The organism is Microcoleus sp. K4-B3 (genome assembly GCF_036704615.1).
Classification (GTDB): Bacteria; Cyanobacteriota; Cyanobacteriia; order Cyanobacteriales; family Microcoleaceae; genus Microcoleus.
Map to the genome: position 1 here is coordinate 84,414 of NZ_JAUBSF010000002.1, position 115,343 is coordinate 199,756.

General features: G+C 46.5%; 98 protein-coding genes, 2 tRNA genes, 2 pseudogenes and 1 other annotated feature (1 of these 103 only partly in view). Of the genes and pseudogenes, 71 read left to right on the forward strand and 31 right to left on the reverse strand.

The annotated features are described in order from the left end of the window. The 8 genes from QUA78_RS01840 to QUA78_RS01875 form a co-directional block, all read left to right on the forward strand. The coding region (locus tag QUA78_RS01840) for a CVNH domain-containing protein (RefSeq protein WP_333398525.1) at positions 1-242 on the forward strand (242 nt) is incomplete at its 5' end. 49 nt (positions 243-291) lie between these two features. After that, positions 292-1,845, forward strand: a complete 1,554-nt coding sequence (locus QUA78_RS01845; protein ID WP_333305963.1) for a GMC family oxidoreductase N-terminal domain-containing protein — start codon at positions 292-294, stop codon at positions 1,843-1,845. An 83-nt stretch (positions 1,846-1,928) separates the two neighbouring features. Further along, the gene (locus QUA78_RS01850) at positions 1,929-2,342 is read left to right on the forward strand and encodes a nuclear transport factor 2 family protein (protein ID WP_333305961.1); all 414 of its coding nucleotides are present in this window, start codon (positions 1,929-1,931) and stop codon (positions 2,340-2,342) included. Between the two features lie 51 nt (positions 2,343-2,393). Continuing rightward, the gene (locus QUA78_RS01855) at positions 2,394-2,774 is read left to right on the forward strand and encodes a hypothetical protein (protein WP_333305959.1); all 381 of its coding nucleotides are present in this window, start codon (positions 2,394-2,396) and stop codon (positions 2,772-2,774) included. A 348-nt stretch (positions 2,775-3,122) separates the two neighbouring features. Continuing rightward, positions 3,123-3,599 (forward strand): cupin domain-containing protein, encoded by a 477-nt coding sequence (locus QUA78_RS01860; protein WP_333305957.1) that lies wholly within the window; start codon positions 3,123-3,125, stop codon positions 3,597-3,599. A 46-nt stretch (positions 3,600-3,645) separates the two neighbouring features. After that, entirely contained in the window at positions 3,646-4,116 is a 471-nt protein-coding gene (locus tag QUA78_RS01865) for a cupin domain-containing protein (RefSeq protein ID WP_333305955.1), read from the forward strand. Positions 4,117-4,379: 263 nt separating this feature from the next. Further along, positions 4,380-4,862: a GMC oxidoreductase gene (locus QUA78_RS01870; RefSeq protein ID WP_333398526.1), complete on the forward strand. Its 483-nt coding sequence runs from the start codon at positions 4,380-4,382 to the stop codon at positions 4,860-4,862. A gap of 34 nt (positions 4,863-4,896) precedes the next feature. Further along, positions 4,897-5,061 carry a hypothetical protein gene (locus tag QUA78_RS01875; RefSeq protein ID WP_333305951.1) on the forward strand — a complete coding sequence of 55 codons (165 nt, stop codon included), beginning with the start codon at positions 4,897-4,899 and terminating at the stop codon, positions 5,059-5,061. A gap of 232 nt (positions 5,062-5,293) precedes the next feature. Here the strand turns inward: QUA78_RS01875 and QUA78_RS01880 are convergent, their stop codons facing one another. Further along, positions 5,294-6,394, reverse strand: a complete 1,101-nt coding sequence (locus QUA78_RS01880; RefSeq protein WP_333398527.1) for an alpha/beta hydrolase — start codon at positions 6,392-6,394, stop codon at positions 5,294-5,296. 163 nt (positions 6,395-6,557) lie between these two features. Here QUA78_RS01880 and QUA78_RS01885 point away from each other — a divergent pair, with 163 nt between their 5' ends. The 10 genes from QUA78_RS01885 (at position 6,558) to QUA78_RS01930 (ending at position 24,326) form a co-directional block, all read left to right on the forward strand. After that, entirely contained in the window at positions 6,558-11,501 is a 4,944-nt protein-coding gene (locus QUA78_RS01885; RefSeq protein WP_333398529.1) for an amino acid adenylation domain-containing protein, read from the forward strand. Continuing rightward, positions 11,501-12,331, forward strand: coding sequence for a HEAT repeat domain-containing protein (locus QUA78_RS01890; RefSeq protein ID WP_333304112.1), 831 nt, complete (start codon positions 11,501-11,503; stop codon positions 12,329-12,331). The genes QUA78_RS01885 and QUA78_RS01890 overlap by 1 nt, the downstream gene beginning before the upstream one ends. A gap of 18 nt (positions 12,332-12,349) precedes the next feature. Beyond that, positions 12,350-16,522: an amino acid adenylation domain-containing protein gene (locus QUA78_RS01895; protein ID WP_333398530.1), complete on the forward strand. Its 4,173-nt coding sequence runs from the start codon at positions 12,350-12,352 to the stop codon at positions 16,520-16,522. A gap of 160 nt (positions 16,523-16,682) precedes the next feature. Beyond that, positions 16,683-16,841: a hypothetical protein gene (locus QUA78_RS01900; RefSeq protein WP_333304110.1), complete on the forward strand. Its 159-nt coding sequence runs from the start codon at positions 16,683-16,685 to the stop codon at positions 16,839-16,841. 542 nt (positions 16,842-17,383) lie between these two features. After that, entirely contained in the window at positions 17,384-17,932 is a 549-nt protein-coding gene (locus tag QUA78_RS01905; RefSeq protein ID WP_333304109.1) for an EF-hand domain-containing protein, read from the forward strand. Positions 17,933-18,317: 385 nt separating this feature from the next. After that, positions 18,318-19,517, forward strand: coding sequence for a 3-oxoacyl-[acyl-carrier-protein] synthase III C-terminal domain-containing protein (locus tag QUA78_RS01910; RefSeq protein ID WP_333304108.1), 1,200 nt, complete (start codon positions 18,318-18,320; stop codon positions 19,515-19,517). Between the two features lie 135 nt (positions 19,518-19,652). Beyond that, positions 19,653-21,032, forward strand: coding sequence for an NAD(P)/FAD-dependent oxidoreductase (locus tag QUA78_RS01915; protein WP_333304107.1), 1,380 nt, complete (start codon positions 19,653-19,655; stop codon positions 21,030-21,032). A 278-nt stretch (positions 21,033-21,310) separates the two neighbouring features. After that, complete coding sequence (locus tag QUA78_RS01920; protein ID WP_333398532.1) at positions 21,311-21,583, forward strand: acyl carrier protein; 273 nt, start codon at positions 21,311-21,313, stop codon at positions 21,581-21,583. A gap of 7 nt (positions 21,584-21,590) precedes the next feature. Then, positions 21,591-23,180 (forward strand): amino acid adenylation domain-containing protein, encoded by a 1,590-nt coding sequence (locus QUA78_RS01925; protein ID WP_333304105.1) that lies wholly within the window; start codon positions 21,591-21,593, stop codon positions 23,178-23,180. After that, the gene (locus tag QUA78_RS01930) at positions 23,181-24,326 is read left to right on the forward strand and encodes an acyl-CoA dehydrogenase family protein (RefSeq protein ID WP_333304104.1); all 1,146 of its coding nucleotides are present in this window, start codon (positions 23,181-23,183) and stop codon (positions 24,324-24,326) included. A 59-nt stretch (positions 24,327-24,385) separates the two neighbouring features. Here the strand turns inward: QUA78_RS01930 and QUA78_RS01935 are convergent. Then, positions 24,386-25,137: pseudogene (locus QUA78_RS01935) on the reverse strand (IS1 family transposase). Between the two features lie 531 nt (positions 25,138-25,668). Then, a complete protein-coding gene (locus tag QUA78_RS01940) occupies positions 25,669-27,141 on the reverse strand; it encodes an inorganic phosphate transporter (protein ID WP_333304103.1) in 1,473 nt (490 codons plus the stop codon). A gap of 67 nt (positions 27,142-27,208) precedes the next feature. Between QUA78_RS01940 and rplS the strand changes: the two genes are divergently transcribed. From rplS to rplL, 9 genes are all read left to right on the forward strand, one after another. Next, a complete protein-coding gene (rplS, locus tag QUA78_RS01945; protein WP_172186532.1) occupies positions 27,209-27,592 on the forward strand; it encodes a 50S ribosomal protein L19 in 384 nt (127 codons plus the stop codon). A 134-nt stretch (positions 27,593-27,726) separates the two neighbouring features. Then, positions 27,727-27,799 (forward strand) — tRNA-Trp (locus QUA78_RS01950). Further along, positions 27,770-27,979 carry a hypothetical protein gene (locus QUA78_RS01955; RefSeq protein WP_333398535.1) on the forward strand — a complete coding sequence of 70 codons (210 nt, stop codon included), beginning with the start codon at positions 27,770-27,772 and terminating at the stop codon, positions 27,977-27,979. The genes QUA78_RS01950 and QUA78_RS01955 overlap by 30 nt, the downstream gene beginning before the upstream one ends. A gap of 151 nt (positions 27,980-28,130) precedes the next feature. Further along, positions 28,131-28,364, forward strand: coding sequence for a preprotein translocase subunit SecE (gene secE / locus QUA78_RS01960; RefSeq protein ID WP_172186534.1), 234 nt, complete (start codon positions 28,131-28,133; stop codon positions 28,362-28,364). Beyond that, a complete protein-coding gene (gene nusG / locus QUA78_RS01965) occupies positions 28,361-28,999 on the forward strand; it encodes a transcription termination/antitermination protein NusG (protein ID WP_172186535.1) in 639 nt (212 codons plus the stop codon). The genes secE and nusG overlap by 4 nt, the downstream gene beginning before the upstream one ends. 3 nt (positions 29,000-29,002) lie before the next feature. After that, a complete protein-coding gene (gene rplK, locus QUA78_RS01970) occupies positions 29,003-29,428 on the forward strand; it encodes a 50S ribosomal protein L11 (protein ID WP_006635588.1) in 426 nt (141 codons plus the stop codon). A 227-nt stretch (positions 29,429-29,655) separates the two neighbouring features. After that, entirely contained in the window at positions 29,656-30,369 is a 714-nt protein-coding gene (gene rplA, locus QUA78_RS01975) for a 50S ribosomal protein L1 (protein ID WP_333185418.1), read from the forward strand. 109 nt (positions 30,370-30,478) lie between these two features. Beyond that, positions 30,479-30,651 (forward strand) — a sequence feature (ribosomal protein L10 leader region). Positions 30,652-30,680: 29 nt separating this feature from the next. Beyond that, entirely contained in the window at positions 30,681-31,307 is a 627-nt protein-coding gene (gene rplJ, locus QUA78_RS01980; RefSeq protein WP_333398537.1) for a 50S ribosomal protein L10, read from the forward strand. Positions 31,308-31,444: 137 nt separating this feature from the next. After that, positions 31,445-31,834: a 50S ribosomal protein L7/L12 gene (gene rplL / locus QUA78_RS01985; RefSeq protein WP_333305922.1), complete on the forward strand. Its 390-nt coding sequence runs from the start codon at positions 31,445-31,447 to the stop codon at positions 31,832-31,834. A gap of 243 nt (positions 31,835-32,077) precedes the next feature. On the opposite strand, the gene crtD is transcribed toward rplL, so the two are convergent. Further along, positions 32,078-33,694, reverse strand: a complete 1,617-nt coding sequence (gene crtD / locus QUA78_RS01990) for a C-3',4' desaturase CrtD (protein ID WP_333305920.1) — start codon at positions 33,692-33,694, stop codon at positions 32,078-32,080. 82 nt (positions 33,695-33,776) lie between these two features. Between crtD and QUA78_RS01995 the strand changes: the two genes are divergently transcribed. The 3 genes from QUA78_RS01995 to QUA78_RS02005 all read left to right on the forward strand — a co-directional run bounded on the left by QUA78_RS01995 (position 33,777) and on the right by QUA78_RS02005 (position 34,965). Continuing rightward, positions 33,777-33,980 (forward strand): hypothetical protein, encoded by a 204-nt coding sequence (locus QUA78_RS01995; RefSeq protein ID WP_333305918.1) that lies wholly within the window; start codon positions 33,777-33,779, stop codon positions 33,978-33,980. 206 nt (positions 33,981-34,186) lie between these two features. Beyond that, positions 34,187-34,774, forward strand: coding sequence for a methyltransferase domain-containing protein (locus QUA78_RS02000; RefSeq protein WP_333305916.1), 588 nt, complete (start codon positions 34,187-34,189; stop codon positions 34,772-34,774). Beyond that, positions 34,771-34,965, forward strand: coding sequence for a hypothetical protein (locus QUA78_RS02005; protein WP_333305914.1), 195 nt, complete (start codon positions 34,771-34,773; stop codon positions 34,963-34,965). Before QUA78_RS02000 ends, QUA78_RS02005 begins: the two co-directional genes overlap by 4 nt. Positions 34,966-35,013: 48 nt before the next feature. Here the strand turns inward: QUA78_RS02005 and QUA78_RS02010 are convergent, their stop codons facing one another. The 5 genes and pseudogenes from QUA78_RS02010 to QUA78_RS02030 all read right to left on the reverse strand — a co-directional run bounded on the left by QUA78_RS02010 (position 35,014) and on the right by QUA78_RS02030 (position 40,211). Continuing rightward, positions 35,014-36,180 (reverse strand): ribbon-helix-helix protein, CopG family, encoded by a 1,167-nt coding sequence (locus QUA78_RS02010; protein ID WP_333398539.1) that lies wholly within the window; start codon positions 36,178-36,180, stop codon positions 35,014-35,016. A gap of 60 nt (positions 36,181-36,240) precedes the next feature. Then, positions 36,241-37,035, reverse strand: a pseudogene (locus QUA78_RS02015) (phycoerythrobilin:ferredoxin oxidoreductase). Between the two features lie 476 nt (positions 37,036-37,511). After that, positions 37,512-37,700: a hypothetical protein gene (locus QUA78_RS02020; RefSeq protein WP_333305910.1), complete on the reverse strand. Its 189-nt coding sequence runs from the start codon at positions 37,698-37,700 to the stop codon at positions 37,512-37,514. A 392-nt stretch (positions 37,701-38,092) separates the two neighbouring features. Continuing rightward, positions 38,093-38,749 carry a HEAT repeat domain-containing protein gene (locus QUA78_RS02025; protein ID WP_333305909.1) on the reverse strand — a complete coding sequence of 219 codons (657 nt, stop codon included), beginning with the start codon at positions 38,747-38,749 and terminating at the stop codon, positions 38,093-38,095. 559 nt (positions 38,750-39,308) lie between these two features. Further along, the gene (locus tag QUA78_RS02030; RefSeq protein ID WP_333305908.1) at positions 39,309-40,211 is read right to left on the reverse strand and encodes a phosphodiester glycosidase family protein; all 903 of its coding nucleotides are present in this window, start codon (positions 40,209-40,211) and stop codon (positions 39,309-39,311) included. Positions 40,212-40,282: 71 nt separating this feature from the next. On the opposite strand from QUA78_RS02030, the gene QUA78_RS02035 reads away from it, so the two are divergent. From QUA78_RS02035 to QUA78_RS02055, 5 genes are all read left to right on the forward strand, one after another. Beyond that, positions 40,283-41,092, forward strand: a complete 810-nt coding sequence (locus QUA78_RS02035; RefSeq protein WP_333398541.1) for a pentapeptide repeat-containing protein — start codon at positions 40,283-40,285, stop codon at positions 41,090-41,092. 58 nt (positions 41,093-41,150) lie between these two features. Then, positions 41,151-41,327 (forward strand): hypothetical protein, encoded by a 177-nt coding sequence (locus tag QUA78_RS02040; protein WP_333305658.1) that lies wholly within the window; start codon positions 41,151-41,153, stop codon positions 41,325-41,327. After that, positions 41,312-41,527: a HEAT repeat domain-containing protein gene (locus tag QUA78_RS02045; protein ID WP_333398543.1), complete on the forward strand. Its 216-nt coding sequence runs from the start codon at positions 41,312-41,314 to the stop codon at positions 41,525-41,527. Before QUA78_RS02040 ends, QUA78_RS02045 begins: the two co-directional genes overlap by 16 nt. Before the next feature lie 124 nt (positions 41,528-41,651). Beyond that, the gene (locus QUA78_RS02050) at positions 41,652-41,951 is read left to right on the forward strand and encodes a type II toxin-antitoxin system HigB family toxin (protein ID WP_333305654.1); all 300 of its coding nucleotides are present in this window, start codon (positions 41,652-41,654) and stop codon (positions 41,949-41,951) included. Next, positions 41,935-42,333 (forward strand): transcriptional regulator, encoded by a 399-nt coding sequence (locus tag QUA78_RS02055; protein WP_333305652.1) that lies wholly within the window; start codon positions 41,935-41,937, stop codon positions 42,331-42,333. The genes QUA78_RS02050 and QUA78_RS02055 overlap by 17 nt, the downstream gene beginning before the upstream one ends. A gap of 449 nt (positions 42,334-42,782) precedes the next feature. Here QUA78_RS02055 and QUA78_RS02060 read toward each other — a convergent pair. Next, positions 42,783-42,867, reverse strand: a tRNA-Ser gene (locus tag QUA78_RS02060). 213 nt (positions 42,868-43,080) lie between these two features. Here QUA78_RS02060 and QUA78_RS02065 point away from each other — a divergent pair. From QUA78_RS02065 to moeB, 9 genes are all read left to right on the forward strand, one after another. Next, positions 43,081-43,449, forward strand: coding sequence for a 2Fe-2S iron-sulfur cluster-binding protein (locus QUA78_RS02065; RefSeq protein ID WP_333185390.1), 369 nt, complete (start codon positions 43,081-43,083; stop codon positions 43,447-43,449). 34 nt (positions 43,450-43,483) lie between these two features. After that, positions 43,484-43,999: a thermonuclease family protein gene (locus QUA78_RS02070; RefSeq protein WP_333305650.1), complete on the forward strand. Its 516-nt coding sequence runs from the start codon at positions 43,484-43,486 to the stop codon at positions 43,997-43,999. Between the two features lie 167 nt (positions 44,000-44,166). Beyond that, positions 44,167-44,982 carry an inositol monophosphatase family protein gene (locus QUA78_RS02075; RefSeq protein WP_333305649.1) on the forward strand — a complete coding sequence of 272 codons (816 nt, stop codon included), beginning with the start codon at positions 44,167-44,169 and terminating at the stop codon, positions 44,980-44,982. A gap of 102 nt (positions 44,983-45,084) precedes the next feature. After that, entirely contained in the window at positions 45,085-46,017 is a 933-nt protein-coding gene (locus QUA78_RS02080) for a tetratricopeptide repeat protein (RefSeq protein ID WP_333305648.1), read from the forward strand. 457 nt (positions 46,018-46,474) lie between these two features. Continuing rightward, on the forward strand, positions 46,475-47,710 hold the full coding sequence (locus tag QUA78_RS02085) for an ATP phosphoribosyltransferase regulatory subunit (protein WP_333305644.1): 1,236 nt from the start codon (positions 46,475-46,477) through the stop codon (positions 47,708-47,710). 144 nt (positions 47,711-47,854) lie between these two features. Further along, positions 47,855-48,082 carry an indolepyruvate ferredoxin oxidoreductase subunit alpha gene (locus QUA78_RS02090; RefSeq protein ID WP_015174956.1) on the forward strand — a complete coding sequence of 76 codons (228 nt, stop codon included), beginning with the start codon at positions 47,855-47,857 and terminating at the stop codon, positions 48,080-48,082. A 171-nt stretch (positions 48,083-48,253) separates the two neighbouring features. Continuing rightward, the gene (locus QUA78_RS02095) at positions 48,254-48,868 is read left to right on the forward strand and encodes a Uma2 family endonuclease (RefSeq protein ID WP_333305641.1); all 615 of its coding nucleotides are present in this window, start codon (positions 48,254-48,256) and stop codon (positions 48,866-48,868) included. A 229-nt stretch (positions 48,869-49,097) separates the two neighbouring features. Continuing rightward, positions 49,098-49,577, forward strand: a complete 480-nt coding sequence (locus tag QUA78_RS02100) for a M67 family metallopeptidase (protein ID WP_333305639.1) — start codon at positions 49,098-49,100, stop codon at positions 49,575-49,577. Between the two features lie 79 nt (positions 49,578-49,656). Next, positions 49,657-50,829, forward strand: a complete 1,173-nt coding sequence (moeB, locus tag QUA78_RS02105) for a molybdopterin-synthase adenylyltransferase MoeB (protein ID WP_333305638.1) — start codon at positions 49,657-49,659, stop codon at positions 50,827-50,829. Positions 50,830-50,879: 50 nt separating this feature from the next. On the opposite strand, the gene QUA78_RS02110 is transcribed toward moeB, so the two are convergent. Next, positions 50,880-51,011 carry a hypothetical protein gene (locus tag QUA78_RS02110; RefSeq protein ID WP_333305636.1) on the reverse strand — a complete coding sequence of 44 codons (132 nt, stop codon included), beginning with the start codon at positions 51,009-51,011 and terminating at the stop codon, positions 50,880-50,882. Positions 51,012-51,418: 407 nt separating this feature from the next. Then, positions 51,419-54,079 (reverse strand): alanine--tRNA ligase, encoded by a 2,661-nt coding sequence (gene alaS / locus QUA78_RS02115; protein WP_333398545.1) that lies wholly within the window; start codon positions 54,077-54,079, stop codon positions 51,419-51,421. A 539-nt stretch (positions 54,080-54,618) separates the two neighbouring features. Between alaS and QUA78_RS02120 the strand changes: the two genes are divergently transcribed. The 8 genes from QUA78_RS02120 (at position 54,619) to QUA78_RS02155 (ending at position 68,240) form a co-directional block, all read left to right on the forward strand. Beyond that, positions 54,619-54,891 (forward strand): hypothetical protein, encoded by a 273-nt coding sequence (locus tag QUA78_RS02120; protein WP_333304905.1) that lies wholly within the window; start codon positions 54,619-54,621, stop codon positions 54,889-54,891. Positions 54,892-55,061: 170 nt separating this feature from the next. Beyond that, positions 55,062-55,670 (forward strand): hypothetical protein, encoded by a 609-nt coding sequence (locus QUA78_RS02125; protein WP_333304907.1) that lies wholly within the window; start codon positions 55,062-55,064, stop codon positions 55,668-55,670. A gap of 6 nt (positions 55,671-55,676) precedes the next feature. Then, positions 55,677-58,376, forward strand: coding sequence for an OmpA family protein (locus tag QUA78_RS02130; protein ID WP_333304909.1), 2,700 nt, complete (start codon positions 55,677-55,679; stop codon positions 58,374-58,376). A 2-nt stretch (positions 58,377-58,378) separates the two neighbouring features. Then, positions 58,379-58,915 (forward strand): Rab family GTPase, encoded by a 537-nt coding sequence (locus tag QUA78_RS02135; RefSeq protein ID WP_333304912.1) that lies wholly within the window; start codon positions 58,379-58,381, stop codon positions 58,913-58,915. After that, positions 58,912-60,465 carry a PAS domain-containing sensor histidine kinase gene (locus QUA78_RS02140; protein ID WP_333304914.1) on the forward strand — a complete coding sequence of 518 codons (1,554 nt, stop codon included), beginning with the start codon at positions 58,912-58,914 and terminating at the stop codon, positions 60,463-60,465. Before QUA78_RS02135 ends, QUA78_RS02140 begins: the two co-directional genes overlap by 4 nt. A 57-nt stretch (positions 60,466-60,522) precedes the next feature. Further along, positions 60,523-63,309 (forward strand): adenylate/guanylate cyclase domain-containing protein, encoded by a 2,787-nt coding sequence (locus QUA78_RS02145; RefSeq protein WP_333304916.1) that lies wholly within the window; start codon positions 60,523-60,525, stop codon positions 63,307-63,309. Positions 63,310-63,406: 97 nt separating this feature from the next. Further along, complete coding sequence (locus QUA78_RS02150) at positions 63,407-67,114, forward strand: PAS domain S-box protein (protein ID WP_333304918.1); 3,708 nt, start codon at positions 63,407-63,409, stop codon at positions 67,112-67,114. Between the two features lie 4 nt (positions 67,115-67,118). Continuing rightward, complete coding sequence (locus QUA78_RS02155; RefSeq protein WP_333304921.1) at positions 67,119-68,240, forward strand: ATP-binding protein; 1,122 nt, start codon at positions 67,119-67,121, stop codon at positions 68,238-68,240. Positions 68,241-68,273: 33 nt separating this feature from the next. Here QUA78_RS02155 and QUA78_RS02160 read toward each other — a convergent pair whose 3' ends face one another. Then, positions 68,274-69,446: an FAD-binding oxidoreductase gene (locus QUA78_RS02160; RefSeq protein WP_333398547.1), complete on the reverse strand. Its 1,173-nt coding sequence runs from the start codon at positions 69,444-69,446 to the stop codon at positions 68,274-68,276. A gap of 211 nt (positions 69,447-69,657) precedes the next feature. On the opposite strand from QUA78_RS02160, the gene QUA78_RS02165 reads away from it, so the two are divergent. Both QUA78_RS02165 and QUA78_RS02170 read left to right on the forward strand, forming a co-directional pair. Further along, complete coding sequence (locus tag QUA78_RS02165; RefSeq protein WP_333305167.1) at positions 69,658-69,936, forward strand: hypothetical protein; 279 nt, start codon at positions 69,658-69,660, stop codon at positions 69,934-69,936. A gap of 51 nt (positions 69,937-69,987) precedes the next feature. Continuing rightward, positions 69,988-70,527, forward strand: coding sequence for a DUF2231 domain-containing protein (locus tag QUA78_RS02170; protein ID WP_333305169.1), 540 nt, complete (start codon positions 69,988-69,990; stop codon positions 70,525-70,527). A 67-nt stretch (positions 70,528-70,594) separates the two neighbouring features. Here the strand turns inward: QUA78_RS02170 and cutA are convergent, their stop codons facing one another. The 3 genes from cutA to QUA78_RS02185 all read right to left on the reverse strand — a co-directional run bounded on the left by cutA (position 70,595) and on the right by QUA78_RS02185 (position 75,042). Next, positions 70,595-70,915, reverse strand: a complete 321-nt coding sequence (gene cutA / locus QUA78_RS02175) for a divalent-cation tolerance protein CutA (RefSeq protein WP_333305170.1) — start codon at positions 70,913-70,915, stop codon at positions 70,595-70,597. Positions 70,916-71,255: 340 nt separating this feature from the next. After that, the gene (locus QUA78_RS02180) at positions 71,256-72,155 is read right to left on the reverse strand and encodes a pentapeptide repeat-containing protein (protein WP_333305172.1); all 900 of its coding nucleotides are present in this window, start codon (positions 72,153-72,155) and stop codon (positions 71,256-71,258) included. A 253-nt stretch (positions 72,156-72,408) separates the two neighbouring features. Continuing rightward, positions 72,409-75,042 carry a VIT domain-containing protein gene (locus QUA78_RS02185; protein ID WP_333305175.1) on the reverse strand — a complete coding sequence of 878 codons (2,634 nt, stop codon included), beginning with the start codon at positions 75,040-75,042 and terminating at the stop codon, positions 72,409-72,411. A 348-nt stretch (positions 75,043-75,390) separates the two neighbouring features. Here QUA78_RS02185 and QUA78_RS02190 point away from each other — a divergent pair, with 348 nt between their 5' ends. The 3 genes from QUA78_RS02190 to QUA78_RS02200 all read left to right on the forward strand — a co-directional run bounded on the left by QUA78_RS02190 (position 75,391) and on the right by QUA78_RS02200 (position 79,042). Beyond that, on the forward strand, positions 75,391-76,383 hold the full coding sequence (locus QUA78_RS02190) for an Rpn family recombination-promoting nuclease/putative transposase (protein ID WP_333305177.1): 993 nt from the start codon (positions 75,391-75,393) through the stop codon (positions 76,381-76,383). Between the two features lie 105 nt (positions 76,384-76,488). Beyond that, entirely contained in the window at positions 76,489-78,150 is a 1,662-nt protein-coding gene (locus QUA78_RS02195; protein WP_333305179.1) for a CTP synthase, read from the forward strand. A gap of 469 nt (positions 78,151-78,619) precedes the next feature. Next, positions 78,620-79,042 carry a hypothetical protein gene (locus tag QUA78_RS02200; protein WP_333305181.1) on the forward strand — a complete coding sequence of 141 codons (423 nt, stop codon included), beginning with the start codon at positions 78,620-78,622 and terminating at the stop codon, positions 79,040-79,042. 184 nt (positions 79,043-79,226) lie between these two features. On the opposite strand, the gene QUA78_RS02205 is transcribed toward QUA78_RS02200, so the two are convergent. The 4 genes from QUA78_RS02205 to QUA78_RS02220 all read right to left on the reverse strand — a co-directional run bounded on the left by QUA78_RS02205 (position 79,227) and on the right by QUA78_RS02220 (position 82,669). Then, the gene (locus QUA78_RS02205; RefSeq protein WP_333305183.1) at positions 79,227-80,114 is read right to left on the reverse strand and encodes an ROK family protein; all 888 of its coding nucleotides are present in this window, start codon (positions 80,112-80,114) and stop codon (positions 79,227-79,229) included. Between the two features lie 224 nt (positions 80,115-80,338). After that, complete coding sequence (locus tag QUA78_RS02210) at positions 80,339-81,043, reverse strand: tetratricopeptide repeat protein (RefSeq protein WP_333305185.1); 705 nt, start codon at positions 81,041-81,043, stop codon at positions 80,339-80,341. 152 nt (positions 81,044-81,195) lie between these two features. Continuing rightward, positions 81,196-82,419, reverse strand: coding sequence for a murein transglycosylase A (locus QUA78_RS02215; protein ID WP_333305186.1), 1,224 nt, complete (start codon positions 82,417-82,419; stop codon positions 81,196-81,198). After that, complete coding sequence (locus QUA78_RS02220; protein WP_333305188.1) at positions 82,412-82,669, reverse strand: hypothetical protein; 258 nt, start codon at positions 82,667-82,669, stop codon at positions 82,412-82,414. Before QUA78_RS02220 ends, QUA78_RS02215 begins: the two co-directional genes overlap by 8 nt. Before the next feature lie 550 nt (positions 82,670-83,219). On the opposite strand from QUA78_RS02220, the gene QUA78_RS02225 reads away from it, so the two are divergent. Then, positions 83,220-83,564, forward strand: a complete 345-nt coding sequence (locus QUA78_RS02225; protein ID WP_333398549.1) for a hypothetical protein — start codon at positions 83,220-83,222, stop codon at positions 83,562-83,564. 577 nt (positions 83,565-84,141) lie between these two features. Continuing rightward, a complete protein-coding gene (gene carB / locus QUA78_RS02230; protein ID WP_333300107.1) occupies positions 84,142-87,453 on the forward strand; it encodes a carbamoyl-phosphate synthase large subunit in 3,312 nt (1,103 codons plus the stop codon). Positions 87,454-87,553: 100 nt separating this feature from the next. On the opposite strand, the gene QUA78_RS02235 is transcribed toward carB, so the two are convergent. Together QUA78_RS02235 and QUA78_RS02240 are read right to left on the reverse strand one after the other, a co-directional pair. After that, positions 87,554-87,808, reverse strand: coding sequence for a DUF6737 family protein (locus tag QUA78_RS02235; protein ID WP_333300068.1), 255 nt, complete (start codon positions 87,806-87,808; stop codon positions 87,554-87,556). A 52-nt stretch (positions 87,809-87,860) separates the two neighbouring features. Beyond that, positions 87,861-88,463: a Uma2 family endonuclease gene (locus QUA78_RS02240; protein ID WP_333300069.1), complete on the reverse strand. Its 603-nt coding sequence runs from the start codon at positions 88,461-88,463 to the stop codon at positions 87,861-87,863. 244 nt (positions 88,464-88,707) lie between these two features. Between QUA78_RS02240 and QUA78_RS02245 the strand changes: the two genes are divergently transcribed. The 7 genes from QUA78_RS02245 (at position 88,708) to QUA78_RS02275 (ending at position 97,462) form a co-directional block, all read left to right on the forward strand. Then, positions 88,708-89,370: a vWA domain-containing protein gene (locus QUA78_RS02245; RefSeq protein ID WP_172192353.1), complete on the forward strand. Its 663-nt coding sequence runs from the start codon at positions 88,708-88,710 to the stop codon at positions 89,368-89,370. A 218-nt stretch (positions 89,371-89,588) separates the two neighbouring features. Beyond that, a complete protein-coding gene (locus QUA78_RS02250; protein ID WP_333300070.1) occupies positions 89,589-90,356 on the forward strand; it encodes a PP2C family serine/threonine-protein phosphatase in 768 nt (255 codons plus the stop codon). A gap of 176 nt (positions 90,357-90,532) precedes the next feature. Further along, positions 90,533-91,204, forward strand: a complete 672-nt coding sequence (locus QUA78_RS02255) for a hypothetical protein (protein WP_333300071.1) — start codon at positions 90,533-90,535, stop codon at positions 91,202-91,204. Between the two features lie 149 nt (positions 91,205-91,353). Beyond that, positions 91,354-92,046 carry a hypothetical protein gene (locus QUA78_RS02260; RefSeq protein ID WP_333200611.1) on the forward strand — a complete coding sequence of 231 codons (693 nt, stop codon included), beginning with the start codon at positions 91,354-91,356 and terminating at the stop codon, positions 92,044-92,046. A 354-nt stretch (positions 92,047-92,400) separates the two neighbouring features. Beyond that, the gene (locus QUA78_RS02265) at positions 92,401-94,167 is read left to right on the forward strand and encodes an NACHT C-terminal helical domain 2-containing protein (RefSeq protein WP_333300072.1); all 1,767 of its coding nucleotides are present in this window, start codon (positions 92,401-92,403) and stop codon (positions 94,165-94,167) included. 372 nt (positions 94,168-94,539) lie between these two features. After that, positions 94,540-96,657: a DNA-binding protein gene (locus QUA78_RS02270; protein WP_333300073.1), complete on the forward strand. Its 2,118-nt coding sequence runs from the start codon at positions 94,540-94,542 to the stop codon at positions 96,655-96,657. 268 nt (positions 96,658-96,925) lie between these two features. After that, complete coding sequence (locus QUA78_RS02275; protein WP_333300074.1) at positions 96,926-97,462, forward strand: MgtC/SapB family protein; 537 nt, start codon at positions 96,926-96,928, stop codon at positions 97,460-97,462. A 473-nt stretch (positions 97,463-97,935) separates the two neighbouring features. Here the strand turns inward: QUA78_RS02275 and QUA78_RS02280 are convergent, their stop codons facing one another. Then, positions 97,936-99,039, reverse strand: a complete 1,104-nt coding sequence (locus tag QUA78_RS02280; RefSeq protein ID WP_333300075.1) for a precorrin-8X methylmutase — start codon at positions 99,037-99,039, stop codon at positions 97,936-97,938. 305 nt (positions 99,040-99,344) lie between these two features. Between QUA78_RS02280 and QUA78_RS02285 the strand changes: the two genes are divergently transcribed. The 3 genes from QUA78_RS02285 (at position 99,345) to QUA78_RS02295 (ending at position 104,883) form a co-directional block, all read left to right on the forward strand. Beyond that, positions 99,345-100,433: a flagellar assembly protein H gene (locus QUA78_RS02285; protein WP_333300076.1), complete on the forward strand. Its 1,089-nt coding sequence runs from the start codon at positions 99,345-99,347 to the stop codon at positions 100,431-100,433. 177 nt (positions 100,434-100,610) lie between these two features. Further along, positions 100,611-102,524, forward strand: coding sequence for a heavy metal translocating P-type ATPase (locus QUA78_RS02290; RefSeq protein ID WP_333300077.1), 1,914 nt, complete (start codon positions 100,611-100,613; stop codon positions 102,522-102,524). Between the two features lie 298 nt (positions 102,525-102,822). Further along, complete coding sequence (locus QUA78_RS02295; RefSeq protein ID WP_333300078.1) at positions 102,823-104,883, forward strand: elongation factor G; 2,061 nt, start codon at positions 102,823-102,825, stop codon at positions 104,881-104,883. Positions 104,884-104,980: 97 nt separating this feature from the next. On the opposite strand, the gene QUA78_RS02300 is transcribed toward QUA78_RS02295, so the two are convergent. The 8 genes from QUA78_RS02300 to petP form a co-directional block, all read right to left on the reverse strand. Beyond that, positions 104,981-105,385: a HEPN domain-containing protein gene (locus tag QUA78_RS02300; protein WP_333300079.1), complete on the reverse strand. Its 405-nt coding sequence runs from the start codon at positions 105,383-105,385 to the stop codon at positions 104,981-104,983. A gap of 1 nt (position 105,386) precedes the next feature. Next, positions 105,387-105,767, reverse strand: coding sequence for a peptidase (locus tag QUA78_RS02305; protein WP_333300080.1), 381 nt, complete (start codon positions 105,765-105,767; stop codon positions 105,387-105,389). Positions 105,768-105,867: 100 nt separating this feature from the next. After that, positions 105,868-107,196, reverse strand: a complete 1,329-nt coding sequence (locus QUA78_RS02310) for a hypothetical protein (RefSeq protein WP_333300081.1) — start codon at positions 107,194-107,196, stop codon at positions 105,868-105,870. Between the two features lie 170 nt (positions 107,197-107,366). Continuing rightward, positions 107,367-107,792, reverse strand: a complete 426-nt coding sequence (locus QUA78_RS02315; RefSeq protein WP_333300082.1) for a hypothetical protein — start codon at positions 107,790-107,792, stop codon at positions 107,367-107,369. A gap of 6 nt (positions 107,793-107,798) precedes the next feature. After that, entirely contained in the window at positions 107,799-110,429 is a 2,631-nt protein-coding gene (locus QUA78_RS02320) for a tetratricopeptide repeat protein (RefSeq protein ID WP_333300083.1), read from the reverse strand. Beyond that, positions 110,426-110,887: a hypothetical protein gene (locus QUA78_RS02325; RefSeq protein WP_333300084.1), complete on the reverse strand. Its 462-nt coding sequence runs from the start codon at positions 110,885-110,887 to the stop codon at positions 110,426-110,428. Before QUA78_RS02325 ends, QUA78_RS02320 begins: the two co-directional genes overlap by 4 nt. Positions 110,888-111,100: 213 nt before the next feature. Beyond that, positions 111,101-112,195: a Get3/ArsA fold putative tail anchor-mediating ATPase NosAFP gene (locus QUA78_RS02330; RefSeq protein WP_333300085.1), complete on the reverse strand. Its 1,095-nt coding sequence runs from the start codon at positions 112,193-112,195 to the stop codon at positions 111,101-111,103. Positions 112,196-112,394: 199 nt separating this feature from the next. After that, complete coding sequence (petP, locus tag QUA78_RS02335) at positions 112,395-112,595, reverse strand: cytochrome b6f subunit PetP (RefSeq protein ID WP_333054278.1); 201 nt, start codon at positions 112,593-112,595, stop codon at positions 112,395-112,397. A 671-nt stretch (positions 112,596-113,266) separates the two neighbouring features. Here petP and QUA78_RS02340 point away from each other — a divergent pair. Both QUA78_RS02340 and QUA78_RS02345 read left to right on the forward strand, forming a co-directional pair. Continuing rightward, complete coding sequence (locus QUA78_RS02340) at positions 113,267-114,373, forward strand: FecR family protein (protein WP_333300086.1); 1,107 nt, start codon at positions 113,267-113,269, stop codon at positions 114,371-114,373. Positions 114,374-114,608: 235 nt separating this feature from the next. Further along, positions 114,609-115,343: the beginning of an adenylate/guanylate cyclase domain-containing protein gene (locus QUA78_RS02345; protein WP_333300087.1), read on the forward strand. Its footprint extends 1,083 nt past the window's final position; the window shows 735 of its 1,818 coding nt (coding positions 1-735); its start codon is at positions 114,609-114,611; its stop codon lies off the right edge, out of view.

Sequence of the window (115,343 nt, forward strand, 5' to 3'; positions counted from 1 at the left end):
TTAATGGCTCAACCAAGTCAACATCAATTTTGATTCGGGGAATAGAGAATCAAAATGGAAACTTGACGTATTCTCGCAATCCAAGAGCCGCTAGCAGTTATCAAGTTTCTTGTAAGAATATTGATAATACCGGAGCGACTTTATTAGCAAGATGTCGTTTAGTTAATGGCTCAACCAAGTCAACATCAATTTTGATTCGGGGAATAGAGAATCAAAATGGAAACTTGACGTATTCTCGCTAGCCATTAAGGTCTGATTAATCCACGACAGACAGCAGAGAAGGAGAATTCCATGATGAACTATGACTACATTATTATCGGTGCTGGTTCGGCAGGCTGCGTAGTTGCCAACCGTTTGACAGAAGACAGTAAAACAACAGTGTTATTACTCGAAGCGGGCAACCCGGATACGAAACCAGAGATCCAAAGCCCGTCAGCAGCCTTGAGCTTACTAGGTTCCGAGGTGGATTGGGGCTACTTTTCCGAACCAGAACCGTACTTAAATAATCGCAAAATCTATTGTCCCCGCGGCAAAGTTTTGGGTGGCAGCAGTGCGATTAATCTGATGATTTATATTCGAGGCAATCATCGGGATTACGATCGCTGGCAAGAATTAGGTAATCCCGGTTGGAGTTACCAGGATGTTTTGCCCTATTTCAAGAAATCTGAGCACTCCTCACGAGGCGCATCCGAGTTTCACGGGACTGATGGAGAATTAAGCGTAACCGACTCGATCGCGCCTACTGCCATTTCTCAACGATATATAGATGCAGCAATGGCATTGGGCTACAACTACAACCCTGATTTCAACGGGGTGCAGCAGGCAGGAGTAGGACGCTATCAATGCACCATTAAAGATGGCAAACGCCACAGTACAGCGGCTGCCTTCCTGGTGCCCATTCTCCAGCGTCCCAATTTGACAGTAACAACTGGGGCGTTGGTCACTCGATTGTTATTTGAGGGCACTCGCACCGTTGGAGTGGAATATCTGCACGAGGGTACGCTGCACCAGATCGGGGTCGATCGGGAAGCGATCTTAAGTGCGGGTGCGTTCGATTCGCCCAAGCTGCTGATGCTGTCTGGCATTGGGGATGCAAAACATTTGCAAGCAATGGGGATTTCGGTCGTGGTCGATCTGCCGGGTGTCGGTCAAAACCTGCAAGACCACCTTTCTCTTTCTGTGGTGCATCAGGCAACCCAGGATCTACACTTTGCTGGCACGAGTAGCATCGGAGAAGCTGGATTATTCTTGCATAGCGAGAGCGATTCGGAGGTTGTACCGGATTTACAGTTTTTTTTCGCTCCCATCCAGTTGTTATCACCGGGCTATACTCCCGCTGATTTTGGGTTCTCAGGGGTCATCTCTGTGACGGATCTGCAAAGCGTCGGCAGTGTTAGTTTGCGATCGTCCGATCCCAAAGATGCACCAATAATTCGGATGAACTTTCTGCAATGTGAAGCCGATGTGCAAAAGTCAGTGGCTGCGATTAAATTAACGCGCCAATTGTTCCACAACAGTGCCTTTGATGAGTTTCGCGGTGCAGAAATTGCTCCAGGTGCCGACGTGACTACTGATGAAGCACTCGTTGCTTACATCCGAAACACTGCCAGCACGGTGTACCATCCGGTGGGAACTTGTAAAATGGGCACTGACCCAATGGCAGTAGTAGACCCTGAATTACGGGTACATGGAATCAAGGGGTTGCGTGTTGTCGATGCTTCGATCATGCCAACCATCACTACGGGGAATACGAATGGGCCGACGATCGCGATCGGCGAAAAAGCAGCCGATTTGATTAAAGTCGCAGGTGGCGTTTTACAGCAAAGATATTTAGTGTTGGCGTAGCCTAAGAATCAGAGGAGAATCGCACACTGAAAAAAGCGATCTCGCTCAGTTTAGAGAACGCTTCTACAATCCTTGATTGAAATATGCCTAACACAACAGGAAACATGAGCGCGGAAGCCCAACATGAGATGCCAACAGTGCTTCAACGAATGTCTGATGCCATCAACGCACACGACGTTGACGCGTTCGTGAGCTGCTTCGCTAACGATTTCAAAGGCGAACAACCGCTGCATCCTGAGAGTGCCTTCACCGGACTAGCCCAAGTCCGGGAGAACTGGACTGCCCTCTTTGCCCAAGTTCCAGATTTACGTGCAACTTTGGTCGCTTCGACGATCCACTGTGAACTCGCCTGGGCTGAATGGCACTGGCAAGGTACGCGCACGTCCGGATCGGCACTGAATATTCGTGGTGTAGTCGTTGCTGGCCTACGCAACGGAATCATCGCGTGGGCAAGGCTATACATGGAGCCGGTTCACGACCAGTCGTCAACTGGCTAGGTAGAAGTAGATAAGAAGAAAACGGAACGCTCAAAACTGCAAGAGGAAACTATGAAAACACTACTGAAGCGATTTGCATTACTGCTTGGTTTGATGACTGGTGTTTCAACTTATCTGGTCTTACCAGCCTCGGCTGACTCTACTGCTGACTTGGTACTCAGTTTGAAGTGCCAAGGTGGATACAATGTTAATGTTTGGAAAAGGCATAATTCGGGCGAACTTCTCTACCGTTCTACAAGTCCTCAAGGTAATTTGAGTTTGGGCAAGGGAACTAGAGAGGATACAGGATCGGCTCAAGTTTATAAGTTTAAGAATAGCAACTATAAATATCAAGTGCTTAGTGGTAAGGGAGATCATCAAGGGAAGGGGACTTTAGAGGTGTTCAAGAACGATCGCTCCATTATGAGTAAAACTTGTACACCAAATGGATGAATTGATATGCTTGTGAACAACGCGCAGCCGGCGCCGAGCCAAAAACTTTCCTCGGATATCGAAGAATATAAGCGCTTTGAAGATATCTGGCAATACTCTACCGCCAAGGCACAGCCGTGAAGGGGCTTTCCTGACCTCACCGCAACTCCATTCAAAAACCCGTCTTTAGAAATAGAAAGATTAACTTGCTGCTTAACTCAGGGAATTTGAGTGGTCTGAAATGAATGAACGTTGAAGAATGAAAGCAGTAAACAAATTTTTGTTGCTGCGAGCAAGGCTGAACAGATTTAGATAGAACTACTTAAAAAGTTTTTGCAACACAACTAATACATCCAAGGAGGATGATTCATGGAAACTATTTTGAAGAACATCGCCGTTCCAGCAGGCGTTGGTAGATCGATCGAGGTACTGCCAGGGGAAACGGTAACTTTCAAAGCGGTCAGCACGGATACAGACGGTGCCTACACCTTAATTGAAGTGATCGACGAGCCACAATCGGGACCGCCACTACATCTACATCGGCGCGAAGATGAGTCGTTTTATATTCTGGAGGGAACCTTTGCCTTTCAGATTGGCGATCACGCTATGACGGCAACCGCAGGCTGGTTTATGACTGCGCCCAAAGGCACGCCGCATTCCTACAAGAATATTGGCACCACACCTGCCAGGATGCTTACCCTCTTCGTCCCGGCAGGCATCGAAAACTTCTTCGAGGATCTGTCGAAGCTCACTGCTGCAGGCACCTTAGACATCGATAGCATTATCGCCGTCTCAGCGAAGCAGGGAATTGAGGTGGTATCTCCACCGCCCGAACATGGATGCTGATTTAGCAACCGTAATCAACCACTCATTCACCAATAGGAGCAATCTCATGACACAATCTCTCTGGTTTTTAGGTGCTCGCTTCAACATCATTGCCGATGCCACCACAACTGGAGGTCAGTACGATCTGATCGAATGCTACTTCCCATCTGGCATACAGACTCCTCCGCACCGACACACGCGCTATTCCGAACAGGTGTATGTGTTAGAAGGGGAGGTCACAGTCTGGGCAGGTGAAAACAAGGTTGTGCTAAATGCAGGCGAAAGCTTCCTGATTACTCTAGGCACGCCCCACGTAGTCGGCTCGCTCAGCGATCGGCCCGCTCGATTGTTAGTCGTTGCTGCGCCCAGCGGCTTTGCTCGGTTGATCGCCACAACGGGGACGCTAGATGAGGCAGAAACACCGGACATGGCGCTGATTGAGCGCATTGCTGCTGAAATTGGCGACGAACTTCTTGGTCCGCCCGGAACTTTACCCTCCGCAGGATGCTACGAGAACATAGCAATCCTCTCAGTCTAGAACAAAATTAAACCCCTGATTTTGTCCTGGGCTGGGGTGCCATCTGATTTTTTGTATCCTATGTGCCGCACTTCCAACTGGTTTCAGCGAGCACTGTTTAAACCAATCAATTCTCGTTCATTCATGACGAAATTAATCCACTACAGATAGTAGAGAAAGAGAATGGCATAACTCAATATGACTACATCGTGATTGGTGCAGGTTAGGCAGGCTGCGTGGTCGCCAACCGTTTGTCTGGTCCGGGATTCTTTGGTGTAGCGTCTTTGACTCATCCTCAAAACATTGGAAGTGTCAGTTTACGATCGCGCCAGCCCAAAGACACAGCGCTGATTCGACTGAACTATCTTCAAAGTGAAGTCGATATGCAAAAGCTAGTTACAGGGATTAAATTACTCCGCAAATTGTTTGAGACAAGTGGCTTCGATGAGTTTCGAGGGGAGGAACTTGCTCCCGGTATCGACGTGACTAGCGATGAAGCACTCGTTGCTTACGTCCGGGACGCTTGTGATAGCGTTTACCATCCGGTCGGCACCTGCAAAATGGGAACTGATCCAATGGCGGTTGTAGACCCCGAATTACGGGTACATGGGGTTGAGGGGTTGCGGGTCGTCGATGCCTCAATCATGCTAACTCTGACCACAGGAAATACTAACGCGCTGACAATTGCGATCGGTGAAAAAGCAGCCGATTTAATTAAAGTCGCAGGTTACTCACAGCAAAGACCTTTAGCGATCGCAAAGCACTAAACGGGGATGAAATGCTGGAAGCGAAGACCGAGTAATGAAACGGAAAAATAAGGAAAATGATGACACAAGTTCAATTAGCATCGCCAGCGACATACAAGCGCGCATCTACGCTCGACTCGACCTCTACGTTCAGAGCGCTACGCACACGCTACGTTATGAACTATCTGAATCAGCCAGAAAAGCTGGCGTTAGACGGTGAGACTTTTCAGAAGTGCCGAGATTACTATTAGGAGGCAGAGCAAAATGACCTTCATACGAGCTTGGCGATTTATAACACTGATGCTGGCTTCGTTTAGTCTCAGTTTGTCGCCCGAAGGCGTGTATTTTCACAGCAGGCGGGACACCCCACAATAATCATCATCAAATTGTACAACGCCGAATTTTAAGGTATCCCCAGCCAGAACCTACAAGATTTTAACTCACATTTTTAGTCACAAAATTTCAGTGCAGAATGCCCTGACAGCTTCGGCAAACTCTTGGTTATGCTCGATTAATGCCATGTGTCCTCCTCGCTTTATAGTAACTAGCTCTGCTTGAGGTAATTCTGCTTTCATCCGCAGGCTAGCTGGGGGGGTAGTGGCGATATCTGAATCACCGCAGATCACCAACACTGGAATGTCAATCGATCGCAAAGTTTTTGTTTCGTCAAATTTGAGCATTCCCAGCGTGCCGCGAGCGAGAACGCCGGGAGAACCCAAGGCTGATAATAAAGCTGAAAACTCTAATTGACCGCGCGTTTCAGTGCCTTTAAATCCCGATAATTCTACACTGATGTGCAGTGAACCATTGAGATAGCTCAGCCAAGTCATTCCCCACATAATCGGTTCAAGAGCTATGGTGAGATAGAGGATAGGTTGGAGCAGCGGCTTCTGCAAAGCGCGTAATAAACCGCTAAAAATAGCCGTTTTGACGGGATTAGTATAAGTGGTATCTACCAGAATTAAACCAGCTACTCGACTACCGAGAAGTTCTGGGAAAAGCCGACTGAATGTTAGAGAAATCATGCCACCCATGCTGTGTCCGAGTAGGATAACAGGTTTATTTCCTGCTAGGGCAATGACGGCTTCGAGATCGCGGGCAAATTTTTCTAGGGAATAGTCGCTGTTTTTTGGTCGAGTGGATTTTCCCAAACCTGGAAGATCCCAAACAATCACTCGGAAGCGATCGCTTAGTTGCCGTTTCGCGTAATACCAAACCATACTGTTGGGCCCCCAACCATGGGAGAGGATAATCGGCTGTCCGTCCTCTGGGCCGTAGAATTCTACTTGTAAAATAGTGCCATCAGGCCTCTCTACCCGCTGCACCGTACCCGTTCGGGTCGGCTTGGGTTCGTCAGCACCGGGGCGGCGGAACAGTGGCAAACTGATAAAGCGCCCGCCAACAGACCAAAGAAGCATCAACACTCCGCTGACTAAGTAGGAAATCCCTACAAGTTCGCCGATGTACCATTCGTAAATAATGTATATACCTCCGCCAAGTACCCCGATCGACAGCAATCCTACCAGCCATAGGAACAGGAAATTGAAGGGCATGAACGGCATAAGCTGAAACCTTGGGTAGAATTTGGGTTGCGAAATCAAACAGGATCATACTCAGGTTAGGCCACAGTAAGCAAGGGGTAAGTTAAGCTCTTAAATTGTGCGCTGGTGGAATTTAATTTATTGATTTGCCCAAGTAATGACAGGATGACTCAAAATGCCCGAGCCAAAAATATCGAGCTCATCGCCAAATGCCAGAGATTCTGTCACAGTGGAGTTAGTTGAGTTTTTATCTTACCTTCGCAGTCTAGATATTAATGTTTTTGTTGAGGGCGATCGCCTGCGCTGCAACGCTCCCGAAGGAATTCTTACACCCGAACTGCGCGCCGAAATTTCTCATAAAAAAGCCGAAATTATTTCATTTTTAAAAGCAGCTAATCGTACTTCTAGTTTCACTCCTGCACCGATTGTTCCTATGGGACGGGACGGAAATCTATCGCTTTCCTTTGCACAGCAGCGCTTGTGGTTTCTCGACCAATTAGTCCCGAACAATCCCTTCTATAATGTTCCCGCAGCATTGCGTTTGACAGGTTCGCTCAATTTGAGGGCGCTGCAACAAACCTTCAATGAAATTGTGCGCCGCCACGAAGCTTTACGCACGACTCTAGCAGTAGTTTCGGGGCAACCAGTTCAGAGAATAGCTGCTGCTTTCCACCTCCCGATTAATGTAGTGGACTTGCGAAATTTGCCACAGGAATCTCGACAAACTGAAGCAAACAGGCTCACGGCTGAGGAAGCTCAACGGTCTTTCAATTTGTCCAATGACTTGTTGCTGCGAGTCACATTATTGCAGTTAGATGATGCCGAATATTTACTAATGCTGAATATGCACCACATTGTCTCCGATGGTTGGTCTATCGGAGTGCTTATTCAGGAATTAGGCGCACTTTACACGGCATTTGCTAGCGAAAAATCTTCGCCTTTACCGGCTTTGTCGATCCAGTATGCTGATTTTGCAAAATGGCAGCGCGAATGGCTGCAAGGGGAAGTTTTAGAAAGGCAGCTTGCTTACTGGAGACAGCAGTTAAAGGGCATTTCTATGCTAAATTTGCCTGCGGATCGCCCCAGGCCACCAATTCAAAGTTACCGAGGCAAAAGGCAATTTTTGCAACTGCCAAAACAACTGAGCGAGGCTTTAGAAACGTTGAGCCAGCGCGAAGGAGTGACGCTGTTTATGACTATGCTGGCTGCTTTTAAAACGTTGCTTTACCATTACGCGCAGCAAGAAGATATTGTTGTAGGTTCGCCGATCGCCAATCGCAACCGCAGTGAAATTGAAGCATTAATCGGGTTTTTTGTCAACAGTTTGGTGTTGCGTACAGATTTGTCGGGAAATCCAACTTTTCGGGAACTTTTAAACCGAGTCAAAGAGGTAGCATTAGGAGCTTACGCTCACCAAGATTTGCCGTTTGAGAAGTTAGTAGAAGAACTGCACCCCGATCGCGCGTTGAACCAAAATCCCTTATTTCAGGTGGCGTTTGCGCTGCAAAACGCGCCGGGGAATCAGTTAGAATTGCCAGAATTAACACTCAGCCCGCAGCAGTTAGATGTGGGTACAGCGCGGTTTGATTTGGAGTTTCATTTGTGGGAGCGATCGCCCAACAGCTCGGGAAGCAACCAATCGCCCAGCAATAAGCTGTGGGTTGATAGCTCGGAGGGTATCAGCGGCATGGTTATTTACAGCGCCGATTTATTTGATGAAGCTACGATTGCGCGCCTGATCGGGCATTTTCAAACTCTGTTAGAAAGCATTGTGGCGAATCCCGAACAGCGCATAGCAAACTTGCAATATTTGAGCGCCCAAGAGCGCTATCATTTGTTAGTTGAATGCAACAATACTCAGGCGGATAATCCGCAAGATTTGTGCATCCATCAGCTATTTGAAATGCAAGCCGATCGGACACCGGATGCGGTGGCGCTGGTATTTGGAGATGAGCGAGTCACCTATCGAGAGCTAAATCTCCGCAGCAACCAACTAGCACGTTATCTGCAAAAAAGGGGGGTTGGGGCGGAAGTTTTAGTCGGGCTTTGCTGCGGGCGATCGCTCGATCTGATCGTGGGGATGTTAGGTATCCTGAAAGCGGGAGGAGCTTACTTAATTTTAGATCCGAGCTATCCTGCTGAGCGATCGAGCTTTATGCTAAAAGATGCTCAATTATCTGTTGTGTTAACTCAGCAGCAATGGGTAGAGAATTTGCGCTCGCCCAATTTACAGATAGTTTGTTTAGACACAGACTGGGAGATGATTTCCCAAGAAATTGCCGACAATCCCACCAGCGCAGCCACAGCCGAAAATCTGGTTTACGCGATTTACACCTCCGGATCCACGGGAAAGCCGAAAGGAGTTGAAATTGAGCACGGGAGCTTGTTAAATCTCGTTTTTTGGCATCAAAGAGAGTTTGAGGTGTCAGCGGGCGATCGAGCAACGCAAATTGCTGCGATCGGCTTTGATGCTTGCGGGTGGGAAATTTGGCCTTATCTCGCCGCGGGAGCTAGCATCTACTTTCCAGAAGATGACATGAGGCGAGATCCTGAAAAACTGCAAAACTGGTTAGTATCAAAAGCAATTACAATTAGCTTTTTGCCAACACCTTTAGCCGAGAAAGTTTTGCTATTAGATTGGCCTCAAATAACAGCGTTGCGAATCTTGCTCGCAGGCGGCGAAAAACTGCAACAACATCCTTTAAAATCCCATCCATTTAAGCTAGTAAATAATTACGGCCCAACCGAGAACACCGTCGTCACAACTTCCGGTTATATTCCTGTAACAGAGCAAACAGACATCGCCCCGACAATTGGCCGCCCCATTGCTAACACTCAAATCTACATATTAGACAAATATTTGCAGCCCGTACCAATGGGGGTTGTTGGCGAATTGTACATCGGCGGAAACGGACTCGCTCGCGGCTACCTCAACCGCCCAGATTTAACAGCAGAACGATTTATTTCCAATCCTTTTAAACCAAATTCAGGCACCATTTTCAATGACTTGTTTAGGAACAGGCAAGATGCCTGTTCCACAAGAGATAAATTTTATTGTGGAACAGGCATCTTGCCTGTTCTAGATAATGGTGCAACATCTGAGTTTAAACAAAATTCAGGAGAGCGAATTTACAAAACCGGCGACTTAGTACGCTACAGAGCCGATCGCAACCTGGAATTTTTGGGACGCATTGACGAACAAGTAAAAATTCGCGGTTTCCGCATCGAATTAGGAGAAATTGAGACAGTATTAACTCAACATCCGGCGGTGCACCAAACTGTAGCAATAGCTTCCGAAGATGGACAGGGAGATAAACGTTTAGTCGCTTATATTGCCCTGAATCCTGAATATAGCGTTGCCAGCGAAAAAAACCAAATAATGCAATTGCAAAATGAACAGGTTTTGCAGTGGCAAATGCTCTACAATGAAACTTACAATCAACCTGCTGTTGAGTCAGATCCAACCTTTAATATTGTCGGCTGGAATAGCAGTTATACCAATCAGCCAATCCCAGCAGAACAGGTGCGCGACTGGGCGAACAATCAAGCCGCCCAAATTTTAGCTTTGCAGCCCAGCCGAGTGTTAGAAATTGGCTGCGGCACAGGTTTGTTGCTGTTCCAAATTGCGCCTCGCTGCACTCAATATTGCGGCACCGACTTTTCACCTATTTCGCTCAACTATATTCAGCAGCACTTGGCAAATCAACAGTTAGCTAATGTAACGCTGCTTCAGAAAATGGCGACAGACTTTGAAGGAGTAGAGACAGCAGCTTTTGACGCAGTAATTATCAACTCTGTCGTGCAATATTTCCCGACTATCGACTATCTCGTGCAGGTGCTAGAAGGTGCGGTGAAAGCAACTGCTCCCGGCGGCTTTATATTCATCGGAGATGTCCGCAGCTTGCCGCTGCTGGCAGCTTTCCACACTTCGGTACAACTGTATCAAGCCGAACCTTCTCTCGCGGGCGAACAGTTGCAGCAGCGAGTACAAATGCAAATTTTTCAAGAAACAGAGTTAGTTATTGAACCAGATTTTTTTAGCGCATTAAAGCACCGCTTTCCGCAGATTGACGGCGTAGAGATTCAATTAATTCGCGGTAGTGCTCGCAATGAGTTAACTGATTTTCGGTACAATGCTATTTTGCATATTGCGTCTGAAACAGCACGCCCAAAATTATCGCCAAAAGAGGAGTGGGGCGCAGAAAAACGGCTGGATTGGTTGGATGAAAATCAGAATCTGACTGTTAGCAAGGTGCAACAAATATTATTGGAAAATCAACTCGATGTTTTAAGAATTGCTAATGTGCCTAATGCGCGGGTAACGGCAGCAGTTAAGGCAGCAGAGTTGCTGTCTGTTGTCGATAAATTTGCAACAGCAGGTCAGTTGCAAAAAGCTGTGGAAAAAGTCGATAATTTAGGAGTCGATCCCGAAGCTTGGTATGCTTTGGAAGTTCCGTATAATGTTAATATTAGTTGGTCTAATTCCGACAGTCAAGGGCGCTACGATGTAGTGTTTGTACGGGGCGAAACTAGAGATTTTGTGCGAGAAACCAGAAGCGCTCGCTTGCGTCCTTGGCGCTCTTATGCTAACAATCCCTTACAAGCTAAAGCAGCGCGTAAATTAGTGCCACAGTTGCAGGCTTATCTAGCAGAAAAACTGCCGGAATATATGATTCCGTCGGCTTTTGTGGTGCTGGAGTCGCTACCTGTGACGGCTAACGGAAAGGTCGATCGCCTCGCTTTGCCTGCACCGGAGCCGATTAAGTTAGAATGGGCTGGCGGTTATGTTGCGCCTCATACTTCTATTGAGGAAGTTTTAGTGAAAATTTGGGCTGAGGTTTTGGGGATAAAGCGAGTGGGTATCCGGGACAATTTCTTTGAATTGGGAGGCCATTCGCTGCTGGCGACTCAGCTTGTTTCGAGAGTGCGAGATGCTTTCGCAGTAGAGTTGCCTTTGCGCCGGGTTTTTGAAGCACCGACAATTGCAGAATTATCTAAGATTGTTGAGAGTTTGAAAGAGAGCGATGCTAATATTAAAGCTCCTGCTTTAGTGCCTCTTTCTCGCGAAAAACGTCGCGTGAAGCTGTCATCGCTGAACAGAGAAAATAAAGACAGATAATGTTTGAGACTAAAATCCGCAAATATATTAACTACTTGGGAGATACAGAATACATGGCTGAGGTTGTTGCATCGCCTGGGGCGGTTGATTCTATGATTAAGTTCCTCCAAAGTAACGATCGCGAAATTATTAACGATACTTGTTTTTTTATTAGAGATTTTGTCCTGAGTTGTTCTCAAAATCATACGTGCCGACAATCTTGGGAAAGCCAGCTAAAGTCAGCTATTATCCCAGAAATTGAAAATTTGCTTTTTGCGGATAACCATTTCATCCGCAAAGACGCAGTTTATACACTAGGAAAAATATGCAGCTACGACAGCATACCAGTAATGCTTAATGCCTTTTATCAACTCCGCGATCGAGACCCCATTTTACTGCCGAGACTTATAGGAGAGTTATTTTGGCTGGGCATCAATAATCCCTGGGATATAATTGACAGTATGGCAGTCAGCGATCGGTACACAACTCGGTGGGCTGTCGTGGATGTGTTGGGGAAATTTGGTTGCAACTCGCCAAATGATGAAGACTTTTTGAGGGCACACAAATTATGCGATCGACTTCGACGCGATGCACATCGTCTCGTCAGAGAAGAAGCAGAATATAATTATCAATATTTAGAATTGCAGCGTCGAAAGCATCAAGAAAATATGTCTAAGGCTGAGTACAGACAACAGAGGAAGGAATTAAAAAAAATTAGCACATTTTTGCCTTTTGGTAACATTATCAGTCAGTTGGGTCATTATATGTACGAGCACAATTTACATACATATACCATTGAAGAGTTAGAAACATTTATAAAAAAAATTAAAAATAGTTTGGAGATTATCTGAATTTGGGCAAAATTAATTATGAGTGAGTTTAGATCGCTAATGAGCCACAACATCGAAAACAACTGCCCCAAAACTGATGAGAACAAACTAAATTTCGAGCAAGAAACAGAAGTTTTCGTCTTCCCGGCATCCTTTGCCCAGCAGCGGCTTTGGTTCCTCAATCAATTAGCACCGGGCAATCCTTTCTATAATGTCTCAACAGCGCTCCGCTTAACAGGTTCCCTCAACTTAAGATCCTTAGAGCAAACCTTCAACGAAATTGTGCAGCGGCACGAAACTTTACGCACCACTTTTACGTTTTTGGAAGGGGAACTCGTACAAATTATTGCTCCGATTTTAACAGTACCCCTCCCTACAATCGACTTACAAAATCTCTCGCCAAATCAGCAGGAAACCGCAGCGCTGCAACTCGCAACCGATGCAGCGCAATGCCCTTTCGATTTAGCCGTCGGGCCGTTATTCAAAGTAACGCTGCTACAACTCAGTGAAACAGAACATATATTGTTGCTGAATTTACATCATATTGTGGCTGATGGTTGGTCGATTGGAGTGCTAATTCGAGAGCTGGGAACGCTCTACACAGCATTTGTAAAAAATGAGCGTGAAGCGAAGCTATCCCGAAGGGAATCGCACTTACCAGCACTGCCCGTGCAGTACGCCGACTTTGCAGAGTGGCAGCACCAATGGTTGCAGGGGGAAGTATTAGAAACCCAGTTAGCTTATTGGCGGCAGCAGTTAAACGGAATTACCACACTCAATCTACCAACAGACAGGCAAAGACCAGCCGTTCCATCCTACCGCGGCGCCAAACAATTTATAACACTATCACCTGCTTTGAGCGAGGCGCTAAAGTCATTGAGCCAGCAAGAAAGCGCGACTTTATTTATCACTCTACTAGCCGCTTTTCAAACTTTGCTGTACCGCTATACAGGACAAGTAGATATTGCAGTAGGAACGCCGATCGCCAATCGTAACCTGAGCGAAATAGAAGCATTAATCGGTTTTTTTGTCAACAGTTTAGTGCTGCGTGCAGATTTGTCTGGAAATCCAACTTTTCGGGAACTATTGCATCGCGTAAAAAACGTGGCAATGGTAGCCTACGCCCACCAAGATTTGCCCTTCGAGAAGTTGGTTGAGGAATTGCACCCCGATCGCGAGTTGAGCCGCAACCCCCTATTTCAAATTAGTTTCAGCCTGCAAAACACTCCTGTAGCAGCGCTAGAATTGCCGGGAATCGCTGGAGAGGCGATCGACTTTGACGCAGGAACCGCCAAGCTCGATTTAGAGTGCCACTTGTGGGAAAATGCAGGAAGTATTCAAGGGCAATTTGTTTACAGCACAGATTTATTTGATAGCGGCACAATTGCGCGCATGGCGGGACATTTCCAAACGCTGCTCGAAGCCATTGTTGCCAATCCCAAACAGCACCTCAGCGACTTGGCTTTGCTGACAGCGCCAGAATACCAGCAATTATTAATCGATTGGAATGACACTCAGAGAGATTATCCGAAAAACCAGTGTTTCCATCAGCTATTTGAAGAGCGAGTCGAGCGATCGCCCGATGCTGTAGCCGCCGTCTTTGAAAACCAGCAGTTAACCTACCGCCAACTCAACAGCCGAGCCAACCAACTTGCACGTTACTTGCAGCAATTGGGAGCAGCACCAGAAGTTTTAGTGGGCCTTTGTGTAGAACGTTCCTTAGATGCGATCGTCGGATTGCTAGGCATTATCAAAGCAGGCGCAGCCTACCTTCCTTTAGATCCAACTTATCCTCAAGAGCGCCTTAACTTCATGTTAGAAGATGCTCAGGTGTCGATTTTGGTAACTCAGCAGCACTTAGCAAAAAACTTGACGCAGCCGGAAAATTTCGGACTTTTTTCAGTAGTGTGTTTGGACTCCGACAGAGAAATTATCGCCCAACAAAGCTCTAAAAATCCAACTACAAATATCCTACCAGAAAACCTAGCCTACGTCATTTACACATCTGGTTCAACCGGAAAACCCAAAGGCGTTTTAATCGAACATCGGGGACTCTACAACTTAGCCATAGCTCAAATAGAAGCTTTTAACTTAAACTCAAATCACCGCATTTTGCAATTCGCATCCCTGAGTTTTGATGCCTCAATCTTTGAGATTGTCATGGCCTTGGGAACCGGAGCAACACTTTACTGTGCCAAGAAAGAATCTTTGTTGCCAGGACAAACATTAATCCAATTTTTGCAGGACAATGCTATTACCCACGCTACCCTCCCGCCCTCGCTGCTAGCTGTCCTTCCAAACACCGAACTTCCCGCACTGCAAACAATCATCTGTGCTGGCGAATCTTGTTCTCCGGATATTGTTAAACGCTGGGCTTCCAGGCGCAGATTTTTTAACGCTTACGGCCCTACAGAAGCGACAGTATGGTCAAGTTTGGCCGAAATTGGCGATTCCCTGCGGGATAGCTTCGCTTCACGCAAAAAACCGCCAATCGGCCGCCCAATAGCTAACACTCAACTCTATATTTTAGATAAAAATTTACAGCCTGTACCCGTTGGAATTCCGGGTGAATTGTACATCGGCGGCAGCGGATTGGCGCGAGGCTACCTGAACCGCCCCGAATTAACCGCCCAGCGATTTATTGCTAATCCGTTTAGCCAGAAAGCAGGAGAACGAATTTATAAAACTGGTGACTTAGCGCGCTATTTTCCCGACGGCAATATTGAGTTTTTAGGCCGCACAGACGAACAGGTAAAAATTCGCGGTTATCGAATAGAATTGGGAGAAATTGAAGCGCTGCTGGTTCAGCATCCAGCAGTCAAAGAAACAGCGGCGGTTGCTGTGGATGATTTGTCTGGTAACAAACGCCTAGTTGCTTATGTCGTCCCCAATCACAATCAGACGCTTAATCCCGGGGAAATACGCAATTTCCTCAAACAACAACTGCCCAATTACATGATTCCCAGTGCTTTTGTGGCGATGGATTTTCTGCCCCTAACTCCGAATGGCAAAATCGACCGCCTGCGCCTACCTGTACCCGGAACTCTAACTAGCAATTCAATAGATAAAAGCTGCATTGCACCTCGCACGCCAACCGAGTCAACCCTCGCGCAAATTTGGGCCACAATCCTCAACGCAGAGTGCGTTGGCATTCGCGATAACTTCTTCGATTTGGGTGGAGATTCCCTGCTGGCAATCCGCCTCATCAATGAGATTAACCAGCAATTTCAGCGCGAATTGCCGCTGTCTGCTCTTTTTTTAAATCCGACAATTGAAGGTTTAGCCGATTCGCTGTATTCAGGAACAAATACTCTGGAATGGTCGCCTTTAGTTGCAATTAAGCCTCGCGGTAAAAATCCCCCGTTCTTCTGCGTCCATCCCATCTTTGGCGTGGTATTTCCTTATTGCGAGTTAGCGTTTCAGCTAGGAGAAAATCAACCGTTTTACGGGCTGCAACCAAAGGGTATTGACGGCGAAAGTTCTCCGTTAACTAGCATTGAAGACATGGCGGCTGACTACATCGCAGCCTTGCGTACCGTTCAACCAAAAGGGCCTTATTTTTTAGGAGGCTGGTCTTTTGGAGGTTTGGTTGCTTTTGAGATGGCTCAACAGTTGCTCGCAGCGGGGGATGAAGTGGCTTTACTTGCTGTGCTGGATACTTTAGCGCCGGTTTCTGCTAACAAACCTTCTTTTTGGGACGGTTGCAAGTTTATTCTGACTACTGTTTCGCGCTCTATCTGGCCTTTTGTAGTAGATTATTTTCGCTTGGTGGCTGCTGCGGAAAATGTTCAAAGTGGCGGTATTGTGGCCAAATTTCCGAAATTAAATAAGATGCTTAATTTGGCAGCTAATTTTTTGCATCGCTGGAACTGGAAACAGGCTGTTATGGTTAGTATCCTATCTCAGGAGTCAAAAAAACACAACTGGCGCGAGCTGGCAATTCCCTCGATGTTTACTGTATTTCAGGCTAACAGTCAAGCAACTCTCAGCTATGTACCGAAAATTTATCCGCAGCGAATTACTCTGTTTAGATCGAGGGAACAGCTAAGCATGAGTCATCAAGATCCGACTCTTGGCTGGAGCGAATTAACGACCCAAAAAGTAGAGGTGATTAGGGTTCCTGGGAATCATCTTACTATGTTGAGAAAGCCAGGGGTCGAGGTGCTGGCTCAACAGCTAAAGCATTGCTTGGAGCGGGAATTAAGTGATTGATTTACCCGGGTTATTGTGCGTGGAATAAAATAATCTTTATCACGTTTGTAGTGAGGACTAAAGTCCTCAGAGTTTTATGAGACTAAAGGGACACGGCAATGCCGTGTCCCTACGGTACAGGAATACGCTTTATCACGTTTGTAGTTAGGATGTAAAAAAATTGCGATCGCCCGAAGAACACTTTTTGCAACTAGAAATTATCATGCAGCGCCACGCCGCAGCACTCGAAGGTGAAGTCAGAGCTTTGCAAGCTGCTAACGAAACCGCCCAGTGGCCCGCTGACTGGAAGCGTGGCTATAATTCAATACGGTTCAGTTAAGGCTATGCACTGCTTAAAATAATAAATACAGAAGGATTCATTATTATTCCAGTACCTCTGTGTTTAACTTGTTCCCTTGCGAAATTTTGAGACAGGCTTTTTCACAACTCTTGGGTTATTTCTCTGAACCCTTTCAGGTAGAACTTGGTCAATAATTTCCCAAGTCAACTAACTCAAAAAAAGAGAAGTTCTTGTGATTGTAACCGCTGAAATTTTGGGAGATCGCGACTGACGATCGGCAATAACCCAATTTATTGTCGATCGCGGTTGAAAAAAAAGCTGATCGAGCGAGCGAGCGCCCGCCATGAATGAAATTTCAGGTGTTTGAGAGCTTTCTTTACCACCAGCCACGCGGACTGAGGCACAATACTTAATTTACCACTACTATTTGAGCCTTAACTGAACCGTATTGGTTTAAAACTCCGTCCTTCTAGGACGGCTTTTTCCACATCTGCTATTAAGATATGTAACAGGTGATTGACTTGGCAGTCAATTGATTTTAAGCTCAATTCTTATTTACTCAAAAACTCAGGACTATAGCTATGGCACTGTCCGAATTTCAAACAAAAAAGATTTCCTTGGCGTTCAAGAAATACGACTCATCTAATGATGGAGTTGTAGAAGCATCCGACTTTGACAAAATAGCTCAAAAGGTCGCTCAAAACCTGGGTGTTAATTCAGGTTCTCCAGAGCATGACAAACTCACGTCTGCTTATCGTGCCATATGGGATGGTTATTTCAAACCCGCTGATGGGGATGGTGACAATAAAGTAGTTCTGGAGGAATACCTTGAGGCAACCGAACGTTTTTTCGGGTCGCCTAACGCAGCCAACATGGGTACGGACTTAAATAAGGTGCTTTATGATGCCATTGATTTTGATGGCGGCGGAAGCATTGATGAAAAAGAGTTTTCTGCTTTCTTGACAGCAGTAGGGATTTCCGAAGCAGACGCTAAGACAGCTTTTTCCCATCTTGATACGGACAAGAATGGTTCCATCTCCCGAGATGAATTTGCCAAAAACTTGTATGACTATTACGCAAGTGACGATACAGAAGCACCCGCCAATTGGTTTTACGGTCCTGTTAGTTAACAAAAGTCCCAAAAATTGCTTGGGTGAATTGCTCTGATTTCCGGCTGGAGCCGTATCACTGGAGAGAAGCTCCACGCTAATAGGCAGCTTCGGCAGTCCAAACCTAGTCCCAACGCTTAGGGAACCCTGTAATTAGGCTAAGGATTTCCACAAGCTTGAGAACTGTCAGGCTGTTAGTAAACCTATGCAACGCACTACTGGACAGAGCAATTCCCTTGCCGGGGATACTTGTTAGTCATCAAGTGAAAACATCTCCAATCGGGGATGTTTTCATCAGTTATTTGAATTTAGCAATGTTGCAGGACAAAAACCACATCTGGCACAAACTTCTAGGCTATCTTACAGGCAAGGAACTCCAACCCGTTTTTTTACTTCTTAAGTATTTATGATAGCAGCAGGTATTCGCGCTCTCGCTGTAGTATTGCCGGACGAAGTACGCACCAACGACTATTGGTGTCAGAAATATCCCGATATTGCACAAGCACAGCAGAGATGGTTGAACAAGAAAGCAAATGCTAACGGGCATAAAGCCCAAGAGGTTAAACTATCCAGGAAAACCGACAAACTGCTTTTTGATGCTACGATGGCTCCCTACCTTGACGATCCCTTTCATGGAGCTATAGAGCGAAGGGTACTCAAAGCGGGTGAGACGACAACGAGCCTTGCGGTGAGAGCAGCTCGACAGGCAATTGAGGTAGCCAATATCCCTCCTACAGAAATCGACCTTCTGCTCTCCACTTCTATGTTCCCCGATCGCATCGGTGGAGGAGACGCAGGCTTCATCGCCAAAGAAATCACCAAAGAACTGGACTACCAGGGGGGTGCATTTACTATTGACGCATATTGTGGCGGAAGCGTAGCTGCACTCCTGAGTGCCTGTGCTTTCGTGCAATCGGGTCAGGCACGTAACGTGTTGGTCGTAGCCGCCTGCAACTTCTCGCGAGGGATAGAGGAGCTAGATGCTTCTTCTCGGATAACTGGTGATGGTGCGAGTGCGTTTATTGTTGGCCAGGAAAAAGCGGGCTACGGTCTCTTGGGCTGTAAAACCATCCATACTGGCGAGACATGCGGGGCATGGGCAATAACAACTCTCCCCGATCCCACGGGCAGCACCGTGGGGGGCAGCAAGATCAGCTTGCTGACAACAAACAACACACTGCAAGCCATCCGCGCAACGCATGGTTCGTACCTGCGCCGATGCACACAGGGAGCCCTGGAGGCTGCTAAAGTGAACATGGAGGACATCAAGTTCTTCGCCTTTCACACTGCCACCGCTTGGATCGCCGACTTCTCAGCCAAAGTCCTTGGCATCTCTCCCGAACGTACCATCGATATCTATCCCTGGTACGGAAACATTAGTTCTGCCATTACGCCAATAACCCTGCATCATGCAGCACGTCTCGGTAAGCTTCACCCAGGCGACCTCGTTCTCATCTATATGTTTGCTGGTCAATCACAAGCAGCCGCAGCAGTGATGCGCTGGGGAGATGTCAAACTCGGTTCTATGCCGCAAGGGGTACCGAACAATATAGCGGAGTTTGAGAGTCGGAGAATGAAGTCCGAACTGATCGAGAGCTTAATCTAAGGATTAGAAAGCTGACGGTACCAAATTGGTGTCACTCAACCCTGGCTTTCATTCAAAATAAGCTGCGAATGAAATTTTAAATGTTCCTCGATTCATCGTTTCGCAAAAAACAAAGAAGTAGAATTTGTGCCGATTATGAAAGATATACAAGATGTAGTGGTCATTGGTGGCGGTCCTGCCGGTTCGACAGTAGCTTCTTATTTAGCCAAGAAGGGGCATAGTGTAACCGTATTGGAAAAAGAAAAGTTTCCGCGTATTCATGTAGGCGAGTCCCTACTTCCCTTTTGCTACTCTCTTTTTCAAGAGCTTGGCGTTCTCGATCAAATGAAGAAGCGGTTCGTGCGTAAACCCACCGTTCGCTTTATCAGTAGTGACGGCAAGACCTCTACCAACTGGTGCTTTAATCACGTCATCAAAGATGAGAGCTACCTTTCATTTCAAGTGGAGCGGAGCGAATTTGATACCATTTTATTAGAAAATTCTCGCAAGTGTGGGGTAACAGTCAAGGAACAAACTAGGGTTCGCAAGGTCGATTTCGATAGCGATGGTGACACGTTTCAGGTGTATGCCAGCGGGGCGAATGGTGAAGAGGAAATGTACCGTGCCCGTTTTTTGATTGATGCCAGTGGGCGGTCTAGTTTTCTGGCAACCAAAAACGGGTGGCGAAAACCGCACAAAGAGTTTGAAAGAACCGCTTTGTGGACTCATTGGAAAAACGTTAAAAGCCTCAAAGGCGGACTAGAAGAAGGAGCCTCGCTGATTATGTATCTGGGCGGTGAAAAGCGGGGATGGAGTTGGATATTCCCCCTCGGTCTGAATCAAGTTACTACCGGGGTGGTGATGGACACCTCTTACCTGCGCCACCAGAAACAGGAAGTATTCGGCAACAGTCAAGACTGGGCAACAGCACTTTACTTACAAGAGTTGATGTCTTCGGAGTTTGCCAGGAATTTGCTTGATGATGCCAAGATTGCAATGCCTATACAAGTTGAGGGAGATTATTCCTACTATAGTGAAAAGAAATTTGGTGCAAGGTACGCTCTGGTGGGAGATGCTGGTCGCTTTATAGACCCTATCTTCTCTAGTGGGGTTTACCTTTCAATGAAGAGCGGGAGTCTGGTAGCTAATGCCCTTGATGAAATGCTGGCTTCAAATAATTTGGATGATAACGCACCTCTCGAACAGGTCTACAAAACAATTAATGGTGCTTACGATTTGGTCTACCGACTTATAAACCTCTTTTACAATCCTCATGCAATTTCCTTTGCTGAGGCTGGCTCATTGTTTCAGAGCAAACAGAAAGAACATGAAGATGGAATGGCGGCGGGGCACTACATGCTGGCAGGGGATTTCTTCGAGAACAATGAGAAATATCATAAATATCTAAACCTCTTGGCCGAGCCCCGTCAATTTGACTTTTACAGAGACTACGTCATCAACCGCGAAGAATTCCACAACCCGTGTAACACAGATGTATCTATGATTTTTCCGGCTGTGAGTTCAGGAGTTAATTGATAATGCGATTGCCTAATTAGTCTTCAGAGGATCGCAAGGGTGCATCCCAAATTTGCAAGTACATAGTTTAAGCAAGGTTATAAACCTCGTTCCACTATTACTTCAGGGAATACATTTGCAAAAGCGGGATGCACCCCATCGAGTTGGGATATTTTGCAGCTGATGAAATCAATTTCAGGACGATAAATAGTATAGTCGCTTCGATTCAGAAGCTGCTTGAAACGAAAATTTGAACGTCGCTCAACTCACAGATTCACTAAAAACTAATCGGGATGATTATGGAAACAGTAGGGACAGATATCAAAACAAAGATAAGGCAGTTCATCCTGAGCGAAATGCTGGTGGATGAGTCGGAAGAAAATTTGAAAGATGACACTCCGCTGCGTAAGGGAATACTAGACTCCCTAGGAACAGTCCAAATGGTCAACTTCATTGAGTCCGAGTGGGACATTGAGGTGGGAGCTATGGAGGCTGATGACAGCAACTTCGGTACGCTTAATGGGTTGGTTGCTTTCATTGAGAGAAAGCTCCAGAAGCAGCAAAAGCAGTGAGGGTTTTATGCCAGGCTCAAAACAAGGTGTTCACCTAGCTGATTACATCGAAGCTAGCGTTGATAGGTTTCCCAACCGGACTGCGATTGTTGGACCAGACGGACGGTGTCTAACTTATCTAGAATTGAACTCCCTAGCCGCAGTGGTCGCGAGTTTCTTATCCAGCAGAGGGATTGGGGCGGGCGATCGCGTCGGGATAATCCTGCCCAAGAGTATCGAGGCAGTAGCAATTATGTTCGGCATCTTCAAATGCCGAGCTGCCTATGTCCCCGCCGACTGGACATCTCCCGTGGAACGCAACTACACGATACTCGCTGACTGCAACGTTAAAGCCCTCTTCCTCGACGGTCGGCTAGTCAAGCCACTAAAAGCCGCAGCGGGTGGCAACTTATTACCTGACACGGTGGTTTCTGTTCCTTATAGCGGTGACGAGGCAAATAGGGAGGAGGAATGCACGAGATGGAAGGAAGTGCTGTTGCAAGACCCCTTGCCTAGCAAGGCAACAGAACGCACCAAGGATGACCTGGCTTACATCTTATACACCTCCGGCTCTACAGGAAAGCCCAAAGGCGTGATGCTCACCCACTCCAACGCCTGCGCCTTTGTAGATTGGTGTTCCGAAACATTCCAACCCGTGCCGGAGGATCGATTTTCCAGTCACGCACCCTTTCACTTTGACTTATCGGTCCTCGACTTGTACGTCTCGCTTAAGCATGGATCTTCATTGCACCTGATCGCTGAAGACGTAGGTCAAAATCCTAGACAGCTTGCACAGTTCATAGCCGAGAGAAGAATTACTGTATGGTATTCGGCTCCGTCAATATTGGCGATGATGGTTCAATTTGGCAAGCTGGAAAGCGTCGATGCTAGGTCTGTGCGTCTTGTCCTATTTGCAGGCGAAGTCTTTCCAGTCAAGCACCTGCGAGGCCTGACGAACTTGTGGACCGATCCAACCTACTACAACCTCTACGGACCGACTGAAACCAACGTCTGTACGGCAGCCAAAATTGAGACCCCAATCCCCCAAGAGCGGAGCAAACCCTACCCCATTGGACATCCCTGTTCCCACTGCGAGGCAATGGTACTCGACGAAAGTGGCAAGTTAGTCAATGATGGGGGTGAAGGTCTTCTGTATATTGCAGGGCCTTCTGTCTGTGCTGGCTATTGGAATCGTCCGGAAGAGGATGCAACTCGGTTCATCGAGAGATCTGAACGGCGTTGGTACAACACAGGTGATGTGGTACGTTTTGAGCCAGAGGCTGGCTATATTTACATCGGTCGGCGCGATCGGATGGTTAAGCGTCGGGGTTATCGTATCGAGCTAGGAGAGATTGAGAAGGCGCTGTATTGCCACGAGCAGTTGACAGAGGTAGCGGCGATCGCTCGTTCCGAACCAGACGGTGTGAAGATTCTAACCTATGTTGCCTCGGCAACTCAAGAGCGTCCTTCCGTAATCCAAATGAAATCATTTTGTGCCGACTTGTTGCCGTCCTACATGATTCCAGACAGGTTCATTTTCTGCGATCGCCTTCCCAGGACATCAACGGACAAGATCGATTATCAGGCTCTCGCTCAGTCATCGCAGGAAGGAAATTAAATGGACTTAGAGTTATCCCAACAGCAGCAGAAGCTGCAAGACGATGCCATCCGATTCGCCCACTCAGAACTCGATAGCGATTTGATTGTGCGTGACGCTGAAGGACATTTCAGCCGCGAAGCATGGCAGCGCTGTGCTGATTTTGGATTACTAAGAATGCCCATTCCCGAAGAGTACGGCGGCATGGGATTTCCTATAACCGATGTAATCGCTGTGATGGAGGCACTCGGTTACGGTTGTCGTGACCAAGGTTTACTTTTCTCATTAAATGCTCACCTGTGGACGACCTCAATACCAATTCTGCTCTACGGGACCGATTTGCAGAAGCAGAAGTATCTCAAATCTTTGTCTGATGGCACGCTGATTGGAGCAAATGCTGCGTCGGAACCTGATGCTGGTTCTGATATCTTTGCGATGAAAACTCGTGCGGAGCTCAATGGAGACCATTACGTGCTCAACGGCACGAAGATGTTCGTTACCAACGCTCCTGTAGCAGATATGTTTGTAGCTTATGCGACCCTCAAGCCGGAACTCGGTCTGATGGGAATTACGGCTTTCATTATCGATCGCAATACCCCAGGATTAAGCGTTAGCTCTAGTATCGAAAAGATGGGACTGCGAACGGCACTGATGGGAAAAGTGACGTTTAACGACTGTAAAATCCCATGCACAAATCGGGTCGGACGCGAAGGTCGAGGAGTGGAACTCTTTGAATGTTCTATGGAGTGGGAGCGTGGTTGCATCCTCGCCACCTGCCTGGGTCACATGAAGTGGCAGTTGGAAAGATGTATTGACCATGCCCGCAAGCGCAAGCAGTTTGGTCAATCGATTGGCAAGTTTCAGTCGGTAGCCAATCTGATTGTAGAAATGAAGATTCGCTTGGAGACCTGTCGTCCGCTGGTTTACCGGATCGGATACTTGAAGGAAAAAAACCTGCCCTCGCTAATGGAATCAGCTATAGCCAAGGTTCATGTTTCTGAGAGTTACGTGCAGTCATCTCTAGACGCAATCCGTGTGTTCGGGGGCTATGGTTACCTGACCGAACACGAGATTGAGCGCGATCTGCGCGATTCAGTTGGGAGCATCCTGTACTCCGGCACATCTGAAATACAACGAAATATTATTGCGAGATGTTTAAAGCTGTGAAGCGGTACAGCTCACGCCCGTCGATCGGATAGCTTGTAATGCTTTTCGGCGTTGCTGAATTAAGGTATGACTAAGCAACGCCGGCGATCGCACACGACCAAATAATTTCTTTGATTTTGATATGGAATTGGAACACCTCCAAATTTTAGGTAGTGAATTAATAATTGAATGGAATGTCTAAGCAACTTGTTGCCTGATTTAGAATAACAAAGAGTTTTTCGTTTTAAACGACGTAAATAATGTCTTAATCTTGTATTTTAGCCTTCAACTGCAAGTCATATAGGTTTTGCGGTGGGATTTGATCTTCATCGGCAATAAAGTTAGGGTAAACTTTCCAGCCATCTGTCACATAAAAATAGCATTTCCATTTATTAACAAGATTCCAAAGTGGTTCAAAGCTTTTACCACGCACGATCGCCTAATACCCATCCTAAAATACCTGGTTTAAAGTGGTCTACCGCCGTCGCTCGCCAAATTTTGTTTTTTTTGAGCCGACAAATGTTTCTAATTCATCTAATTCTCCCACTTCGGGAATTGTCTCGGGGTCATAAAAATATGGCAGGAGTTTTCCTACTTGTTTTACCAATTAATTATTGTTGTATGATGCACATTTTTGACTCTCTCAATTGCTCCAAAACCCATACCATTGACATACATTTTCAGACATTCACGTTTCACATCTGAGCGAGTAACCTTTATGAGGTTGATAGCAATCTATAAATAGTCTACCGCCGACACAAATATAATTTTGTTTACCTTTTTTATGACAATTTTTATTAACATGAGTTGACTGACATTCAGGACATTGCATAAGCTATTCGTTTTGTGAAGTGTTATTTTTGGGCGATCGCACTCTCAATTGATCGTACCCTAATTCAGCAACGCCGCGTCTTTCTTTTACTCTTTACATTACGAGTTGTTCGTCATGCGCTCCCCAAATTTCAGCGGTTACAACCACAAGAACTTCCCTTTTTTTGAGTGGGTTAACTGGGGAAGTTATCGATAAAATTATACCGGAAAGAGTGAGCGAGAAACAACCCAAGAGTTGTGAAAAAGCCTGTTTCACAATTTCGGTCTAAACAAGTTAAACACAGAGGTACTGGAATCATAATGAATGCTGCTGTATTTATTATTTTAAGCACTGCATAGCGTTAACTGAACCGTATTGGGCTATAATTGGCGTTTCGCTAAAATTTTCGCTTCAGTGAAGATTTTTCGCAACTGGGGTGCAGATGCTGCGGGTTGGCAGCTTTTGCCTTCGAGAGTTTATCCCAACGGAGGCAATCAGAAAGATTAGTTAACAGTTGACTGTTGACTGTTCTGAAATGCCTCAATCTAAAATCTAAAATTGCCCAATGGATTGCGCGATGCTGAAGATGATAGCAGCCAAACCTGCTGCGATCGGAATTGTCACCAGCCAAGCCGAACCAATTGACAGCAAAGTTTGCAAGCGTACTGTTTTCCAAGCTTTGATCAGCCCGACTCCGACGACTGCACCCACTAAAGCGTGGGATGTGGAAACTGGCAAACCGAAGCGGGATGCTAGCAAGACTGTGGTGGCTGTGGCTAATTCCGCGCAAAATCCGCCACTGGGTTGGAGCTCGATGATCTTTTCGCCGACTGTGGCAATTACATTTTTGCCCCAGATGGCTAAACCGATGACTATTCCTGTGCCTCCGACGACTAAAATCCACAGGGGCACGCTGAAATCCTCTGAGGGAAAGGAACCTGTGCGCCGGATGTAGGCGATCGCAGCTAGGGGAGCAACTGCATTTCCTACGTCGTTGGAACCGTGGGAAAATGCTACAAAACAGGCGCTCAAGACTTGAAATCTCGCCATTTGTTGCTCGACGAGAGAGTGGCCCAGTTTCGGAGTTTCGGAGGGGGGGAGAGTGGGAGGGGGGGAGAGTGGGAGAGTGGGAGAGTTTGTGTTTGTACTTCTTCCTTCTTCCTTCTTCCTGACATCCGTTACATCCGTTACATCCGTTACATCCGTTACAGAATCCGTTGCCGAACTTCCTTCTTCCTTCTTCCTTCTTCCTTCTTCCTTCTCAACTGATTCTAATTTTTTCCAGCTATTGAGTGTCAGGCCGATCGCCCCAATACTCCCGATGCCAATGACAATATCGTGAATGGGAAGATTCCAGCCAAATCGATCGTGCGCGGCGGCGATCGCCCCTGTCTGCACCAAAGCGACATTCACAACAGACGGCAGTACAATTATCCCAAATACGCTCAGCATTGCTGCACTCAGCCAAGGTATCCACTCGCGCAGTTGAAATAGAGGATCTGGCCGATCGAGAATCCAATATTTCACCCCACTGTAAAATAGCGCTGCTAAAGCACCGCTGGCGATCGGTGTCGCCACCCAAGTTAGGGAGATCGTGCCGATGGTTCGCCAATCAACTGCATTAATTCCGGCTGCAACACAGCTAAAACCCGCGATCGCGCCCACCACTGCATGGGATGAAGAAACCGGCAAACCTCGACTGGTAGCGATTTGCAGCCAGATCCCGCAAGCTATCAGCACTGACACCATCCCGATTAAAAATACTTGCGGTTTGGCCGCGAACACTTGTGCATTCACAACTCCTGTTGCCAGAGTTTCGGAAACTCCTTGGCCGAACAGCACTGCGCCGGAAAATTCCAGTATGCCTGCAACAATTATTGCCTGCCGCAGCGTTAGCGCCTTCGAGCCTACGGATGTCCCCATCGAGTTAGCGACATCGTTTGCCCCCAAGTTGGCGGCGACGTACAAGGCCAGTGCAGCCATTGCCCCCAGTTGCAGAAATACGACCCCAGAGCTATCTAACATAGAATTTTTTTGACATAAAAGGGGCATTTCGATATATGATAAGGGATTGTGAGTTTTGGTAAATCCCATGAAAGGCGCAGAAATAATCCGTTCTATCGAAACGGAAGAAATAAATAGAGTCAAGCAAGAACTTAATAAACAACTCCCCGAAATTTACGTGGGCGACACAGTGCGAGTCGGCGTGAAAATTAAAGAGGGTAACAAAGAACGGGTTCAGCCCTACGAAGGGACTGTGATTGCCATGCGCAACGGCGGGATTAATGAAACAATCACCGTCCGCCGCGTGTTTCAGGGCGTCGGAGTGGAACGGGTGTTTTTGATTCACTCGCCCCGCATCGCCACGATCCAAGTGATGCGCCGCGGGAAAGTCCGCAGAGCAAAACTTTACTACCTGCGCGATCGGGTGGGCAAAGCTACTCGCGTCAAACAGCGGTTCGATCGCTCCCTGTAGGAATGCACCCAGCTTTCCCTTGGTTCATGGTTCATGGGAAATTGAAAAAAATCAAAAAAAAGTTTTCCATTTACGAGCGCACTGTGTTAAAATAGAAATCTAGAGGTTAAGCGAATTTCAGCAACCTCACCTGTGCGCTCTTAGTTCAGTTGGTAGAACGCAGGTCTCCAAAACCTGATGTCGGGGGTTCAAGTCCTCCAGGGCGCGCTGAATCACCAAACTTTAAATTCTGCCCGAAAGCGCCCGGATTATTGGCTGGCAACAGTCAAAACCGCAAACTTTCGGGTAGAATTAATTTTTGTGGGCGGTTCGCAAAAAATGCCATCAACAAATGCTCGGTGTGGCTTCTCGATCGTCGGTTGCGGCGATCGGGATTTACGCCGTTGATTGGTTGGGCTTGTAAAAAAGTCGTGGCTTTAGATTAGAGATTTGGGACTTGGGCGTAAGTGGTTAGTGTCACAAAATCTGAGAGCCGCGGGCCACTCACACCATCTAAAATCTAAAACCTAAAATCTAAAATCGCAAGGGGGATTGAATCGTGGCGAAAAAAGACGAAGCTCAAGAAACTCAAGAAATAACGGCGCCTGGGTTTAACCCTGCGGGTTTTTTTAAGGAAACTAGAGAAGAACTCGACAAAGTGGTTTGGCCCAGCAGGCAGCAGCTAATCAGCGAGTCTTTGGCCGTGCTTTTGATGGTAATCCTCTCAGCAAGCCTGATCTATTTGGTGGACAATTTCTTTAACTGGGGCGCGGGAAAGGTGTTTGGGCCATGACTTTTGCATCAGAAGAATCTGAGTATTCCACAGAAGCGACGGGACAGGCAGCATCGCCAGAGGTGCCGGAGATTGATGCTCGCTGGTATGCTGTTCAAGTTGCCTCTGGCTGCGAAAAGCGCGTGAAGGCAAACTTGCAGCAGCGGATTCAAACTTTGGATGTTGCCGATCGCATCGTTCAAGTCGAAATTCCGCAAACTCCGGCGATCAAAGTCGGCAAAGACGGTTCCAGGCGGCAGTCAGATGAAAAAATCTTTCCCGGCTACGTACTCATCCGTATGTTTATGGACGAGGATACGTGGCAGGTGATCAAGAATACCCCGAATGTAATTAATTTTGTCGGGGCAGAGCAGAAACGCCGCTACGGGCGCGGCAGGGGTCACGTCAAACCGCTACCTCTGAGTCATTCGGAAGTAGAACGGATCTTCAGAAACGCTCAGGAATCAGAACCAGTTGTCAAAGTATCGATGTCTGCTGGAGACCACGTTGTGGTACTTTCCGGGCCGTTTAAGGATTTTGAAGGTGATGTGATTGAAGTTAGCCCGGAACGAAACAAGCTCAAAGTTTTACTCTCGATTTTTGGGCGCGATACGCCTGTAGAATTGGAGTTCAATCAGGTTCAGAAACAGAACTAACTAATGGCAAAGAAAGTTGTTGCAGTAATTAAGTTGGCGATTACGGCGGGAAAAGCCAACCCAGCTCCTCCGATCGGCCCAGCTTTGGGTCAGCACGGCGTCAATATTATGATGTTTTGCAAGGAGTACAATGCTAGAACCGCAGACCAAGCGGGTCTGGTGGTTCCGGTAGAAATTTCGGTTTTTGAAGACCGCAGTTTTACGTTTATTCTCAAAACTCCGCCGGCGTCGGTTTTGATTCAAAAAGCGGCTGGCATTGCTAAAGGTTCGGGAGAACCTAATCGCAAGCAAGTAGGGACGATTACACAGGCTCAGTTACGAGAAATCGCTGAAACCAAAATGCCTGACCTCAATGCTAATGATGTTGAGGCTGCTATGAAAATTGTGGCAGGAACGGCTAAAAATATGGGCGTGGCGATCGCGGATTAAAGTCAGTTGTCAGTTGTCAGTTGACAGTTGGCAATCGGTAATTCCCAGTGTTGAAGCTCAAATCTTCAATCTAAAATCCAAAATCCAAAATCCAAAATCGATCGGTTCAGGGGGAGAAGCAAAGCTTCGCTAGTAACCGAAAACTGATAGATTTTAAGATTGGCTGATAAGTTCAATCTAAAATCTAAAATCTAAAATCTAAAATCGACTGACCCCAGGAGATAACAATGGCAAAGAAAGTATCGCGAAGACTGCAAGAACTTCAAAAGAAAGTTGAAGAGAGACCTTATCTACCGCTGGAAGCTCTGCAACTTTTGAAAGAAACAGCAACCGCTAAGTTTGGCGAATCTGCTGAAGCTCACATCCGTTTGGGAATTGACCCGAAATATACTGACCAACAGTTGCGGACAACTGTATCGCTACCAAAAGGAACTGGTCAAGTAGTCAGAATTGCGGTGATTGCTAAGGGCGAAAAAGTTAAAGAAGCTCTGAATGCCGGCGCGGATATTGCTGGTTCTGAAGAGTTGATCGATGAAATTCAGAAGGGCATGATGGACTTCGATTGCCTGATTGCTACCCCAGACGTGATGCCGTTGGTGGCAAAATTGGGTCGGTTGTTGGGCCCGCGCGGTTTGATGCCTTCTCCGAAAGGTGGCACGGTGACGACTGACATTGCTCAGGCGATCAACGAGTTTAAAGGTGGTAAACTAGAATTCCGTGCCGATCGAACTGGCATCGTTCATGTTATGTTTGGCAAGGCAGCTTTCTCAGCGGAAGATTTGCTGGTCAACCTTCATGCTTTGCAAGAAACTGTTGATCGCAACCGTCCTTCTGGTGCTAAAGGTCGCTACTGGCGCAGTTTGTACGTATCCGCAACAATGGGCCCGTCGATCGAAGTCGATATCAGTGCCCTGCGCGATACCAAACTTGATGCTGCGTAGAAAGAATTAAGCAGAAGGCAGTAGGTAAAAGACAGCTTCGGCTGTCTGTGTAAATCTCTCACAAGACTTACGCCAGACCCCTGCTAATGTCTGCCTTCTGGTGATAGCCTAATCAAAAATCAATAAGCTGAAGACCGCAGGTGCCGACCGCTTAATTTCCTGCCGAGGCTGAAGAAATAAAAACTCAAGACTCAAAGATTAGAAATTTTCTATTTTTAATTCTGACTTGTTAATTTTTAATTCTCTGCCCCGGCTCTAAGGTCGGGGTTTTTGGTGGGCAGTTTTCGATCCTAAAAGGAGGTGAAATAAGTATGGGCAAAAGTTTAGCAGTAAAAAATGAGATTATTGCAGACCTCAAGCAAACCTTGAGCGAATCTCAACTGGCGATCGTGATTGACTACACGGGCTTAACTGTTGCTGAAATCACAGATTTGCGTCGGCGTTTGCGTCCGAAAGGCAGCAGTTGCCAAGTGGCAAAAAACACGCTGATGCGAATTGCTGTTGAAGGCAACGAAACCTGGCAGCCGATACAGGAATTGCTGACTGGTACGTCCGCGTTTCTGTTTGTGCAAGAAGATATTGGCGGCGCGATTAAAGCTTACCAAGAATTCCAAAAAGCTTCTAAGAAGAGTGAACTTCGCGGCGGCGTGATGGAAGGACGGGTGCTGAGAGAAGCTGATGTTAAAGCATTAGCCGATCTGCCGTCGAAAGAACAACTCATGGCTCAAATTGCTGGCGCTATCAACGGTGTCGCAACCAAGTTGGCTGTGGGTATCAATCAAGTTCCTACTTCGATCGCTCGCGGTCTTAAAGCTTATGCTGAAAAAGACGGCGACTCCGCAGAAGTAGAAGCACAACCTGAAGCAGAACCTCAAGCAGAAGCAGAAGTAGAAGCACAAGCACAACCTGAAGCAGAAGCAGAAAGCGCATCTGCGTAAGTCATTAGTAATTAGTCGTGAGTTATGAGTCGTTAGTTTTGAGAAACAAACTGATGATTGGAGACGAGAGACTAATAATTAATGAGCAATCGAAAATCTCAAATTCCAAATCTACAATCGAACTAGGAGTTCAAAAAATGTCTACAGCAACTGATGAAATCTTGGATAAACTTAAGTCTCTGACTTTGCTCGAAGCTTCAGAATTGGTCAAGCAAATTGAAGAAGCTTTCGGCGTCAGCGCTGCTGCTCCTGTAGGCGGCATGATGATGATGGGGGGCGGCGCTGCGGCCCCTGCTGAAGAAGTAGAAGTACAAACTGAGTTCAGCGTGATTCTTGAAGAAGTTCCTGCTGACAAGAAAATCGCAATTCTGAAAGAAGTCCGGGCTATTACCGGTCTGGGTCTGAAGGAAGCGAAAGACTTGGTAGAAGCTGCACCGAAGGCAGTTAAGGAAGCTATTGCTAAGGAAGCTGCTGAAGACATGAAGAAACAGCTTGAAGCTGTGGGCGCAAAGATTTCTATCAAGTAGTTAGAGAATGTAGTTGATATCAATTCCAGTGAAACCGGAATGATGGTTGACTGTTGACTGTTGACTGTTGACTGTTGACTGTTAACTGTTGACTGTTGACTGTTCCCTAAATTTAATCGCGCGATAGTTACATCTCTCGCGCGATTAATTATTTTTTGCGTAGGGAAACGGCATTGCCGTGTCCTCTTTCACCAGGGCGATTAATTATTTTTTGCGCTAGGGAAACTGCATTTCCGTGTCCTCTTAGATTTTAGAGGCGGCTTCCATTTGCCGCACTACTGTTAAAGCAGAATAGGAAACGCCGGCAGTTCCTTCTCCGGGATGGGTGGAGTCGCCCACTAACCACAAGTTTTTAATTGGTGTGCGGTTGGCAAATCCGAAGGGCCCGAAGGTTGGTATTCGTTGACCGATGCCGCCGACAACTCCTCTATCTCTCGCCGTGTAGCGGGCAAAGGTGCGGGGTGTGGCGGCTTCTTGATGTACGATCGACTCTGGCGTCAAATTGAAATATTCGCTCAAACGGGCGATCGCCCCTGCGGTATATTTTTGCTTTAATCCTTCATAATCAACGGAATTCCACCACATTCGAGTATCAGTAAATGACGAAGCGATAATTGTCGCCATTCCCTGCGGTGCTCGGCCATCACCCGGATGGCTGACAGAAACAAATAATGAATTATTCTCCCCAATCTCGCCGTCGTAATCGTATAGAAACTGAAGGTGCGGCGGACAATTTGCGGGAATTGCGCTTTCATGCACTCCTAAATATATCACGAAAGCACCGGATGCGGGCGGCAATTTATCTACTCGATATTTGTAGCCTGCCATTTGATTTGGGAGTTGGTTTGTTGTCTCTGAAGTATCTGATTTAACGGATAAATTATCTGTTAAATTGCCGACGATCGGCTCGCTTGACATCAATTTAACTAGATTTTGCGCGGTCACGTTGGCAACAATGCGATCGGCTGTTTCTGTCCAAACTTCGCCGCTTTTTTGATTGCGAATCACTGTACCGGTGGCTTTGCCATTTGCTATGACAATACTTTCAACTGTGTGCCGCAACAGGACTTTGCCGCCGTCTCGTTCGATCGCCTCTACCAGTCGATCGCTCAATACCTGCATACTTCCTTCTAGATGATACAATCCCTGCGGCTCTTGCGAAACTCCTAAAGCCGTCGCCGCGTAAAGTAGCGCCGTTTCTTCGGTATCAACTTGAGAATACAATTTTAACTGCAAATCCAGAAAAGTTTTCAAGCGCAAATTGTCGCCCAATCCACAAAGCTGCAAAGCATCTCCCACTGTCATAAAAGTGAAAGGCAAAGTAATTAGAGTATCGGGGCGAACTGCTTGAATTAATTGCCAGAAATCCCATAAGTTTCTGGGCGGTAAAACTGGATCGCGCCCTTGAAATTTCCAGCTAGCATTGAACAATGCAGACAATAATTGCCAAAAAGGTTCGCTTCCAGGAAACTGTCGCTGTCTTTCTTCCTGCCACTTTTGCGGATCTCGCCACACGCTAATCGGGGCGGTTTCTCCCGGCAAAAACACCGCACAAGCCGGGTCGCAGGGTGTCGCGGCGGGGAGTTCTATGTCTAATTCTGAAAAAATTCGGTGATGAATGCCTCCGGGTTCCAATCCTGCAACCTGCGTGGCGCCGACATCGAAGGTAAAGCCTTTGCGTTTGAAGGTGGAAGCGCATCCTCCGGGGACGATCGCCTGGTCTAAGACTAGCACTTTGTATCCTCTGCGGGCTAGCAGGGCGGCTGCTGTCAGCCCGCCGATGCCGGCTCCAATTACCGTGACGCGGCTCTTAGTGTCTGCTGGATTGGATTTGCTAAAAAGGGTAGGAGCGATCGTCATAATTTATTTATTGTAATATTTCTTAATATTATTATCATATATTACAAAAAAAAGCTTCGACAGGTTTCAATCTGTCTATGGAGTGCGAGCTCGGACTGGGGAGGGGGAAGCATTGGGGCATAAAATCAAAGGTTGGAAACATGAATTGTCGCTCCTCGGCATCAACCCTACATCTGGCGACATAGTAGGAGATGATTTGTTGGAGATGTATCTTGTAATTTTCACCTGCTATACTGAGCCGATCGCACATCACTTGCATGGCTTTTCAGAGCAAGCCCTTCCTTAGAATAGATACTTTTGCAAAATCAGGTGTAGTTTAGCTTAATTATTTTTTAAATAAGGTTGAATCTAATGAGTTTGAATACTTGTGAAATTTGCGGCAATTCGCAAGATAACACCATTTATAAAATCGAACTCATTCAATAATTTCCGGGTTTATATAACAACCCATTTGAGTATATTGAATGCAGTGAATGCGCTTGCTTGCAAATAGTGAAGGTTCCCCAAGATTTGTCACAATATTATTCATTTAACTATTACTCTTTACAAATCCCTAACGTTAAAGAAACCAAGGGCTTATTTAGATTTATGAAGAGTAAAAGAGCAGAAAATTACCTTGGTAACAAAAACTTCTTGGTAGAAACTTTATCAAAGATATACGGACTTCCTTATTATTTTGACTGGCAGATCGAGGTCAATGTGACATTGGAATCGAAAATATTAGATGTTGGTTGCGGTACGGGGGATCTTTTGCTGCGTCTAGTCCAAGAAGGTTTTTTGAACCTTACAGGACTCGATCCTTTGATTGAAGTTGATATTTTCTATAAAAATGGTGTCAAGATTCTTAAAAAAGAAATAGCGGAACTAGAAGATCGGTTTGATTTGATTATGCTGCATCATTCTTTTGAGCATATACCCCAACCGAAGGAGGTTCTAAAAAATATATGGCGACTGCTAAAACACGATCGGTATGCTTTGATTAGAATTCTTGTTACCTCAACGCGTGGCGAGAATATGGTGTCAAATAAGGTCAAATTGACCCTCCGATTCACTTGTTTTTACACACTCAGAAAAGTATGAAATTACTAGCAAATGAGGTGGGATTTTCAATAAAAGATATTGTGTTTGACTCGTGGGAGTTACAATTTCTCTGCGGTAGAGAGTTTTCTGATTTTTCCGATCTTGAGCTTAAAGAATTTAAACTAAAAGCTGAGGAATTAAATAAAAATAATGACGGCGATCGGGCTGCTTTTTATTTGTACAAACCGTGAAAAAATCGATCGCGATCGCGCGCGATCGATTTCTCTGCTGATTTAGAATCAGGGACGCCGCCACTTGTTGAGATAAGCTTCGCCAATCCCAGCCACAGCCTGCATTTGACCTAGCTGTTCCCGTAAAGCTTTGATGGTTCTTAGCTGTTCTTGAGACTGTTGCTGCAAAGCTTCGTAATTTCGCTGTTTCGCCGCACTCTGGCTCAATTGATTTTCTAGAGATTGCAACTTGCTTAGTTGAACTTGGAATTCTCCGATCGCACTTGACTTTTCGGCTAACTGGTGCTGCAAAGATTCGTAACTCGACGGCGACACGGTTTGCTGCAATTGCTGTGCCAAAGTTTGCTTTTCGGTAGCTAATTGCTGCTGCAACGATTCCAGAGAACTTTCTCTTTCGGCGACTTGCTGCTGCAAAGATTCCAGAGCACTGGATTTTTCTGCTAGCTGCTGCTCAAACTCGTGTTCCCGGTGTTCTCTTTCGGCGACTTGCTGCTGCAAAGATTCCAAAGCACTGGATTTTTCTGCTAGCTGTTGCTGAAACTCGTGTTCCCGGTGTTCTTTTTCGGCGACTTGCTGCTGCAAAGAAGCGATCGAACTTTCGCGTTCAGTCAACTGTTGCTGTAAACTTTCGTAACTTGAATTCGGTACAGTTTCCTGCAATTGGCTTTCGAGATTTTGCTTTTCGGCGACTTGCTGCTGCAAAGAAGCGATCGAACTTTCGCGTTCAGTCAACTGCTGCTGTAAACTTTCGTAACTTGACTTCGGTACAGTTTCCTGCAATTGGCTTTCGAGATTTTGCTTTTCGGTGGCCAATTGCTGCTGCAAAGAAGCGATCGAATTTTCGCGTTCAGTCAACTGCTGCTGTAAACTTTCGTAACTTTCTTGCAGCGGATTTGGCTTTACACTCACCGAGTCCGATAGAGTTTCTGCCGTTACAGCGTCATTAAATTCGCTTTCTTCGGCTGTTTCCCCTTGCAAGTGGGCGGCCTCTACCTCCGTTTCTTCACCTTTTTTCCAAGTGACAGTAACTTCCGTCTTGTCCTTAGAAATATCCAGAGCGCCTTGTGCCAAGCGTTCTAGGAGTTCCGACCTTGATATTCCGAGCTTTCGAGCGATCGTGTTTAATCGATCGGCACTAGAAGAAGTCAGCGAAAGTCCGACTTTGACTTTACTTTCTGAATTGGAACTAACTACATTGCGATTTTTTTTGACCATTGGCATTTTCCTCATGCCAACCTACACTTATTAGTGTAGTGGCTGAAGCTTCTATTAAAATTAATTCTTGTTACTTACCAATTGTGCCAGCTTCTGTTCCCAATTGAACAAAAATCCGTGAATATACTCTTCAGTCCATTCCTCGCCGTAGAACCGCTTAAACATTCCCTGGCCCGGGTTTTTTTCGGAACGATACCGCAGATTCCACTGTTGAGCTTGTTAGATATTATCTAACTTTGTGCGCGATGTCACCGGTTCGGGGCGATCGACCAAATCGAAATCAGCGGCTAGATAGTCTTTGAACGCTGCAAAAACGCGAGTTTCCACAACTTCCGTTTCCTTCGGGCGATCCCACAGAAACGCCGACGAGAAAAACTGCTTAGCTTCCTCTGGAAAGTCGCCACCCCAGGGAAGGTGCGGTTGATGAGTTTGAAAAATTTGTTCGATCGGTCCAGTATACTTAGCCTGGTAGTCAGCGTCGCCGCCAAACAGAGGCTGCATATCCAAAGCAATTAAATGACCACCCGGCAGCGTTACCAAATCCGCTCCAAAAAACGGCAAATCAAAGTTAAGATGCCGGAAGAGCACAAAATTGAGAAGTTGCAAGCTGCTGTCGCCTTGAAGGTGAGCCGCCCGAAATTGCCACAGTTTCGGGAATGCAAAAGCGTAACAGGTAGTTACGATCTGCTGAGTTGGTTTTTTCCTTTTGGCCACTGTAGCTTCCTTGAGTTCAAACCCTTCTGGAATCGGGTAATACTGTAAGCCTAACGGATTTTTAATCAGAGCGATCGCCGCATCTAAAAAAGGCTCATCAAGAGTGATATTGATTTTAGATTTTAGATTACACCTCTTCAATTGACAAGTCTCTAGTAAGAAATAAAAAAAATCCTGTCTATTTTAGATTTGAGATTTTATCTACTCAATCGAGAGGTTTGTACTCAGGACTAAAGTCCTTATTGCCAACTTATTTTATTAAAAAATATATGTAAACTTAGTGGTCATCGCGAGGTCGTGGTTACAGCTAAAGGCAGAGCATCTTCAAACCAAAATTCCTCAAAAATTTATCACCCAACTCGTGATAGAATAACTGCTAAACAATCCCGAAGCCTGGTCTCTGTCTGCACTGTACTGGTCGCAATCTTTTGGATTTTTAACGATGCGCTGGATATTTTCTGGGTAGTCAGCGGTTGTGCTGACTACAGCATTTTCTAGTACAAATCCAAATAGTGTTTATAAGCTGTATATACCCGGTTTTATCCAGTTTTAGCATCAGTTTTAGCGAATCACAGCAAGTATCTATAAAAATAGTGATTGACCTCATAAAAATTGATTTAGAAATTTTGGCTCAAATCGTGGTACTTATCGCGGAGCGATTCTAGATGTTGAACGTATTTTGCTATATAAGCCTCATCTCTAAATAGTGGCTGAAAGTCGAGAAAAACCCAAATTTTCTTCTGGCCGAAAGACAAGAGGTCAATTCCCAACAGCGGCAAATCGTAAATGTGACTCGGATAAATCACGCAATTAAAAACTTGAGCAGATGCACCCGCATCGATGTAAGTGTAGCGGATTTTTTACAATCGCGCGCATTCGTAACACCCACTGCGGATAGTATCTGGGGTTTTGCCGCGCTCGCTGACATTGACTTCTAACCCGGAGGGAATGGGGCGACTTTGCAAACAAAGCTGTGAAACACCTCTTGCCTAGGTATTGCCGAAAAGGCTGGTACATGGCGAATTAATTCAGATGCCAAAACTCTTGCGATCGTCAAGGATGCCGATCGCGCCTGTCTCGTTTATTAGAAACAAAGTAACAATCCGTAACATGGTGAGCGCGATCGGGCTAATCTAGGGGCGGGTTTAAGGGTTTAAGGGCAGCTACCAATGTCTGCTTGATGTTGTAAGCCGTTGTTTTAAAGCGAAGCTTCCAAAGTCGCGCCTGCAACCCGATGATCTGGATCTTTTGCCAAATAGCTCACAGCAGCCCGAGCTTGAGGATTGTCAAATTTGCTCAGCGCGCGAGCAACTCGCAGCCGAATTCCCCAGTAATCCGAATTTACTAGAGGTAATAATTGCTGCAATGCCTCTTCTTGCTTCTCAGTATTTGCCAGCAGACCAAATCCGTCAATTGCTACTTCCTGAACTGCTAAATCTTCGCCGCCAAGACCGATCGCACAAATTTCAAATACTGCATCAGGACACTGCATTTCATACAGCGGAGCCATGATACTGCGGCGGACGAGCCAATTGTCATCGCGGCGAAAAGCTTCCACCAAGTGAGAAATTGCCTCGGTTCCGAACCTTGACAAAGAGTTAGCGGCTTCGGCGCGCACGTTAGGATCGCGATCGAACTGCATCATTTTTAACAGCGCCGCAAAAGCTTCCGCAGTTTGAGTCTGCCGCAATCCCATCGCCACCAACGATCGCACCATAAACTCGCGATCGTCCACTTTGCTCAGCAACATCGGCAGCGCCACCGCAGAATCGCAGTTTCTCAGAGCCGTTACCCCCCGCTGCCTCTCTTGAGCATCCGAACTTTGCAGCGCTGCTTGGATTTCGCTAATTTCCATAAGCCAATTAAAATTTACTTTTGTTACTTTTCTTTACAATTTTAGCAATTATTCCCGGATTTTGGGCAGATTAAAAAAAATTCAGTGAATTGAGAGATGTATTTATTCTGGTTATTATCAACAAACTGTGGGTCACCATCTTTACATTAATGATTTTGTTTTCCATTAGGAATACGATCATTTTTGCGGATGTTATGAGAGCCACATCTGGGACAGACTGGCTGAGAGTCTTCGACATCTATATATTCCTTAGCATTTTTAGGATAAGAGGATAAAGAGATTCTTCCATGTCCTAATCTCTATAAAAAGCGATGAAAAACTGCTGCTGCTATTAACACAAAGTTGTATCCGAGGCTGAATAAAAAATTTTGCGGGAATTTAATCTAAGCTTGGTATCAGTAATGCGCGAATCGGTCTTTACTTGAGTATTCGGAGGCATAAATTGTACTTTTAAAACAGGTTACAAGGCGCAGATTATTTACAATCAGCGGCTTGGATCGGTGCATAATATAATCAGTCTTAACCCCAACCATCGGAGAGAAAAGCGCAATTTAAAACCCTAATTGTCCCGCGCATAAAATCCCAAATGGTTGGCAATTGGACGTTCCTGCATGGGGATTTTATTCTGAATCGGAGCATTCAACAGTTTAGCTCCTGACCGCGATGCTACTGCAAAACTTACCGACCCGCCGCCATCTAAATTTAGCACTGTCTCGGCTCCCAACTGCATCGAAATATCTGTTATTTCGCTAAATTTCAGCCCTTCACTGTAAAGCCTCTGCTTGCCGTCTGCCAGAATTAACCACAACTTGTCGCCTGTTTTGTCGATCGCCGCGACTGCACGGGGATATGGCTTATCCTGTTTGCGTTCTTCCTGACTTTGTGCTACGGCTTTGCCATTTTTTACCAGCAAAGTATCTCCGGCAACTGCATAGGCTGTTCCCGCAGGACAAGTGCCGTTTTCGATGATTTGACCGCGGTTTTTGGCATCAAAACAAAGGGCGGGAAAGCCTGGATTTGGTTGAGAATAAGCTTGGCTTTTGGCAATGGCGTGTCCGACATTATTTACTCGATCGCCACTGCGGGGATAGTAATCCCAAGGTGCTTCCTCGATGCAGGGATAAAAAAAATTGCCGTTGACTGCTAATTGCAATTTAAATTCTTTCAGGAATTGAGTAGCTGTGCGGGCATTGGTTTCTGTTAAATCGGGTGTTGGGTTTCCGGGAGTGACAAAAATTCCTATTCCCGGCGCTTTTAGGTCGATGCTAAGAATGTGAATTAGGGTGGGACGCGGATTAGTCCGAAATTCCCTGCGGTAGGTTATTCCTTGAAAGAGCGATCGGGCTTCGTTTGTTTGTTCGGGGCGCAAAAAGTAGGGAATGTTGTAGAGTAGTATTGGTGCGAGCAATATTCCGAGACCGAGAATATGCCAAATTTGTTTAATCGTGGGTCGATAAGTCATACCATTTTAGATTTTAGATAGGGGACGGGGACACTGACATATTTATATATTTTCAAGCATCCTATACTAATATGAACAATTCTGATTTTAATGATTTTAGCAATCAAATTTTACGAAATCGATCGTTCCAAGGACAAGTTCTTAACGGTGCTGATTTCAGCGGTGCGGATGTTAGAGGCTGCAATTTTAGAAATGCTCAGTTAGCGGGTGCGAATTTTATCGGTGCGAAAATCGGGCTTTCTCGGCGACAGATAGCTGTTTTGAGTGCTGGGGCGATCGCGATTTGTTTGGTTGTGGGCGATGTTCTGACTCGACTGATTTTGGGAACTCAAGGACAAGTACCGGGTTCTGGCAGTTGGCCTTTTGTTCTGTTGCTGTACGGCGTTTTGAGCGCTGCTGGTTTAGCTTCGGCGATCGCCAGCAAACAGCCAAAAACCTCAAAAGCGGGTAGATTGGCACGAACAATTTCTGCTATTCTATCAGGAGCTTTGTTGGGATTTTTCTATGCTGGCACTGCAACTAATAATAATTCCCAGGCTGCTATTGCTGGAATGGCGATCGGCGGGATGTTAATGTTTTTTGTGAGTTCGCGGATTCGTAGCCAATTTCCACAGGTTGCGATCGCATCGGCTGGAAGTGTGGCGACTTACGCAGCGGCTTTTTTGTTCAGTGCAACGGCGAGCGCTTTTTTTAGCACTCACAAACTGTTTTGGGGTATGTGTTTCGGTTTGCTGTCGCTGCTGTATCTTTGGTTTGCGTTTGTGTCTTTCTCGGCTATTGTTCGAGAGATTGGAAATGCTGAGGGTACTTCGTTCAGAGGGGCAAATCTCGCTGATGCTAAGTTCGATATAAATTACCTCAATCTAAAATCTAAAATTTAAAATATAAAATTCCCCGACTGATATTCAAACAGCAATTTAGCCAGCAGAAAGCGACGCTTTGCTGCAAACGATGAGAGAGCAAATAGCCCTCGCAACTTTCAATCCCAACGACAGCGAACTGCTCAAAAAGATGGTCGAATGTATGGGAGATTCGCAGGGAATGGTGAGGCTGAGTTTAGCCGAAACTCTCGGTTCAATTGGCAAACTTGCAACTTTTTTTTGCTGGAAGCTCTAGCACATCACCCCAACCCTGTCGTGCGTAGAGCCTCTGCTAAAACGCTGACTCTCATTTGCGAGGCGATCGCCCGAACCACGCTGCTAGAAGCTTTTTTACACGATGAGGATCGAGTCGGGGGAGGCAGAGTGGGTACTAAAGACAAAGCCTGCGGTTTCCAACCGCGCCTACACAAACAAAACCCACTTGGAGGGCGTTAAAGAATTTTTACTCGATCGGGCCTTGACGTTTTCCTCTCAAAGTGAGAGTATAAACATATTACGAATTTGAGGGTTGGGTGAGAAACAATTATGCAAAACAAAAAAACAGATCAAAGAAAAACAAATGCACCTAATCTCGATCCGGAACCTCCGTAAAGATTCTGCCCAGTACCCCGATGTCAAAAATCAAATTGATAGCTGGAACGACACTATAAAGAAAGCAGAATGGCAGAATCTGGAGGAGGTTCGCAAGATTTACCGGGATGCCGAAGCAGTAGAAGACTTGACAGTCTTTAATATCAAAGGCAACGAATATCGCCTGATTGTCGGCATCAACTACGAGAACCAAACTATTTACTACAAATATTTCCTAACCCACGCTGAATACGACAAAGACAAATGGAAAAATGATCCTTACTTTTGATGGAGCCAGTTATAGCAAATTGCTTGCAGAAATTGCTCCTAGGGCGATCGAAACCGAAGAGGAATACGATCGCCTCCTGGCTGTGGCCGAACGGCTAACGTTCGCTAAAAACCTCACTCCAGAGGAGAGAGCTTTATACAAGTTGTTAGTCACGCTGATTGAAGTTTATGAGACAGAAAATTATCCGATGGACAAATCGGAGCCTCATGAGATTTTGCAACACATCATGGAATCCAGTGGCACCCGTCAAGCGGACTTGGTAGGTATCATTGGATCGAGCGGTGTGGTATCTGAGGTTGTCAATGGGAAAAGAGCGATTAGCAAGGCACAAGCTAAGGCACTAGGCGATTATTTTAAAATATCACCTAGCTTGTTCATTTAATTTGGAAATTGGGCATTGGGAATAGGGCATTGGTTATTTGTGATTAGAAAAACTACTAACCAGTAACCACTAACTATTACCCATGCCCGATGCCCGATGCCCATGCCAGAGGCATCTGGCCCTATGCCGGCAGTCCCTAAATGTTACCGATGGGAGTTGCGAAATTAAGGTATGATTAGTTCAAAGATAAATTTGGAAAAAACAATTAAGTGACCCTCCTAGACCATATCGCTGGCGATTGGTGTAGGTAGCTATGGTTTTCTAGTATTGGCATTATATCTGGGCGTTTATTCTCGGCGCGATCGCCCTAATTTACACTCCAACATTGAAAAGCGATCGCCCTTGAGTTTTCTAAAAGAATTCAAGGGCGATCGCTCTAATCAAAGTATTTATCTCATATCAGAGATTTTTTTGGCAAGCTGTTTTTTTTGCCTGAACAGCTTCTTTAACGGAGAGGGAGGGATTCGAACCCTCGTTAAGTTGCCCTAAACACACTTTCCAGGCGTGCGCCTTCAACCGCTCGGCCACCTCTCCAGGGCTAAATTAATTCATTTAGCCACAGCTAAACTATCTTAGCAGAACAAATCTGATTTGGGAAGGGGTAACGGCATAAATTTGCTGTTTAATGTGGGTAGGGTGTCAAACGGGCAGGCCGGATTCTCCTCCCTGTGTCGCAAACGCTTTCAGATAAAGGATTTTGCCCCGCAAACCCCAATCTAAAATCTAAAATCTAAAATCTAAAATTCCATGACTGACTCTTACACAATTAAAATTCATAACAGACAGACAGGCGATCGCCACACCGTGCGAGTACCCGAAGACCGCTACATCCTCCAAAGCGCCGAAAACCAAGGAGTAGAATTGCCCTTTTCCTGCCGCAACGGCGCTTGTACCGCCTGTGCGGTGCGCGTCAAGTCGGGGGAACTGCACCAGCCAGAAGCAATGGGGCTTTCGGTGGAACTGCAAAAAGAAGGTTATGCCCTGCTGTGCGTCAGCTATCCCCGTTCCAACATCGAGGTAGAGACGCAAGACGAAGACGAAGTGTACGAACTGCAATTCGGCCGCTACTTCGGCAAAGGTAAAGTTAAAGCCGGTTTGCCGTTGGATGAAGAATAAGGCAATTTGATAAATTATCAACTACCAATTATCCATGCTTTATCGATTATGTGCGATCGCCCTTTGTCTGTTGCTAGCTAGCTGCCAAAAACCAGAAATGCCCCAAGGTACGATCGCCAAAGTAGAAAGGGCCATCAGCGGCCAAACAATCGAAGTTATCAGTACAGCCGACAAAATAGCCTTATTAGAACAAATCAGGCTGATTGGTATTGATGCGCCGGATTTAAAACAGCAGCCTTGGGGAGAAGCAGCCAAACAAAGACTAGAACAGCTAATTGGGGGAAAACAGGTATTGTTAGAATCAGACATCGAACAGAGAGACGGGTTCGATCGCAAACTAGCCTACTTGTGGCAAGATAAAGTTTTGCTCAACGAACAGCTAGTCAAAGAAGGTTATGCCCTGGCTTCAGTGCGATCGCCCAACACCAAATACCAGCAGCGACTGGTGAACGCTCAAGAATGGGCGAGACTCATGGGTAAAGGCCTGTGGAATCCAGAACGAGCTTTGCGCCAAACTCCCGCAGAATTTCGCCAGCAAAATCGCCAATAGTCAGTAGTCATTAGTCATTAGTCATTTGTAAATGACTAAAAACTCCTCAGTTATAACTAATAACTACTAACGAGCAATGATTTCCTTCTTCCTTCTTCTTCCTTCTTCCTTCTTCCTTCTTCCTTCTTCCCTCTTCCTTCTTCCTTCTTCCTTCTTCCTTCTTCCTAATGACTGACAATCAACTGCAAAACTTCTTAGAAATAGCCACAGAAGCAGCCCTGGCCGCTGGTTCCGTCCTCCAATCTTTCTGCGGAAAATTAGAAAACATTCAAGAAAAAGGCCGATCGGGCGATTTAGTCACAGAAGCCGACAAAGCCTCAGAAGCCGTCATCTTAGAAATTCTCGGCCGCCACGTACCCGATCACGCCATCCTCGCGGAAGAATCCGGCAAATTAGGGGATGCCAGCAGCAAATACCTGTGGGCGATCGACCCTTTGGACGGTACAACCAATTATGCTCACCAATATCCTTTTTGGGCCGTGTCGATCGGACTGTTAATCGACGGCATACCACAAATTGGAGTAATTTACGACCCTTTTCATAACGAATTATTTCGGGCAGGCAAGGGATTGGGAGCAACCTGCAACCGGAAGCCCATCCAAGTTTCCCAAATCTCAGAATTGAGAACCAGCTTGCTAGTCACTGGCTTTGCATACGATCGGCGCGAAACAGCAGACAATAATTATGCCGAATTCTGTCACCTCACCCACCTCACCCAAGGCGTGCGGCGCAGCGGTTCGGCATCCCTAGACCTCGCACACCTCGCGATGGGGCGATCGGACGGATACTGGGAACGGGGACTCGCTCCTTGGGACGTAGCGGCCGGTGCAGTCATCGTCTCCGAAGCAGGAGGTCAAATTACAGCTTATGACGGCAGTGCCTTTGAGATGAACTCGGGTCGGATTTTGGCCACAAACGGCAGAATACACGGCGAACTCAGCAGCGCACTCCTAGCAGTTCCTCCCTTATCTTCCTGGAAGTAGCGCCCCCGCAGCCAAAGATGGGGGGTAGTACGGGGGTCACAACCCCTTGACTCAAGCTACATTAAAGGATAGTGAAAAGCCAGGAAAGGAAGAGTAAAAGTTATGTCTTTTGAAATGACAAAAGGGCTGTTCAAGTATGACTTTATTGATCAGCACGCAATTTTGGGAATTCCCTTAGACGCCGAGTTTAACGACATCCGCAAGCGCTACATGAAAATCGCCCGCCGCTTGCATTCGGATACTTGCTCTTTTGAAGACCCAGCCGATAAAGATTGGGCAAACCAATTTTTATCAAAAGTAGTCAATCCGGCTTACAACAAATTCTCTAAGGAAAGCGATCGCAAAGAATACAACCTGCTATTAGCAACCATCAGCAAGCGCCTCGTTAAAGAACAGGCGAAAATGCAAATCGAAAGCGCAGCAGCCAAACAGTTAGCTACGGCTCAAAATTGGGAAGAAGCTTACAAAACAGCAGTTAACAAACTCGCTCTCAAGCAGTACGAATCAGTTGAGGAAACGCAACAGGCGATCGATCAAATTAGCGAACTCAACATGGTTTACCTGCTGCGAAAAGAGCGCCTTGGCGGTGGTGGGGTTGCAGCCGGTTCATCTGCAAAAGCCACAACCCCAACTAGCACAGAAAAAACAGCAGCAGCAACCCCAGCCACCGCAACTCCCGCGGCGCCTCCTCCGCCTAAAGTCGAACCCCCAGACTCGCAGACTGCAGCCTATTGCCGCCGAGCTCAAGGATTTATGGACAGCAAAAATTACGCTAAAGCAAGTTTGGAGTTGAGGGAAGCCCTGAAACGCGACCCGAAACACAGCCAAGCCCACGCTATGTTAGCAATGTGTTACCTCGAACAAAATCAAGCCACAATGGCGAAACTTGAGATGAACAAAGCTTTGGCATCAAATCCTGAAGAACCGACGGCTTTGGAGGTTAAGAAAAAGCTGGAACAAGCTTCCGCAAAGGCCAAAAAAGGTGACGAGAAACCAGGATTTTTTGCAAGTTTGTTTGGCGGGAAGAAGAAGTGAGAAGTTGTGAATTGTGAGTTTGGAATAGTTAGAAAGTGTTGAAGAGCTGAGCAGTGGAGCTATCGGGATCAAAAGAATCCAGAGTTGGCGATCGCACATCGGAGCGCCGTCAAAATTAGACCGTCAGTGCGATCGTCCCGCGATCGCGGATGCTCCAGAAAGAACGGGACGATCGCACTGACGGAGAAAATGATTATTCCGATGCAAACGAAAACGATATGACGCCTTAATTTGTTAAAGTCGAATGTTAAGCTTGCCTTCTTCGACTTTAACACCGTCCCCTAAAGCTAAGCTTCTAAGCCCCATCTAAAATCTAAAATCTAAAATCTAAAATTGATATGACACCTTAATTTGTTAAAGTCGAATGTTAAGCTGGCCTCGTTAGACTTTAACACCGTCCATAAAGCTAAGCTTCTAAGCCCCATCTAAAATCTAAAGTCTAAAATCTAAAATTGATATGGTTCACCAACCCCCATCCGGTGCAAGAGATTTATTGCCCCTTGACGTTGCTCAAAAAATTTCGATCGAACGGCGCTTGCAGCAGGTTTTTCACCGCTGGGGCTATCACCGGATTATTACTTCAACTCTAGAAAGGCTGGAGACTTTAATGGCTGGGGGCGCGATCGACCGATCGACTCTGATTCAATTGCAAGACGCCGAGGATGGAGAACTGGGTTTGCGACCGGAACTGACAGCATCGATCGCCCGCGCGGCTGCAATGCGGATGGCCGGGACTCGCTGGCAGCCTCAGCGCCTCTACTACAACGCTAACGTGTTCCGCAAAGGCCCAGATACTGGCTCAGGCGGGCAACAGGAGTTCTATCAAGCTGGGGTAGAGCTGCTCGGCGCGGGGGGGACGGTTGCGGATGCGGAAGTGCTGCTGCTGCTGTCTGAGTGCTTGCAGAGCTTGGGAATTGATGACTGGCATTTGGTTTTGGGAGAAGCGGGCTTGACAGCAAGATTGCTGGAACCGTTTCCGCCAAACGTGCGCCAAAAAGTTCGGGGGGCGATCGCCAATCTCGATCGAATTGCCTTGGAAACTTTGCCGCTGTCAACCGAATTGCGAGAAAGAGCTCTGCTGTTATTTGACTTGCGCGGCCGCCCAGAAGAGGTGTTGCCAATTGTTGCCAAGCTGGATTTAGATTTGCCGCAGCAATCGGCGTTAAACAATCTCAAATCTGCGATCGAATTGCTGCACAAATGCCAGTCAAAAATTCCCAATCTCAAATCCCACATTCACCTCGATTTGAGTTTAATTCAAACATTTGACTACTACACTGGAATTGTGTTTGAAGTGGTCAGCAGCAGCAAGACAGGACAGCGAGTTTTAGGACAAGGAGGACGCTACGACCAACTGTTGGGACTGTTCGACCCGCAAGGGCAAAATTCCCCCGGCATCGGGTTTTGTCTGAATATTGAAGATTTGCACCAAGTTTTGCTGACAGAGGGGCAATTGCCCACGGAGACACCAGCTAGCGAATGGTTGGTTGTGCCTCAAACTCCTGAAGCTGGGGCGGCGGCCTTTGATTATGCTCGCAAACTCCGAGAGTCTACTCACCTAGTTCGGGTAGAAATAGATTTGGAGAGTCGGGAGACTGCGGAGGCGGCACGGGAATACGCGCGCGATCGACGAATTGCTCAAATTGCTTGGGTAAATGCCGAAGGATTGCCAACAATTGAAACGGTAAATTAGGCTAATTGGTAATTAGTAATTGGTAGTTGGTAATTGGTTAAAAATCACCCGATATGATATTATGTATCCTGCTGATTGAGAGAAGGTTTTGCCAATTGCTAATTGCTAATTCCCTATCTACCTAAAATGTTTTGAGAGAACACTATGGCACACACTATTGTTACGAATATTTGCGAGGGAGTTGCTGATTGCGTTGGCGCTTGTCCGGTTGCTTGCATTCACCCGGGCCCCGGCAAAAATGTCAAGGGTACTGATTGGTTTTGGATTGATTTTGATACCTGCATTGACTGCGGTATTTGTTTGCAGGTGTGTCCTGTCGAAGGTGCGATCGTTCCAGATGAACGGCCTGAGTTGCAGCAAACTCCCTCTTAATTGAAATTGAGGGCTAGATACCTACATTAACTCAGGGGTAAGGTGCGCGCCCGGGCGCACCCTACATTTACTTTTTTTGCGAACCGCAGAGGGCGCAGAGGGCGCAGAGAAGAAGCGTGAGAAATATCGGAAAAAATCTAACATTTAGATATCTAAGTCAGGTAATTAATTATGTTACTTTTAGATCCAAAAACTCTCGAACCTGCTACCGAACAGCGCATTATTTTATATGATGTGAGTTGGGAGCAATACGAGCAACTTTCTGATATGTTTGTCGGTGAATTCCCCAGGATGACTTACTTGGAAGGAACGTTAGAAATTATTATGACGACTTCGCCAGAACACGAAAGGCTTAAAAAAATTATTGCCCGGTTGATAGAAACTTATGCGGTTGAAAGGCTAATTAATCTCAACGGTTACGGAAGTGCTACATTTCGCCGCGAAGCTGTGAGACGGGGTGCTGAACCAGATGAGTGTTACTGTTTGGGTGTACTTGCAGAAGTCCCGGATATTGCGATCGAAATTGCTCTGACTAGCGGCGGTGTTGACAAGCTGGATGTGTATCGCGGTTTGCAGGTTCCTGAAGTCTGGTTTTGGGCTAACGATCAATTTTCTATTTACCACTTGCGGGAGTCGGGTTATGAGTTAATTTCGAGCAGTGAATTTTTGCCTGAGTTAGACTTTTCTGTATTGAGTCAATATGTAGGATATGTTAACCAAACTGAAGCTGTTATTGCTTATAGAACTGTTTTGCAAACAGCTACAGGAATGTCAAATCAATTGTGAACTCTTTCTCTTCCCTTCTCTTCCTTCGTGTCTATAGCGTCTTCGCGGTTCGTTTTAAAAAAAAGCCCGATCGCACTTTCGGACTCTCACATTAAACAAAGGTATGTAGTTGCGCTTTAGCGCTCTTTCCTTGGCTAAGAGCGCTAAAGCGCAACTACATACCTAAAATTGCACCCCTATTTGTGACAGTTGGCCTTAGTCCTAACAATAAAATCTACAATAAAATCCTATGCAGCCGATCGCACTTTCCGACTCTCAAATTTTATCCATCCGCACCCACGCCGAAAGCACTTATCCAGAAGAATGCTGCGGTTTGTTGCTCGGTCGAGTTACTGGGGGTGTTAAAACTTTGGTAGAAGTTTGGCCGACTCAAAATGCTTGGAGTGCTGAGGCTGAAGAGAATTGGCCCGAACAAAAAGAATTGACAGAAAGACGCAGATATGCTATAAAGCCCGAAGATATGTTGCGGGCGATGAAACACGGGCGCGATCGATCTCTGACAATTATCGGCATATATCATTCTCATACGGATTGTCCCGCAGTGCCCTCAGAGTGCGATCGGACATTAGCCTGGGCCCAATACTCTTACATCATTGTGTCCGTCCGACAAGGCTGTTCAGAAGACCTCCGCAGTTGGAGTCTTGACGGAGAGGGGAACTTTCAAGCAGAGGAAATTCTCGCAGCGGAACAGACTGAGATTAAGAAATAATTAGTAAAAATAACAAACACGTAAAAATGCGAAAGATTTAGATAGGATATAATTCAAAATCTGCGCTACACACAATATCATGCTAAATCCTAATCTGGACGAGATCCAGCTCAACAAACAAGAATACGAACGCTACTCTCGCCACCTGATCCTCCCAGAAGTTGGATTGGAAGGGCAGAAGCGTCTCAAAGCTGCCAGTGTGCTCTGCATCGGTACGGGAGGCCTCGGTTCGCCGCTGCTGCTTTATTTAGCAGCCGCCGGTGTTGGCCGCATTGGGATTGTAGACTTTGATATTGTTGACCATTCCAATTTGCAGCGGCAGGTAATTCACGGCACTTCTTGGGTTGGGAAACCGAAGATTGAGTCGGCTAAAAATCGGCTTTTAGAAATTAATCCTTTTTGTCAAGTTGATTTGTACGAAACTCGCGTTAGTTCGGAAAATGCGATCGACATTGCCACTCCTTACGATATCATTATCGACGGCACGGACAACTTCCCGACTCGCTATTTGATGAACGACGTTTGCGTGCTTTTAAACAAGCCCAACGTCTACGGTTCCATCTTCCGATTTGAAGGGCAAGCAACAGTTTTCAATTACGAAGGCGGCCCGAATTACCGCGATTTGTACCCGGAACCCCCGCCACCTGGCATGGTTCCTTCTTGTGCAGAAGGCGGCGTTTTAGGCGTTTTGTGCGGAGTTGTCGGTTCTATCCAAGCAACGGAAGCTATCAAAATTATCTTGGGTCAAGGCACTACTTTGAGCGGCAGACTGTTGCTTTACAATGCCTTAGATATGACGTTCCGACAATTGAAACTGCGGCCTAATCCAGTGCGTCCGGTAATTGAAAAGTTAATCGATTACGAACAATTCTGCGGCATTCCTCAAGCTAAAGCACAGGAAGCGCAAGAACAACAGCAAATTTCTGAGATGACTGTCGCAGAACTTAAAGAGTTAATCGACAGCGGTGCCAAGGATTTTGTATTGTTAGATGTTCGCAATCCCAACGAGTATCAAATTGCTCAAATTCCTGGGTCGGTTTTGGTTCCTTTGCCGGATATCGAACACGGCGAAGGTGTCGCCAAGGTCAAGGAATTGTTGAACGGACACCGCTTGATTGCACACTGCAAAATGGGCGGACGTTCTGCGAAGGCTTTGGGGATTTTGAAGGAAGCGGGAATTGAGGGAATTAATGTTAAGGGCGGGATTACTGCTTGGAGTCAAGAAGTAGACTCGTCTGTTCCTCAATATTAAGCAAAGCAAAGCAGGACACGGCAATGCCGTGTCCCTACAGAAAACCCAGATTAACTCAATCCTTCAACTAACAAATCGCGAGTAGCGAAGCAGGAAACGGCAATGCCGTTTCCTGCGCGAGACATCGCGCCGTGTTGATAAAGGTGCGACGTTTGGCGGCGAAACAGGACACGGCAAAACATTGTTTGTGATTGATTCGTGTAGGGACACGGCAATGCCGTGTCCGGCGCGAGACATCGCGCCGTGTTGATAAAGGTGCGACGTTTGGCGGCGAAACAGGACACGGCAAAACATTATTTGTGATTGATTCGTGTAGGGACACGGCAATGCCGTGTCCGGCGCGAGACATCGCGCCGTGTTGATACAGGTGCGACGTTTGGCGGCGAAACAGGACACGGCAAAACATTATTTGTGATTCATCCCTGTAGGGAAACGACAATGCCGTGTCCGGCGCGAGACATCGCGCCGTGTTGATAAAGGTGCGACGTTTGGCGGCGAAACAGGAAACGGCATTGCCGTTTCCCTACGGAATTGACCTTGAGTAGCGAAGCAGGACACGGCAATTCCGTGTCCCGACACAAAATGCAGATTAACCCAACCCTTCAACTAACAGATTGCGAGCACTTTCCAACGCTTCCTGCAACTTACTTGCATCGCGTCCCCCAGCTTGCGCCAAATTCGGACGCCCGCCGCCTTTTCCGCCGCAAATTTGAGCAATTCCCCCGATAAACTTGCCAGCTTGCAATCCTTTCTTATTGACTTCAGGACTAAAAGCAGCCACCAAACTTACCTTGTCCGGTTCAGGAATTGATGCCAAAACAACCGCAGCATTTCCTAACTTTTGCTGCAATCTTTCCGCCGCAGTTTTCAGCGCTTCTGTATCCACATCACCCAATTGAGCTACAATGATTTTGAATTCGCCGATAGCCTCCGCCGCACTCAGCAACTGGTCGGATTTTGCGATCGCCAATTCCGACTTCACAGCAGCCAAATGTTTCTGAGTATCCTTCAACTCATTCTGCAAATTAGTAATCCGGTTCGGCAATTCTTCAGGCTTCGCCTTAAATCGATCGCCCAAATCGCGCACCACCTTGTCCCGCACGTTCAAATAGTCCAAAACAGCTTGACCGGAAACCGCTTCAATCCTGCGAGTTCCCGCGGCTACCCCCGCTTCCGAAACAATCTTAAACAGCCCGATTTCTGCCGTATTGCTGACGTGAGTCCCCCCGCACAATTCCATCGAAACGCCGGGAAAATCGATAACCCGCACCACGTCGCCGTACTTCTCGCCAAACATCGCAGTCGCGCCTTTTTCCCTCGCTTGGGCGATCGGCATTTCTGCAACGACCGCAGCGTGCGCCTCAGCAATCCAACTATTAACTAAATCCTCAATTTTCTGCAACTCTTCTGCTGTGACAGCGCGCGGAGAATTGAAATCAAACCGCAATCTCTCAGACGATACCAGCGAACCAGCTTGCGAAATCGAATCGTCCACAATTTTTCGCAAAGCTGATTGTAATAAGTGAGTTGCTGTGTGGTTGGCTTGAACTCTCCGGCGGCTGCTATTGTCAATTTTCGCAGTAATACTATCGCCAACTCTCAGCGTTCCCCGTTCCACAAAGCCGAAATGCACGAAGAAATCCGATTCCTTCTTCACATCATCAACTCTTACCAACAAACCCTCTCCATTCTCTCCCTGACTGCTGCGGTTCAAATAACCTTTATCCCCAATTTGTCCGCCGGATTCGGCATAAAACGGCGTTTGGTTCAAAACAACTTGTACCTCGGTACCCGCCGCTGCTTCCTCCACAGATTTGCCCTCAACTAAGATAACTTCCACCTCAGCTAAACTCGACAATTCAGCATAACCGACAAACTCAGTTCCCTGGATTGTTTCAGCCAACTTATCCAAAGAACCCTGCACGGTCAAATCGATTGTTTCGCGAGCGTTTTGAGCGGTAGTTTGCTGCACTTCCATTGCCGCATTAAAGCCCGCTACATCCACAGTAATTCCCTCTTCCTCAGCAATTTCTTGAGTCAGTTCTAAAGGGAAACCGTAAGTATCGTAAAGCTTAAAAGCATCTTGCCCTGCAATTTGATTTTGACCTTGCTGCTGCAACTTGTTGATTATTTCCTCCAGCAGCTTCTCTCCGCGTTCCAAAGTCTTGAGAAACTGCGCTTCTTCCCTTGCCAATTCCGCCTTAATTTGAGCTTCCCGCCGTCGCACGTTCGGATAAGCAGCTTCCGAAAGGCCGATCGCACTTTCAGCCACCCGCACCGTAAATTCGCCCTGAATTCCAATCAGCCGCCCGTGGCGCACTACCCGGCGAATCAACCGGCGCAAAATGTAACCCCGACCCACATTCGACGCGCGAATTTCGTCCGCAATCATGTGCACCACAGCCCGAATATGGTCGCCAATTACTTTCAGCGAAACCTTGACTTTTTCATCGCTATTGTGGTAATCAATCCCGGCAATTTCTGCTGCCGATTGAATGATCGGAAAAATCAAATCTGTTTCGTAATTATTGGGGACTTTCTGGAGGATTTGCGCCATCCGTTCCAGTCCCATGCCAGTATCAATATTTTGATTTTGCAGCGGTGTTAAATTGCCCTCTGCATCTTTATTGTACTGCATGAAAACCAGGTTGTAGAATTCAATAAACCTGCTATCATCTTCGAGGTCAATATTGTCGCCTCTTTCTGGGTGGAAATCGTAGTAAATCTCCGAACACGGGCCGCAGGGGCCTGTCGGGCCGGATTGCCAGAAATTGTCATCTTCTCCCATGCGCTGAATCCGATCGCCCGGAATGCCAATTTCATCGCGCCAAATCGCAAAAGCTTCGTCATCTTCTCGGAAAACGCTAACAACTAAATTGGATGCTGGTAAACCGAAAACTTCCGTGGAAAGTTCCCACGCCCAGGCGATCGCCTGTTTCTTGAAATAATCCCCGAAACTGAAGTTACCCAACATCTCAAAAAACGTGTGGTGGCGGGCGGTGCGGCCGACGTTTTCGATGTCGTTGGTGCGGATGCACTTTTGAGAAGTGGTGGCGCGCGGTGATTCGGCGGTGCGCTGTCCGAGAAATATCGGCTTGAATTGTAGCATTCCGGCGATCGTCAGCAACACTGTCGGATCTTCGGGCACCAAAGAAGCACTCGGCAAGATTTTATGTCCCCGCTGGGCATAAAAGTCGAGGAATGTTTGGCGGATTTGGCTGCCACTGAGAAACTTAGGAGAAATAGACATGACAAAAACAGTTAAGTATGTAAAGATGTATCAGCAATAGAACTTACATCTATGTGGATATTTATATCATTATACTTAGTAATGTAAAGACCTATCAAGTTTTGCAAAGAGTGCTTTACTCCTCGGAAAGCTCGTGCTAACTTAATAATAGACACCCGGACAGAAAGAGAAAGGAGGTCGCTATATTTAGAAAGAAAATTCGAGGATATAGACATGGTGTCTCCGGTCTAGATTCCCAGGCGCAGCAGAAATTAACCGAACACAACTTGGAATAGTGGCGAACTGCCGATCGAGCAGTCAAGCCAAACCGCAGTCGAGTCAGACTTAGTTGTCGTTGCGGATTAAAAGTAAAGCTGCACAAGTTGTAAACCCTAGTAAGTAAAAGTTCTCCACCGGAAACACATCTCGTTTGTTAGAAAAAACAAAGTTCTCATATTATTGGGTCTGGTCGCTGTCGATCGGGCCCTATGAATTTTTATAGGGCGATCCGAGGAGGAGAGGGTTAGAGAGGGAGATTGGGGGAGAGTTCGACTGTATAAGTGCTTTCTGGTGAAAAGAAACTTCCCTCGGAGCCGATCGGCGATCGATCGGTGCAGCTTTTGAGTTATATTTTATACATAAGACCTGTGCGATCGCGGCCCAAGCGCTGTGGTATTAGGCACTCTCAAGATGCGATATCATTGAAGATGTCGGTACAAGACATTAAAACCCACCCGCTGTATAGCAGGGAAGTCTACGCTCCTCTGAGCTTGCTGCAAGGCAAGGAGAGCAAACCCCCATTTTGGGTGACAATACCCGGCTCAAGAATTTGAATCTCAGGATATTTAGAGTCAAAACACTAAAAAATCCCCTCCCCGACGCAGGGGTGAGAGTTCAAACAATAAAAGCCCGCCCACTCAAAAAAGCTAGTGCCGCCAACAACTTTCGTAAATCACTAGCACACTTTTTAAACTCACAATCTCCGGAGATTCCAGGTACAAGCATGGCCGAAATAACTAAAGAAGAAATGCGCGAACGGCTGGGAAATATCGACCAGATTCGCGATATAATTTTCGGGGCGCAGCTTAGAGAATACGATAACCGCTTCGATAAAATAGATTCCGACTTGTCGATGATGCAGCAAGATATGCAAGCTCGCATCGAACAAGTAAAAACAGTTCTTTCAGGAGAAATGAGGGCTGCGGTTGATTCGTTAGAAAAAAAAGTTAAATCGCTCACCTCAAACACCCAAGAAGAAAGCGCAGACATCCGTCAGCAAGTCGATCGCGTTAACCGGAAATTTTCCAGCAGCATTGAAGCCCTCGACGAGGCGATCGACAATCAAACCAGTTCGCTTCGCAACGAACTCTCCCAAAACAGAGAGCGACTCTCCGAAGAAACTCGCACATTAAAAACACAGGTTTTTGAAGAACTCGATCGCCGCTTTTCCATGCTCAGAGATGTTAAAGTTTCCCGAGACGACATGGCAGAAATTCTGTTTGAACTCGGCATGAGGCTCAAAGGAACAGAATTTGTCCCCGAACTTAAAGGCGTTGCTGATAATAAGTTAAATACCGAATTTCTGTTGCCGGAGCGCCACCATCACGGATAATAACGCATGGCTTTACCGAAAGAAAATCCGGCTGACGAAGATGAGTTAGAGGGTTTTGTTTCTAAACCTGACGAGTCCGCTGCCGATGCAGCAACCCAGCTAGAACCCTTGCTGAATCTGTTAGTCGATCTCAAAATTATTGCTAGTTCAAACCAGCAAAATGCAGAGTCCGAAGGTGACAGCAGCGGGGAAAACAATCAAGCTGGGGATCTCGGCGGGTTGATGGATTTGTTAGGTATTTCTTCAGACAAGCAAGAGGAAGTTGCAGCGAGTCTGCCCGAAACTGCCGATCGCAAACCGGAGTCTGGCGATTCCTGGGATGTTAAAGATGAGTTCAAAAGTTTGCTATTCGCTACTCACAAACTCAACACTTCAGAACTCGAAAGAAACTATTCCTCCGCTAAAACTATAGAGGTTTCAGCGATCGTCCAGGCGGATTTGGAGGAGAAATCAGAGCCACTCCAAGAGTTGTCTAACTTGGCAATGAAAGATTCTCTACAGGCAGTACAGGCTCAAAAATTCCACGGGTTCGATCGGCATTTACAGGATGTTTCCCCTCCCGAAACCGAGTCAAAATTCTCGGTAATTCCCCATAACCCCATAGTTTCCCCAGTCTCAAATCCACCAGAAACTGGATATTTAGATGCTGCGATGGCTTCGGCTATAGAAATCCCAAACTTACTAGAACAGCCGACAGAAATATTAGGCCAAATTAAACAAGACTTAAATCAAGCCGACAGCGCGATGGAAACGCTGCAAAATCTGATTTTCGGCTCAAAAATATCAGATATCGAGCAAGTCAAAAATCTGCTGGCAGAAAACGATTTGCCGGGGGTGCGCCACCTTATGGCAAAAATCGACGAGAAATTAGGAAAATTGGAGCACCAAATCTACGATCCCCAAGAGTTGATTGAGTTGATGTTGCCTTGGATTGCAGAAATTCTCAGCCGCAAAATTACCGATTCCAGAGAAGAAGTTGTCAACGCGATCGGGCCAATTATTGACGAAGTGATTAGGGCAAAAACTCAGGAAAATAAGTCGGCAATGAGTGCGGCAATAGCTGAGCTGCTGCCCGACGCACTTGCTCAACAAATAGTCAATTCGCCAGCGGATATTGCTCGCGCGATCGCCCCAGAAATCGGTTTGGCAATTAAAGAGCAAATTCGCCTCGACCAAGAGTCGATCGCCCAGGCCCTCGCCCCCGAAATGGGCAAAGCGATTACAGCCCAAATAAAACTCGAACGCGACTCTATGGTGGATGCGCTCTATCCCGTAATTGGCAGTACAATTTCCCGATACATGGCAGAAGCTATCAAGACAATCAATGAAAAAGTGTCAAATGCCATCAGCGTTGAAGGCTTTAAGCGAAAAATTCGCTCCAAAGTACAAGGAGTCTCCGAAGCTGAATTAATCCTTCAAGAATCAGTACCCTTCACCGTCCAAGCAGCATTCTTAATTCACAAAGCATCAGGCTTGATTATTTCCGAAGTTCAAAACTCAGAAAGCTACCAGTTAGAATCAGAAATGGTAGCAGGAATGCTCACAGCTATTCGCAGCTTTGTTAACGAGTGCATCGTGCAGCCGGGAGAAGCTTCCGAGCTCAATCAAATTGAATACGGCGACTCCAAGATTATCCTAGAAGTAGCGGGATACTGCTACATGGCAGTCGCGATTAAAGGAGAACCGCCACACTCGTTCATCTACAAACTGCGGCAAACAGTTAGTAATATCATCCTTAATTACGCTAAAGTAATTCACGAGTTTAACGGCGACCCCGGTACTATACCGGAGTCGCTGCACCCGTGGATAAAAACTTTATTTGAACCGCTGCAAACGGAAAAATCAACAAAACCCCCGATCGCCCTAGCGGCGATCAGTTTAGCCGCCCTGAGCTTAATCTTAGTACCTTGGGGAATTTATCAGTACCGCAGCAGCGTTGAGCGCCGCCTCGAAGCAAATGCCGTCGCAGCTTTAGCATCGACTCCCGAATTAGCAGTTTACCGCTTAGATGTTGCAGTTGATGGCAAAACTTTAAAGCTAACCGGAAAATTGCCCAATCAAGAATTGCGCGCACAAGCCGCAAAAATAGCCGCATCAACTGCACCTAAATTGCAATTAGACAATAGAATTGTAGCTGTAGATGTCCCCCCAGATCCAGTTTTGACGGCGGCCGAGGTGCAGCGGATTACCGCTGTTTTGAACCAGAGAGAGGGCGTTTTAATTTCTACTCGGTACGGCGATCGTAAAGTGACTGTAGATGGCACAGTTATAGACCTAGCAGACGCACAGAAAATAGCTCAGTCCTTGAAGCAAATTCCCGGTGTTCAGTCGGTCATCAGCACTGTTAAATTAGATCCCCTGAAAATTACAACCCGCATCTACTTCCAGCAAGGAACGACAACATTAGACTCTACACATGGAGAAATCATCGCCAGTGTCAAAAATTTCATGGATCAATATCCTCAAAAACAGATTAAGATAATTGGGCACAGCGATCGAACTGGAGAACTTGTTACAAATCAACAGTTGTCGCTCAAGCGTGCCGCAGCAGTGCGAGATGCTTTAGTGCGACAAGGTGCTGACCCGAAGCGCCTCCAAACCGTCGGCAACCCCAATCCTCCTGCCGACGTGGAACCGAATCAACCGCGACTTTTAAGCAGATGCGTGCTATTTGAACCAATAACTAAGACCATAAACAGTAAATAATTATGTCAGTTACTATATCTAAAAAAATGTGCATGATTGGCGATTTTGGCGTCGGCAAAACCAGCCTGATCCGCCGTTTTGTCGAGCGGCAATTCAGCGACCAGTATCTGTCCACTGTGGGAGTAAAAATTTCTCGCAAAAATATCATATTAGAAAACACAAAACGGCAGGAAATCGTCACAGCACAGTTGCTAATTTGGGATTTAGAAGGGCATACAAAATTCAAAGGCATAGCACCGACTTACTTGCAGGGAGCTAGCGGCGTTTTAATCGTTGCCGATGTCAGCCGCTCCGAAACAGTTGAGCGAATCTCCGAACACATTCAGCTTTTTTCTTCAGTCAATCCTAAAGGATTAATTATCGTCGCTTTGAACAAAGTAGACTTGATTGACGAGGAAAAATTGGCGCTGCTAGTGGAAATATCCCATTCGATATGTCAAGACAAAGTAATAGCAGTTTACGCGACATCTGCTAAAACAGGCCAAGACGTTGACGAAATTTTCTACAAACTAGCTTACACAATGGTAGAACAAGTATGAACCCCCTTTTAAGAAAGCTGTTGGACCCGCGACAAATAGAGTATTTTGTAGTAAATCACCATTTCATCATTCAGGAAACCTCCGCCGAACTCCACCATTATGCCGATACTCCGGGCGATGCGATACCCGGTGCAGATGCTCGCATCAGTTTTCCCGAATTGATTGGCATTGAAAATATCCTCATGTCTATCATTATGGGACGGGTGCCGGGTTTTGAAATCAAAGGTATCGCTCGGTTTGCCGACCACAACCGCCCTTTATACTTTGATATGTTGGCTATCAAACATGAAGACGAACAAGAAGATGTACCAAGTAAATTGCTAATTTTGATTGAAGATACCACTGAAAAGATGGTGATGAAGCAATCGTTGATTCAAAGGGCAAATGAAGCTAATCTTTTGGTTAGCGCCTTAGCCGCTTCTAAAGATTATATAGATAAAGTTATTCGTTCGATGGGCGATGCTTTGTTGGTAACAACAACATTAGGAATTATCAAAACAGTCAATCAATCAGCAAAATGGTTATTTGGGTATAACGAAGCAGAATTGATCGGCCACCCCCTATCCATAATAGTAGTCGAAGAAAAATTACTTTACCAAGCTCGCCACCGCTATATTTTGTCTCATCAAGAGCTGCTCAGAGAACTGGAAGTAATCTGCACTACTAAAGCAGGAGAAGAAATTTGGGTAGAGTTTTCCTGTTCGGCAATTCAGACAGAATTAGAGGGACTTTACGATTTCATCTATATCGGCAGGGACATCACAGAACGCAAGCAACAAGAAAGAGAAATTCGCCGCTCTTTGGCAAAGGAGCAAGAACTCAGACAGGTAAAATCTCGTTTTTTCTCGATGCTCGCTCACGAATTCGGCAATCCTTTAAGTACAGTATTATTTGCTACTAAAATCCTCCAAGACTACGGCGACGAAATCACCAACGAGGAAAAACAACAATACCTCCAACACGTTAAATCAGCATCTCAACACATGGCTCACCTATTAGATGAGGTGCGGTTACTCAGCAGCGCCGAAGCTGGAAAACTTGAATTCAATCCCGCACCAGTTGACTTACCAAAATTTTGCAGCGAGCTAGTAGAATCAATTAAAATTAGTTACGGAAAAAATCATACAATTAATTTTATTTATAAACAATTAAGTATTTCCGCGAAAAAAACTGATAACGAGTCGGAGGAAACCCAAGACTTGCCAGCACTCGATGCAAAACTGCTGCGGCACATATTGACAAATTTGCTCTCAAATGCTATCAAATATTCGCCGCTCGGCAGCAATATTTATTTTGAATTAAATTGTCACAATGAAGAAGCTAAATTTAAAATTAAAGACGCAGGCATCGGCATTCCTATCGAAGACCAAGAACAACTGTTTGAATCTTATTACCGAGCCCAAAATGTGGGAAAAATACCCGGTACAGGACTGGGTTTATCCATAGTGAAGCAGTGTGTAGACTTACACGGAGGTCAAATCGAATTTTCCAGCAAGACAGGGTTAGGCACTACCTTTATAGTCAAAATTCCCTTTTACAAACATAGATAAATAAATTGAGATCAAATAATTCGATATAGAGGGCGAATTCACTACTAAAAATCCAACATGAAAACCCTGTTAAAAAAGCTGTTGGTTCCCCACCACTTGGAGTACCTAGCACTCGATAAAGACTTTTTAATCCAAGAAACATCTCTCAAAGTGCAGCGGTTTGGGGACTGTCCCGAGGAAGTAGTTGTCGGCAACGATGTCCGCATTCCCTTTCCTGAATTAGTGGGAACTGAAGAAGTTTTAATCGATATTTTTGAAAGACGTGTGCCAAATTTTGAATTAAAAGCAATCACGCGCGTATTAGGAAATGGCTCGCGGCTTTATTTTGATATGTATATCGTCGAGTTCACCAATGACGATAATTATCAGAGATTAATTATATTTTTTGAAGACGTAACCGACAGGATGGCTTTAGAACAAACTCTAGTCCAAGCTACCAATGAAATGGATATTTTATTGAGTACCTTAGCCGCTACTAATAATTATGTTGAAAAAATTATTACTTCAATGGCTGAAGTTTTGTTGGTAGCAACAGCCTCGGGAAAAATTAAAAAAGTCAATCAAGCTGCTCAAGATTTGTTCGGTTACAGCGAATCTGAATTAGTAGGTCAGCAAATAGACGCTCTTGCTGCTGTTGGCGCATCTTTGCAAGCAGTCAGTCAATATCCGCCTGAACAATCTCAAACTCACACCGAAGTAATTTGCAAGACCAAAACCGGAGAAAAGCTAACAGTTTCGTTTTCCTGTACGGCGATTTCGACTGACATTAAAGGCATTTCTGGAGCAAGGGCCGCTGTTCAAGATTTCGTGTACATCGGCCGCGACGTGACAGATAGACAGCGCGCCCGCAAGCGACAAATAACTCAGTACGTCACCACTCGCATCCTGTCGGCATCCGAAACAATCAAAAAAGCTATAGCAGCAATTCTTCCCGTAATTTGCGACAGCTTGGGATGGGATACCGCCGAACTTTGGATGCCAGAAGCTGGGGAAAAACTGCTGTCAGAAACTAAGAGAATAACTGCGGTTTCCGACCCGAATTTGCTTCGGTGCGTCGCCAGTTGGACAAAACGCTCTGTTTCTATCCCCAAATTTGCCGAATTTACCGAACAAATGACCTGTGCATTTGGCGAAGGATTGCCCGGTCTCGTTTGGGCCAGCGGTTCCTCTCAGTGGATTGCAGATGTCACAAAAAGTGACAGTTGTCTGCGCCGAGAAATCGCCGCAGAAGAAGGACTTCACGGAGCTTTTGGTTTCCCCATTGTGGGCGACTACGACCCTGAAAATTCTGCAAAGTCTGTGTTGGGGGTGATAATCTTTTTCAGCCGCGAAGTGCAGTGTTTTGATGAAGAATTGCTCCAGATAATGGCAACAATCGGTAGCCAACTCGGTCAATTTATCAAGCGCAAGCAAGCTGAAATAGCTTTGCGGGAAAGCGAAGAACAACTGCGAGACTTATTTGAAAATGCTACTGACTTAATTCAAAGTATTGGAGCAGAAGGTCATTTTTTGTATGTAAATCGGGCTTGGCGGGAAACTCTGGGCTACAGCGAAGCAGAAATTTCTCAAATGACTGTTTTTGATATTATTCATCCCAACAGTTCCGAAGATTTTGTGGATATATTGTATCAAGCTATTACCCAAAAAGCGGTAAATAAAAACACATTGTATCCAGACTCTATTCAAGTAATACTTATGACTAAATATCACGAAGAAATTTTGCTGGAAGGCAGCATAAGCTGTAAATTTGCGGAAGGTTCGCTAGTAGCGATTCGCGCTATTTTGCGAGACATTACTGCTCGAAAGATGGCAGAAGACGCCCTCGCCAAATCTGTGTCCCTGCTGCAAGCAACCTTTGATTCTACGGCTGACGGTATTTTAGCTATTGACAGCAACCGAAAAATAGTCACTTTCAATCGAGAATTTGTGGAGATGTGGGGCATACCTAACGAAGTGATGGCACTGCGAGACGACGCCACCATGAACGCTTTTGTCCTGAACCAACTCAAAGACCCCCAAGCATTCCAAGAGAGAATAGAATCGCTTTACCAGCAGCCAGAAGCAGAAAGTTACGATTTGTTGGAATTTCAAGACGGTCGCTTTTTTGAACGCTATTCGGAACCGCAGCGGATCGGAGATCAAATTATCGGCAGAGTCTGGAGTTACCACGACATTACGGAACGCAAACAAGCAGAAGATGCCTTGCGAGAAGAGCAAGAAAAATCCGAAAAGCTGCTGTTAAATATCTTGCCCCAGGCAATAGCAGAACGCCTTAAACAAAACGAAACTACTATTGCCGAATACTTTCCAGAAGTGACTGTTTTGTTCGCTGACATTGTGGGGTTTACTGCTTTGTCTGCCGTCATGAATCCGATCGAGCTTGTGGAACTCCTGAATCTGGTTTTCTCAGAATTCGACCTTTTGTGCGAACAGCACGGCTTAGAGAAAATCAAGACCATCGGCGACGCATACATGGCGGTTGGAGGGCTGCCCAATCCCCGGGCAGATCACGCAGACGCGATCGCCAAAATGGCGCTAGATATGCAAGCAGAAATAGCCAGATTTAATGCTAACCATAATAAATATTTTAGCATCCGCATCGGCATTCACAGCGGCCCGGTTGTTGCCGGAGTAATTGGCATAAAGAAGTTTATTTACGATTTGTGGGGCGACACGGTAAATATTGCTTCCCGCATGGAATCTCACGGTTTGCCTTGGCGGATTCAAGTCAGCGAAACTACTTATAAGTTATTGGAACACAAATATTTGTTTCAGGAGCGGGGAATTATTGAAGTTAAAGGCAAAGGGGGAATGAAAACTTATATTCTCATTCGCCAACAATAAGGTGGGCCATCAGTCATCAGTCAGTAGTCATCAGTCATCTGGCTAATGACTAAAAGTGTTGCTAAAGTTAATTATCAATACTTTTTGGCCAAGACTGATGCAACTTGCTAATTTATCGGCAAATTTACGATCGCCCGACGAAGTTGTGGATCGCCACCCTGTGACGGTTGCGCCCTCCACTTGCCTCGGGGATGCGATCGCCCTGATGCGTGGGGCGAGAAATCCTCGTCCGCTGACTAATTCACCGCCGCACTCAAACGAAAGGGTAAAAGCCTCGATTAGTTGCGTCTTAGTTGTCGATGAAAATCAGCTAGTCGGACTGCTAAGCTCGGAAGATGTGCTGAACTTAGTCGCCTCCGAATCTGGATGGCAAACAATGAAAGTCGCCGACGCAATGACGCGGAATTTAATTGTCTTAAAAGAATCAGAATTTACAAATGTTTTTACCGCATTTAAGCTATTTTGTCAACACTCGATCGATTGCTTGCCAATTGTGGACGAACGGGGTCAGCCCGTAGGTTTAGTCAGCGAAAAAAAAATACGCCGAGAAATTTACAGGCGAGTCAAAAAGTTTCAGCAAAAAGTTGTCAAACTTCAGCAAAAACACTGTGAAATATTAGAAAACCAGTCAGAAATCGCCAAACAAGTCAGCGATCGCAAAAATGCTGCAAATGCGCTGCTGCAGAGCGAGGCGCGCTACCAGGCGATTGTGGAAGACCAAACCGAACTGATTTGCCGCTACCTCCCCGACGGTAAAATAACTTTTGTCAATCAAGCTTACTGCCGTTATTTCGGCGTACAACCAGAAGACTTGCTCGGCAACAGCTTCATGACGGCGATCCCAGAACCAGACCGAAAACTTTTTCAAGAGCAATATACTTCTGTGTCTCCCGACAAGCCTGTTTTTACGTGCGAACACCGAGTCATTTTGCCGAGCGGGGAAATTCGCTGGCAGCAGTGGATCGATCGGGCTATATTCAACGAGAGCGGACAAATCGTCGAGTATCAAGCAGCAGGCCGCGATGTCACGGAGCGCAAACAAGCAGAAATCGCTTTGCAGCAGCTCAATGCAGAGTTAGAACGACGAGTCCAGCAGCGGACTCAATGGTACGAACTGGCAGTATCGGCTGGCAAAGTGGGGGTTTGGGACTGGAATTTGGAAACCGACGAAATCTACATTGCTCCGTCTTTGAAAGCTTTGTTGGGCTATCAGGACGCAGAGATTCCCAACCGCATGGAAAATTGGGTGTCTCACGTTCATCCCGACGATCGAGTTGCAGTCGAGGAAGCAGTAAAGGCTTATCTAGAGGGTGTGACAGAAATTTATGAAGTCGAACACCGGATGCTGCGCAAAGACGGGAGCACCTGCTGGATACTTGCCCGCGGCAGCGCGATCCGATCGGCTTCCGGCAAGCCCTACCGCCTGACTGGCACTGACACCGACATTACGGATCGCAAATTGACCGAAGAAAAACTCCAAAACTCCGAAGCAGAACTGCTGACGCTGTTTAATGCCATGACGGATATCGTGCTGGTTTTCGACGCAGCGGGCCGCTACCTCAAAATAGCCCCCACGGCTCCCGAACTGCTGTACAAACCGGCTTCTGAAGTGCTGGGCAAAACCCTCGCCGAAATCTTCCCAGAAGCCGAAGCTAATTTTGCCCTGGGTCACATTCGCCAAACATTGGCATCTGGCCAAACCCACAGAGTTGAATACAGGATGGAAATTGGCTGCAAGTTATTTTGGTTTGATGCCACTATTTCGCCGCTGGAGTTTGAGCGGGTGATGTGGGTCGCCCGAGACATTACCGATCGCAAACAGGCAGAAGCTGCACTCCAAAAAAGCGAGGAAAAGTTTCGCAACTTATTTGACGATGCTCCGATCGCGATCGGTTTGACAAGCGTGCGTGACTACCGCACCATCAAAGTGAATGAAGCTCACCGCCAGATGTTGGGCTACAGCGATTCGGAGTTGGCGACGATGACTTTTACTCAACTCACGCATCCAGAAGATTTACAAGCAGAGATCGAGCAAGTCAAGGAGTTGGTCTGCGGCAATATTTCTCGCTTCGGGATCGAAAAACGCTTGATTAAGAAGAATGGCGAGCTGATCTGGGCAAACTTGACGATGACCCTGATCCGCGACCGCGAGGGAATTCCTCTCTACAGCATGGGGGCGATCGAAGATATCAGTTATCGTAAGCGGGCAGAAATGGAATTTCAGCAGTTAAAAGAACGCCTGCAATTTTTACTGGGTTCTAATCCGGCGGTAATTTTTACTGCCGCACCTACAGGAGATTTTTGTACTACTTACATTAGCGACAACGTTAAGGCAATCGTTGGCTACGAGCCCCAAGAACTGTTAGCAGATTCTAAATTTTGGTCGAGCCGGATTCACCCTGAAGATCGGCGACAATTTCTAGTAAACTTTTCTGATTTGTCCGAGGGTGAAAATTGCATTTGCGAGTACCGCTTTCTGCACCGAGACGGAATTTACCGCTGGTTGCGGACGGAACTGAAACTCTTGGTTGACAGCAGGGGCATTCCGATCGAAATTATCGGTTACACCGCCGAGATCACCAATTCTAAATACGCCGAAATCGCGCTGCAGCAGCAGTTCGAGCGAGAACGGCTCGTGGAGGCGATCGCCCGTCGCGTCCGCCAGTCTTTGCAATTAGAAGAAATTCTCAACACTACGGTTGCCGAACTCCAGCAAGTATTGTTAGCCGATCGAGTTTTGGTTTATCAAATTTTACCCAAAAAGGGCGGGCGAGTCATTGCTGAAGCCGTGGCAGAAGGATGCAACCAACTCGTGGATAGATGTTTTGGCGAAGAGGTTTTTCCGGCTGAAAGTTATCAGCTTTATTTGCAAGGGCGAATTTGTGCGATTTCCGAACTAGATTCTCCCTGGATTACACCTTGTGTGGTCGAGTTTATGAAAGAACTTCAAGTTAGGGCAAAGTTAGTAGTGCCGATTATTCAGCACAGCCAGCTTTGGGGATTGCTGATTGCCCACCAATGCCATGGCCCTCGTGATTGGCAAGAATGGGAAATGAATTTATTTCAGCAGTTGGTTAATCAATTAGCGATCGCCATTCAGCAATCTCTACTCTACCAGCAACTGCAAGCTGAACTGAGCGATCGCAAACAAGCTGAAGCAAATTTGAAAAACTCCCTCAAAGAAAAAGAAATTTTGCTCAAAGAAATTCACCACCGCGTCAAAAACAACCTCTGCGTAGTTGCCAGTCTGTTAGAATTGCAATCGAACACAGTTGCCGACCAGCAAATAGCCAAGATGTTTGAAGAAAGTCAGAATCGCCTTTACTCTATGGCTCTGATTCACGAGAAACTGTACCGCTCGACTAACCTGGCGCAAATCAATTTTGGCGAATATCTCGAAGATTTAGTAAGTAACTTGTTTCACTCTTACAATATTAGTGACAATCGCATTCAGTTGCAGGTATTAGCTGAACCAATTTACCTAAATATTGAAACTGCTAGTCCCTGCGGTTTAATTGCCAATGAATTGGTTTCAAATACCCTCAAACACGCTTTTCCTGATGGCACGAGCGGTACAGTTAGTGTAGAATGTTATCAAACGGGGGATGGAGAAATCAACCTCTTAGTTAAGGACAACGGCATCGGCTTTCCTCAAAACTTAGATTTTCGGAAAACTAACTCAATGGGCTTTCAAGTTGTCTGCACTTTAACTGAGCAGTTAGAAGGAAGCATCGAACTGTTAAGACAAACTGGCACAGCCTTTTACCTAAAATTTAACGAGTTAAACTACTCTCAAAGGTTTTAAAATCATGGATTTGGCAGAAAAAGCAATTAATATTTTGATTGTCGAAGACGAACTATTAATTGCTAAAAGTTTAGCCCAAAAATTAGAAAAGTTGGGATATCAAATCGCAGACATCGTTTCTTCAGGAGCCGATGCCATCAAGCGCGCAGGCGAATTGGAACCAGATTTAATCTTAATGGATATAGTCATCAAAGGCGACATTGACGGCATAGAAACAGCAGTAATAATTAATCAAGAATTAGATATCCCAATTATCTATACAACTGCCTATGCCGATGACGAAACTTTGCAGCGAGCCGAAAATACTGGCTCTTACGGCTACCTCCTCAAACCGTTTAAACAAAGAGAACTGCACGCCACCATCAAGATAGCGTTGAGCAAACATCAAGAAGCAGTAAAAATGCAAAAACTAATTGCACTAGGAGCAGCGCAAAGTGAAAGCAGATCGCGATTTATTTCAATGGCATACCACGATTTAAACACTCCTTTAACTACCATACAGCTATCGGCAGAAATGCTAGAAGATAGCGAATTACGGAGGGCGTCAGGAACTACCAATAAAAATGTCGAGCGCATTAAAAGAGCCGTCAGCAATATGAGTGGATTGCTGGAGGATATTTTAATGCTTAGCAAAGCAGAATCAGGCAAAGTTTCCTTGAATTTAAATCCGATTAATGCGACGGATTTTTGCACCTCAATTTTAGAAGAATTGCAACCGATCGTCACCGACAAACACTTCATAACTTTCCGCACCCAAACAGAGCCGGTACACGCCAATCTCGATGCAAAACTACTGCACCACCTCCTGACTAATTTACTGTCAAACGCCATTAAATATTCTCCAAACGGCGGCAATATCAGTTTAGAATTAATCTGCGAAAACCAGCAAATAATTTTGTGCGTTCGAGATGAGGGAATTGGGATGACAGCGGAATATCAAGGAAAACTATTTCAGCAGTTTGAACGGGGTGCTAATGTAGGCAATATTAAAGGATCGGGTTTGGGACTCTTCATTGTTAAACACATAGTTGACCTGCACGGCGGTACAATAAGTGTGGAAAGTGCGATCGACAAAGGTACTACATTTATTGTCGCGCTGCCTTTTTGTGGTGGCGATAACAGCTAACAGTTAACAGCTAACAGTTAAAATTAGTCATTGTCAGCAAAATCGATCGGGAGATAAAAGCTCGATCGCCCTATCTTCTTCTCCCCCCGCCCAATTAGCAAATCGCTCAGCCAAAGCAGGTACAATAGTCAAAGGATTGCTGAGACCCGAAAAAACGTGCAATCCGGGGCGATCGGCAATCGGCCCCACTACAGGCAAATTATCAGCGCTAAATGCCACAATACACTCGTGCCAAGTTGCCGGTAAACCTGCCAAAGCAGGCAAAACCTTGCCGATTCCTGCACGAATTGCCCTTTCGCTGGTTTCGCGATCGACTGTAGCATTCAAATCGCTCAAAGTGCGGGACAATTGCCCGATCCGCAAACTGCCATCATTAAACTGAATTGCACCCGAATCTAAAATCGGCGACAGCAACTCTTTACCAGGTTCATCCCAAAGAAAATCCACCTCAATTCTACTCGATTCAGCTTCCAATTCAAAACGTTTTAATACCGCAGGCATCACCAAAGTCCTGAGTTTCAAATCCACAGGTGCAGTTTCCAAAATCTCCGTGCGAGTAAAATAAACTCCCACAGAAACACCAGCGGCTTTTAGGAAACTCCGACTCCAACCTCCTGCACAAACAACAGCATTTTCGCAACGATAAATTCCCTGCGCCGTCTGGGCTCCCGAAATCCGATTTCCCTCTTCAATCAACCCAATTACTTCAGCAAATTCTATAGTTCCTCCCAACCGCAGAAACCCTTGACAATAAGCTTTATTTGTGGAAGTCGGCGAAATGTGACCGTGACGCACAGTCAGAGCTCCGGCGATCGCACTTTTATTCAACAAAGGTTCCAACTCGCCAGCTTCTGCAACGCTCAAAAGCTGCGGAGGAATAGCAAAATGCGCGTAATTAGCCGCCGCTTGTTCGGCATCACAGCCCGCATCAATTGTCAGCAACAAATCCAACTCGCGAAACTCCGTATCAGCATCTAATTCCGCCGATAAATTGCGGTGGCGTTCGATACCTTCCCCACACAATTGACGAGTTAAATCAGTCGTCCCCGACCAATAAGCCAAGCCGCCGTAACTAAAACGAGTAGCATTTTGCATGGTAGCATCTCGTTCCAAAAGCAGCACAGCAAAACCTTTTTTTGCCAGTTCGTAACTCAGTGACGCACCCGTAATGCCGCCACCGACAACAATCCAATCGTAACTTTTCATGGGCAACTCAAAGGGAAGGAAAATATCATGCTTAGATTTTAGCTTAGGTTTTTTCCGAACCAGCCGAAAAGCCTCTACCTACAGGAAGAGGCTGCCTGCGATCGCCTTAACTGAAACTTCCACCCCTCGGGAGATGTTTGTGCAGGGATATTTTTCGTTCAATAGTAGGAATTAGAGTCAGCAAAAAATTAGAAATACCAGAGAGGTTTTTATGAGTATCGACAAACCAGGCAAAGATATGGAGCGCACTGTCAATCCGGGCGATCGCATTTCCGACGAACCCCAAACCATTGAAGAAAAAGCCCAGCAACTGGCGGTAGACCACGTGCCAGACATCACGGGAGATGTTGTTACAGTTCCAACTTATGTGATCGTAGAAGAACCAGACGGGGAAAAGAAAGCCCTGCACCACGTCAAAGACGCCGACGAAATTTCTGATGTAATTCGGCAGGCCCGCGTTGACGAAAATGGCGAGCGGATTTGGGATTAATTTCAATCCAATAAAAACGGGTTTGTTGTACAAAAGTTATCTGTAGAAATCATGGAAACAAATCAAAGAAATAGTACGCCCTATCCCAATCTTCCGCCGATTCTCGAAAGTGACGACACAGAGTATCGCGATGCCGGTATTACGAGTACAGTTTCAGTTGCAGGTCATCCCCTTCACCCAGTGCTGATCGTGTTTCCGGTAGCCTTTTTAGTAGGAGCCGCCGGCACGGATATCGGTTATTGGCTGACAAGCGATCCGTTTTGGGCGAGAGCTTCGGTTTGGCTGATCGGTGCCGGTTTTGGTGCGGGGATTTTGGCGGGAATCACGGGCTTTTTAGATTTTTTCAAAATAAAAAGAGTGCGCGATCGCAGTGCCGGTTGGTTGCACATGGGCGGCAATGTGGCGGCTTTGGTACTTTCCCTGATTAACCTGGTGTTGCGACAAGGAAATCCGGCTGAGCCGATCGTATTTACAGGTTTAGCAATATCGATCGTCGTGGCAACCTTGCTGGGCATTACAGGCTGGTTCGGCGGCGAACTAAGTTTTCGCCACAAAATCGGCGTTATCGGCCCTACAAGTCAAAATTCGTAGGTTTCCGATCGTTTTTAGTAAAGATTTCAGTCCCTCTTCATTGGATAATTTAGGACTAAAGTCTTGGCTACAAACTTAAAGATTGTCCGATCCAACTCAGATAAGCCTCGCTGCCAGCGATAATAGGAATAGCAATAATTTCAGGAACTTCATAGGAATGGAGTTCCTGAACTTTTGTTTTTAAAACCTCAAATTTAGCCAAATCAGTTTTAATTACCAACTGCCACTCTGACTCGGCATGAATCTCGCCTTGCCAAGTATAAATCGAGCGAATTGGCGACAAGCTCACACAAGCAGCCAGCTTGTGTTCAACTAGAGATTTAGCGAGATTCTCCGCCTCCGCCTCCGATGCCGCAGTTACCAGCACCACCCCATAATTAACAGTCATAACGATTTTAGATTTGAGATTAAAGAATAGATTTCAACAGAAAACCTTGAGCGTAGTTTCTTGTAAGGAGAGGGCAATGCCGTCTCCGGCGCGGATATCTGCCACTTTTAATAATTCTAGTTGGCGATCGCGCGGTTGACCATCACCTTGGTTTTTTTATCCAAATAGACGCAGTTAAAACCCTCAATAAAAGTTAAAAAACCCGGTTTCTTTGTGGGCGAGTGCGATCGCGAACTAAATTCGTATAAAATTGAGGATTGTCAGAAGACTTTTTTAAATTGATATTAGTTTTTAGTTGTCATTGGTCGAGCGCCAACAATTACCAATTACCAATTACCAATTACCCATTTGAAATCTCATTAACTTCCCAAGAATTAACTTGGCCCGCCCCAGCTAAGGAAAAGTATCGCCTAGTAGATTCCGGCAAAATAGCTCCCGCCAATAAAGCATTATCTAAATTAGCTCCTATTAACGTCGCCTCGCTCAAATCTGCCGCCATCAAATCTGCTTGACACAGCTTTGCCCAATTCAGATTTGCCCCTCTCAAACAACTTCCCCTCAACTTAGCCCCGGTTAAGTTTGCACCCGCCAACTTTACCCCCCGCAACTGAGCCGCGCTGAAATTCGCCCCTACCAAATTCGAGCCTTCCAAATTAGCTCCCATTAGTTTAGCTTCGCTCACGTTGACGCCGCTCAAATCTGCACCGCAGAGATTCACCCCTGTCAACTGCGCTCGCCGCAGACTGACTCCGGTTAATTGAGCTCCAAAAAGTTTTGCACTGTTGAGCCTTGCACCGTAAAGGTTGGCCCACTTAAAATTAGCTCCTGTCAGATTCGCGCCCAGCAAGTTAACTAATTGCAAGTCGGCGCTGCACAAATTCGCATTCCACAACGCAGCACCGCGCAGGTTTGCGCCCGTTAAAGTTGCGCCGCTTAATTTTACCCTCGGTAATTTTGCTTTTACCAAAAAAGCCCCGCTCAAATTCGCTTTTGTCAAATCTGCGCCTGAGAGTTTGGTTTCGCCCATTTTGGCAAAACTCAGATTTGTTCTTTGCATCTGTGCGCCTTTGAGTGTTGCTTTGGTGAGAAACGCCCTGCTGAGGTTCGCCCCGGAAAGATTAGCTCGCGAAAGGTTGACTCCGATTAAGATTGCTCCGCTGAGGTTTGCCCCGCTGAGGTCGGCTCCAGCAAAGTCTCTTTGTCCTTTTTCGTAATTGTTGAGCAGTTCGCTAACTTCCATAGGGCGTGATACCTTCTATGATTGGGGGGTTTCGATCGAGAAATCTCTAATCTTAAGGTTGTTTCAGAAATTAGACTGTTTCAGAAATTAGACTGTTTCAGCGTTTGCCTCAAACGGTATAAATTCTGTTAACATCACTTTCTGTTTAAAGGCGCTCTCTTAATAAAGATTTTATATCTTTCTCGTGGTAGCGATCCCGCTTTCGGTATTTTTGAATTAAAAGTTAATGTTTCTTGACATAGATAGTCATTCCTTAACGATCGACCGTAATTCGCAACTTCAGACGCAGCGTCCCCTTGAATCCTGCGGGAGGTTGCCAGGAACTCAAGGCCCTCTTGAGAGTCTCAACGGCGTCTGTTGCTTGCAGCGTCGAGGTTTGAGGGTCGTTAGCGAAGCCCTCGAAGAGGATCGCCACTCGTGCAACGCGGCCGTCTTGTACCGATAACTCCCACACCGTTTCACCGCTAACCCCCGCCGGGAGATTAACAGATTGCAGGTATTGAGTCAAAGCGGCGATCGCCCCGGCATCCAACCCTTCGGCACTGACTACTTCCCAGCGAGAAGCCTTTGGCTGCGAGCGTTGCAACTCACCGTTACCTCGCTGCCGCGGCGGCATAACAGGAGCTGGACTCACCGGTGCCGAGTTGCGATTCGGGGTAACGCTGCGAGTGCCGCCCCTAGTTGGCTCTGCCCCTCCCGACTCGAAAATACCCTCATAGCTGACACCCTGCGGCAATTCTACAGGCACTTGCACCCTACGACGAGATCCATCGGGTTCGACTCGCACTTCTTCGCTCACAGCCACAAAAGCCGTGTATTCCGATAGCAAGCGATAAGTCAGAGCAGTATTAGTCACAGCTTCCACCAGAGATTTAGTCTCGGCACCAAACATTTGATTCATTAAATCTTTAATGCGCGATCGACCCCAAAGCTGAGCTACCGCCGGATTGCCAAAATCCGTAGCGGTTGCTGCGACTGAAGTAGACTCCCGCTGCCGCCCGCCGGATTGAGCAAAATTGACAGGTAAAATCTGCTCGTAAGCTTTGCCGCCCGCAAGAGTGCCGCGGATGCGAAGTTGACCGTTAGCTCGATCGGTCTTTTTCCCAAACAAAACCAGCGGCTGACTCGCAAACAAGTCTGGAGGTGCGATCGGATAAATCTCTGGTTTTTCCCCCATTCCTTCCCAACTAATTTGAATATCAGTCAATACCGGACGATTAATTTCCCGAAAAAACTTTTCTGCCGCTTCTGCTGACGGTTCATCTTGACGAATCACTTGAGACGTGCCTCTTCCCACTTCCGCCAAACGGTTAATCAAAAACCGATTCACCGAACCGCCAACACCAAAACTATAAAGTCGATTTCCCGGTTTCAGACTCCGCTGAACCAGAGCTAGCACTTCATTTTCATTACCAATGTAACCGTCAGTAATTAGTACAATACTCCGCAGCCTTCCCGTTGCCGCCGCCGGAAAATTCATCACTGCTTGAATGCCGTTAAGCAGTTCAGTACCACCGTTTGCCTGCAAGTTTTGGATATAATTAATGGCGCTTTGTCGGTTGGCAGCCGTATTTGCTAAAGGAGTTGTTGAAAGCGCTTTCGCAGTGTTGGCAAAATCAATAATAGTAAAAGTATCGTTAGGATTCAGCCCTTGAATGAAGCGGCGCATCAACTCCTTAGATTTTGCCAGCGGTTCGCCCTGCTGAGAACCGGAAGTATCCATCAGAAACACGACATCTTTAGGTACAATTTCATTAGTTTTGTAGTTTAATGCCGGAATCAAATAAGTAGCAAAATGACCGCCCCGCTTGTCGGATTGAGTCAAAATAGTTGCCCGAGTATTTTCGCCCGCCACTCGATAGCGCAAAATTAAATCTTTATTGGGAATTGTGTCTGAATTGGCTAATTGGACTTGCACAATATTGCCGCTGCGGTCAGTTGTAATTTGATGGGAAGTAGATCGGACATCGCCGATCGCCACTCCGGCATCTATTTCTACCGAAACAGCGATATTGTGACCCGATCGCGTTCCGGGAGGCAAGACAGGTGGGTTAATGCGATCGGCATCGGTATTAACCCCCCCCTGCCCCCCCCTTGCTAAGGGGGGGAATTGAGCATCGCCCCCCCTTGCTAAGGGGGGGTTGGGGGGGGTCGTATTTCTCGCCCCTGGAGACTCAGAACTATCGCCCCCCCTTGCTAAGGGGGGGGTCGAATTTCCCGAAATATAGCGCGGCCCAACCACCATTGGAAACACAAATTCGTAATCGCCACCGGCAAATTTGAGACTTTCGGTGTAGCGAATCGTAACTTCAATTTTTTCTCCGGGTTTGATGTTCGCCAGAGACTGAGTAAAAATATTGTCGCGTTCTTGTTCCAACAAACCCGCAGTCCGACCTTGCTGTCTGGCTTGTTCGTAAATTTCCAAAGCTTCCTCGCGGAGTTTGATATCAGCTTTAATAATTCGTGAGCCTATTTTAATTTCCATATCATCCACCGCCGCTTCGTCGGGCAAAGGAAATACATAAACAGCTTCTAAAGATTCGGGAAAAGGATTTTCAAACTTCTGAACAACTTCGACGCGGGAGATATTGCCAGCTATTTTGGCTTTAACTTCAGTCTGCTTGAGAGGAAAGACTTGTTCTGGGGTCGTATTGGGAGTTTTGACGAACAAACCGCCGACTGGACAGCGAGTTTCGGGCGATCGCGCCCCATGACACTTAACATCGTTACTAGCGAGGATTTTCGGCGACAGAGACAAATAATTTTCCCCAGGAGCTTTTGCCCGCGCCGCATTTGGAGCGATCCACGCGCCACACTCCATCGCAGCGAGCAATGCGATACCAGCAGAAAGCAACCGTTGAGGGGATAGAACGCAGACAAACTTCATAGCTGTTGTTTTTAGCAGACTTGAGGTGCTTTGTTTACCATGACTTTACCCTTTGCAAAACGTTCCTGAGTTAGCTTTTTGGGAAAAATGGCTGAGGCGGGTAGGGTCAAGTTGAGATTTTAGATTTTAGATTTTAGATTTTAGATTGACTCCAGAGGGGCGGACTGGGGGCTGGCACTTTTGTCTAAGCCATGATTGCTCTGGGCTACTGCTGTCGGCTTGCATCCGTATTGGGGTGATGTCGGTTGGGGCGATCGTCCGCGAACCCAACCTAGAAGATTGTATGATAATTAAATAATTAAATAACTCTAACCTCAACCTTTCCACCTCTAATAAATTGAAAAAGCAATGAATTTTATTAACCCCAAAACCGACTTTGCCTTTAAAAAAATCTTCGGCTCTGCTGACAGCAAAGACATTTTGATTAGCTTCTTAAATGCCATCCTCTACGAAGCACAGCCAGTCATCGAAGATTTAGAAATTATTGATCCTTATTTAGCTCCCAAAATCAAAGGAGTCAAAGACACTTACTTGGATGTCAAAGCCAAGATTACTGGGGACAAGACTGTAATTATTGAAATGCAGGTCTTGAATGTAGAGTCCTTCGAGAAGCGGATTTTATACAATGCCGCAAAAGCTTATTCAGTCCAATTAAAAAAGGGCGACAAATACGACTTGTTAAATCCTGTAATTGCCTTGACCATTACAGATTTCCAAATGTTTGAAAATCTAGAGACCGTAATTTCGCGATTTGTTCTCAAAGAAAAGACTTTTTTTGTTGATTTTTTGACTAATGAGTTAGAATATGTGTTTGTTGAACTACCAAAATTCAACAAGACCTTAGAGGAATTAAAGACACTGACTGACAAGTGGATATATTTCATGAAAACCGCTAGGACGTTAAGCTATGTTCCCGAAGAGTTGGGAAATGTACCGGAACTCAGACAAGCTTTTGCAATTGCTAACGAAGCAAATTTAGAACCTGATGAATTGGAAGATTTAGAAAGGCGAGAAATTTTTATTCAAGACCAGCGCGGTGCAATTACCAAAGCTACTAGACTGGGGATGGAAGAAGGCATCAGACGAGGCATCGAACGAGGTATCGAACAAGGCATCAAACAAGGTATAGAACAAGGCATCGAACAAGGCATCAAACAAGCAAACTTGCGATTAATTCTTCGTCTGTTGGAGCGTAGTGTCGGCTTCATGTCGCTGGATACCCAAAGCAGCATCGCTCAGTTATCTGCTGAGCAATTACAGAGTTTAGGAGAGGCGCTATTAGACTTTACCACTTTGTCAGATTTGACAACTTGGTTGCAAGCACATAACAATCGTCAATGAGGGGTCAAATCGGTGTAGGGGCAATCCCCCGTGGTTGCCCTTATGGATTACCTATGTCACATTTGAGTCTGACCTGACATTGAAACATCTAAAGTCGAAAATCCTATGAGCAAATTTGTGTTTGTGACCGGCGGCGTGGTTTCCAGCATCGGCAAGGGAATTGTCGCTGCTTCCTTGGGCCGCCTATTGAAGTCGCGGGACTATTCTGTCTCTATTCTGAAGCTAGACCCCTATATTAACGTTGACCCCGGCACTCTCAGCCCGTTTCAGCACGGAGAAGTCTTTGTCACGGAAGACGGTGCGGAAACAGACCTGGATTTGGGGCACTACGAGCGTTTTACCGATACTTCCATGTCTCGCCTCAACAGCGTCACCACGGGTTCCATTTATCAAGCGGTGATCAACAAAGAACGCCGCGGCGAGTATCAGGGGAGTACGGTGCAGGTGATTCCGCACATCACTAACGAGATTAAAGAGCGAATTCACCGAGTAGCCAAAAATACTAATCCCGATGTCGTGATTACGGAAATCGGCGGAACGGTGGGAGATATTGAATCTTTACCATTTTTGGAGGCAATTCGCCAGTTTCGCAAGGATGTCGGGCGGCAAAATGTTTTGTATATGCACGTCACGCTGATACCTTGGATTCCTTCGGCTGGGGAGATGAAAACTAAACCGACTCAGCATTCGGTGAAGGAATTGCGGTCGATCGGCATTCAACCAGATATTTTAGTCTGTCGGTGCGATCGCCCGCTGTCTTTGGGCATGAAACAGAAATTGTCGGAATTCTGCAACGTGCCCGAAGAATGTGTCATCACCGCTCAAGATGCCAAAAGTATCTACGAAGTGCCGCTGATGATGGAACAGGAAGGTTTAGCGGAACAAAGCATCAATTTGCTGCAACTCGAACCGCGGCAACCCAATTTGACTCAGTGGCAAACCTTAGTCAAGCGGCTTTACAGTCCCAACCACAAGATTGATATTGCTTTGGTCGGCAAATACGTGCGGTTGAACGATGCTTATCTTTCGGTGGTCGAAGCTTTGCGGCACGCAGCAATCTCGATCGGCTGCGACCTGAATTTGCACTGGATTAACTCAGAAGATTTAGAATCGGGAAACCTCGAAAATTATCTCAAAGATATCAACGGCATTCTTGTACCCGGGGGTTTTGGGATTCGGGGAGTAGACGGCAAAATAGCGGCGATCGAATATGCCAAACACCATAAAATACCCTTTTTGGGATTGTGTTTGGGGATGCAGTGTGCTGTGATTGAATGGGCCCGCAACATCGCCCAACTAAAGGATGCCAACAGCGCTGAATTTGACCCAGATACCGCAAATCCGGTAATTAATTTATTGCCAGAACAGCTCGATGTAGTCGATTTGGGCGGTACAATGCGGCTGGGTTTGTATCCGTGCCGTGTCAACCCAGACACCCTCGCTTTCAAACTTTATCAGAAAGAAGTGATTTACGAGCGACACCGCCACCGGTACGAATTTAACAACGCCTACCGCAATCTTTTCTTAGAATCAGGTTATGCAGTCTCCGGGACATCTCCCGACGGCCGATTGGTAGAAATGATCGAATTGCCCAACCATCCCTTTTTCATAGCCTGTCAATTTCACCCCGAATTCCAATCTCGACCTAGCGCCCCCCACCCCTTGTTTCAGGGGTTTATCGAGGCGGCAAGCATCCAGGGAAAGCAGGATTTTTTAGAAGTTGAGGGGCGCGACTTGGTGGCAGGGAAACTCGCAGCAGGAAACTGATCTGATATCATGTCCGATCGATTAGTTCTGATATATTAGATGTCTGTAGGGGCAGGTGAGAGTACACAATATTCAAATCAGGCAGACTATCGAGCGTACTCTCACCCGCCCAACCCAACAATCGGATTTGATTCGGGTCGCACTTACCGGACTAGATATCGGGCAGCATTCTCAACCAGTGAAAAACCTCATCCCCCAGCCCTAGCATAGGGGTTGGGGGGGCTAGTACCCGAAGGGAGAAGGCAAAAGGCATTGAGCAGAAGGTAAAAATGCTGATATTTTTAGTTAACTTTTTAGCTTTGATTTTAAGGGTGATACCAGTTTCACAAAAAAATGCAACTTTAGGCAAGTTCCAAACCCCGATAGTCATCAGTCATGCCCAATCTAAAATCTAAAATCTAAAATCTAAAATGGTATGAGTTGTCAAACTATCCTAAAATACCAGGACACACAGGTTTGAGGAGGCTTTGTGGCTTATTGGAGCAAATTTACTTATGAGAAAAGTACATACATAATTGACCTTGACACTATTAGTGCTTTTTCTAGCGAACTGGATAACAAGCGTCTCACCTTTTGGCTGCCTAATAGCAGTCAGCCGATTATCCTCAATCCCCAAGGCAATCATGAGGCTTACAAGCAAGTTCTCGATTACCTCAAAAAAACCATTGACCGCAATTCTAGAGGCTCGTGGATTAAAATTAATTATGACCGCAAAGAATTTGCGATCGATATGAGTCGAATCAGCTCTTTTGCTTGCGAGCAGAACGGTCGGCTAAGCTTTTTCCTGCCTGACAGCGCAACTAATATTATTATCCTCCGCCAAAGCAACCCGGAAGCTTATCAAGAAATTCAGGAATACATTAAAAATACGACTGGACAATCTCTGCCATGAAGCAGTCATTAGTCATCAGTCATTAGTCATTAGTCATTAGTTAGAAGCATGAACAATGAAGGGAGACTATGTTTAGTAACTCCTCACATTCATTTTATTTTTTTTGAGCTAAAGTGCTTAGGTTGCACCCTAATTTTAGATATGAAAAAAGCGCAGTAAAATGCGCTGCTTTTTTTAATTTTAACTATTGAGCAAGCTGCCAAGCTAATTTAGCCGCGCCTACCATGCCTGCTTGATTGCCCAATTCAGCCACCAATAACTGTAAATCTTCGCGAGAACTCGGCAGTACACGTTGCTGAATTTCTGCTTGAACCTGCGGTAAGAAAAATTCTGCACCAGCACTAATTCCGCCGCCGATAATAATAGCTTCCGGCGTTAAAATATAAATTATACTTGCCAAACCGATACCCAGATACCGCCCGTAATTTTGCCAAAATTCTAAAGCTTTGGCATCTCCAGACTTAGCTAAATTTGCTAATTCTACAGGTTCCCAACCTGTTTCCCGGCGAATTGCCTGCACCGAAACATACTGTTCTAAAGAACCGCGATTGCCGCTGTTGCACTCTGGGCCGTCGGGATTTATAGTAATCAATCCTAGTTCTCCGGCCGCGCCTTGATAGCCTGCAAATAGTTTACCGTCTAGGATAACTGCACCGCCGACTCCTGTACCTAAAGTTAGTAAGATTAGGTTTTTAAAGTGCCTTCCTGCACCCAACCAAGCTTCTCCCAATCCGGCACAGTTGGCATCATTTGCTAATATAGTCGGCAGTCCGGTTTTAGTTTCCAACCAGTCAGCGAGGGGGACATTGTGCCAGTTTTTGAGGTTAATTGCGACTCTGGCTATGCGGCCAGCGGCGTCTGCGGGGCCTGGAGTGCCGATGCCGATCGCACTTACAGCATTTTCGGCCGGATTCAGTTGTAAAATAGCATCCGTCATTGTGCCTAAAACGGCTTCTGGCGTTGCGGGTTGAGGAGTGGGGACAGTTAAGGATTGGTGACAAATGCCGTCTTCGCTAAATCTGCCGAGTTTAATTGCGGTTCCGCCTAAGTCAATGCCGATTACTTGTGTCATTCGATTTGGGATTTTGGATGCAAGGATTTGGGACTAATTTTAATAGTATAAACCTATTATAGGTGCACCATGCACCCCTTATCAATTAAGTTCCTAGTGAGGACTTCAGTCCTATAATTTCTATTCTAACTGTATAATAATTAGCGAGGAAACAGCGCTTAATTCTTAATAGTACAATGCCGCTCGCAATACCTAGCCAAAATGCTGGATACAAGCGAGTTCGCCTATTCAATTCCCCCTAACTTACGTTGTGCTAGGTCTCGGTTGTGCAAAGCATCGTGGTAGTCTGGTTTGAGAGCAATTGCCTGGTTATAAGATGCGATCGCCTCTTCAAATCTTCCTAAATTATACTGCTCATTACCCCGATCGCACCACGCCTCAGCATCTACATTAACTTCCGATTCTGCCTCCGCAGCCTCAGCGCCTGTGCGGTTCACTTCCCCTGAAAAACCCAAACCATCCCCAACAAACACCGCCTCAATCACCCTCCCCTTTGCATCCTCCTCCTCAACCTCCGGCAGCGGAAATCTTGTTAATATCTCCCGCCCAATTTGCCTCGCAACCTCTGACATTTCCCCGCTGCCAATTCTACCTAACAATACCAGCCGCTGCGCCAATTCCTGAAGCGATGCCACGGCATCCGTAGCAGCGGTGTCATCATGTTCGCCCTCTAACAATCTTTCCCCAAACCGTCGCAACCAAGCTGCCAATTCACCATCTTTAAGGCGTTTTGCGATTAAGAATCCCGCTACATCTCCTCGACTCCAGCCGGCATTCACCCCTTCGAGAATTTCCATGAATTTCGACTCGTATTCCGCGTCAGTTAAGGTTGGGCGGATGGCGGTATTTCCCGGCGCGGAGGGTGGGGTTGGGGTTCCGAATATTCGCTGAATTAGTCGTTTGAAGAATTGCAGAATTTTGTTTAGCATTTGTGAGGTTGGGAGGGTGGGGTATTTTCTATTTTATAGCAATTATCAAAAGTAGGATTACATATAGATTGTCCGGGATATCTGTAGGGACACGGCAGTGCCGTGTCCGGGATGGCGACGCACAGCAAACAATCACATGAAGTAGAATTAATCTACTTTAAAAGCGGATAATACAGTTCTCCTGTTGAGTTGATATAACCGGCCCGATCGCCCGCTAAATTCCCCGTTCCCATAAATACGTCAACTCTCCCCGCACCTTTGATTGCACCGCCAGTATCTTGATCCAAAACGTACCGATTCACGGCATTTTGTTCGAGTTGTCCCGCCGCATTCGGATAAGGAAGTTTTGTACTAATTAATGCTAGTGCACCGGGCGGCATTAAAGCTTTATCGGTGGCGATCGACCTTTCGGCAGTTACTGGCACTCCAATGCTTCCTGTGGCTGGAACTCCGTTAGTATCCCGGAAGAATACAAAGCTTTCATTTTTCGGCAAATATTTGTTCATATCTGCGGGAAAGTTAGTGAAATATTCCTTTAGTTTCGGCAAATTTAACTCTTCTAAAGTAAACTTTCCGTCTTTAACTAATTCTCGCCCGACTCCTGTATAACTGTGACTGGTTTTGCCTGCAAAACCGACTGTCATCACGCTACCATCTGTTAGCTGCAATCTCGCAGAACCTTGGACGTGCACGAGAAATGCTTGGAATCGATCGTGCAACCAAACTAATTCTAATCCCCGCAGCAATCCTTTACTTGCCTGCAAAGCATCTTCGCCTTCTAATTGCAATCTTGTCGGGTGAGGTTTCGGCCAAGATGCCATGTTCGGCGGCATCCGGTACAGGGGATAACGGTATTCGGAATTCGGCGTGCGAGATGCTGCGTAAGTCGGCTCGAAATAACCTGTAAATGCAACTGTTCCTTTGCCGTCTTTGCCCGTGGATTTGTAAAATACAAATTCGCGCTTGACAGATTCCTGAAGTTGTGATGGGGTTGTGGAACTGACAACTAATTGGCGGAATCGATCGAGGGAACGGCGGACTCGATCGCGCGTAACTCCTGCTACTGGATAGCGGCTGTAAGCACTGCCGGCGGCCGATGTATCGAGATAGCGGAGGCTGTTGTCGATCGACTTTAACAGCAATTCTTTATCACCCGATTTGCCATTTTTGCCCCAGATTTGAGCGTCAAAGGCGAGATGATCCGACTCGCCAGCTTGCAATTGATTTAAACTAATTGGTTGCAGTGGCGCAACTGCAACGGCGGGCACCGAAAAAGCGATCGCCAAAACGCAACAGGCGATCGCTAATAGCTGATAGCGAAAAATCTTGCTCAATTTCCAATCTTCCCTACTCAATTGATTATTTTCCTTATTCATCGTATCGTTCGACGCTAGAAGTAAATATCGGTTCTACGCGAATTGCGAGAACGCTGGTAGGCCGAACTACCATGTATTCGCCTTGAATATTTTTGATCGGGACGTTAAGAAATTCTCTGGAATCTTGTTTCGGCACCAGCGTACTGCTGTACCACTTTTGAAAATCTGCCAGCGTTGCGAAACGCACTTCTTCGCGGTGGCCGCCCTCAAGCAGCAGGTGTACGGAATATTCGCTGGGAGTTCTAGGCATAGGAGATGGGGAGAGTTGTTGGAGGACAATTTAAAATCTCAAATCTAAAATCTAAAATTGATGTGCCTGCCCTCAAGCAGCAGGTGCACGGAATATTCGCACTTGAGTTCTAGGCATATCTTGATTTTTGATTTTTGATTTTAAGCTTTTGGAACGATTCCATATTTTACCTCTTCCTCGGCGCATTCCCTCATCTAATAGGTTGGATTGAGGGACGGGGAGAGGGAGAGGGGGAGAGTGGGAGAGGGGGAGAGGGGGAGAGGGGGAGAAGGAGAGGGTGGGAGAGACCGGAGAGTTGTTGCAGGAAAACCCCAATCTAAAATCTAAAATCGATAAAGTTGTTGCAGGAAAACCCCAATCTAAAATCTAAAATCTAAAATCTAAAATCGATTGACGGCGGCCCCCATCTGCGGCTACGCTGTGAAATTAAGGCTGCTTTCCTCAAAGAGGAAGCAGCCAACGTCGCTCAAAAATCTAGTTGCACTGCCCATTGCTGCGCCAACAGCAATAGACAGCTACCGCCAAACTGATTACGCCAGTCTGGAGGCTAATGGAGAATTTTAACACTCTCTGTAGCCGCCCTGCTTTGCGTTACCGTGCGGGGCGGCTGGGTTTTTGGGTTTTCCTAGAAAACCAAAAACCAGGAGACCATATTATGTCACAGGAATTCGTACCTGACGATAACTTGTCCGCGCGTCCAAATGACGACTCAGCAGTATCGGAACAGGAAGTCGTGCGGATAACGGTTGTCGGTTCCCGCGCAGCCGTGTTAGAAACCATCCACACTTTGTACCGACTGGGATTTGCCGCCGTCGGGGATTGGAGCCCGCCACAGCGAGGTGCAAAGCCGGGACAAGTGATAAGCGTACTCATTCGCCGATCGCGCAAAGCCTAAAAATAGGCTGAAATACGGTAGGGACACGGCAATGCCGTGTCCTCCATGGCCGCTGGATCTACGATTGTCACATCCTCCGAGGGCGACGATCGATTTTTTTGGGTAGGGACACGACATTGCCGTGTCCTCCATCGCCGCGTCTACATGGCTGGATCTACGATTGTCACATCCTCCGAGGGCGATCGAAAAATTTCATCATCCAACCCGGTTAATTCTACGCGTTCCCCACAGTCAGGACACGCCTTGGCCTAAGTCTCTACAATGATTAATCGGGGGGAATACACGGATTGTGTATTTTAGAACACGATTTGACCGCAACACTTAAAATAGTCTGGATTTACCGATCGACAGCATCCTTTTCTCATCAATATTTCTGGTTGGCTGGGGGTGTCTGTCAGCCGGAGTTGCGAGGTTTTGCTTCCAAAATGCTGATAATGGTGCACAATTTCAAATTAACAACAAAACTTGCACTATTTTGAGTAAGCTTTGGGGGGAACAGCTCAGAAAGCCTGTTTCTAAGACTGATGCAAAATATCAAATTAATCCTCAACGTTGTCCAATTACCAATTACGAACCTATGCCCCGCCGTCAAGACTTAAAAAAAATTCTTCTGATTGGTTCCGGCCCAATTGTTATCGGTCAAGCGTGCGAATTTGACTATTCAGGGACACAAGCTTGCAAAGCTTTGCGAGAAGAAGGCTTTGAAGTAGTGTTGGTGAATTCCAACCCGGCAACGATTATGACAGATCCGGAAACTGCCGATCGCATTTACATCGAACCTCTAACGCCAGTCATCCTCGAACAAATCATTGCTCAAGAAAGACCTCAAGCAATTTTACCGACTATGGGCGGTCAAACGGCGCTAAATTTAGCAGTTGCACTCGCTAAAAATGGGATTTTAGAAAAGTACAATGTCGAGTTGATTGGCGCTAAGTTGCCAGCAATTGAAATGGCAGAAGACAGGCTATTATTTAAGGAAGCGATGGCGCGAATTGGCGTCGCCGTTTGCCCTTCTGGAATTGCCAACACTCTCGACGAAGCCAAAGCAATTGGCCACCAAATCGGCAGTTATCCGTTAATTATTCGTCCTGCTTTTACAATGGGCGGCACGGGAGGCGGCATTTCTTACAATCAAGAAGAGTTTGAAGAAATGGCACAAGGCGGGATTGATGCGAGTCCAGTATCGCAAATTTTGATCGAACAATCTTTGATTGGTTGGAAAGAGTACGAACTGGAAGTGATGCGGGATTTGGCAGATAATGTGGTGATTATTTGTTCGATCGAGAATCTCGACCCGATGGGCGTCCACACCGGCGATTCTATCACCGTCGCCCCGGCGCAAACTCTCACAGACAAAGAATATCAGCGCCTGCGGGATGCTTCGATTAAAATTATCCGCGAAATCGGAGTTGAAACCGGCGGTTCCAACATTCAATTTGCCGTCAATCCAGTCAACGGAGATTTCATCGTTATTGAAATGAACCCTCGGGTTTCCCGTTCCTCCGCCTTGGCCTCGAAAGCAACTGGTTTCCCCATTGCAAAAATGGCGGCAAAATTAGCGGTAGGTTACACCCTAGACGAAATTTCCAACGATATCACCAAGAAAACTCCGGCGTCTTTTGAGCCGACAATTGACTACGTGGTGACGAAGATTCCCCGATTTGCCTTTGAAAAGTTTCCCGGTTCCGAACCGACTCTGACAACGCAAATGAAGTCAGTTGGGGAGGTAATGGCGATCGGGCGCAGCTTCAACGAATCCTTCCAAAAAGCGCTGCGGGGATTGGAAACAGGCCGCGCGGGTTTCGGGTGCGACAAACCGGAAAAGTTGCCGAGTTTGGAACAAATTCGCGCCGGATTGCGGACGCCAAATCCCGATCGCATTTTTACAGTCCGCCACGCGATGATGATGGGAATGTCGGTCGAAGATATCTTCGAGTTCACAGCAATCGACCCTTGGTTTTTGGATAAAATGCAGGAATTGCTGGAAACTGAGAAGTTCTTGAAACGAACGCAGTTGCATGAGTTGACAAAAGAGACAATGTTTGAAGTAAAGCAGTTGGGATTTAGCGATCGCCAAATTGCTTACGCCACCAAAACATCGGAAGATCAAGTACGCGCTTACCGCAAACAGTTAGGCGTAGTGCCGATTTACAAAACAGTCGATACTTGTGCCGCTGAATTTGAAGCGTTTACACCGTATTATTATTCCACCTACGAAGCAGGAGCTGCAATTTGGGAATTGGGCGATGAAGAAAAGAAAGTTTCGCCTGTAGGCCACAGTCTCGCGCCGGAGTCGGAAGTTTTGCCTTCTGCCAAACGAAAAGTGATGATTTTAGGCGGCGGGCCGAACCGGATCGGACAGGGAATTGAGTTTGATTACTGCTGCTGTCACGCTTCCTATTCCCTAGGAGAAGACGGCTTTGAGACAATTATGGTCAACTCGAACCCGGAGACGGTTTCGACGGATTACGATACGAGCGATCGCCTGTATTTTGAACCGCTAACAAAAGAAGATGTTCTCAACATCATAGAAGCCGAAAATCCCGAAGGAATCATCATTCAATTTGGCGGACAAACCCCGCTAAAATTGGCGCTTCCTTTACAAAAAGCCCTGGAAAATCACCCTGACGTACAAACAAAAATCTGGGGAACTTCGCCGGATTCCATTGATACTGCTGAAGACAGGGAGCGATTTGAAAAGATTCTGCGGGAGTTGGATATTCAGCAAGCTGCTAACGGTTTGGCGCGCAGTTATGAGGATGCTTTGATAGTAGCTCAACGGATCGGTTATCCGGTAGTGGTGCGGCCGAGTTACGTGTTGGGCGGGCGAGCAATGGAAATTGTTTATTCCGATACGGAATTGGAACGTTACATGACCTATGCCGTGCTGGTAGAACCCGATCATCCGATTTTAATTGATAAGTTCTTGGAGAATGCGATCGAGGTGGATGTAGATGCGATCGCCGATGTTACTGGCAATGTGACGATCGGGGGTATTATGGAGCACATCGAGGAAGCGGGAATCCACTCCGGCGACTCTGCTTGTTCTATCCCTTACCAAACGCTTTCGGCCGGAGCTTTAGAAACAATCCGCCGCTGGACTGTAGAATTAGCAAAATCCCTGAAAGTGATCGGGTTGATGAACATTCAATTTGCCGTTCAAGGCGAACAAGTTTTCATTTTGGAAGCTAACCCGCGCGCTTCTCGCACAGTACCTTTCGTGTCCAAGGCGATCGGAGTTCCCTTAGCAAAAATGGCGTCGCGCGTCATGTCCGGCAAAACTCTAAAAGCTTTGGGTTTTACTGAAGAGATTATACCCACTCATGTTTCGGTAAAAGAAGCAGTATTGCCCTTTGCTAAGTTCCCGGGAACTGATACCTTGTTAGGGCCAGAAATGCGCTCGACCGGCGAAGTAATGGGGATGGACACAGATTTTGGCAAAGCATTTGCCAAAGCTCAACTCGGCGCCGGACAACAGATGCCGCTGTTGGGAACCGTGCTGGTTTCGATGCGCGAGCGGGACAAACTAGCAGTTGTACCAGTTGTCAAAGAATTCTTAGAATTGGGTTTCAAAGTAGTCGCAACCCACGGGACACGCAAAGTTTTGCGAGAACAAGGTTTACAGGTAGATCTGGAATTGAAACTGCACGAAGGGCGGCCGAATTTGTTGGATTCGATCAAGAATGAGAAAATTCAACTAATTATCACCACACCTTCCGGTGAAGAATCCCGAGCCGACGGCATCTTTATCCGCCGCACAGCTTTGACTTACAAAATCCCGATTATTACGACTATAGCCGGTGCCAAAGCGACAGCAGCGGGAATTCGATCGCTCAAATCCCACCCGATGCAAGTAAAAGCAATTCAAGACTATTACCCGCAAACCTAGACTGCGAAACACTCAAAGGTAGGGCGTGCACCGCGCACCTTACCCTATGTTTAGGGTGCGCGCCACCTTACCCTAAACATAGGGTGCGCGCCACCAAAACCTAATCTGCATCGGAATCTAAAACTCCGCTAGACACCATCAACCTCGGCCATACTAACAAGAAAAAACCCATCCAGGCTAATAAAGGAATCGCGACTAAAATAGTTATCCAAACAGTTTTTAATAAAAACCAACTACCGCTAATCAGGCTAGTACCAGTTAAAAGAATCGACCAAGGCTGACACCACCAAGGTTTGTAACTCCAAGGACTAATAGCTTTTCTATCGGAAAGTTTTTTATCAGAAATAGATTTCATATTTTCAGTAATTTTTTATGGAGAATAGTCTGGGTAGCTGGATTAACCGAAGTTAAACATTCATCACCTCTTCTGCTGTCAGCGTTAATTCGGGAAAAGTCCGCGATACAATTCGTTCGCTGCCTTTAAACGCGCTTCTTTGATAGTTGCCCTCTGCATCCAAAAGGTGGACAAATACAGTTGGAACTTTGGGATTTCCCAGAAATTCCCTGCTGCCAATTGCTAAATAATCGACAATCCAATATTCTACAATTCCCAAACGCCGATATTCGTCCAATTTGTCTATATAATCGTCCTCCCAATTTGTTGATGTTACTTCCACTGCCAGTTGAATTGGTTCCCGCAATGCAGCATAAGCAGAACGGTTCGAGCGCCACAAATCGCGATCGATTACGCTGACATCCGGCCTCCGCCCTTGTTCGATTCCGGCTTTAGTTACAGTTCTGATAACGGCGGTATTTTTGACTACATAATTTAAACTTAGCCGTTTAATTTCATCTTTAAATGAGTCAGACGTAAAATCAGCAACATCATCATGATTTCTTGTGGCATTCATCTCTACAATTTCTCCATTTACCAGTTCATAGAGTCCATCTTCTGGACATTCTACAAGGAATTGGTCAAAGGTTAATTTCTGTGTGACTGTTGCAATCATAAGATTTATCCTTATTTTGCAGTAATACTATTAGTCTATATTACCACAGGTTGGAAGAAATTTGTTTTTTTGACGGCAGACATCCAATTCTCAAATCTAAAATATACCATCAAAAATCTCAAATCGATTCACGTAAATGGTAAAATGCGATCGCCCTAGCAATTTGCACTTAAATTTGTTACTGACTTGATACAGTAAAGTAACAAACCTAGAAATCGAGCCACTCCCAGGTCAACCCCGAACCATGAGACTAGACGAAGCCGTAGAATTTGCCGAAAACCCAGAGCCGCGCTGTCCCTGCGTCCTCCTGCTGGACACCTCCGGTTCCATGCAAGGCGCACCCATAGATGCCTTGAATGAGGGGCTGGAAATTTTTAGGAATGACCTAATTAAAGACGAACTAGCTAAAAAGCGAGTCGAAGTCGCGATTATTTCCTTTGACAATCATATCAAAGTCGTGCAAGACTTCGTGACCGCCGACCAGTTCGAGACGCCACTGCTGACAGCTCAAGGACAAACCCACATGGGCGCAGGCATTCAGCTAGCGCTAGATACCATTGCGGCCCGCAAATCCGAATACCGCAACAACGGCATTACCTACTACCGCCCGTGGGTATTTATGATTACCGACGGCGAACCTCAAGGCGAATCAGACGATGTTGTGGAAATAGCAGCACAGCGGATTAAAGAGGAAGAGACTAACAAGCGCGTGGCATTTTTTGCAGTCGGAGTGGAAGGTGCTAATATCGCCCGTCTCGGGCAAATTGTCGAGCGCACGCCTGTAAAATTGAGAGGATTAGACTTTAGAGAGATGTTCATCTGGCTGTCGGCTAGTATGCAGAGAGTTTCTCACTCAAAAATTGATGAACAAGTAGCACTGCCGCCACCCGGATGGGGAACAGTTTAGTCATTAGTCATTGGTCATTAGTTATTAGTCATTGGTCATTAGTCATTAGTCATTGGTCATTGGTCATTAGTAAGAGTGCTGTAGGGACACGGCAGTGCCGTGTCCCTACAAGGGCTAGTACCTACGAACCCAGAAAAGTGCTGTAATTAGGGATAAATAAATCCGTCCAGACTTTGCATAGTTGTGAATTTACGAAGTTTTGAGTTAAAGAGTAATTAATGCAGAATTCATCCTTTAATTGGCAAGTTGTAGCGGCATCGGTGATAGGTACGAGCCACGAAAAAAGATCGCAGCCTTGTCAAGATGCCCACTGCTGGCGTCTCTTACCGAACGGTGTTTTAGCGGCAGCGGTTGCCGATGGTGCGGGTTCGGCAGCACTCGCAGAAGTTGGGGCAAAAATTGCTGTGGAAGCGGTTGTCGAAACGATTTGCGGGCAACAGGAAAGGCTGCCTCAAAATGACGGCGAATGGCAGGTATTCTTGACAGCATCACTGCAAGTTGCGCGGGCGCAGGTGGAAGCAGAAGCGGCAGTGCGGGAAGTGGCTGCGAGAGATTTAGCTTGCACTTTAATTGCAGTTGTTGCTACTCCAGAATTAATCGCAGTTGCTCAAATCGGCGACGGTGCGGCGGTAGCAGGTGACAGTGCAGGAAATGCGATCGCCCTGACTGTACCTCCCTGCGGCGAATACATCAACGAAACCATCTTTTTGATTTCGCCGAATGCGATCGAAACAGCGCAATTTCAGGTACGGCGGGAAAAACTGCCGCACTTAGCCGTTTTTTCCGACGGCTTGCAAATGCTAGCTCTCAAAATCCCAGAAGGCACGCCACACGGGCCGTTTTTTGCACCTTTGTTTCGGTTTTCTGGCGAGTCGAAAGAAGAGGAAGATGCGAAACAGCAGTTAGAGTCATTTTTGCGATCGCCCCGCGTTTCCGAACGCACCGATGATGACTTAACATTATTGTTAGCAACTTTTTCTAATTAATAATGTCTAAGTAGGTAAGGGCCAACAAAAATAGTATCTTGTCCGGGCAGGTTTAGGGTAGCATCATGAGATACCAGCGACTTGATGAGTATTCTCACTTACCCTCCCATGTAATGTTTATTTGTCAAACGCACTTAATATGTTCCAATCCACTTACAAAAGCAGGATAAAAAACTATGACAGCTTCACGAATTAGTGCCCGAAGCCTGTTGCGAGAAACCTTTGCTAATATAGGTTCTAGATACGCTCCCCTGTTGCTCATCAACTCTCCAATTTTGATATTTGTCGGACTCAATAGTTTTGGCAAGCTAGGTTCAGTAGGTGTTGCTTTCAATATTATCTACTGGTTGGTGGTAGTTCCTTTCTTGTCGGGAGCTATGATTTTTTACAGTTACCGAGATTTAACAAAAAATAAAGTAACTGTTGGTCAGTCTTTTACTCAGTCAAACAGAAGATTGCTACAACTAATTGCGGCTTCCCTTATGTGTTTGCTGCTGGTGTCTGCTGGCTTCATTGCACTAATAATTCCCGGGTTTTATGTATCATATCGGTTAATGTTTTCATCTTACGCTACCGTTATTGATAACTCTTCGGCGTTGGACAGTATTAGCAGCAGTTGGGAATTAACTAAAGGGCGTTGGTGGTTGGTATTTAGCTCGACTTTGCTGATAATCTTGGTGGTTTTTGTGCCAATACTATTGATTTGCCTATTAATCGATCCGACGGGGAAATCCGTAGCATATCAGCTTGCAGCTAATCTACTCGGGTTTTTAGCCGGGCCGTTGATGAATGTTTATTTTGTTTTATTGTACCAGCGCCTACGGGAATCAGTCGCAGCTACTCAATAGACATCTGCTCAAATAAAGTTAAGGGCTGGCAGGATACTTACCCACAACAATTTTGGGAGATGTGTAATCAGCGGTGAAAATTTGGCGCGGTTCTATAATAAAATCGAGGTGTCAACAATTTTGCTTTAGTTTGTACAGTAGGTCGTCGTTTGCAAGCACAAGAGATTAAGGATAAGCTCAACTCCCTAATTAGCGAAGCAGATCCAATAGATCCGAGTTTGGCGAGAAGATTGGATGAAATCAATCGCTGGGTGAAAGATGTTAAACCCGGTTCGCTAACTGCTAAAAAATTTGTGATGGCTTTTTTGCTGCAGCTTATCCGAGATTCTCAGGTTTGGCTAGCAGTTCAATCTCTACCTTCAGGAAGAGAACAGCAAGCCGCGTTTGAGTTAATGACTCCGGGGGAAAGGTATTGGTACAGCTATCTATTTCCTAAATGGCTGAGCGAAAACGATCGCAAATTTTACATCTGGAAACAAAAACTGAAAGCCGGTAAATTCGATCCGGCTGACGATCTCGTCATTCGGGCGATCGCAGCCCGAATTGTCGATCGCCAAGGCACTGTTTTGTATCGATATGTTGCCGATCTTTCTATGGCAACCGATTCGATCGTTAGCAACCGCCAACAGCAGCCCCTCTGCATCCAAGTGACTACTCTTTCGGATGAGTTCTCTGAACAAAAATATCAAAATTGGCAACAAACTCTTCAAGGTTGGGGGATTGACAGAGGATTATTTTTAAGTTATGATAGAAACGATGAAAATTTCCTGAACCAGTTAGTTAACATAGCATTATATAATAGCGATAATTTGCCCGCAGGTCGTTACCTCAAGTTCCCGTAAATCAAGCAGATATGCTGCTGAGAATAGTTCGACTGCTCCCAACTCGGTGAATAAAGAAATTTTGACTAACTCACATATTGCACAATTCTCGACAATGCAACAAAGCTAGCCCCCAGCCAGCTTCCCGCAAAAGGGAAAACAGACCAAGATTATTCCTCCCCCTTTTCGAGTTCCGGGAGGGGTCTGCCAGACGGCGGCAACAGGTGTTTGATACGAAGGCTAAGCGACGGGAAGATTTACGGCACAAATCAATCTTGTAAAATAACTAGCAACACGGCCTAAATTCAATTGAGATTTGATTTAATCGCGGTGAAATTGTTGGAAATAAAATCAAAATACATCAAAATCAATACTATGACAGTACAAGGTACGAACACCGTTGAAAATAACTTGCAGAAAGTCAGGGAAGAACTGGAAGCCGCCAGAAAAATGCAGGATGAATGGATGAATTACGGGGTAGATTTTGTGGATCGGTATGTTGAAGATGCTGGCGGTGATTGGTTGGAAAAGTGGGGAAAATGTGAAGAAGAATTAGAGCTAATAAAAAGTAAAAAGGTAGATATTGAAGCAGTCAAAGCAGCGATCGACCTTTGCAGCTTTCAGCAGACAAAACTGCTGGAAATTGCCTTAAATTGCCGTTACTATACCAGCGATTACCCCGATCGCCCCGAAGAGTCTCCCGCTTGGCAAGAGGTTAAGTACAAACGGCTGTCACTCTTAGGCGGAGCGATTTTCGGTGCTGTTGTTACCGATTACCTGTACCGCGAATATCCAGAACTCGATCCAGATGCTATCTCAACCTTAAAAGCTTGTTTAGCAGACCCGAAAAAAGTTGCGGAATTTGCACAAAATTTGAAGTTAAAGGAACTATCTTGGCGCGTCTGGAATCGAAAAGAAACAGAAGAAAGTCAGTACAATAGAATTTTGGCGAAGACTTTTGAGGCTTTGTTTGGCGCGATTTACTTGGAGTTCGATCGCGATTTTTTCCGTGGGGGAAACTGGCTGATTCAGCACTTGATTGAACCAACTGTTAGCCAGTGTCGGCCTCTAACTCAGCGGCGACAAATAGGACCCGAAAACGAGGTGAAACGGCGGGAAATCCTGGGTGCGGATATTCTAGATGCGATCGCGATCGACTATCTGTACAACCGCTTTCCCGAACGCAACGCCAGCCAGCTAAGTCGCTGGAAAAATATGTTGGTGGCTAAAGAGATTTTTCCCAAAGACTTTAAGGCAAAATTAGGCAGTCATTACCTGGAATTGGAGAGCAATTTCTCGCGTACCCGCGACTGGTTGGTGGATAACTTTATCAAAAGCGCAGTTGACGAACTGCTAGAGGAAACCGACACTCAACCAGAATATTTAATTGACAGTGCCAACCCTGATTCGCTGCCAGAATTGGTCAGCAGGATTACAGACAAAAAGTGGAAAAATGAATTTGTGAGAGTTGTCAGCATTTTGCAACCTGCTGACGAACTTTTGCTGCTGATGCAACAAAAATTAGACAGTATGGCCGCTAAAGATGAAACTTTGCAGCAGTTGCTAATCTGGGCAAATCACAAGTCTCAGTTAGTGCAAAGGAAGTTCAAACCGGCGGAAATTCGCGCTTTTTATGTTGCCTTAGTTTGCGTGCTCGATTTGGCTTTGACTCGCGTCCTAGATCCGAGTCTGAAGTTTGATAGATCGAAAGTTCGCAAGTTTCGGAATTGTTTGGCAAAGGCGCGAAAAAATGTAGAATTTGCGGAGGTTAACGAGTCTCTGAAATTGGCTTTTGATAATGATGCGGTGGATATCTTGGTTGGCATTTTGGCGCTGGATATTGAACCAGAACTTAAACAACTTCTGGCACAATTTCAGACTCAGATGCCTGATTTGCAAAACTGGAAAAAGTGGCGCAAAGATTGCGGTCGCTGTTGGCTGGCCAAATTCAAAAGTGCGATCGGCTACAATCGAGACTTTAGCCCCCAACAGAAAACTTTGCTGAAACAGTATTACTATGCCCAAAGCTTGTTGGTGGAATGCCTCAACAGCGATAATTGTCAGGTGACACCGGCCGTCAGACAAAGAATTGAGGATAAAATGTTGTTATTGTCGGTGGATTTGAAGCTGGTTCACATTTAATTTTGATAGCGCGGACGGGCGGGACGCCCATCCCACTAACAGAAACAGGGCTGACCAATAATTTCTTGATGGTACCCGCCACGTGATTTATCCGTGGAATCAATCCAAAATCCAAAATCCTTGCATCCTCAAGCCCCCGGATTTATCCGTGGTGTAAATCTAAAATCTAAAATCTAAAATCTAAAATCGAATGACGCACTCCGACCCAAGAAACCGGGTTTTTTACCGAATCTGCGGGCTGCAACGCCTCTTTTGGTGAAAAACCCGGTTTCGACGCACCCGTGCCTAAGTCATAACAAAGGTAAGATTTAATGTGCAAGTCAAGTTTATTGAGTGATGGCTTCCAAATTCTCTATCCCATAACGGAATTCTATGCAGTTGCAGCGCCAATTTAGCGGACAACTGATTGCGATCGACAGCAACAGCGCGATCGCCAGTGGCGGTGAAGGTCGCATCTACCCGATCGCCCAAGACTCGTCCCTTGTAGCAAAAATCTACCACAAACCGACAGACGAAGACGGCGACAAACTCACAGTCATGTTCAGTATGCCGCCGGATGCGCCGATCGCGGAACCGGGACACGCTTCAATTGCTTGGCCGATCGATTTGCTGCATACTGTCGGCGGGCGAGAAAAAATTGTCGGTTTTGTGATGCCGCGCGTCAACAAAGTGATGCCGGTACACACTTTCTACACTCCCAAAACCAGGCGCGAACAAAAACCGCTGTTTAACTATCTTTACCTCCACCGTACCGCCAGAAATCTCGCCTCGGCTGTAAACGCCCTCCACGTCAGGGGTTACGTCATCGGCGACGTAAACGAGTCGAACATTCTCGTCACGGATACGGCGTTGGTAACGCTGGTAGACACGGATTCGTTTCAAGTCCGCGATCCTTATACGGGTTACGTTTATCGGTGTCCCGTGGGGAAACCCGAGTTTACGCCGCCGGAGTTGCAGGGCCAGACTTTCCGCGATATCGATCGAGCTCCAGAGCACGATTTGTTCGGTTTAGCTGTATTAATTTTTCAATTGCTGATGGAAGGTACGCACCCGTTTTCGGGAGTTTATCTCGGTAGCGACGAACCGCCAGCTTTGGAAGCGAGAATTCGATCGGGTCATTTCCCCACAGGTACGAAGCGGATTCCCTACCGCCCGATGCCGGCTGCGCCTCCTTTCGAGATGCTGCATCCCCGACTGCGGCAGATGTTTGTCCGCTGTTTTGAGGAAGGGCACGGCAATCCTTCGGCGCGCCCGGATGCGAAAACTTGGGTGAATGCGATTCGGGAAGCGGAAGATTCTTTAATTACTTGCAGCAAAAACAGTCAGCATAAATACGGAAATCATCTGAATCGGTGCCCTTGGTGCGATCGGGCAAAACTCCTCAAAGGTCGCGATCCGTTTCCTTCGCGGCAAGCAGTCAGCAACGGATTGCACTTGCAGCCCGCGAAAATCAAGCGTAAAAAGCCCCAACCACCGCCGGTCGTGAGGGAACCCGCAGCGCGCCGGCTACAGCCCGCCACGGGGCTGCCGCGTCAACTCGGCCAGTACGCAGTGCCGTTGCTACCGCTGCCGATGTCTTCTCGGAATCGGACTCCCGCGCCTCGGGTTCCCGCGGGCAAGTTTGAGCGCATTTTTCAGGATGCTGCTTGGGGAGGTGTTTGGGGTAGTTTGTGTTTGGCGGCGATCGGGGGGATTTATTCGGTAATAGCTGAGGGCGGTGGCGCTATTTTGGGGGCGATTTTTGTTGGTACGATTTGGGGCTGTTTTTTTGGGATGATGTGGGGTGTTTTTACTTTGGCGCCGAATCAGATTTGGCGGAAGTGGGGCGGAGTTTTGGTGGGGGCGGCTTGGGGGGCTTTTTTGTTGGCGGCGATCGGCGGTGCGGTGTTTGGCGCGATTAATAGCACTCCGGGGATCGGAGAGAGGATTTTGGCTGGGGCGGGGGTTGGTGCTGTCTGGGGCTGTGTTTGGGCAACTTTTCGCCCTCCTCTGGCGCTGCCGGTGGGGAGGGTGTGGGGCCGGCGGGGAGGATATTTGGGGGCGGTCTGGGGAGCGTTTTTGGGGACTGTGGCTGGTGTTTTTTTGGGGGCTGGGCTGGTGGTTTGGCAGCAATACGGTGTCGAGATGCGGCCGGTGGATGAGTTTGCGCGTTTGCTGCTGGGTGTGGCGATCGTGGCGGCTGGTGTGGGTTCTGTTGGAGGTGTGGTTTCTGGGGGTTTGTTGGGTTTTTGCGGGTTTGCGCCGAAGCTGCCGATTTCGTTTCAGCCTTCGGGGGTGAGGGGTGGGGCTTTGGGGGCGATTTGGGGCAGTTTTTTGGGGACTTTCGCGGGTGCTGTGTTGGGGGCGGTGGTGTCTGCGATGTTTCCGGCTGTTAGCGCTGGGGTGCCGGTGGAGTTGGGGCCTGTGGCGGGGGCGATCGTCGGGGCTGGTTTGGGCGCGATTTGGGGGGTGGTTTCGGGTACTGTGTGGGGGGCGTTGGGGAAGTGGTGAAGGAAGAAGCAACGATATAAATTTGCAACCGCAGATATTTCTGTGCAACCTATTAGCCAAGCGCCCGAACAAAGCGTGCGAGTTCGGGCGTTTGACGTTTCGGGGTCGCACATCGATCCGAACCTCTACTTGAATTTAACTTAGTCTTAACTTAAAATTAACCAGATTCCCTAGTAAGTCTAGCGACTAACCGGAGTTACATTAAGTCAGCCTGCCGCGCCTGGAAGTGCGTGCGCGTGAAGAGCGAGTTCTAGTAGGAGTACAGGCAATGAGTTCTATCTTTTTCAGCCCCAACGATTGGCAAACAGTCACCTTTAGGCTGACGGCTGCACTACTGGTAGGTTTCGCGATCGGCATGAACCGCCAGCAGCCAGGTAGACCAGCAGGTTTAAGAACCTTTATGATTGTGAGTCTAGGCGCAGCTATATTTGTAATGATTCCTTTGCAGATGGATGGCGACAGCACCTTTTCCTCTTCCAATGCTTTGAGCCGAACTATCCAAGGAGTTGCCACAGGGGTAGGCTTTCTCGGAGGCGGAATCATTCTGCAACAAACTCAATACCCAGTGGGTAAAGCGGAAGTCAAAGGATTAACTTCCGCCGCAACTATTTGGTTGGCTGCCGGATTAGGTGCAGCGGCAGGTTGCGGTTTGTGGGTGATGAGTTTGATAGGAACGCTGTTTGCACTTTTGGTTTTGAGTGGCGTCAAACGGCTTAAGAAGTCTGCCTTGATTCGTGCTTATGCTAACAGCCAAGCAAAAACACGAGTCAAAGATGCAGCCTCAGTGCAAGATCGGCAGCCATAATAACTGAGCTTCCCTTTCAAAAAGTACAATATCTACTCAGCACGGTCAAAGACAATGGTGAGTAGCTGAGTACCTTTTGCGGTTAATTGCTCTGGCTTGAATCTCCGAAGTTTTTAGGTTAAAAGAGAATCCAAATGTTGTTTATGGGTGATAGGAGCCTGAGTAAGTCAGTTATATCACATCCGGTAGCATCGGAATTATATTACCCACAATCAGGACACGGCAGTGCCGTTTCCCTACCCCAATTAATTGTAGGGAAACGGCACTGCCGTGTCCTGCGTTTATATCATTCCGGTGTTACCGGAATTGATATCAGATATTGCTGTTTAAAATCCCGAAAATCGGAGTAATACTTAGAATATAAACATTTCTTTTTGCGATACTCTTTGAACTAGGTTTCAAGCCAGAATTGCGCTATCAAACAAATCCCGATAGAGGAGAATTTGATTTGTACGCTTTTCTCAAGCCAATTTTTACTTGAGATGACAGTGACAATTCGGCTTTTCAATCAAAGACTCAACCAAAGCATTCAAAGCAACCGCCGCCAACAACCCGCCGCCAAAAGTCCCCACAGTTGTAATATAAGCAACGCCCGATCGCACTAACCGCCGTTTCGCCACTGGGGAATGACTAAAACCGATCGGCATTCCAATCACCAAAGCCGGTTGCAGTTGCCCACTCTCGATCGCATCGCAAACCGCCATCAGCACAGACGGCGCATATCCGATCGCCAATATACATCCTTTTTCCAGTTTCAACAACTTTTCAAACCACTCACGCTGCAGCCAGAATTCCTGTTCCGCTTCCGCCGCAGCATTGATGTGCGGGTCATCAATTAAAGTTGCAATACTTGTTCCTAAATGCGCCAATCTAGTTCGATCCAAAGCCGCAAAAACAGGCGGCACATCAGCCACAATTTGACACTGATTATTCAAAGCTTCCCGCGCCGATTTAATCGCCGTTTCGCTCAACTTCACAAACGGCAGCAGCGAACAATCTCCGCAGGCTAACACCAGTTTAGAAAGCAAGTCTACCTCAATTTCCGAGCGATCGGGCAAATCCGGCAACAAATGCTGCAACGACTCCCCAAAATCCTCCGGGTGAGTGTGCGCCGCCGCATCCCAACCCTCCCAAAGTTGTTCCAACTCTCCCAACCCCCCCTCAGTTTCCGCCTGCAACAGCCTCAATTGTGCCAGTGCGCCCGCTTGCACCGCTTGACACGAAAGATCCCGTCCCAGCAATCCTTCCAGGGCTGATGCCGTTTCTCTGAGGCGAACAATTTGCTGAATTACCGACTGATATTGCTGTTGCAGAGTCGCCATCAGCGCGTCAGGAGAAGCATCCGCGTCTGTTTCTAACAGTTTGCGGATGTGAGACAGTTGAAAGCCTTGCTGTTTGAGTGCGACTATTCTTTGCAGTCTTTGCACGTCGCTGCGGGTGTACAGTCTGTAGTTAGAGGTCGATCGCACCGCCGGAGATAGCAGCCCCAAAGCGTGATAATGTCGCACCATCCGAGGGGTAATTGTGCCTTGTACCGCTTCTGTAAGTTGTTTGATGGTCAGGTATTCTTGTTGCATAATACCAATTATAAAAAGTAGAGATAAATATAGATTGTATGCGATATGTCGGGAAACGGCATTGCCCTGTCCCGCGCGGGGATATGCGACTTTTAATAATTAGTATAAGACTTAGGATTGTAACAATATTTTTTAAAGTTTGCCTAAATTTTCAAGCTAACGGTTTTTATTTGACATAGTGCCGCCCGGACACGGCACTGCCGCGTCCCTACGGTATTTCATATAATTGAAAACACCCATAAATCTTTAAATTGTGATAATATTTATTAGAGTAAATCAATCTAAAATCTACCATTTAAAATCGAATGACGCGATTCATTCACGATCGCTTTGCCAAAGAATACCTAGAAGAACTGCTCTCTCCAGCAGGGATAGTTGATATCGGCCGCGATGTCACTTCCGAAGTGCGCGAAATAGATGTTTACTTTACTCCGAACGCCGCAGTCCCAGAATACATCGAAAGCTTGGGATTGTTGGGAAGACTAGCAAATTCAGCGGCACTCTTTGAAGCGTTCCGCAACCCGGTAAGTGTCAGCGAAGTTATCAGTTGCCTCAGCAAATTGTGGGACGTTCGAGGTAAACTAGAGCGACAATCCCGAAGAGAAAATACTGCATTTAACGAAAGTGAATTGCCTAAATTGTGGATTCTGACTCCGACAGCCTCAGAATCGCTGGTGAACGGGTTTCGCGCACAACCAGACGAACCGAATTGGATGCCGGGAATCTATTTTTTGGGGGAATATTTGCGATCGGCAATTGTGGTCATCCATCAGTTGCCAGAAATTTCCGAAACCTTGTGGCTGAGGATTTTGGGTAAAGGAAAAGTGCAGCAAAGAGCAGTTACCCAGTTGAGCGCTTTGAGTACAGACAATCCCCTGCGAATTAATGCGTTAGAATTGCTGTACAGACTGCAATCAAACTTAGTAGCAGATTTAGAACAGGAAATAGAAACAGAAGACCGGGAGTTAATTATGACTATCGCACCTCTTTTTCAAGAACAGTTACAAGCGGCACAGCAACAAGGAATTCAAGAAGGTAAAGAAGAACAACAGCGCTTAATTTTAGAGAATTTTCTGCGAGTGAGATTTGGAGAATTAGACTCGCTGATGATAGCGTTTCTCTCTCCAGTATCCACGATACCTGCTGCGGAGTTTACAGTGATTTTACTGGGAATATCTATGCTCGCAGTGGATGCAGCAGGAAGGCAAGAAGCGGTGAGATTATTAGCCGAAAATGTCTTGGCAGTGCGGTTAAATGAATCGGGCGAGAGTTTGCCTGCACTCGTTACTAATTTACTGGCTTTACCTGTCGAAGAATTGACATTGTTGTTAGAACAATTGCCTCAGTTATCGGCTGATGAATTGAGGGCCCGATTGGGACAGATACCAGGGTAGAACTTGTTTTGAGTGCGATCGACTTTACCGACAGTTGATAGGGGTTTTCAATTCTAGGAAATACAGGAAACGGCACTGCCGTTTCCCTACCCGAAAGGAGTCGGGGCCAAAAGCTTGACATTGACATTAATGTCAAGGTTTAGGCTAAAGGAGTCATCTACCAAATCAATTTCCCCAATGACTCCCAATGCCCTCCCAATCTCTCGCCTCTGGCGCCTCGCGGAAGAACATCCAGATGCTGTGACTGCCGCCCTGTGCGGAATTCTCGTAATCTTGGGTTCGCTAGCCCTGCAATTCGGCTGGCTGGGTGTAGCCGTGTTAATCTTACCCGCGGCTTATGTTATCGGTGGCTATTCCAGCACCCGCGAAGGCTTAACTACGCTTTTTCAAGAACGCGAATTAGATGTAGATTTGTTAATGATTGTCGCTGCTTTGGGCGCGGCCGGTTTGGGGCTGTGGAGGCAAGAATATCATTTAATTGTTGACGGTGCGGTGTTGATTTTAATCTTTGCAATTAGCGGCGCGCTGGAAGGTTATGCTATGCAGCGGACTGAACGCAGCATCCGCAGTTTGATGAGTTTGACTGCGGATACTGCTAGGGTGGTAATGTACGGCGGGGAACGGGAAGTTGCGATCGACAAATTGGAAATTGGCGATTACATTTTAGTCAAGCCCGGAGAAATCATCCCCACAGATGCGATAATTATTGAAGGCTACAGCGCGATCGATCAAGCCTCGATTACCGGCGAATCGATGCCCGTGGAAAAAACCAGGGGCGATGAAGTCTATGCAGGTACAATTAACGGTGTCGGCGCGCTGAAACTCGAAGTTCATAAAACTCCAGAAAGCAGCTTGATTCAGCGAGTGATTCGGCTGGTTCAAGAAGCGCAAACAGCAGCGCCGCCTTCTCAAATGTTTGTGGAAAAATTCGAGCGCGGTTATGCCAAATTAATTGTCGGTTTAGGCTTGCTTCTCGCAACTTTGCCGCCCTTTGTTTTGGGCTGGAATTGGGAAGAGACAATTTATCAGGCGCTGATTTTCCTAGTAGTCGCATCCCCCTGCGCGCTGATGGCTTCGATTATGCCGGCGCTGCTTTCGGGAATTGCTAATGGGGCGAGACAGGGGATTTTGTTTAAAAGCGGCGCGCAATTAGAGATGATTGGTAAAGTCAGGGCGATCGCCTTTGACAAAACCGGAACTCTCACCACGGGAAAACCTGAAGTTATCCAAATTGTACCAGCAGCCGGATATACTGAAACAGAAGTTCTGCAATTTGCCGCTGCTTTGGAAGCTCATTCCGAACACGCGATCGCCCAAGCAATAGTCAGCGCCGCCCAGCAGCAACAGTTACAATTGTCAACCGCTACCGAGGTACAAGCAAAAATCGGTCAAGGAATTGTCGGCAAAGTCAACAATCAAATCATTGCCATTGGTAAAGCCGAATTTGTCGAAGCAACTTCCGAATTAGCTCAAATCAGCCAGCAGTTGCAAGCCGAAGGTAAAACAGTTGTTTGGGTGGCAAAAGGCGATCTGCTTTTGGGAATCATTGCAGTAGCAGATACCCTCCGCCCCGAAGCAGCAGCAACGGTAAAACGCTTGCAAAAATTAGGCGTAGAACATATAATTATGCTGACCGGGGACAACAAGCAAACCGCTCAACACATCGCCCGTCAATTAGGCATCAATGAAGTGTACGCCGAACTTTTGCCAGAAGACAAAGTGCAGGCAATTAAACAACTGCAAACCCAGTATCAAACTGTAGCAATGGTGGGAGACGGCATCAACGACGCCCCCGCCCTCGCTCAAGCTTCCGTGGGCATTGCGATGGGAATTTCCGGCAGCGATGTTGCTTTAGAAACTGCTGATATCGTATTAATGGCAGATAAGTTAGAGCAACTAGCTAAAGCAATTAGTTTGGGCCGACGCGCTCAAAATGTTGTCAAACAAAATATTGTTTTTGCACTCAGTTGCATTATACTGTTACTGGCTGCCAATTTCCTCGGAAACATCACCATGCCTTTAGGCGTAATCGGTCATGAAGGGTCTACAGTAATAGTCACATTAAGCGGTTTGCGACTGCTCAGAAATTAGACCAATCGAGACAGAGGAAGAGTGAGATCAAATCCGCTCTTCATCGGAATTATTAGTCTCTCTCTTCTCTTCCTCTGCGTTCTCTGCGTCCTCTGCGGTTAAAAATTCCAAATATTAAGAAAAACTACAATTTGTGTTTTGGTCACTCAAAATACGCTAGCGTCAAAAGTATTAAATCATACCAAAACCAGAAGTTGCTCGAAAATGCAATAAAAATTAACCTAGAAAAAGTCTAGAAAATGGTATTGAACTGATTGCACCAAGAGCAATGGAAAACAAGTTTTCTGTTGGAGGCAATATGAACGAAAAAGTCCTTGGGGCCACGCGAAACGTTGCAATTGTTGGCCCTTATTTAAGCGGTAAAACCGCACTGCTCGAAAGTTTGCTGTCGGTGACAGGGACAATTACTCGCAAAGGAAATGTCAAAGATGGCAACACAATAGGTGATAGTTCGCCGGAAGCGCGCGATCGCAAAATGAGCGTAGAAGTAAACGCCGCCACCGCTGAATATGAAGGCGTCCGCTTCACATTTCTAGACTGTCCGGGTTCGGTAGAATTTGCCCAAGAAACTTACAATGCACTCATCGGTGTCGATGCAGCAGTCATTGTTTGCGAACCCGTTGCCGATCGCACTTTAACCCTCGCACCCCTGTTTAAATTCCTCGATGATTGGGAAATTCCCCACCTAGTTTTTATCAACAAGATCGATCGAGCTTGCACAGACGAAACGACTTGCGGCAGCAATTTCACGGACGTGCTAGACGCGCTCAAATCCGTTTCCAGCAGACCAATTGTACCTCACCAATATCCGATCGGCAAAAACGAACAAATCATCGGTTTTATCGACTTAGTAACCGAACAAGCTTACCACTACCATCCGGGCGCCGCCGCAGATCCCGTCCCGCTTCCAGAACACCTCAAAGCACAAGAAAGCGCAGCGCGGCAGGAAATGCTCGAAGAATTGGCGAATTTTGACGACCATTTACTCGAAGAATTGCTCGAAGAAATCAATCCCGACGCGGAGGAAATTACCCGCGATTTAAAGATGGAATTAGGCGCAGATTTAATTGTGCCAGTATTCATCGGCATCGCCGAACAAGATTTCGGCGTGCGGCCTCTGCTGGAAGCTTTGCTGAGGGAAGCGCCGACACCGGAAACTACAGCCGATCGCCGCAGCATTATACAAAGTGAAAACAAAGTTCTGGCTCAAATCCTCAAAACCTATTACACGCCGCAGGGAGGTAAACTATCGTTAGTGAGAATGTGGCGGGGGACGCTGGCAGACGGAGCAATTTTGAACGGCGTTCGAGTTAACGGTTTGTACCGCTTGACCGGCCAGCAAACGCAAAGTTTGCAATCCGTCAGCGCGGGGGAAATTGTGGCTTTGGGAAGGCTAGAAGGCTTGAAAACAGGCGATGTGTTGGGATCGGAGGAATTATTGCCAAAAGCCGAAATCATCCCGCCTGTCTACGCACTGGCGATCGTCCCAGAAAAGCGCAACGATGAAGTTAAGCTGAGCTCCGCTTTAGCTAAATTGCTAGAAGAAGACCCATCTTTAGTCTGGGAACAGCACGGCGACACTCACGAAATTATACTTTGGGGTCAAGGCGAAATCCACCTGAAAGTAGCTTTAGACAGGTTGCGCCGCAAGTATAACTTGCCGATGGTAACTCACTTACCGCAAGTGCCGTACAAAGAAACCATCCGCAAACCTGCATCTTCCATCCACGGGCGCTACAAACACCAAAGCGGCGGACACGGACAGTTTGGCGACGTGTACCTCGACATTCAACCGCAGCCTCGCGGAGAAGGTTTCACGTTTAGCGACAAAATAGTCGGCGGCGTCGTCCCAAAACAGTACATTCCCGGCGTTGAAGTGGGAGTGCGCGAGTATTTGGATCGCGGCCCGCTGGGTTTCCCGGTGGTAGATGTAGCGGTGACGCTGACAAACGGTTCCTACCATTCTGTGGACAGTTCCGAACAAGCTTTCAAGCAAGCGGCGCGTTTGGCGATGCAAGAGGGAATGGCGAAGTGCGAACCGGCATTGCTGGAGCCGATCGCCAAAGTTGAAATTTGCGCTCCGAACGAGTGTACATCAAAGGTGTTGCAGTTGGTCAGCGGACACCGCGGCCAAATTCTCGGCTACGAAGGTAAACCAGACTGGAAGGGATGGGATGCAGTTTCTGCTTATTTGCCGATCGCAGAAATGCAGAATTTGATCGTAGAATTGCGATCGCAGACAATGGGAGTAGGATTTTTTAATTGGGAGTTCGATCGATTGCAAGAAGTGCCGGAACCTTTAGCTAAACGGGTTTTGCTAACAACTGGCGGCAATGGAAACGGTAACGGTAAAAGTTAGGTAATTGTCTTAAAAAACCCGGTTTCTTCATTCAATAAACCGGGTTTTTGCAGGAGTTGCCATTAAAGTTTATTGGGTTCACTTCCCATTTGTGGGATTATTCAGTTAAGTTACTTAACGCTGAAATAATATTCTCAGCTAGCACTAACGCATTTCTCGCTTCTCTTTGTAAGTTAAACATAGTATCGTCATAATCAGCTTTATTCCTAAGTTCTCTCAATCTGCTTAAATTTTCACCTATTTTGACCATGTTTTTCATTTTAGTTGGGTGGTATATAAATTCGTCTGCTACATATTTATGTTCGTTGATATCGCGATTCTTACGAAAAAGTCTTGGGTCTTTTTCAATGTCCCGTAAGTAATTTCGCGCTAGGCAAAATGTCGAATAGTATGCTCTACTTATCGCCGATCGCAACTTGGCTTCCCTGTTAGCTGAACTGTCACTATTTGTAGCAGATAATTCTTGAGCTAAATTCAAATATTCAGACCAATCAAATCTCATTTTACTCCCATTCTAGGCTAATATGTAAATCATTTTTGGGGGCAGCTATTTTAGCTTCGAGCCACCAACTATCATCAAGGATGTTTAACTTTGCAAAAGCTTCATCGACTTCGAGTTTAGTGTAGATAGCAATCCACAGCGATCGCCAGTTGGCAATTTCTGGATCGGTTTTCACTTCTAACCCTAATCTTTCCGTAGGAAATAGTTCTCTAATTTTAGAGTGAGCTTCTAAAATTAAACTTATCATCACTTCTTGGTCGATGATTAACTTAAAGGCTTCTAGAGGTTCTTCGACTGTGTAGAGACTTCTTATTTTATTGAAATCGGCGATTAAATCGTCAAAGGGCGTCGTTTTAATGGTGGGGTCTTGGATGGCCGTCATAATTGTCGATCGGGAGTGCTTTGCTTGTTAATATTTTAGCAACTACGATCGCTCTTTTGTAAGGACGTGGGGCGCGATCGCGATTATGTCGTCAACCTAACTAACGCCGAAAAATGCGCGGCCACACAGTTATAATTATCGCAGTCAGCAGGCTAGCCGCTACTCCCGATAGAATGCTAAATCCCATAATCACCCTCAGTCCCGAACCCGGAGCGAAAATTGGTACAAACGTATTTATGGCAGTATTGATAGTAGGAGTTGCTTCGATTTCCGTTTTAAAATTGGCAGCCGCAGAACCTACAGTACCAGCAGTAGACAGCCCGACTCCGACTATACCGACTATTGTCTGAAAAGTGCGATCGCTCTCAGCTTTCCTAATCTCTACCGTACCTCTAATTGTATCAGTCAGACTCCGCAATATTTCCAAACAAGGACGAAAATTGTCAATATCTTTTTGGATTTGCTTGGGATAATGTTGTTTAGCCCGATCGCAAAAATCCTGCAAAAACTTCAAATCGTCAGTAGGTCTAGCCTTGGCTTGAATTTCGGCCAGCTTAGCCTCATACTTCTCCAGATTAACATTAATTGTACTATGTTGCAACTCCAAATAATTAAGGTCGATCGCAAACTCCGACAATTTTCCCATCGCCTCCAGCAGTTTCTTGAGATTGAGTCTAGAAGTATTCCTCATCCCCACAATTTGGTTGTAATTACTCACCAACCGTTCTTTTAACAGTAGACTGTTCTCATAAGCCCAGATAATTTTATGGCGGAAGCACAGCAAATCCAGCCAACTAACATAAAAATCCCTAGCCCATTCCTGACAAGCCGCTTCATTGGGATACAAAATTACCAGCAGTTGACAATTATCCTCAATCTTATCGCCCCAAAACTCAGCTACTTTCCCACCTAAAAACAGACCGCTTCCTTGAGAAACACCATCTTTTTCAAACAAACACTTGTAAACCTGTTTTGCAAGTTCTTCCGCTTCCAAATCAGTCCCCGATTCCAGCCAACCAGAAAGCATCCAAGTTTGGCCGATATTTTCCAACTTCGGTGGTTGGGGAATTAAATATTGCAAACTTTCAATCAGTTTAATAACTTGGTCAGGTTGATACTTATCATCAACGTAGCCGTCAAATAAAAGTTGATAATTATCGCTAACATTCCAGCGGCGGTAGCGGCCCTTAACTTGATGGTTGTTCAGGTTGCCTGTAAAAGGTAAATCAGCTACTGTTTCCTCATGTAGCGCCAGAAACTTTTGTTTTTGTTCAGGGGTAAAGGAAACATTCAGCTTTTTGTGCAATTGTGCAGACAAACTCGCTAAAAATCTGCGGTAAACTTTCCGAGTTTCCGGTTCGCCGACACCCAACCCTTGTTTGAGAGTGTAGCTAAATAAATTCAGGGTAGGGTCAACTAATTTGAGCATAAAATATGTGATAAATGTCGCTTGTTGTCGAGTCTCGATCCCCCTAAATCCCCCTTAAGAAGGGGAGTAGGGGTTGACTTTGAGAACACTTTTATATCCCTCTTGCAAATCATGACTTGGAACACTCTTGTCCCCCCCTTCTTAAGGGGGGTTAGGGGGGATCGAGAGGACTAAAACCTCAACCGATAAACCCGTTCAACCAAATCACTAGCCTTTCCCAACAACCTCTTCGCCATACTCTGCGGATTAGAATTAGTCAAAGGAGGAGCCAAAAAATTATTATAATCATCAGTCTGCCGCGAAGGAGTATTTTCATCTAACTCAGAAAGAAACTTATTCTTTTCCTCCGACTCATCAAGTTCCTGCAATTCCTTGTAAGCTTTCTGAAAATCTTCATAAAAAACAGCATCTTTTTGAGCTATAGTAATAAGTGCAGACGCTTTTTCTAACTCGCCACTGGCCAAAGCCGCGCCAACTTCATTCACTTCTGCTATCAACTCAGGTGAAAGAGGCTCTTCAAATCTGGCAAGGGAGATTAAAAAAGCTTTGGGCGCAAACAGATCAAATCCTGATAAGGTAGATTCTTGATAAGTCATGTTAGTTTAGCCGTTGCCGGTGATGGTGAAAGCAGCCCAGTGGTAGGGATGGTCATAAGGTTTCTCTTCTATTTTAGCTAAATTTTCTTGCAGGCGCGAAGCTTCCATTTCAAAGAAGAATAGGCTTTTAAAATTAGCCTCTCTCAGCAAAGGCAACAACTCTCCGGCGTACCACTCGCCTAGCTTACCATTCGTGAGTTCTCTGAGCCAATCTTTTGCTTGTTGCAGGGCTTCTGGCGGCTGGATTCCCTGCTTCCATAACTGGTAGAAATAAATCATTAACAAAGCGCTAGAACGTTCGTCCACTCGCCACAGTGTGCTGATAATATAATTAGTCTCCGGCAAAAAGCCGCTGGCTATGCCCAGGAATTCATCAATTAACTCGCCTTTATTGGTGATGCCGGTTTCGCAAGCGCTGAGGCAGACTAGGTAATAATTGACTAATTTTAACTGTAAAATGTCGGTCAATGTCAATTCTTCGTCTTTGGCTAACATTAACGCCGAAGCCTCGGATTTTTCGGTGTTGTGGTAGGCGTGACCTGTATAATGAAAGATGCCACTATTGGCTTTTAGTGCTTCAATAATTGCGGTTTTAGTGGTTGCATTGGAGGCGCGGTGAGTATGGTTAATTTGTTTGATGGCGGCTGCTTCTATTTGGGTAAATTTTAAGGCGCTTTTGCCTTGTGAGTGCTCTACCATCAACAGTGAATTGGGCGCAATTTCCGTGGGGTTTTGCTGTTGCTGTTGGATGGCAATTTGGGCGCAGGGGAGGCGGGTAATCCTGCGGATTTTGATTTGCCGAGTATCTGTAAAAGACTCTGCGAAAAAGGGAGGAAAAAATAGAGAATCTAGGGGCAGCCGGTGCAAGTCGCGGTGGGGAATTAAGATTAAGTGTTGGATATTGGTGAGGTGCGTACAAATTTCGGGAATTTTGAGGATGTCAGCGAGTTTGTGCAATTGCGCTGTCATTGACTCGCGCCAGGGATGGGATTCTTTGTTTGGCTGTTTGCTGGTAGTTTTGCCGTAATTTTGATAGTTGGTTTTCCAGTTTTCCAGCCATTTTTCTAAACTCTGACTGTTGTCCTTTGCGAATATATCGGTGACAGGTGTGCAGATAACTTCAAACTTTTCTAGGGTAATGATAAAAGCAGTCAGGGAAACGGGGCTGAGATGCCAGTAAATCATCGCCGTTTCGGTGTTGTTTGCCACTAAGTCTCGGATTTGGGGATAAGTCGGGCTAGCGGTGGGGTTTGGCGAAGTTGCGCGCATCCATTGCAGGCAAAAGTTTTTCCGCGATTCGGCTTTTTCCAGGGCATTTACGTTGTCGCCAGACTCGATGAGGGTATCAACTTCTAATTGGTAAAGTCCGACAAATTTGCGCTGGAGTCGCTGTTTGATTTCGGGGTGAGTTTCATTGTCTAAAAGTAAGGTTTCTAAGAGGGTAGTAGCTTCGGTAAGGTACTCCCTGGTTTTGGGATCTCCCAAGCTGCGACAGACGGTAATTAACCCTTGCATTACTTCTAAATAAGTTTCTGGGATGAGGGGCGATTTCAAGAATTCGCGGGCTTGTTCGTAGCTGGCTTTGGCTTTGTCGAAAGATTCAAAATAAGTGGCTGTTTGTTTGCCGTGTTGGTAGTGTACCTGGCCTTTTTGATGGTGCAATTTGCCACAAGCGAGGCGATAGTCGTGGTTGCTGGGCAGATATTTCTGTAAGCCTTCATCCCAGTTTTGAATAGCTTCACTGTAGCGCCCTGAGTTGAAAAATGCCCAACCTCGATTGTCCCAAGCCCTCCAGTATTGATCATCTGTAAATTCTAAGGATTTCTCGTAGAGTGCGATCGCCTCACTGTAGCGGCCCACATCTCCTAGGGTAGCGCCCAGCCCGTTCCAGACAATGTGGGATTTGGGGTCAATTTCTAAGGCTTTCTCGAAGGCTGCTTCCGCCTCACTGTAGTCGCCCAAATCTTTTAGGGCATTGCCCAGCCCGTTCCAGGCATGGTGGTATTTGGGGTCAATTTCTAAGGCTGTCTCGCAGGCTGCTTTTGCCTCACTGTAGTGGCCCAAACCATTTAGGGCATTGCCCAGCCCGTTCCAGGCATAGTGGTATTTGGGGTCAATTTCTAAGGCTTTCTCGAAGGCTGCTTCCGCCTCATTGTAGCGGCCCAATTCTATTAGGGCATTGCCCAGCCCGTTCCAGGCATGGTGGTATTTGGGGTCAATTTCTAAGGCTTTCTCGTAGAGTGCGATCGCCTCACTGTAGCGGCCCATATCTCCTAGGGCATTGCCCAGCCCGTTCCAGGCATATTGGTATTTGGGGTCAATTTCTAAGGCTTTCTCGTAGAGTGCGATCGCCTCTTCATGCTGCCCTAAATTTACTAATTCACACCCTAGATCATACCAATGATCAAACAAAACCTTCTTGTTGCCAGATTGAAGTGCTATTGCTGTGTAATAATTGGTTGTTGCTTCTTGATAACGACCTAATCGATCTAGCACCTTGCTGCGATTAATCCAAGCTTCGTGGAAGTCAGGCTTAATTTCTATAACTTTGTCATAGCAATCAAGTGCGCTTTCTAAATATCCCAATTCATAGCGATCAACTCCTTGGTTAAATAATGCTTCTACCTCTTGACTCATTTCTGTCTTTCCCTTACCAACAATCGAGTAATAATATTTTCATTTCCAACAGATGAATCATCTGTTGGAGTCGGGTTTAAACTCTCCCCAGTTAACAATTGCCTGCCGATATTGCCAGCAACCTCACTGATTCTCCCGCAATTTGCCGCACCCAGCCGCACCATTCGCTGGCCCAATTCTAAATGATTTTCCGGGGATACCAGCAACCTTTCTCCAAATTCTTGCAGCCAGTTTTTCCACTCAGCATCTTTGATTTTGCAGCCGATTAAAAAACCTTTAATTTCGCCCCGACTCCAGCCTTGTTCAACACCCTCTAACAGTTGCAAAAATTTCTGTTCGTATTCCCCAAAAGTGCGAATCGGAGTTGGCTTTGGCGGTGGGGGTGCAGGTTGTTTGCGGAAATGTCGCTGAATTTGTCGCCACAGGTTGAGGATGTTTTGCCAAATTTGTCGGAGCATTGGCTGGGTTGGTGATGTGTTGTTGGAAATTGTAACATAAGCAACGGAGGACACGGCAATGCCGTCTCCCTACCCTCGATTAATTGTAGGGAAACGGCACTGCCGTGTCCTGACTTTTGCCCCAGAGGATACGGCAATGCCGTCTCCCTACCCACATAATTTTCGGGAAACTAAGGACTTTAGTCCTTACTACAAACGATCTTGTTTCTTACCCTAAAAAGAAATAATCAAGTAACCATTCAGGAACTTAGCACCAGTAACAGACTTTCCAGTCAGCGCCGGAGGCAGCAAAATATTGCGCCGCTGATCGCCCGCTTCGATCGTCACTTCCGGCCCGGATTGAATCAATTTAATTTCTTTCTTGTCAAACCCAGGCAAAAACAAACTAACTTGACGCTGTGCAATGTTTATGTTAATCGGTTTAGGAGCTTTTGCCGCCTCAGAAAAATCTGGCAAAGCATCAATTAGTGGCTGCCAATTATTGTCGCTGTGCGCCGGAACCGAAACAGCCGTCAAAGGATCAAAATCGCCAGTAATAGCTTCTGTAATCGGTGCTTGATTAACAATGACACCGCCCACAGTCAAGCCAATTTGTTGAGAACTTCCCCAAAGATAGCGGGCAGTTGCGATCGCACTTGCATCGCCAGTCGTCACCAAAAAAGCCGCCGTGCGGTTCGGATCTGCCAGCGCTTCCTTACCCTTATCCAAAAGATTATCGACTTGCTTAGTCGATTGAAAAGGATTATCCCCAGACAAATCCACAGTCAACACGGTACTGAAAACCGGCTGAATAAAAGGCGACAAAGCTTTACCCAAATCCGAATCTACCAAAGCTTGACGGAACCTGCGGATGTACCAACTCAGAATTTCCGGCATTCCCAGCATCCGCAGCGTATCCATGCCGCCGGTGCCGTCATAAACAATTACATCGTATTGTTTGCTGTCCTCGTATTCCCGAAGTTCGTTCAACGCCAGCGCGCTGTCCATTCCCGGTAAAACTCCTAATTCTTGACCGTAAATCTGCTTGAAAAACGGAGTGCGGACATATTGAGCTTCTAGTTGTTTAACTTCGTCCCACCTGCGTTCTAGCAGCGGCGCGCTTTGCACCTGAACTGCTTTCAAATTCGGGGCTATTTCTTGGGGAGTGGAAGTCAGGGGAGTTGCCAGCAGGATTCCCAATCCCGGCCCCGGATCTTGGCCGAGCAGCAGAACTCGCTTGCCTTGAGCCGCATATTTTTTAGCTGTTGCGATCGCGATCGTGCTGCGGCCAGTGCCGCCTTTGCCCAAAAATGTCAAAATCAAAGCCATTTTCTGTTCTCACTGCCAAAGCTTACTCTTTAACATTTAAGCGCAACCTTCAGCCAGAGTGGGGGAGGGGGGCAGTTGTCAGTTGTCAGTTGTCAGTTGTCAGTTGTCAGTTGTTATTGGTAGCAGCTAACAACTCACACATCAGGAATCAGAAAGAACCACTACCGACTGCCCACTGCCCACTGACAACTGCCTTCTGTTAAACGGGTTCTAGCTCATCTTCAAAGAACCAAGTCGCAAAACCGTCAAACTTGACAACCACACCTACTCCGCTACCGTCCACCATTCTGAATCCGTCAACAGTGCCTACTGGATTCTCCTTTATCTTGCCCACCATATTTGCAGGTATCCGATCTCTGAGACGGCGCACCTTCACTCTCTGACCTACTTCTATTGCCACTGAAATTGTTCTCCTGCTCTATATAACCTATATACAACCGTTTATTTTACAGTTTGGCGTCTACTTCGGAACAGCAACACCCTCCGTCGATCGCTCGCTATGATTTTCCATCGCAATTTCGACCAACTTTCCCTAAAAAACAGTATTCTAGTCGCCGTTGGTCGATCGTCTACCCTGATTCGCTTGGGTTTGCCTCATCAGGTTCCACAGCGGCAAGCTCAACTCCCAGAGTCTCGCGCACCACGGAGATAATTATTTTTTATCCCTTCGCAAAAACAATCTTTTTATTAATTGTCACAACTACAGGATTTATTTCTAATTAGTCATCCTTCCGGAAGAAGCCAAAAGACATTCAGAAGCAGTAAATAATTTTATGTTTATTATATATAAATCTTCCATTTGTAACGTTGACACCGGCTGACATTAATGCTGCAAAGCACTTGGAGTCTGGCTTGCAAAATTTTCCGAAGGTCAGATTGTAGTAAACTGTCATGTTGTAACAGTTTACTACAATCTGACAATAAAAAGAAGATTTAATGCTAAAATTACAGGCTGAGAAAGTTTATTTTTGTTGCTGTATTACGGCAGAACAAGTGGAACGATTGCCGGATTTAGGGTGTCTAATACAGGAAAGGAAGTCTAGAAACTTCAATAATGACAAAATTGAAATTATGAATAAAATTTTTATCTGTGGGCGATCGACCAAAATTCCGCTCCTAAGTTTATCGTTAGCTGTGTTCGCCTGTCTGCCGCTCGGTCGTGGGGCGATCGCCAGTCCGCTCTCTCCATCCCCCAAACAGCCGTCAAACGCTACTAAAATTGTCTCGGTCGATCGACCGCCAGCATTGCCAACAAACTCACAATCTCCAAAAAATCCGGCAACAGTGGCGGCGAATTCATCCCCAGCAGAGACGATAAAGGCTCAGGCAACAGCCGCCGGACGATCGCTCGAAATAGAAGAAATTCGCGGTACAGTAAGCTTTAAAGGGCGGCCGGCGGTTGTGGGCGATCGGCTACTCGCCCCCGGAGACGAAATCATCACCGGCCCCGATTCCACAGCCCGTTTAGCGATCGACAACAACACCGGCATCGTGGAAGTTGCCGAAAAAACCGCAGTCAGAATATCTGATGTGTCAAGCCGTGCAGGGGTCGAAAAAGACACAGCGGTTTTTGTCAGCAGAGGGCGAGTCAGGTTGTCGATCGGGAAAACTGCTGCGACAACTCCCGCAGCCAACACCTCAGCAATTATCCCCCCAAACCAAATAGCCGCCCTCAATACCTTCAGCGGACTCGGCAAATCCAGTCAAATTGCCCAACAAAAAAGTTCTGCCAAAACCGCCCCAGTCAGGGTTGAAACCCCAGAAGGCGTGGCCGGAGTTCGCGGCACCTCCTTTGGCGTCAGCGTCGGCGACGGCAAAACCGCAGTCGAAACTATTGAAGGTGCAGTCGTAGTATCCAGCAGCACCGACTCGGAAGTAGTTGTCAACGGCGGCAACGCCACGACAATTTTCCCTCAAACCTCGCCCGTGGCGCCCTCAGCGAGCCCTCGCCTAGCTCAACTCAAAGTCCGCAGTTTGTTGAGATTCAGCGGCAATATCTATCGCCTCAGCGGTCAAATTAACCCGATAAACATAATTTATGTTAACAACGAAGTGATTAAGATCGATCGAAAGGGCAACTTCAAAATCCAAGGAATTTTACCTCCAAGTCGCCGCCTCAAAATCGTAGTGCGAGGCCCGTCAATCACAGAACAGCATTACAGCCTCGCAGTTCACTAAACAACCTATCTAAGAGTAAAGTGCGCGCGCAGTCTCTGAGGACGTAAGTTAGATCCTAAGTCCTATCTGGGTTGATTATTTTGTCTAGGTGCGAAGCATTTCGCGGTGAATCTCGGTAGTCAAATTAAAGATATTTTGCGCCAACCCCTCGCCCTTACGGTCTTATAAAACTTCATGACTCTAACTCCTCTCGAAGGTCGGACTCGAAGGTCAATTATTGCGTCAAATTAATTGCATGAAGTTCAAACAATGGATGGATCATCTCAAACACAATCAACTGATCGGCCTCCGGCAATATATAATCACAAATCCTCCCTGGATGACAGGGGCAGTAGTAGGTATTGTTTCTGTAGCCATGCTGCAATTGGGAATGTGGAAGCCACTAGAATATTTGGGATACAAGACGCTATTTGAAATTCGAGAATTGGGTATGTTACCAAATCCGGGATGGGATTCTAGAATTGCCGTAATTGCGATCGAACGGTATTCCTTGCAGGAATACGGTCAGTTTCCTTGGCCTCGCAACCGCTACGCCCAACTGCTAGAAGCGCTGAAAAAATCTCCCCCCACAGCCGTTGGTTTTGACATTCTTTTCCTCGATCCGAGTCCGAAAGATGATATTTTAGCCGCTGCAATTGCCGCCAACGGCAAAGTTGTACTCCCTAGAACCATCAAAGAAGAACCCGTAGCATCTTTAAAAGCAGCCGCCGCAGGTGTCGGCCACATCAGCCAGGAAGCCGATAGCGACGGTATTAGCCGCGAGTCAAAAATCTTTTTCAACGGGATTCCTAATTTCAGTTTAGCAATGACTCACAGGTACAATGCTGCTAATCCGCAAGAGCCAGTATTGCTCCCACACTCAAAAAAAAATAGGCCGGAAAAAAAAGTCTGGGTTAACTGGCCGGGGACAACAGAAAATCTACCTACTTATGCTTTTGTTGATGTCGTAGAAGGTAGAATTCCCGCAGAT

What these genes read in the sequence shown, in the direction of transcription:
- QUA78_RS01845 (WP_333305963.1), top strand. Translation starts at nt 292, where the DNA reads ATGATGAACTATGACTACATTATTATCGGTGCTGGTTCGGCAGGCTGC.
- QUA78_RS01850 (WP_333305961.1), top strand. Translation starts at nt 1,929, where the DNA reads ATGCCTAACACAACAGGAAACATGAGCGCGGAAGCCCAACATGAGATG.
- QUA78_RS01855 (WP_333305959.1), top strand. Translation starts at nt 2,394, where the DNA reads ATGAAAACACTACTGAAGCGATTTGCATTACTGCTTGGTTTGATGACT.
- QUA78_RS01860 (WP_333305957.1), top strand. Translation starts at nt 3,123, where the DNA reads ATGGAAACTATTTTGAAGAACATCGCCGTTCCAGCAGGCGTTGGTAGA.
- QUA78_RS01865 (WP_333305955.1), top strand. Translation starts at nt 3,646, where the DNA reads ATGACACAATCTCTCTGGTTTTTAGGTGCTCGCTTCAACATCATTGCC.
- QUA78_RS01875 (WP_333305951.1), top strand. Translation starts at nt 4,897, where the DNA reads ATGAAACGGAAAAATAAGGAAAATGATGACACAAGTTCAATTAGCATC.
- QUA78_RS01880 (WP_333398527.1), bottom strand. Translation starts at nt 6,394, where the DNA reads ATGCCCTTCAATTTCCTGTTCCTATGGCTGGTAGGATTGCTGTCGATC.
- QUA78_RS01885 (WP_333398529.1), top strand. Translation starts at nt 6,558, where the DNA reads ATGCCCGAGCCAAAAATATCGAGCTCATCGCCAAATGCCAGAGATTCT.
- QUA78_RS01890 (WP_333304112.1), top strand. Translation starts at nt 11,501, where the DNA reads ATGTTTGAGACTAAAATCCGCAAATATATTAACTACTTGGGAGATACA.
- QUA78_RS01895 (WP_333398530.1), top strand. Translation starts at nt 12,350, where the DNA reads ATGAGTGAGTTTAGATCGCTAATGAGCCACAACATCGAAAACAACTGC.
- QUA78_RS01905 (WP_333304109.1), top strand. Translation starts at nt 17,384, where the DNA reads ATGGCACTGTCCGAATTTCAAACAAAAAAGATTTCCTTGGCGTTCAAG.
- QUA78_RS01910 (WP_333304108.1), top strand. Translation starts at nt 18,318, where the DNA reads ATGATAGCAGCAGGTATTCGCGCTCTCGCTGTAGTATTGCCGGACGAA.
- QUA78_RS01915 (WP_333304107.1), top strand. Translation starts at nt 19,653, where the DNA reads ATGAAAGATATACAAGATGTAGTGGTCATTGGTGGCGGTCCTGCCGGT.
- QUA78_RS01920 (WP_333398532.1), top strand. Translation starts at nt 21,311, where the DNA reads ATGGAAACAGTAGGGACAGATATCAAAACAAAGATAAGGCAGTTCATC.
- QUA78_RS01925 (WP_333304105.1), top strand. Translation starts at nt 21,591, where the DNA reads ATGCCAGGCTCAAAACAAGGTGTTCACCTAGCTGATTACATCGAAGCT.
- QUA78_RS01930 (WP_333304104.1), top strand. Translation starts at nt 23,181, where the DNA reads ATGGACTTAGAGTTATCCCAACAGCAGCAGAAGCTGCAAGACGATGCC.
- QUA78_RS01940 (WP_333304103.1), bottom strand. Translation starts at nt 27,141, where the DNA reads ATGTTAGATAGCTCTGGGGTCGTATTTCTGCAACTGGGGGCAATGGCT.
- rplS (WP_172186532.1), top strand. Translation starts at nt 27,209, where the DNA reads ATGAAAGGCGCAGAAATAATCCGTTCTATCGAAACGGAAGAAATAAAT.
- QUA78_RS01955 (WP_333398535.1), top strand. Translation starts at nt 27,770, where the DNA reads ATGTCGGGGGTTCAAGTCCTCCAGGGCGCGCTGAATCACCAAACTTTA.
- nusG (WP_172186535.1), top strand. Translation starts at nt 28,361, where the DNA reads ATGACTTTTGCATCAGAAGAATCTGAGTATTCCACAGAAGCGACGGGA.
- rplK (WP_006635588.1), top strand. Translation starts at nt 29,003, where the DNA reads ATGGCAAAGAAAGTTGTTGCAGTAATTAAGTTGGCGATTACGGCGGGA.
- rplA (WP_333185418.1), top strand. Translation starts at nt 29,656, where the DNA reads ATGGCAAAGAAAGTATCGCGAAGACTGCAAGAACTTCAAAAGAAAGTT.
- rplJ (WP_333398537.1), top strand. Translation starts at nt 30,681, where the DNA reads ATGGGCAAAAGTTTAGCAGTAAAAAATGAGATTATTGCAGACCTCAAG.
- rplL (WP_333305922.1), top strand. Translation starts at nt 31,445, where the DNA reads ATGTCTACAGCAACTGATGAAATCTTGGATAAACTTAAGTCTCTGACT.
- crtD (WP_333305920.1), bottom strand. Translation starts at nt 33,694, where the DNA reads ATGACGATCGCTCCTACCCTTTTTAGCAAATCCAATCCAGCAGACACT.
- QUA78_RS02005 (WP_333305914.1), top strand. Translation starts at nt 34,771, where the DNA reads ATGAAATTACTAGCAAATGAGGTGGGATTTTCAATAAAAGATATTGTG.
- QUA78_RS02010 (WP_333398539.1), bottom strand. Translation starts at nt 36,180, where the DNA reads ATGGTCAAAAAAAATCGCAATGTAGTTAGTTCCAATTCAGAAAGTAAA.
- QUA78_RS02025 (WP_333305909.1), bottom strand. Translation starts at nt 38,749, where the DNA reads ATGGAAATTAGCGAAATCCAAGCAGCGCTGCAAAGTTCGGATGCTCAA.
- QUA78_RS02030 (WP_333305908.1), bottom strand. Translation starts at nt 40,211, where the DNA reads ATGACTTATCGACCCACGATTAAACAAATTTGGCATATTCTCGGTCTC.
- QUA78_RS02035 (WP_333398541.1), top strand. Translation starts at nt 40,283, where the DNA reads ATGAACAATTCTGATTTTAATGATTTTAGCAATCAAATTTTACGAAAT.
- QUA78_RS02050 (WP_333305654.1), top strand. Translation starts at nt 41,652, where the DNA reads ATGCACCTAATCTCGATCCGGAACCTCCGTAAAGATTCTGCCCAGTAC.
- QUA78_RS02055 (WP_333305652.1), top strand. Translation starts at nt 41,935, where the DNA reads ATGATCCTTACTTTTGATGGAGCCAGTTATAGCAAATTGCTTGCAGAA.
- QUA78_RS02065 (WP_333185390.1), top strand. Translation starts at nt 43,081, where the DNA reads ATGACTGACTCTTACACAATTAAAATTCATAACAGACAGACAGGCGAT.
- QUA78_RS02070 (WP_333305650.1), top strand. Translation starts at nt 43,484, where the DNA reads ATGCTTTATCGATTATGTGCGATCGCCCTTTGTCTGTTGCTAGCTAGC.
- QUA78_RS02075 (WP_333305649.1), top strand. Translation starts at nt 44,167, where the DNA reads ATGACTGACAATCAACTGCAAAACTTCTTAGAAATAGCCACAGAAGCA.
- QUA78_RS02080 (WP_333305648.1), top strand. Translation starts at nt 45,085, where the DNA reads ATGTCTTTTGAAATGACAAAAGGGCTGTTCAAGTATGACTTTATTGAT.
- QUA78_RS02085 (WP_333305644.1), top strand. Translation starts at nt 46,475, where the DNA reads ATGGTTCACCAACCCCCATCCGGTGCAAGAGATTTATTGCCCCTTGAC.
- QUA78_RS02090 (WP_015174956.1), top strand. Translation starts at nt 47,855, where the DNA reads ATGGCACACACTATTGTTACGAATATTTGCGAGGGAGTTGCTGATTGC.
- QUA78_RS02095 (WP_333305641.1), top strand. Translation starts at nt 48,254, where the DNA reads ATGTTACTTTTAGATCCAAAAACTCTCGAACCTGCTACCGAACAGCGC.
- QUA78_RS02100 (WP_333305639.1), top strand. Translation starts at nt 49,098, where the DNA reads ATGCAGCCGATCGCACTTTCCGACTCTCAAATTTTATCCATCCGCACC.
- moeB (WP_333305638.1), top strand. Translation starts at nt 49,657, where the DNA reads ATGCTAAATCCTAATCTGGACGAGATCCAGCTCAACAAACAAGAATAC.
- QUA78_RS02110 (WP_333305636.1), bottom strand. Translation starts at nt 51,011, where the DNA reads ATGTTTTGCCGTGTCCTGTTTCGCCGCCAAACGTCGCACCTTTATCAA.
- alaS (WP_333398545.1), bottom strand. Translation starts at nt 54,079, where the DNA reads ATGTCTATTTCTCCTAAGTTTCTCAGTGGCAGCCAAATCCGCCAAACA.
- QUA78_RS02125 (WP_333304907.1), top strand. Translation starts at nt 55,062, where the DNA reads ATGGCCGAAATAACTAAAGAAGAAATGCGCGAACGGCTGGGAAATATC.
- QUA78_RS02130 (WP_333304909.1), top strand. Translation starts at nt 55,677, where the DNA reads ATGGCTTTACCGAAAGAAAATCCGGCTGACGAAGATGAGTTAGAGGGT.
- QUA78_RS02135 (WP_333304912.1), top strand. Translation starts at nt 58,379, where the DNA reads ATGTCAGTTACTATATCTAAAAAAATGTGCATGATTGGCGATTTTGGC.
- QUA78_RS02140 (WP_333304914.1), top strand. Translation starts at nt 58,912, where the DNA reads ATGAACCCCCTTTTAAGAAAGCTGTTGGACCCGCGACAAATAGAGTAT.
- QUA78_RS02145 (WP_333304916.1), top strand. Translation starts at nt 60,523, where the DNA reads ATGAAAACCCTGTTAAAAAAGCTGTTGGTTCCCCACCACTTGGAGTAC.
- QUA78_RS02150 (WP_333304918.1), top strand. Translation starts at nt 63,407, where the DNA reads ATGCAACTTGCTAATTTATCGGCAAATTTACGATCGCCCGACGAAGTT.
- QUA78_RS02155 (WP_333304921.1), top strand. Translation starts at nt 67,119, where the DNA reads ATGGATTTGGCAGAAAAAGCAATTAATATTTTGATTGTCGAAGACGAA.
- QUA78_RS02160 (WP_333398547.1), bottom strand. Translation starts at nt 69,446, where the DNA reads ATGAAAAGTTACGATTGGATTGTTGTCGGTGGCGGCATTACGGGTGCG.
- QUA78_RS02165 (WP_333305167.1), top strand. Translation starts at nt 69,658, where the DNA reads ATGAGTATCGACAAACCAGGCAAAGATATGGAGCGCACTGTCAATCCG.
- QUA78_RS02170 (WP_333305169.1), top strand. Translation starts at nt 69,988, where the DNA reads ATGGAAACAAATCAAAGAAATAGTACGCCCTATCCCAATCTTCCGCCG.
- cutA (WP_333305170.1), bottom strand. Translation starts at nt 70,915, where the DNA reads ATGACTGTTAATTATGGGGTGGTGCTGGTAACTGCGGCATCGGAGGCG.
- QUA78_RS02180 (WP_333305172.1), bottom strand. Translation starts at nt 72,155, where the DNA reads ATGGAAGTTAGCGAACTGCTCAACAATTACGAAAAAGGACAAAGAGAC.
- QUA78_RS02185 (WP_333305175.1), bottom strand. Translation starts at nt 75,042, where the DNA reads ATGAAGTTTGTCTGCGTTCTATCCCCTCAACGGTTGCTTTCTGCTGGT.
- QUA78_RS02190 (WP_333305177.1), top strand. Translation starts at nt 75,391, where the DNA reads ATGAATTTTATTAACCCCAAAACCGACTTTGCCTTTAAAAAAATCTTC.
- QUA78_RS02195 (WP_333305179.1), top strand. Translation starts at nt 76,489, where the DNA reads ATGAGCAAATTTGTGTTTGTGACCGGCGGCGTGGTTTCCAGCATCGGC.
- QUA78_RS02205 (WP_333305183.1), bottom strand. Translation starts at nt 80,114, where the DNA reads ATGACACAAGTAATCGGCATTGACTTAGGCGGAACCGCAATTAAACTC.
- QUA78_RS02210 (WP_333305185.1), bottom strand. Translation starts at nt 81,043, where the DNA reads ATGCTAAACAAAATTCTGCAATTCTTCAAACGACTAATTCAGCGAATA.
- QUA78_RS02215 (WP_333305186.1), bottom strand. Translation starts at nt 82,419, where the DNA reads ATGAATAAGGAAAATAATCAATTGAGTAGGGAAGATTGGAAATTGAGC.
- QUA78_RS02220 (WP_333305188.1), bottom strand. Translation starts at nt 82,669, where the DNA reads ATGCCTAGAACTCCCAGCGAATATTCCGTACACCTGCTGCTTGAGGGC.
- QUA78_RS02225 (WP_333398549.1), top strand. Translation starts at nt 83,220, where the DNA reads ATGGAGAATTTTAACACTCTCTGTAGCCGCCCTGCTTTGCGTTACCGT.
- carB (WP_333300107.1), top strand. Translation starts at nt 84,142, where the DNA reads ATGCCCCGCCGTCAAGACTTAAAAAAAATTCTTCTGATTGGTTCCGGC.
- QUA78_RS02235 (WP_333300068.1), bottom strand. Translation starts at nt 87,808, where the DNA reads ATGAAATCTATTTCTGATAAAAAACTTTCCGATAGAAAAGCTATTAGT.
- QUA78_RS02240 (WP_333300069.1), bottom strand. Translation starts at nt 88,463, where the DNA reads ATGATTGCAACAGTCACACAGAAATTAACCTTTGACCAATTCCTTGTA.
- QUA78_RS02245 (WP_172192353.1), top strand. Translation starts at nt 88,708, where the DNA reads ATGAGACTAGACGAAGCCGTAGAATTTGCCGAAAACCCAGAGCCGCGC.
- QUA78_RS02250 (WP_333300070.1), top strand. Translation starts at nt 89,589, where the DNA reads ATGCAGAATTCATCCTTTAATTGGCAAGTTGTAGCGGCATCGGTGATA.
- QUA78_RS02255 (WP_333300071.1), top strand. Translation starts at nt 90,533, where the DNA reads ATGACAGCTTCACGAATTAGTGCCCGAAGCCTGTTGCGAGAAACCTTT.
- QUA78_RS02265 (WP_333300072.1), top strand. Translation starts at nt 92,401, where the DNA reads ATGACAGTACAAGGTACGAACACCGTTGAAAATAACTTGCAGAAAGTC.
- QUA78_RS02270 (WP_333300073.1), top strand. Translation starts at nt 94,540, where the DNA reads ATGCAGTTGCAGCGCCAATTTAGCGGACAACTGATTGCGATCGACAGC.
- QUA78_RS02275 (WP_333300074.1), top strand. Translation starts at nt 96,926, where the DNA reads ATGAGTTCTATCTTTTTCAGCCCCAACGATTGGCAAACAGTCACCTTT.
- QUA78_RS02280 (WP_333300075.1), bottom strand. Translation starts at nt 99,039, where the DNA reads ATGCAACAAGAATACCTGACCATCAAACAACTTACAGAAGCGGTACAA.
- QUA78_RS02285 (WP_333300076.1), top strand. Translation starts at nt 99,345, where the DNA reads ATGACGCGATTCATTCACGATCGCTTTGCCAAAGAATACCTAGAAGAA.
- QUA78_RS02290 (WP_333300077.1), top strand. Translation starts at nt 100,611, where the DNA reads ATGACTCCCAATGCCCTCCCAATCTCTCGCCTCTGGCGCCTCGCGGAA.
- QUA78_RS02295 (WP_333300078.1), top strand. Translation starts at nt 102,823, where the DNA reads ATGAACGAAAAAGTCCTTGGGGCCACGCGAAACGTTGCAATTGTTGGC.
- QUA78_RS02300 (WP_333300079.1), bottom strand. Translation starts at nt 105,385, where the DNA reads ATGAGATTTGATTGGTCTGAATATTTGAATTTAGCTCAAGAATTATCT.
- QUA78_RS02305 (WP_333300080.1), bottom strand. Translation starts at nt 105,767, where the DNA reads ATGACGGCCATCCAAGACCCCACCATTAAAACGACGCCCTTTGACGAT.
- QUA78_RS02310 (WP_333300081.1), bottom strand. Translation starts at nt 107,196, where the DNA reads ATGCTCAAATTAGTTGACCCTACCCTGAATTTATTTAGCTACACTCTC.
- QUA78_RS02315 (WP_333300082.1), bottom strand. Translation starts at nt 107,792, where the DNA reads ATGACTTATCAAGAATCTACCTTATCAGGATTTGATCTGTTTGCGCCC.
- QUA78_RS02320 (WP_333300083.1), bottom strand. Translation starts at nt 110,429, where the DNA reads ATGAGTCAAGAGGTAGAAGCATTATTTAACCAAGGAGTTGATCGCTAT.
- QUA78_RS02325 (WP_333300084.1), bottom strand. Translation starts at nt 110,887, where the DNA reads ATGCTCCGACAAATTTGGCAAAACATCCTCAACCTGTGGCGACAAATT.
- QUA78_RS02330 (WP_333300085.1), bottom strand. Translation starts at nt 112,195, where the DNA reads ATGGCTTTGATTTTGACATTTTTGGGCAAAGGCGGCACTGGCCGCAGC.
- QUA78_RS02340 (WP_333300086.1), top strand. Translation starts at nt 113,267, where the DNA reads ATGAATAAAATTTTTATCTGTGGGCGATCGACCAAAATTCCGCTCCTA.